At 66.9% G+C, this 114,033-nt stretch carries 113 protein-coding genes, 1 tRNA gene and 1 pseudogene (2 of these 115 only partly in view); 44 read left to right on the top strand and 71 right to left on the bottom strand.

All coding sequences use genetic code 11. The annotated features are described in order from the left end of the window. The 10 genes from FBY28_RS07320 to FBY28_RS07365 form a co-directional block, all read right to left on the bottom strand. Nucleotides 1-542 carry the 5' portion of an Rv1363c family protein gene (locus FBY28_RS07320; protein ID WP_174241560.1) on the bottom strand. Its footprint begins 136 nt before the window's first position, so the window shows 542 of its 678 coding nt (coding positions 1-542); its start codon is at nt 540-542; its stop codon lies off the left edge, out of view. Next, nucleotides 506-1,972, bottom strand: a complete 1,467-nt coding sequence (locus FBY28_RS07325; protein WP_141865503.1) for an MCE family protein — start codon at nt 1,970-1,972, stop codon at nt 506-508. The genes FBY28_RS07320 and FBY28_RS07325 overlap by 37 nt, the downstream gene beginning before the upstream one ends. Nucleotide 1,973: 1 nt before the next feature. Beyond that, nucleotides 1,974-3,089, bottom strand: coding sequence for an MCE family protein (locus tag FBY28_RS07330; protein ID WP_141865505.1), 1,116 nt, complete (start codon nt 3,087-3,089; stop codon nt 1,974-1,976). A 26-nt stretch (nt 3,090-3,115) separates the two neighbouring features. After that, nucleotides 3,116-4,462 (bottom strand): MCE family protein, encoded by a 1,347-nt coding sequence (locus FBY28_RS07335; RefSeq protein ID WP_216847546.1) that lies wholly within the window; start codon nt 4,460-4,462, stop codon nt 3,116-3,118. Next, entirely contained in the window at nt 4,459-5,823 is a 1,365-nt protein-coding gene (locus FBY28_RS07340) for an MCE family protein (protein ID WP_141865507.1), read from the bottom strand. Before FBY28_RS07340 ends, FBY28_RS07335 begins: the two co-directional genes overlap by 4 nt. Then, entirely contained in the window at nt 5,820-6,851 is a 1,032-nt protein-coding gene (locus tag FBY28_RS07345) for a virulence factor Mce family protein (protein ID WP_141865509.1), read from the bottom strand. Before FBY28_RS07345 ends, FBY28_RS07340 begins: the two co-directional genes overlap by 4 nt. A gap of 35 nt (nt 6,852-6,886) precedes the next feature. Next, nucleotides 6,887-8,359: an MCE family protein gene (locus FBY28_RS07350; RefSeq protein ID WP_141865511.1), complete on the bottom strand. Its 1,473-nt coding sequence runs from the start codon at nt 8,357-8,359 to the stop codon at nt 6,887-6,889. A gap of 2 nt (nt 8,360-8,361) precedes the next feature. Then, the gene (locus FBY28_RS07355) at nt 8,362-9,204 is read right to left on the bottom strand and encodes an MlaE family ABC transporter permease (RefSeq protein ID WP_141865513.1); all 843 of its coding nucleotides are present in this window, start codon (nt 9,202-9,204) and stop codon (nt 8,362-8,364) included. After that, a complete protein-coding gene (locus FBY28_RS07360; protein WP_216847547.1) occupies nt 9,201-10,004 on the bottom strand; it encodes an MlaE family ABC transporter permease in 804 nt (267 codons plus the stop codon). The genes FBY28_RS07355 and FBY28_RS07360 overlap by 4 nt, the downstream gene beginning before the upstream one ends. 169 nt (nt 10,005-10,173) lie before the next feature. Next, complete coding sequence (locus tag FBY28_RS07365; protein ID WP_141865515.1) at nt 10,174-10,797, bottom strand: TetR/AcrR family transcriptional regulator; 624 nt, start codon at nt 10,795-10,797, stop codon at nt 10,174-10,176. 87 nt (nt 10,798-10,884) lie between these two features. Between FBY28_RS07365 and FBY28_RS07370 the strand changes: the two genes are divergently transcribed. After that, nucleotides 10,885-11,748, top strand: coding sequence for an alpha/beta fold hydrolase (locus FBY28_RS07370; protein ID WP_141865517.1), 864 nt, complete (start codon nt 10,885-10,887; stop codon nt 11,746-11,748). 5 nt (nt 11,749-11,753) lie between these two features. Beyond that, nucleotides 11,754-14,648, top strand: coding sequence for an aminotransferase (locus FBY28_RS07375; protein WP_141865519.1), 2,895 nt, complete (start codon nt 11,754-11,756; stop codon nt 14,646-14,648). Nucleotides 14,649-14,667: 19 nt separating this feature from the next. Here FBY28_RS07375 and FBY28_RS07380 read toward each other — a convergent pair whose 3' ends face one another. Next, the gene (locus FBY28_RS07380) at nt 14,668-14,826 is read right to left on the bottom strand and encodes a hypothetical protein (protein ID WP_090559205.1); all 159 of its coding nucleotides are present in this window, start codon (nt 14,824-14,826) and stop codon (nt 14,668-14,670) included. A 26-nt stretch (nt 14,827-14,852) separates the two neighbouring features. On the opposite strand from FBY28_RS07380, the gene FBY28_RS07385 reads away from it, so the two are divergent. Beyond that, entirely contained in the window at nt 14,853-15,548 is a 696-nt protein-coding gene (locus FBY28_RS07385; RefSeq protein ID WP_141865521.1) for a guanylate cyclase, read from the top strand. Here FBY28_RS07385 and FBY28_RS07390 read toward each other — a convergent pair. Further along, nucleotides 15,545-16,492 carry a DUF1214 domain-containing protein gene (locus FBY28_RS07390; protein ID WP_141865523.1) on the bottom strand — a complete coding sequence of 316 codons (948 nt, stop codon included), beginning with the start codon at nt 16,490-16,492 and terminating at the stop codon, nt 15,545-15,547. The genes FBY28_RS07385 and FBY28_RS07390 overlap by 4 nt on opposite strands. Nucleotides 16,493-16,676: 184 nt before the next feature. On the opposite strand from FBY28_RS07390, the gene FBY28_RS07395 reads away from it, so the two are divergent. Beyond that, nucleotides 16,677-17,171 carry a nitroreductase family deazaflavin-dependent oxidoreductase gene (locus tag FBY28_RS07395; RefSeq protein WP_019511855.1) on the top strand — a complete coding sequence of 165 codons (495 nt, stop codon included), beginning with the start codon at nt 16,677-16,679 and terminating at the stop codon, nt 17,169-17,171. Between the two features lie 12 nt (nt 17,172-17,183). On the opposite strand, the gene FBY28_RS07400 is transcribed toward FBY28_RS07395, so the two are convergent. Then, complete coding sequence (locus FBY28_RS07400; protein ID WP_141865525.1) at nt 17,184-18,398, bottom strand: cytochrome P450; 1,215 nt, start codon at nt 18,396-18,398, stop codon at nt 17,184-17,186. 163 nt (nt 18,399-18,561) lie between these two features. Here FBY28_RS07400 and FBY28_RS07405 point away from each other — a divergent pair, with 163 nt between their 5' ends. Further along, a complete protein-coding gene (locus FBY28_RS07405) occupies nt 18,562-19,158 on the top strand; it encodes a TetR/AcrR family transcriptional regulator (RefSeq protein ID WP_141865527.1) in 597 nt (198 codons plus the stop codon). Between the two features lie 49 nt (nt 19,159-19,207). Continuing rightward, the gene (locus FBY28_RS07410; protein ID WP_141865529.1) at nt 19,208-19,774 is read left to right on the top strand and encodes a dihydrofolate reductase family protein; all 567 of its coding nucleotides are present in this window, start codon (nt 19,208-19,210) and stop codon (nt 19,772-19,774) included. A gap of 3 nt (nt 19,775-19,777) precedes the next feature. On the opposite strand, the gene FBY28_RS07415 is transcribed toward FBY28_RS07410, so the two are convergent. The 4 genes from FBY28_RS07415 to ychF all read right to left on the bottom strand — a co-directional run bounded on the left by FBY28_RS07415 (nt 19,778) and on the right by ychF (nt 22,444). Then, nucleotides 19,778-20,350, bottom strand: coding sequence for a GNAT family N-acetyltransferase (locus FBY28_RS07415; protein ID WP_286177837.1), 573 nt, complete (start codon nt 20,348-20,350; stop codon nt 19,778-19,780). Between the two features lie 73 nt (nt 20,351-20,423). Beyond that, the gene (locus FBY28_RS07420; RefSeq protein WP_141865531.1) at nt 20,424-20,837 is read right to left on the bottom strand and encodes a methyltransferase family protein; all 414 of its coding nucleotides are present in this window, start codon (nt 20,835-20,837) and stop codon (nt 20,424-20,426) included. A gap of 34 nt (nt 20,838-20,871) precedes the next feature. After that, nucleotides 20,872-21,147, bottom strand: coding sequence for a DUF1801 domain-containing protein (locus tag FBY28_RS25980; protein WP_286177839.1), 276 nt, complete (start codon nt 21,145-21,147; stop codon nt 20,872-20,874). 223 nt (nt 21,148-21,370) lie between these two features. Beyond that, nucleotides 21,371-22,444: a redox-regulated ATPase YchF gene (gene ychF / locus FBY28_RS07430; RefSeq protein WP_019511848.1), complete on the bottom strand. Its 1,074-nt coding sequence runs from the start codon at nt 22,442-22,444 to the stop codon at nt 21,371-21,373. Between the two features lie 83 nt (nt 22,445-22,527). Here ychF and FBY28_RS07435 point away from each other — a divergent pair, with 83 nt between their 5' ends. Further along, nucleotides 22,528-23,673 carry a DUF6542 domain-containing protein gene (locus FBY28_RS07435; protein ID WP_216847549.1) on the top strand — a complete coding sequence of 382 codons (1,146 nt, stop codon included), beginning with the start codon at nt 22,528-22,530 and terminating at the stop codon, nt 23,671-23,673. Here the strand turns inward: FBY28_RS07435 and FBY28_RS07440 are convergent, their stop codons facing one another. Next, on the bottom strand, nt 23,674-25,434 hold the full coding sequence (locus FBY28_RS07440; RefSeq protein ID WP_141865533.1) for a penicillin-binding transpeptidase domain-containing protein: 1,761 nt from the start codon (nt 25,432-25,434) through the stop codon (nt 23,674-23,676). A gap of 20 nt (nt 25,435-25,454) precedes the next feature. Beyond that, complete coding sequence (locus FBY28_RS07445) at nt 25,455-26,438, bottom strand: 4-hydroxy-3-methylbut-2-enyl diphosphate reductase (RefSeq protein WP_216848024.1); 984 nt, start codon at nt 26,436-26,438, stop codon at nt 25,455-25,457. A gap of 70 nt (nt 26,439-26,508) precedes the next feature. On the opposite strand from FBY28_RS07445, the gene FBY28_RS07450 reads away from it, so the two are divergent. The 4 genes from FBY28_RS07450 (at nt 26,509) to FBY28_RS07465 (ending at nt 29,749) form a co-directional block, all read left to right on the top strand. After that, nucleotides 26,509-27,141, top strand: coding sequence for a lipid droplet-associated protein (locus FBY28_RS07450; RefSeq protein ID WP_141865537.1), 633 nt, complete (start codon nt 26,509-26,511; stop codon nt 27,139-27,141). Further along, on the top strand, nt 27,138-28,376 hold the full coding sequence (gene xseA / locus FBY28_RS07455) for an exodeoxyribonuclease VII large subunit (protein WP_141865539.1): 1,239 nt from the start codon (nt 27,138-27,140) through the stop codon (nt 28,374-28,376). Before FBY28_RS07450 ends, xseA begins: the two co-directional genes overlap by 4 nt. Beyond that, the gene (locus FBY28_RS07460; RefSeq protein WP_141865541.1) at nt 28,363-28,575 is read left to right on the top strand and encodes an exodeoxyribonuclease VII small subunit; all 213 of its coding nucleotides are present in this window, start codon (nt 28,363-28,365) and stop codon (nt 28,573-28,575) included. The genes xseA and FBY28_RS07460 overlap by 14 nt, the downstream gene beginning before the upstream one ends. A gap of 73 nt (nt 28,576-28,648) precedes the next feature. After that, on the top strand, nt 28,649-29,749 hold the full coding sequence (locus FBY28_RS07465; protein WP_141865543.1) for a 3-beta-hydroxysteroid dehydrogenase: 1,101 nt from the start codon (nt 28,649-28,651) through the stop codon (nt 29,747-29,749). Between the two features lie 151 nt (nt 29,750-29,900). Here FBY28_RS07465 and FBY28_RS07470 read toward each other — a convergent pair whose 3' ends face one another. Continuing rightward, nucleotides 29,901-30,362 (bottom strand): DUF5994 family protein, encoded by a 462-nt coding sequence (locus FBY28_RS07470; RefSeq protein WP_141865545.1) that lies wholly within the window; start codon nt 30,360-30,362, stop codon nt 29,901-29,903. A 224-nt stretch (nt 30,363-30,586) separates the two neighbouring features. On the opposite strand from FBY28_RS07470, the gene FBY28_RS07475 reads away from it, so the two are divergent. The 3 genes from FBY28_RS07475 to FBY28_RS07485 all read left to right on the top strand — a co-directional run bounded on the left by FBY28_RS07475 (nt 30,587) and on the right by FBY28_RS07485 (nt 33,790). Next, nucleotides 30,587-31,657, top strand: a complete 1,071-nt coding sequence (locus FBY28_RS07475; RefSeq protein ID WP_141865547.1) for an NAD-dependent epimerase/dehydratase family protein — start codon at nt 30,587-30,589, stop codon at nt 31,655-31,657. A 150-nt stretch (nt 31,658-31,807) separates the two neighbouring features. Next, a complete protein-coding gene (locus FBY28_RS07480; RefSeq protein WP_141865549.1) occupies nt 31,808-32,566 on the top strand; it encodes an SDR family NAD(P)-dependent oxidoreductase in 759 nt (252 codons plus the stop codon). Between the two features lie 21 nt (nt 32,567-32,587). After that, a complete protein-coding gene (locus FBY28_RS07485) occupies nt 32,588-33,790 on the top strand; it encodes an AI-2E family transporter (protein WP_141865551.1) in 1,203 nt (400 codons plus the stop codon). 34 nt (nt 33,791-33,824) lie between these two features. On the opposite strand, the gene FBY28_RS07490 is transcribed toward FBY28_RS07485, so the two are convergent. Then, complete coding sequence (locus FBY28_RS07490; RefSeq protein ID WP_141865553.1) at nt 33,825-34,484, bottom strand: DUF4245 domain-containing protein; 660 nt, start codon at nt 34,482-34,484, stop codon at nt 33,825-33,827. 56 nt (nt 34,485-34,540) lie between these two features. Here FBY28_RS07490 and glpX point away from each other — a divergent pair, with 56 nt between their 5' ends. Beyond that, the gene (glpX, locus tag FBY28_RS07495; protein WP_019511357.1) at nt 34,541-35,569 is read left to right on the top strand and encodes a class II fructose-bisphosphatase; all 1,029 of its coding nucleotides are present in this window, start codon (nt 34,541-34,543) and stop codon (nt 35,567-35,569) included. Nucleotides 35,570-35,600: 31 nt separating this feature from the next. Further along, a complete protein-coding gene (locus tag FBY28_RS07500; protein WP_141865555.1) occupies nt 35,601-37,016 on the top strand; it encodes a class II fumarate hydratase in 1,416 nt (471 codons plus the stop codon). A gap of 73 nt (nt 37,017-37,089) precedes the next feature. Here the strand turns inward: FBY28_RS07500 and FBY28_RS07505 are convergent, their stop codons facing one another. From FBY28_RS07505 to FBY28_RS07535, 6 genes are all read right to left on the bottom strand, one after another. Next, nucleotides 37,090-37,560: a PRC-barrel domain-containing protein gene (locus tag FBY28_RS07505; RefSeq protein WP_141865557.1), complete on the bottom strand. Its 471-nt coding sequence runs from the start codon at nt 37,558-37,560 to the stop codon at nt 37,090-37,092. Between the two features lie 35 nt (nt 37,561-37,595). Then, entirely contained in the window at nt 37,596-38,279 is a 684-nt protein-coding gene (locus tag FBY28_RS07510; protein WP_141865559.1) for a polysaccharide deacetylase family protein, read from the bottom strand. A gap of 23 nt (nt 38,280-38,302) precedes the next feature. Then, on the bottom strand, nt 38,303-39,550 hold the full coding sequence (gene phoH2 / locus FBY28_RS07515; protein WP_524912042.1) for an RNA 5'-3' helicase PhoH2: 1,248 nt from the start codon (nt 39,548-39,550) through the stop codon (nt 38,303-38,305). A gap of 268 nt (nt 39,551-39,818) precedes the next feature. Continuing rightward, on the bottom strand, nt 39,819-40,649 hold the full coding sequence (locus FBY28_RS07525; protein WP_141865565.1) for an acyl-ACP desaturase: 831 nt from the start codon (nt 40,647-40,649) through the stop codon (nt 39,819-39,821). A gap of 78 nt (nt 40,650-40,727) precedes the next feature. After that, entirely contained in the window at nt 40,728-42,185 is a 1,458-nt protein-coding gene (locus FBY28_RS07530; RefSeq protein WP_141865567.1) for a glycine hydroxymethyltransferase, read from the bottom strand. A gap of 33 nt (nt 42,186-42,218) precedes the next feature. Beyond that, nucleotides 42,219-43,415, bottom strand: coding sequence for a DUF885 domain-containing protein (locus FBY28_RS07535; protein ID WP_141865569.1), 1,197 nt, complete (start codon nt 43,413-43,415; stop codon nt 42,219-42,221). A gap of 30 nt (nt 43,416-43,445) precedes the next feature. Between FBY28_RS07535 and coaA the strand changes: the two genes are divergently transcribed. Beyond that, the gene (coaA, locus tag FBY28_RS07540) at nt 43,446-44,378 is read left to right on the top strand and encodes a type I pantothenate kinase (protein ID WP_141865571.1); all 933 of its coding nucleotides are present in this window, start codon (nt 43,446-43,448) and stop codon (nt 44,376-44,378) included. Nucleotides 44,379-44,442: 64 nt separating this feature from the next. Here the strand turns inward: coaA and FBY28_RS07545 are convergent, their stop codons facing one another. The 3 genes from FBY28_RS07545 to FBY28_RS07555 all read right to left on the bottom strand — a co-directional run bounded on the left by FBY28_RS07545 (nt 44,443) and on the right by FBY28_RS07555 (nt 47,267). Then, nucleotides 44,443-44,847, bottom strand: coding sequence for a hypothetical protein (locus tag FBY28_RS07545; protein WP_141865573.1), 405 nt, complete (start codon nt 44,845-44,847; stop codon nt 44,443-44,445). 255 nt (nt 44,848-45,102) lie between these two features. Then, the gene (locus FBY28_RS07550) at nt 45,103-46,455 is read right to left on the bottom strand and encodes a hypothetical protein (RefSeq protein WP_141865575.1); all 1,353 of its coding nucleotides are present in this window, start codon (nt 46,453-46,455) and stop codon (nt 45,103-45,105) included. Between the two features lie 5 nt (nt 46,456-46,460). Further along, a complete protein-coding gene (locus FBY28_RS07555; protein ID WP_019511368.1) occupies nt 46,461-47,267 on the bottom strand; it encodes a (2Z,6E)-farnesyl diphosphate synthase in 807 nt (268 codons plus the stop codon). A gap of 56 nt (nt 47,268-47,323) precedes the next feature. On the opposite strand from FBY28_RS07555, the gene trhA reads away from it, so the two are divergent. Continuing rightward, nucleotides 47,324-48,061, top strand: coding sequence for a PAQR family membrane homeostasis protein TrhA (trhA, locus tag FBY28_RS07560; protein WP_141865577.1), 738 nt, complete (start codon nt 47,324-47,326; stop codon nt 48,059-48,061). 37 nt (nt 48,062-48,098) lie between these two features. On the opposite strand, the gene FBY28_RS07565 is transcribed toward trhA, so the two are convergent. The 4 genes from FBY28_RS07565 to mca are packed head-to-tail and all read right to left on the bottom strand — an operon-like array spanning nt 48,099 to nt 51,574. Further along, nucleotides 48,099-48,467 carry a nuclear transport factor 2 family protein gene (locus FBY28_RS07565; protein WP_019511370.1) on the bottom strand — a complete coding sequence of 123 codons (369 nt, stop codon included), beginning with the start codon at nt 48,465-48,467 and terminating at the stop codon, nt 48,099-48,101. 11 nt (nt 48,468-48,478) lie between these two features. Continuing rightward, nucleotides 48,479-50,467, bottom strand: a complete 1,989-nt coding sequence (locus FBY28_RS07570) for a thioredoxin domain-containing protein (RefSeq protein ID WP_141865579.1) — start codon at nt 50,465-50,467, stop codon at nt 48,479-48,481. Beyond that, the gene (locus FBY28_RS07575; RefSeq protein WP_141865581.1) at nt 50,451-50,711 is read right to left on the bottom strand and encodes a hypothetical protein; all 261 of its coding nucleotides are present in this window, start codon (nt 50,709-50,711) and stop codon (nt 50,451-50,453) included. Before FBY28_RS07575 ends, FBY28_RS07570 begins: the two co-directional genes overlap by 17 nt. After that, nucleotides 50,708-51,574 (bottom strand): mycothiol conjugate amidase Mca, encoded by an 867-nt coding sequence (gene mca, locus FBY28_RS07580; protein ID WP_141865583.1) that lies wholly within the window; start codon nt 51,572-51,574, stop codon nt 50,708-50,710. The genes FBY28_RS07575 and mca overlap by 4 nt, the downstream gene beginning before the upstream one ends. A gap of 96 nt (nt 51,575-51,670) precedes the next feature. Between mca and FBY28_RS07585 the strand changes: the two genes are divergently transcribed. From FBY28_RS07585 to FBY28_RS07595, 3 genes are all read left to right on the top strand, one after another. Further along, nucleotides 51,671-52,096, top strand: a complete 426-nt coding sequence (locus tag FBY28_RS07585) for a DUF4307 domain-containing protein (RefSeq protein ID WP_141865585.1) — start codon at nt 51,671-51,673, stop codon at nt 52,094-52,096. Nucleotides 52,097-52,298: 202 nt separating this feature from the next. After that, on the top strand, nt 52,299-52,793 hold the full coding sequence (gene greA, locus FBY28_RS07590) for a transcription elongation factor GreA (RefSeq protein WP_019511375.1): 495 nt from the start codon (nt 52,299-52,301) through the stop codon (nt 52,791-52,793). Nucleotides 52,794-52,816: 23 nt separating this feature from the next. Next, complete coding sequence (locus tag FBY28_RS07595) at nt 52,817-53,470, top strand: GOLPH3/VPS74 family protein (protein WP_141865587.1); 654 nt, start codon at nt 52,817-52,819, stop codon at nt 53,468-53,470. 73 nt (nt 53,471-53,543) lie between these two features. Here the strand turns inward: FBY28_RS07595 and FBY28_RS07600 are convergent, their stop codons facing one another. The 6 genes from FBY28_RS07600 to FBY28_RS07625 form a co-directional block, all read right to left on the bottom strand. Beyond that, nucleotides 53,544-54,716 (bottom strand): cystathionine gamma-synthase, encoded by a 1,173-nt coding sequence (locus FBY28_RS07600; RefSeq protein ID WP_141865589.1) that lies wholly within the window; start codon nt 54,714-54,716, stop codon nt 53,544-53,546. A gap of 81 nt (nt 54,717-54,797) precedes the next feature. Then, a complete protein-coding gene (locus FBY28_RS07605; protein ID WP_141865591.1) occupies nt 54,798-55,829 on the bottom strand; it encodes a DUF2189 domain-containing protein in 1,032 nt (343 codons plus the stop codon). A 183-nt stretch (nt 55,830-56,012) separates the two neighbouring features. Beyond that, nucleotides 56,013-56,516 carry an Rv1078 family RDD domain-containing protein gene (locus FBY28_RS07610; RefSeq protein WP_141865593.1) on the bottom strand — a complete coding sequence of 168 codons (504 nt, stop codon included), beginning with the start codon at nt 56,514-56,516 and terminating at the stop codon, nt 56,013-56,015. Next, on the bottom strand, nt 56,513-57,139 hold the full coding sequence (locus tag FBY28_RS07615; RefSeq protein ID WP_141865595.1) for an Rv1078 family RDD domain-containing protein: 627 nt from the start codon (nt 57,137-57,139) through the stop codon (nt 56,513-56,515). The genes FBY28_RS07610 and FBY28_RS07615 overlap by 4 nt, the downstream gene beginning before the upstream one ends. Nucleotides 57,140-57,267: 128 nt before the next feature. Continuing rightward, on the bottom strand, nt 57,268-58,662 hold the full coding sequence (locus tag FBY28_RS07620; RefSeq protein ID WP_019511381.1) for a cystathionine beta-synthase: 1,395 nt from the start codon (nt 58,660-58,662) through the stop codon (nt 57,268-57,270). A 30-nt stretch (nt 58,663-58,692) separates the two neighbouring features. After that, nucleotides 58,693-59,538 (bottom strand): alpha/beta hydrolase, encoded by an 846-nt coding sequence (locus tag FBY28_RS07625; RefSeq protein WP_286177844.1) that lies wholly within the window; start codon nt 59,536-59,538, stop codon nt 58,693-58,695. 390 nt (nt 59,539-59,928) lie between these two features. Between FBY28_RS07625 and FBY28_RS07630 the strand changes: the two genes are divergently transcribed. The 3 genes from FBY28_RS07630 (at nt 59,929) to purT (ending at nt 63,407) form a co-directional block, all read left to right on the top strand. Continuing rightward, nucleotides 59,929-60,879: an SGNH/GDSL hydrolase family protein gene (locus tag FBY28_RS07630; protein ID WP_216847551.1), complete on the top strand. Its 951-nt coding sequence runs from the start codon at nt 59,929-59,931 to the stop codon at nt 60,877-60,879. Between the two features lie 37 nt (nt 60,880-60,916). Beyond that, complete coding sequence (locus FBY28_RS07635) at nt 60,917-62,134, top strand: acetyl-CoA C-acetyltransferase (RefSeq protein ID WP_023986168.1); 1,218 nt, start codon at nt 60,917-60,919, stop codon at nt 62,132-62,134. 73 nt (nt 62,135-62,207) lie between these two features. Next, a complete protein-coding gene (gene purT / locus FBY28_RS07640) occupies nt 62,208-63,407 on the top strand; it encodes a formate-dependent phosphoribosylglycinamide formyltransferase (RefSeq protein WP_141865601.1) in 1,200 nt (399 codons plus the stop codon). Between the two features lie 47 nt (nt 63,408-63,454). Here the strand turns inward: purT and FBY28_RS07645 are convergent, their stop codons facing one another. Both FBY28_RS07645 and FBY28_RS07650 read right to left on the bottom strand, forming a co-directional pair. Next, complete coding sequence (locus FBY28_RS07645) at nt 63,455-64,306, bottom strand: endonuclease domain-containing protein (RefSeq protein WP_174241563.1); 852 nt, start codon at nt 64,304-64,306, stop codon at nt 63,455-63,457. 210 nt (nt 64,307-64,516) lie between these two features. After that, the gene (locus FBY28_RS07650) at nt 64,517-65,371 is read right to left on the bottom strand and encodes a Bax inhibitor-1/YccA family protein (RefSeq protein ID WP_019511387.1); all 855 of its coding nucleotides are present in this window, start codon (nt 65,369-65,371) and stop codon (nt 64,517-64,519) included. Nucleotides 65,372-65,566: 195 nt separating this feature from the next. Between FBY28_RS07650 and FBY28_RS07655 the strand changes: the two genes are divergently transcribed. The 3 genes from FBY28_RS07655 to FBY28_RS07665 are packed head-to-tail and all read left to right on the top strand — an operon-like array spanning nt 65,567 to nt 69,081. Further along, on the top strand, nt 65,567-66,616 hold the full coding sequence (locus tag FBY28_RS07655) for an enoyl-CoA hydratase/isomerase family protein (RefSeq protein WP_141865603.1): 1,050 nt from the start codon (nt 65,567-65,569) through the stop codon (nt 66,614-66,616). Continuing rightward, nucleotides 66,610-67,386 (top strand): enoyl-CoA hydratase, encoded by a 777-nt coding sequence (locus FBY28_RS07660; protein ID WP_524912043.1) that lies wholly within the window; start codon nt 66,610-66,612, stop codon nt 67,384-67,386. Before FBY28_RS07655 ends, FBY28_RS07660 begins: the two co-directional genes overlap by 7 nt. Before the next feature lie 9 nt (nt 67,387-67,395). Beyond that, complete coding sequence (locus tag FBY28_RS07665) at nt 67,396-69,081, top strand: alpha/beta hydrolase (RefSeq protein WP_141865607.1); 1,686 nt, start codon at nt 67,396-67,398, stop codon at nt 69,079-69,081. On the opposite strand, the gene FBY28_RS07670 is transcribed toward FBY28_RS07665, so the two are convergent. Beyond that, entirely contained in the window at nt 69,064-69,456 is a 393-nt protein-coding gene (locus tag FBY28_RS07670) for a rhodanese-like domain-containing protein (protein WP_030136310.1), read from the bottom strand. The two genes, FBY28_RS07665 and FBY28_RS07670, sit on opposite strands and share 18 nt — an antisense overlap. 5 nt (nt 69,457-69,461) lie before the next feature. Further along, nucleotides 69,462-70,010, bottom strand: a complete 549-nt coding sequence (locus tag FBY28_RS07675) for a cysteine dioxygenase (protein WP_141865609.1) — start codon at nt 70,008-70,010, stop codon at nt 69,462-69,464. Nucleotides 70,011-70,135: 125 nt separating this feature from the next. Here FBY28_RS07675 and FBY28_RS07680 point away from each other — a divergent pair, with 125 nt between their 5' ends. Then, the gene (locus tag FBY28_RS07680) at nt 70,136-70,558 is read left to right on the top strand and encodes a lipoprotein LpqV (protein ID WP_141865611.1); all 423 of its coding nucleotides are present in this window, start codon (nt 70,136-70,138) and stop codon (nt 70,556-70,558) included. Between the two features lie 96 nt (nt 70,559-70,654). Further along, nucleotides 70,655-71,605: a patatin-like phospholipase family protein gene (locus FBY28_RS07685; protein WP_141865613.1), complete on the top strand. Its 951-nt coding sequence runs from the start codon at nt 70,655-70,657 to the stop codon at nt 71,603-71,605. On the opposite strand, the gene FBY28_RS07690 is transcribed toward FBY28_RS07685, so the two are convergent. Both FBY28_RS07690 and FBY28_RS07695 read right to left on the bottom strand, forming a co-directional pair. Then, the gene (locus FBY28_RS07690; protein ID WP_141865615.1) at nt 71,602-72,453 is read right to left on the bottom strand and encodes a patatin-like phospholipase family protein; all 852 of its coding nucleotides are present in this window, start codon (nt 72,451-72,453) and stop codon (nt 71,602-71,604) included. The genes FBY28_RS07685 and FBY28_RS07690 overlap by 4 nt on opposite strands. Next, nucleotides 72,450-73,505: an NAD(P)H-dependent amine dehydrogenase family protein gene (locus FBY28_RS07695; RefSeq protein ID WP_141865617.1), complete on the bottom strand. Its 1,056-nt coding sequence runs from the start codon at nt 73,503-73,505 to the stop codon at nt 72,450-72,452. The genes FBY28_RS07690 and FBY28_RS07695 overlap by 4 nt, the downstream gene beginning before the upstream one ends. A gap of 97 nt (nt 73,506-73,602) precedes the next feature. Between FBY28_RS07695 and FBY28_RS07700 the strand changes: the two genes are divergently transcribed. The 4 genes from FBY28_RS07700 to FBY28_RS07715 all read left to right on the top strand — a co-directional run bounded on the left by FBY28_RS07700 (nt 73,603) and on the right by FBY28_RS07715 (nt 78,126). Beyond that, nucleotides 73,603-74,778 (top strand): BTAD domain-containing putative transcriptional regulator, encoded by a 1,176-nt coding sequence (locus FBY28_RS07700; protein WP_141865620.1) that lies wholly within the window; start codon nt 73,603-73,605, stop codon nt 74,776-74,778. A gap of 29 nt (nt 74,779-74,807) precedes the next feature. Next, the gene (locus FBY28_RS07705) at nt 74,808-76,460 is read left to right on the top strand and encodes a serine/threonine-protein kinase (protein WP_141865622.1); all 1,653 of its coding nucleotides are present in this window, start codon (nt 74,808-74,810) and stop codon (nt 76,458-76,460) included. Between the two features lie 89 nt (nt 76,461-76,549). Then, nucleotides 76,550-76,885: a DUF732 domain-containing protein gene (locus FBY28_RS07710; protein ID WP_141865624.1), complete on the top strand. Its 336-nt coding sequence runs from the start codon at nt 76,550-76,552 to the stop codon at nt 76,883-76,885. Nucleotides 76,886-76,938: 53 nt separating this feature from the next. Then, nucleotides 76,939-78,126, top strand: a complete 1,188-nt coding sequence (locus FBY28_RS07715; RefSeq protein ID WP_141865626.1) for a lipid-transfer protein — start codon at nt 76,939-76,941, stop codon at nt 78,124-78,126. 22 nt (nt 78,127-78,148) lie between these two features. Here FBY28_RS07715 and FBY28_RS07720 read toward each other — a convergent pair whose 3' ends face one another. The 4 genes from FBY28_RS07720 to FBY28_RS07735 form a co-directional block, all read right to left on the bottom strand. Beyond that, nucleotides 78,149-79,165, bottom strand: coding sequence for an MmpL3/TtfA transport complex stabilizer (locus FBY28_RS07720; protein ID WP_216847552.1), 1,017 nt, complete (start codon nt 79,163-79,165; stop codon nt 78,149-78,151). Nucleotides 79,166-79,589: 424 nt separating this feature from the next. Beyond that, on the bottom strand, nt 79,590-80,378 hold the full coding sequence (locus tag FBY28_RS07725) for a hypothetical protein (protein ID WP_216847553.1): 789 nt from the start codon (nt 80,376-80,378) through the stop codon (nt 79,590-79,592). A 103-nt stretch (nt 80,379-80,481) separates the two neighbouring features. After that, on the bottom strand, nt 80,482-81,171 hold the full coding sequence (locus FBY28_RS07730) for a response regulator (RefSeq protein ID WP_141865630.1): 690 nt from the start codon (nt 81,169-81,171) through the stop codon (nt 80,482-80,484). Then, on the bottom strand, nt 81,168-82,754 hold the full coding sequence (locus FBY28_RS07735; RefSeq protein ID WP_216847554.1) for a sensor histidine kinase: 1,587 nt from the start codon (nt 82,752-82,754) through the stop codon (nt 81,168-81,170). Before FBY28_RS07735 ends, FBY28_RS07730 begins: the two co-directional genes overlap by 4 nt. Nucleotides 82,755-82,871: 117 nt before the next feature. On the opposite strand from FBY28_RS07735, the gene FBY28_RS07740 reads away from it, so the two are divergent. Together FBY28_RS07740 and FBY28_RS07745 are read left to right on the top strand one after the other, a co-directional pair. Next, nucleotides 82,872-84,275 carry a cation:dicarboxylate symporter family transporter gene (locus FBY28_RS07740; RefSeq protein ID WP_141865634.1) on the top strand — a complete coding sequence of 468 codons (1,404 nt, stop codon included), beginning with the start codon at nt 82,872-82,874 and terminating at the stop codon, nt 84,273-84,275. 157 nt (nt 84,276-84,432) lie between these two features. Further along, nucleotides 84,433-85,194 (top strand): DUF3060 domain-containing protein, encoded by a 762-nt coding sequence (locus FBY28_RS07745; protein ID WP_141865637.1) that lies wholly within the window; start codon nt 84,433-84,435, stop codon nt 85,192-85,194. Between the two features lie 17 nt (nt 85,195-85,211). On the opposite strand, the gene FBY28_RS07750 is transcribed toward FBY28_RS07745, so the two are convergent. From FBY28_RS07750 to FBY28_RS07780, 6 genes are all read right to left on the bottom strand, one after another. Beyond that, nucleotides 85,212-86,057 (bottom strand): peptidoglycan recognition protein family protein, encoded by an 846-nt coding sequence (locus FBY28_RS07750; protein ID WP_141865639.1) that lies wholly within the window; start codon nt 86,055-86,057, stop codon nt 85,212-85,214. Nucleotides 86,058-86,063: 6 nt separating this feature from the next. Continuing rightward, nucleotides 86,064-86,837, bottom strand: a complete 774-nt coding sequence (locus FBY28_RS07755; protein ID WP_141865641.1) for an amino acid ABC transporter ATP-binding protein — start codon at nt 86,835-86,837, stop codon at nt 86,064-86,066. Continuing rightward, a complete protein-coding gene (locus tag FBY28_RS07760) occupies nt 86,834-88,324 on the bottom strand; it encodes an amino acid ABC transporter substrate-binding protein/permease (RefSeq protein ID WP_141865643.1) in 1,491 nt (496 codons plus the stop codon). Before FBY28_RS07760 ends, FBY28_RS07755 begins: the two co-directional genes overlap by 4 nt. Before the next feature lie 188 nt (nt 88,325-88,512). Next, nucleotides 88,513-88,950 carry a hypothetical protein gene (locus tag FBY28_RS07765; protein WP_141865645.1) on the bottom strand — a complete coding sequence of 146 codons (438 nt, stop codon included), beginning with the start codon at nt 88,948-88,950 and terminating at the stop codon, nt 88,513-88,515. Between the two features lie 426 nt (nt 88,951-89,376). Next, a complete protein-coding gene (locus tag FBY28_RS25985; RefSeq protein WP_216847555.1) occupies nt 89,377-89,862 on the bottom strand; it encodes a hypothetical protein in 486 nt (161 codons plus the stop codon). 441 nt (nt 89,863-90,303) lie between these two features. Beyond that, a complete protein-coding gene (locus FBY28_RS07780; protein WP_160145465.1) occupies nt 90,304-91,758 on the bottom strand; it encodes a cellulase family glycosylhydrolase in 1,455 nt (484 codons plus the stop codon). Nucleotides 91,759-92,059: 301 nt separating this feature from the next. Between FBY28_RS07780 and FBY28_RS07785 the strand changes: the two genes are divergently transcribed. Continuing rightward, a complete protein-coding gene (locus FBY28_RS07785) occupies nt 92,060-93,199 on the top strand; it encodes an acyltransferase family protein (RefSeq protein ID WP_174241564.1) in 1,140 nt (379 codons plus the stop codon). A gap of 2 nt (nt 93,200-93,201) precedes the next feature. Here FBY28_RS07785 and FBY28_RS07790 read toward each other — a convergent pair whose 3' ends face one another. Genes FBY28_RS07790 through FBY28_RS07800 form a run of 3 tightly spaced genes read right to left on the bottom strand, consistent with a single transcriptional unit; the run spans nt 93,202 to nt 94,533 of the window. After that, nucleotides 93,202-93,561, bottom strand: coding sequence for a DUF1622 domain-containing protein (locus FBY28_RS07790; protein WP_141865651.1), 360 nt, complete (start codon nt 93,559-93,561; stop codon nt 93,202-93,204). 19 nt (nt 93,562-93,580) lie between these two features. Continuing rightward, complete coding sequence (locus FBY28_RS07795; RefSeq protein ID WP_174241565.1) at nt 93,581-94,240, bottom strand: cation efflux transmembrane domain-containing protein; 660 nt, start codon at nt 94,238-94,240, stop codon at nt 93,581-93,583. Beyond that, entirely contained in the window at nt 94,213-94,533 is a 321-nt protein-coding gene (locus FBY28_RS07800) for an ArsR/SmtB family transcription factor (RefSeq protein WP_141865653.1), read from the bottom strand. Before FBY28_RS07800 ends, FBY28_RS07795 begins: the two co-directional genes overlap by 28 nt. Before the next feature lie 81 nt (nt 94,534-94,614). On the opposite strand from FBY28_RS07800, the gene FBY28_RS07805 reads away from it, so the two are divergent. Next, a complete protein-coding gene (locus FBY28_RS07805) occupies nt 94,615-94,974 on the top strand; it encodes a hypothetical protein (RefSeq protein WP_141865655.1) in 360 nt (119 codons plus the stop codon). A 169-nt stretch (nt 94,975-95,143) separates the two neighbouring features. Beyond that, nucleotides 95,144-96,691 (top strand): alanine/glycine:cation symporter family protein, encoded by a 1,548-nt coding sequence (locus FBY28_RS07810; RefSeq protein WP_141865657.1) that lies wholly within the window; start codon nt 95,144-95,146, stop codon nt 96,689-96,691. Between the two features lie 23 nt (nt 96,692-96,714). Here the strand turns inward: FBY28_RS07810 and FBY28_RS07815 are convergent, their stop codons facing one another. The 3 genes from FBY28_RS07815 to FBY28_RS07825 all read right to left on the bottom strand — a co-directional run bounded on the left by FBY28_RS07815 (nt 96,715) and on the right by FBY28_RS07825 (nt 99,592). Then, nucleotides 96,715-97,224: a ClbS/DfsB family four-helix bundle protein gene (locus tag FBY28_RS07815; RefSeq protein WP_141865659.1), complete on the bottom strand. Its 510-nt coding sequence runs from the start codon at nt 97,222-97,224 to the stop codon at nt 96,715-96,717. Between the two features lie 90 nt (nt 97,225-97,314). Next, nucleotides 97,315-98,661, bottom strand: a complete 1,347-nt coding sequence (locus tag FBY28_RS07820; RefSeq protein ID WP_141865661.1) for an NAD-dependent succinate-semialdehyde dehydrogenase — start codon at nt 98,659-98,661, stop codon at nt 97,315-97,317. A gap of 364 nt (nt 98,662-99,025) precedes the next feature. Next, the gene (locus tag FBY28_RS07825) at nt 99,026-99,592 is read right to left on the bottom strand and encodes a hypothetical protein (protein WP_141865663.1); all 567 of its coding nucleotides are present in this window, start codon (nt 99,590-99,592) and stop codon (nt 99,026-99,028) included. Between the two features lie 225 nt (nt 99,593-99,817). Between FBY28_RS07825 and FBY28_RS25735 the strand changes: the two genes are divergently transcribed. From FBY28_RS25735 to FBY28_RS26380, 5 genes and pseudogenes are all read left to right on the top strand, one after another. Then, on the top strand, nt 99,818-101,821 hold the full coding sequence (locus tag FBY28_RS25735) for an Ig-like domain-containing protein (protein WP_160145466.1): 2,004 nt from the start codon (nt 99,818-99,820) through the stop codon (nt 101,819-101,821). A 118-nt stretch (nt 101,822-101,939) separates the two neighbouring features. Then, nucleotides 101,940-102,128, top strand: a pseudogene (locus FBY28_RS07835) (hypothetical protein); the annotation flags it as partial. Between the two features lie 92 nt (nt 102,129-102,220). After that, nucleotides 102,221-103,633 (top strand): amino acid permease, encoded by a 1,413-nt coding sequence (locus tag FBY28_RS07840; protein WP_141865668.1) that lies wholly within the window; start codon nt 102,221-102,223, stop codon nt 103,631-103,633. Nucleotides 103,634-103,635: 2 nt separating this feature from the next. After that, entirely contained in the window at nt 103,636-104,523 is an 888-nt protein-coding gene (locus tag FBY28_RS07845) for an oxygenase MpaB family protein (protein WP_174241566.1), read from the top strand. Then, entirely contained in the window at nt 104,520-104,678 is a 159-nt protein-coding gene (locus FBY28_RS26380; protein WP_216847556.1) for a DUF2256 domain-containing protein, read from the top strand. Before FBY28_RS07845 ends, FBY28_RS26380 begins: the two co-directional genes overlap by 4 nt. Here FBY28_RS26380 and FBY28_RS07855 read toward each other — a convergent pair. From FBY28_RS07855 to FBY28_RS26155, 7 genes are all read right to left on the bottom strand, one after another. After that, the gene (locus FBY28_RS07855; RefSeq protein WP_141865670.1) at nt 104,671-105,597 is read right to left on the bottom strand and encodes an NAD(P)/FAD-dependent oxidoreductase; all 927 of its coding nucleotides are present in this window, start codon (nt 105,595-105,597) and stop codon (nt 104,671-104,673) included. The two genes, FBY28_RS26380 and FBY28_RS07855, sit on opposite strands and share 8 nt — an antisense overlap. A gap of 61 nt (nt 105,598-105,658) precedes the next feature. Continuing rightward, nucleotides 105,659-105,955 (bottom strand): hypothetical protein, encoded by a 297-nt coding sequence (locus FBY28_RS07860; protein WP_141865672.1) that lies wholly within the window; start codon nt 105,953-105,955, stop codon nt 105,659-105,661. A 188-nt stretch (nt 105,956-106,143) separates the two neighbouring features. Further along, nucleotides 106,144-106,539 carry a nitroreductase family deazaflavin-dependent oxidoreductase gene (locus FBY28_RS07865; protein ID WP_141865674.1) on the bottom strand — a complete coding sequence of 132 codons (396 nt, stop codon included), beginning with the start codon at nt 106,537-106,539 and terminating at the stop codon, nt 106,144-106,146. 357 nt (nt 106,540-106,896) lie between these two features. After that, the gene (locus tag FBY28_RS07870) at nt 106,897-110,031 is read right to left on the bottom strand and encodes a hypothetical protein (RefSeq protein WP_141865677.1); all 3,135 of its coding nucleotides are present in this window, start codon (nt 110,029-110,031) and stop codon (nt 106,897-106,899) included. 792 nt (nt 110,032-110,823) lie between these two features. Beyond that, nucleotides 110,824-110,897 (bottom strand) — tRNA-Leu (locus FBY28_RS07875). A gap of 143 nt (nt 110,898-111,040) precedes the next feature. Further along, nucleotides 111,041-111,274 (bottom strand): alcohol dehydrogenase catalytic domain-containing protein, encoded by a 234-nt coding sequence (locus tag FBY28_RS07880; RefSeq protein WP_216847557.1) that lies wholly within the window; start codon nt 111,272-111,274, stop codon nt 111,041-111,043. 137 nt (nt 111,275-111,411) lie between these two features. Continuing rightward, nucleotides 111,412-112,698, bottom strand: coding sequence for an HNH endonuclease signature motif containing protein (locus FBY28_RS26155; RefSeq protein WP_141865679.1), 1,287 nt, complete (start codon nt 112,696-112,698; stop codon nt 111,412-111,414). Between the two features lie 127 nt (nt 112,699-112,825). Between FBY28_RS26155 and FBY28_RS07890 the strand changes: the two genes are divergently transcribed. Next, nucleotides 112,826-113,371, top strand: coding sequence for a DUF6611 family protein (locus FBY28_RS07890; protein WP_141865681.1), 546 nt, complete (start codon nt 112,826-112,828; stop codon nt 113,369-113,371). 105 nt (nt 113,372-113,476) lie between these two features. Here FBY28_RS07890 and FBY28_RS07895 read toward each other — a convergent pair whose 3' ends face one another. Further along, nucleotides 113,477-113,788: a DUF308 domain-containing protein gene (locus tag FBY28_RS07895; protein ID WP_141865683.1), complete on the bottom strand. Its 312-nt coding sequence runs from the start codon at nt 113,786-113,788 to the stop codon at nt 113,477-113,479. Nucleotides 113,789-113,958: 170 nt separating this feature from the next. After that, a protein-coding gene (locus FBY28_RS07900; protein WP_141865685.1) for a hypothetical protein crosses the window boundary here: on the bottom strand, nt 113,959-114,033 show its 3' portion. The gene runs 624 nt beyond the window's last position; 75 of the gene's 699 nt are visible here — the last part of the coding sequence; its start codon lies off the right edge, out of view — the gene reads right to left on this strand; its stop codon occupies nt 113,959-113,961.

Genomic DNA, 114,033 nt, shown 5'->3' on the forward strand with positions numbered 1-114,033 from the left:
ACACGGGCCTCCGTGTCGGTGTCGGACTCGAGTCCGGCCTCGGTGACCGAACCCACCGATTTCGACTGTGCCTGCTTGACCACGTCGACGAACGGCGCGGCACGCTGTTCGAAATCATCGTAGAAAGATCCGGTCGCCGAATCGAGAATGCGCTGGACATCGCCCTCGGCATGTTCCCAGTCGATGGTGGTCAGGTTGATCGCACCCTGCCTGCCGACCTGCAGGAACAGCTCACGCTTGGCTTCCAGCTTCTGGGACTCGTAGGTCCGGAATCCCAGCCAGCCGACCAGACCGGCAAGGGCGAGCACCACGACGAGTCCGAGGACGGTCGCCAACCGCAGGTGTGATCCGCTGTCGGCCGTCGCGGCCTTCTCCGCCGCGTCGAAGTCTTCAGCACCCTCGGGATCCTGCGAGCCCTCCGGATCCTCCGATACCGCAGCCTCCTGGACACCCTCTGCCGACTCGGTGTCCTCGGCTTTCGCTGCGGTCTCTGCTGCGGACTCGCTCACCGCCCCGGTGGGGGTAGCAGCATCGTCTGCCATGTTTGCTCCTCATTCGCGGTGCTGCCCAGATTGGACTGGGTGTACACCTTGCCGTCCGGTCCAACGTACGTGCCGCTCGCCGGATCATATTCGGCGGCCGCGACGGCGGGCGGTTCCGGTGCCGGGGCCGGCACCGTCTCCGCCGGTTGCTGGCCCGGACGCAATTGGGGAACGGCCTGACCGGACAGGGTGGCGTTGGGGTCACCCTTCCAGTTGTTGCCGTCGTTGAGCGGGACGTAGGTCTCGTCACTCTCGCACATGGCCACCGTGGGCGCCCGCTTGCCCGGGACGGTGATACACGGCAGGTTGCGGGCACCACGAACGTTGTTCGGCGAATCCTGCGGGATGCGGCAGTAGAGATCGCCGGCCGGTCGGTCGGGATAGTCCTCCAGTGCCGCGACCCGTTGCTGCTGAGCAGGCAGGAAGCCGGTGGTGCACGCCGGCGGCAGGTTCAGGTTCAGGTTGAAGTTCAGGTACGCGCCCTTGTAGTCCTGCTTGGTGTTGCGGTTGGCCGTACCGGTGGCCTGGGTGGTCGCGGTGCCCTGCGGCAACAGCACCAGCAGCTGCTCCAGCGCGGGCTGGTAGGCGATGGCCACCTCGTTGATGTTGACCAGGTTGGCCAGCACGATCGGCAGTGTCGGCTGCAACCGGTCGAGCAGCGCGCGCACCTCCTCGGCCGCGCCCGGTCCTTGCTGCAGGATCGAACGCACCGCGCCGTCGTGATCGCGCAGCTCGGCGGTGACGGTCGCCAGGTTGGACGCCCACGCCCTGATCGAGCCCGCGGTGTCGGTCTGGCTGTCCAGCACGGGCTTGGACTGATCGATCAGCGCGGTCAGCGGGTCCAGGTTGGCGCGGGCGTCGATGGCAAGCGCGGTGGAACCCTTCACCAGGCGGTTGAGGTCCGGTCCCAACCCGCCGACGGCCAGGTACGCCTCGTCGACGGCGGTGCGCAGGTTGTCGCCGGGGATCGCCTGCAACCCACGGTTGGTGGCATCGAGCAGCGTGTTGACGTCCATCGGCACCGTGGTGCGGTCCAGCGGGATGACATCCCCGTCGCGCAGGTCCGGCCCATCGGAGGTGCGCGGCAGCAGTTCGACGAACAGTTCGCCGACGGCCGTCTGACTGTGCACCGCGGCGTCCAGGTCCGCCGGGATGGCCACGCCGGACTCCAGGGAGAGCACCGCCTCGACGGTGCCGCGCTCGGTCAGGCCCACCTTCTCGACGCGGCCCACCTGCGAACCGCGGTAGGTGACATTGCTGCGCTCGTAGAGGCCGCCGGTCTCGGGCAGCTCAAGGGTGACGCGGTAGTGGCCGGCGCCGAACAACAGGTTGGGCAGCCGCATGTAACTGAACGCCATGATGCCGATGGCGACGATGGAGATGGCGATGAAGACCGCCACCTGAATCAGGATCCTCCTGGTCAGCACCATGTCATCGCCCCTGATCCCATCGGTACGGCGCCACAAGGGGATTCACCGCGGTGTACGGGCTGGGCAGCTGCCCGATCGTGCGACCCCATTGCATCTCCAGCTCGGTGAGATCGCCCTCCCACCGGGTCCCGGTGAACAGGCCCTGGTCCATCCGGCTCAGGGTCAGGTCGACCACCAGGGTGAGGTTGGCGTAGTCGCCGCGCATCCAGTTGGTGATCGTTTCCTTGGGGAACGGGTAGGTGGTGAGGAAGCTCAGTCCCCTGGTCATGGCGGGACCGGCATTGGCCAGCGATTCCAGCGTGGGCCCAAGGGCTTTCAACTCGGCGACGAGCGCATCGCGGGTCTGGTTGGTCGAGTCGGCGGCCAGCGCGCTGAACCTGCCGAGCTGCACCAGCGCCTCGGCGAGGATCTCGCGTTGATCCTTGAGCACCTCGACGGCCTGGGGCAGGGTCTGCAACGCCTTGTCCACCACCGGCTTCTGCTCGGCGACCTGACCGACCAGCGAGTTCAGGCTCTCGGCGGCGGCGATGATATCGCCCTTCTGGTCGTTGTTGTAGGCGATGAATCGGTCCAGCTGTTCGATCAGGCTGCGCAGGTCGGCCTCGCGGCCGGTGAACGCCTGACTGAACGCCGCGGTGATGTCCTGGACATTGCCGAGCCCACCGCCGTTGAGCAGCAACGAGATTGCCGCCAGCGTCTGCTCGGTGGTCGGGTAGGCACCACTGGACGCCAGCGGGATCACCGCGCCGGCCTGCAGGCGGCCCTGTGCGTCGGATGGGGCCGCGAGCTCGATGTGCTGTGATCCGAGCAGGCTGGTCTGGCCGAGCGTGGCGGTCGCGTTCGCGGGCAGCACCACGTCACCGTTGAGGCTCATGGTGACCAGCGCGTGCCAACCCTGTCGTTCGATACCGGTCACGTTGCCGACCGTCACATCCCCGACCCGCACCCGTGAGTTCGGGGAGAGGTGGTCGATATCGGGCATCTGGGCCTGGATGGTGTACGAGCCCGGCCCGCGTCCCTCCACACCGGGTAGGGCCACCGAATTCAGGCCCTTCCACTGGCACCCGGTGGCGGCCGCCGCGACGATCAGCAGCGAACCGAGTATCCGTGTCCTCACAAGCCGGGTCCTCACAAGCCGGGTCCTCATGAGCCGGGTCCTGTCGGCACCATCAGTCCGGGCAGCCCGGCGGCCGGGTTGGTCGGCTGTGCGAGTTCGGCGGCCAGCCGCGGGCCGGGCATCGGCGCCGCCGGACTGTTCGGATCCACCGGCGCGGGCGGTGGCGGCGGACCGGCGGGCGGGATGTAATCCGGTCGCAGCCAATCCTCGCTCCAGGTCAGCTCATTGGGCCGTGCCGAGGCGGTGACACCGAGGTTCTGGCCGATCGGCAGGAAGTTGTACTGCCGGTTCTTCACGATCGGCGCCAGGTACTGCACGCAGAGCTTGGAGGACTGCTCGGCGTTGAGTCGGGAGGCGGCCTGCACCGCGCCGCACAGGAAGCTGATCGGATTGGCGAAGTTGTTGATCACCGGGACGCTGGACACCGCGCCCTGAGCCGGTTGGTAGATGTTGATGTAGTTCTGGAAGCTTGTCGGTGCGACGTGCAGGAACTGTTTGAGATCGCCGAGACTCTCGTTCAGTGCCGTGGTCACCCCGGCGAGCTTGTCCGATGTGGTGCCCAGCGTTTCACGGTTGTCGGCCACGAAATTCTGCACCAGGCCGACGGTCTCGGAGAGATCCTGGACCGCATTGCCCACCTCGGTGGGATTGTCGGCCAGCGTGCCGGTCACCGAAGCCAGGTTCTGGTTGAGCGAGCGCATCACATCGGTGCTGTCCTGCAGCGCCGAGACCAGGATCGACAGGTTCTTCACCGTGGCGAACACATCGGTGCTGTGATCGCCGACCGCCGAGATCGCCTGGGACAGCTTGACCAGGGTGGCGCGGATATCGGCGCCCTGACCGCGCAGGTTGTCCGCCGCAGTGTTGATGAACGCCCCCAGCTCGCTGACGCCGCCGGGTTCGGTGGGCTGCAGTGTCTCGGTGATGCGGTGCAGTTGCTCACGGACATCGTCGTATTCGACGGGGACCACGGTGCGGTCCTGGCTGATGACGGCATTGTCCTGCAGGACCGGCCCCTCGGAGTAGGTCGGGGTCAGCTGAATGGCACGTGAGGTCACCAGCATCGGCGACAGGATGGCCGCGTTGACGTTCTCGGGCACCTTGTGGCTGCCGTCGTACCAGAACGAGATCTTGACCCGTTCCGGTTCCGGCTCGATCTTCTCGATCCGGCCGACCGGTACGCCGAGGATGACCACGTCGTCACCGACGAAGATGCCGTTGCTGCTGTCGAAGTAGGCGACCACGTTGACGCGGTGGAGCGTCTCGGCGGTGCGCACCACGAGGTAGACACCGGCGCCGAGGATCGCGACCAGGGCCAGGGCCAGTGTGATGCGCACGGCGTTGTGCCGGGACGGAGCCGAAGATGACGTCACTGGCCTGCTCCCGGTTGTGCGCCGGACCCGTGCGTGACGGGCTCGCCGGGTGCGGGGACGAGCACCGGCCCCGGCGGGGTCGGGGTGGAGGCGATGCCCGGCGGGGCGATCGCGGGCGGACCCGGTGGCGGGCCGCCGGGCGGCGGTGCCGGCAGCGGCTCGCGGTACGGATAGCACCCGGTGGGTCCGGGCAGCGGGATTCCCGGTGGACCACAACCCTGATCGCCCGGGTTGCCGGTGATGGCATCGGGCAGGGTCAGGCGCGGTTCACCGCCCTGTCCGGTGCGCGGGTAGGGGTTCGGCATGGCCGGGGTACCCGGCTGGCCGACCTGCGGGTCGGTGCGCTCCGAAGGCAGCAGGACATTGGGGTCGAGGCCCAGGTCAGAGAATGCGGCGTCGATGAACGGCTGCACGAACTGGCCGGGCAGCAGGTTGGCCACATAGGACTTGAAGAACGGTCCGCCCGAGACGGATTCACCGAGGGACATCGCATAGTCCCCGATCAGCTTCAGCGAGCGCTGCAACCGTTGCTTGCGGTTGTCCAGGATGGTCAGCACCCCGTTGAGCTTTTCCAGCGCCGGCTTCATGGTCTCGTCGTTCTCGGCGATGAAGCCCTGCAGTTGGCGGCTCAGCGCCGAGATGTTGCCCGAGATGGCATCCAGGGCGGCCGTCTGGGTGCGCAGTTCGGCGAGCAACGCGTTGCTGCTGCGGACCAACGTGACGATCTGCGCACTGCGCTCGGCGAGCACGGTGGTGGCCTTGTTGGCATTGCCCAGCAGGCTGCGCAGTTCGGCATCACGCTCGTTGAGCGTCTCGGAGAACCGGGACACACCGGCGATGGCGACGCGCAACTCCGGTGGGGTGTCGGCGAAGGTCTCCGAGAGCACGCGCAGCGAGTCGGAGAGCTGGTCGGTGTTCAGACCGCTGATGGTCGAGGCCAGATCACCCAGGGCGTCGGGCAGTTGATAGGCCGGGGTGGTGCGGTCCATCGGGATGGTGCCGTCCTGCCGGCCGTCCCCGCGCGGTGTCACCTCAAGGTATTTCGTGCCGAGCAGGCTCTTGGTCTTGACCGCGGCCTCACTGCGATCACCGATGCGCACATCGTTGTCGATCTTGAACGTGACCAGCACCTGCTGGCCTTGCAGTTCGACACCCGAGACCTGCCCGACCCGCATACCGGAGACCTGCACGGTCGCGCCCTCGCGGATTCCGCCGGCCTCGGCGAAATATGCCGAATAGTTGCGGCCACCATTGAGGAAGGGCAGCTTGTCGTAGTTCAGGGCACCCAGGATGATGGCGGCCAGCACCGTCAAACCGATTGCGCCGACCACCAATTGGTTGCGCTCTGCGAACGATTTCATCGCGGCGTGCACCTCCCGGTGCTCTGCCCCGCCGCCTTCACATAGACCGGCTGACCACCCTTACCGTTGAGCTTGAGCACGATATCGCACAGGTAGAAGCTGAAGAAGTCACCGTAGATGCCTTGACGGGCCAGCGCCTGGTAGGCGTCGGGCAGGGTGTTGATCAGGTTGTCGAAGTAGTCCGCGTCGGCGACGACGATTCCCGCCGCCCTGTCGGTTTCGGTGATGGTCTTGGACAACGGCGGCCGGGCCTGCTCCAGCAGGTCGGCGATACTGCCCGCCGCGGCGCTGACATAGGCGACACCGTTGGCGATATCGGTGCGGCGCTGTGCGAGCCCGTCGACCAGCTGGCTCAGCCCGTCGACACCCTTGGCGAACTGCTCGTTCTGGTCGCCCAGCGAACCCATCACGGTGTTGAGGTTGACGATGACCTCTCCGATCAGTTGATCGCGGTCGGCCAGCGTGTTGGTCAACGCGGCGGTCTGATTGAGAAACGATCCGATGGTGGCGCCCTGGCCCTGCAACGCACTGATCAGCGTGCCCGACAACGCGTTGATCTGGTCGGGCTGAAGGGCTTTGAACAGCGGCCGGAAACCGCCGATGAGCGCGTCGAGATCCAGCGCGGGTGCGGTGCGGGCCAGCGGGATCGTCGAACCGGGTTGCAGTCGCTCGGTGTCGCCCGCGCCCTCCTGCAGACCGAGGTAACGTCCGCCGATCAGATCGTCGTAACGGATGACGGCGCGGGTGCCCTTGGTCATCACCACCGACGAGTCGGCGCTGAAGTTGACCAGCACGGTGCCGTCGTCGCGGATCTGCATATCGCCGACCTTGCCGACCTCCACACCGGCGATGCGGACGAAGTCACCGGGCTCCATGCCGCTGACATTGGTGAACTCGGCTTTGTAACCCTGTTCGGTCTCCCCGAAGCGCAGCTGCGAGAAGATCGCGAACAGCCCGAAGACACCCAGCAGACACACTGCCAGGAAGATGGTGAGCCGCCAGATGGCGCCTCCCAAGTTGTCTTTCATGACTGACTACGTCTCCTCTGGTGCGGGTCGGGGTTTCAGGACGGCGGGCCGGGTGCGGCCGGTACCGGTAGCGGTTGCGGGGGCAACGGCGTCGGCTGAACGCCGGGGTTGGTCACGATGAACGGTTCCGAACCCGGCCGGGGACCGGGGTCGCGCGGAGCGCCCGGCGGCGGGGCGGGCGGCAGCCCCGGCCACAGCGGCGTGCCGTCGGGGGCGTAGAGCTGTGCGCCGTAGGCCGGGGCGCCCGGGTACGGGATCGGTCCGATTGCCGGGCCGCCGAAGGTGTTCCGGATGCTGGGCGGTTCGGGAACCGCACGGGTGACGGGCAACCAGTTTCCGTAGAACGGGAAGGAGATGCCCGGGTTGGGCCGCCAGTCCAGACCGCTGCCGAAGCCGGTGTTGGTGACCAGTTGTCGCACCGGCCAGTTCTGGTCGACGTTGGGCAGCGAGCCACATCCCGGCTTGCCGCCGGGTCCGCCCTTCGCCCCGACGATCGGGAGATGACGCGGATAGGAGTACGGATCGTCGCCGAGCATCAGCGCGGTATCCAGGATGAACGATTTTCCGTTACCACCGGTGGCGTCGTAGCCGCCGTGGTCGAGCAGGTACTTCGCCCCGGTCAGCAGGCAGGTGTAGGACGGGCTGTACTTGAACAACAGGTCCGTTGTCGGCTGCAGGGTGTTGATCGCCTTGATCAGATTCTGCTGATTCGGTGCCAGCAGTTCGATTCCGGTGTTGGACAACCCGGTGGTGGCCAACAGCAGTGCATCGAGCTGCCGGGAGTTCTCGCTGATGGTGACCGCGGTGGTGCTCGCGGCGTCCAGGGTGGCCAGGATGTCTTGTGCGGCATCACCGTAGGCGGCGCTGAAGCCCTGCAGCGCCTGCCAGTCGGCCCGGATGGTGTCACTGCGGTCGTTGAGCGCGATCAGCACCTGGTTGGCATCGGTGGTGGCGCGGCCGATGACCTCGCCGCGGCCCCGCACCCCCTCGGCCAGTGCCGCAAGCGCACTGTTGAGTTTGGCGGTGTCCACCTGGTCGAGCACGCCGACGAGGTTCTCGAAGACGGTGTTGACCTCGGTGGTGACATTCTGCGACACCAGCACCTGACCGGCGCTCAGCCGTGCGGTATCCGGATCGGGCGGGTACACCAGGTCGACGAATTTGGCGCCGAAGATCGTGGTGGACCGGATCCTGGCCTCGACATTGGCCGGGATGAAACGGATCTGGTCGGGATCGATATCCAGGCGCAGCTTCACCGGCGACGCGCTCTCGGTGTCGCCGCCGCTGATGGCGGCGACCTTGCCGACCTGGACGCCGCGCAGCTTGACCTTGGCGTTGGTCTCCATGACCAGACCCGAGCGATCCGAGGTCAGCGTCACCGGGACGGTGCTGCGCAGGCTTCCGGTGAACAGCGAGAAGGACAACCAGATGGCGGCGATGACGAACACCACCAGCAGCAGCGTGAACCAGCCCGGTGCGATCCCTGAGTTACGTTTCGTGGCTGCCATGGCTAACCCGCCAGGTTGAAGTTGCCGGATTGCCCGTACACCGCAAGGGAGATCATCACGACGACGAACGCGGAGATCACCAGGGAGGTGCGCACCGCCCGACCGACCGCCTCACCCACGCCGGCGGGCCCACCGCTGGCGGTGAAACCGTAGTAGGTGTGCACCAGCATGATCACGATGGCCATGGCGATCGACTGGACGAAGGACCAGATGAGGTCGATCGGGTTGAGGAAGGTGTCGAAGTAGTGGTCGTAGATACCGCTGGACTGACCGTAGATCACCGTGGTACCGATCTTGGCCGCGTAGAACGACATCAACACACCGACGCAATACAGCGGAATCACCACGATCACACCGGCGATGACGCGACTGGACGCCAGGTAGGCGATGCTGCGGATGCCGATGACCTCCAGCGCGTCGATCTCTTCGTTGATGCGCATGGCGCCCAGCTGTGCGGTGGCACCGGCACCGATGGTGGCCGACAAGGCGATCGCCGTGGTGGCCGGCGCGATGAGGCGGACGTTGAAGAAGGCCGACGCGAACCCGGTCAGCGCCTCGACGCCGATCTCGGAGAACTGGTTGTAGCCCTGCACGGCGACCAGCGCACCGGTACTGACGGTCAGGAAGCCGACGATCGCCACGGTGCCGCCGATGATGGCCAGCGCACCGGTTCCCAGGCCCATCTGGGCGATGAGGCGGACGAGTTCTTTCGGGTACCGGATGAAGACGTCACCGATGGAGACCAGCGTGCGACCGAAGAACTGGGTTTGCTCGCCGACCTGATTCCAGGAATCGACGACGCTGTTGACGCTTCGCTTGACCCGCAGGCCCACTGTGGTCGTCACATCGTCGCCTTCACACCCACCGCGGTCGCGACCACGTTGATGGCGAACAGCGCCATGAACGTGAACACCACCGTCTCGTTCACGGCGTTACCGACACCCGCAGGCCCACCGCCCACCGAAATACCCTTGTAGCAGGCGATCAGACCGGCAGTGAGGCCGAACAGCGCGGCCTTGACCAGCGCGACCAACACATCCGACGGACCGGTGATCAGGGTCAGGCCCGCCACGAAGGCGCCCGGTGACACGTGCTGGACATACACACAGAACAGGTATGCCCCGGTCAGACCGACCAGCACCACGGTCGCCGACAGTGCCAGCGACACCGTCGTGGCGGCCAGCACACGCGGGATGACCAACGCCTGAATCGGATTCACACCCATCACGCGTAGGGCGTCGAGTTCCTCGCGGATGGTGCGCGCTCCGAGGTCGGCGCACATGGCGGTCGCACCGGCACCGGCGATGACCAAAACGGTGACGATGGGCCCGATCTGGGTGACGGTGCCCAGGGCCGCGCCGGTCCCGGAGAAGTCGGCGGCGCCGAATTCGGTCAGCAGGATATTGAAGGTGAAGGTGAGCAGAACCGTGTACGGGACGGTCAGCATCAGCGTCGGCAGCAACGAAACTCGTGCGACGAACCAGGACTGGAGGATGTACTCGCGCCAGGCGAACGGCGGACGGAACATCAGGGTGAACACGTCCAGCGTCATCGAGAAGAATCCGCCGAAGGAACGAACGGGTTTGGCGATGACGTTCGGGATGGCGTCCTGCGCGGCCATCAGCGGGTTGCCCTCACGCCGCACAACCTCCGCATGGCCATGAAATCCCTTCGACGATGCCCGCTGTCCGCGGGGCCGGCAGGTACCGGCCGGTCCGAACACGATATGACCACAGGCGTCGCCATGGATGCGGAAGAACGTACATAAGGATTTTCACAGTCACAACTGGCGTGCTCATCGGCCCACACCCTCGTCATGGCCCATCACCACCGGAAACGCGCCGCGACACACCGAGCGCGCGCAGCGCGAAACCCTCGACGCGCGCCCGCGACACCGGGACCTGCTCGGCATCGAAGATCCTGGTCGAGGTGAGCTCACGGCTGACCAGCGCGGCGATCGCGATGGCATCGGATTCCGGCTCGGCCAGCGGGAACGATCCGTCGGCCCGCCCGGCGGCCAGGATGTCGGCAAGCGACGATTCCCGTCGCGAACGGGATAGTTCGCGCGCCTCGCGGAACCCCTTCGCCGAGCGCATCTCGTCGCAGTCGAGCACGGCGAGGTAACGGTGCAGATCGGGATCCATCGCCAGGGTGAACATCTGGTCGAGCCAGGCTCGCAGCCGATCCAGCGGCGTGGAACCCGTTCCGGCGGCGATCTCGTCGAGCCGGACGGTCAGGCGCAGGGTGACATCGTCCAGCATCGCCAGGAACAGCTCGTCCTTGGACTGGTAGTGCCGATAGAAGGCGCGGCTGGACACCCCGGCGCGGGACAGGATGGCCGCGACGGGAATGGGAGCGTCGTGCGGTTCGGCCAGGCAGGCGAAGGTCGCCTCGACAATGCTGCCGCGCTCGTCGGCTCCGGGATCGTTGGACAGCACGGTGGGGAGTCTAGAGACCGGCCGCCACGGTCAACCGACCGGTCAGTAACGTGGCTCACAGATTCGCGGATCGGCGAGAGGAATCCCGTGAGCACTGTCGACAGCACACCGCACACCGTGACCTACCGCGGCGTCGACGGGCTGGCACTGGTCGCCGACGAGTGGAACGGCGACGGGGCGGCCGATCAGGACGGACCCACCATCCTGTTGCTGCACGGCGGCGGGCAGAACCGGCATTCGTGGAAGAACACCGGTCAGATCCTGGCCTCCCGCGGCAAGCATGTGATCGCGATGGACAGCCGGGGCCACGGCGACAGCGACTACTCCCCCACGGCGAACTATGCCGTCGAGACGCTGAGCGCCGACGTCCAGCAGGTGCTCCTGCAGATCGGTAGGCCGGTCGTGCTGATCGGCGCCAGCATGGGCGGGCTCACCGGCATCCTGGCCGCCCACGAGGCCGGCCCCGACGTGGTGACCAAGCTGGTGCTCGTCGACGTGGTGCCACGGTTCGAGAAGGACGGCAGCGCGCGCATCCGCGATTTCATGTTCAACCACGTACACGGGTTCGACTCGCTGGAGCAGGCGGCCGATGCGGTGGCCGCCTACCTTCCGCACCGGCCGCGGCCGCGCAGCGTCGAGGGCTTGAAGAAGAACCTGAGGTTGCGCGACGGCCGCTGGTATTGGCACTGGGATCCGGCGTTTCTCACCAAGCCCGGTGACGACCCGTTCGCCAGGGTGGACATGCTGGAACAAGCGGCCCAGAATCTGCGTGTGCCGATCCTGCTGATCCGGGGAAAGTTGTCCGATGTGGTGTCCGTCGAGGGTGTGCAGAGCTTCCTGAAACAGGTGCCTGCCGCCGAGTTCGTCGAATTGTCCGATGCGGGGCACACCGCGGCCGGGGATGACAATGATGCCTTCACCGAGGCCGTCGTCGCCTTCGTCGACAAGTGAGCGCCATGACCTCCGCCGGCGCGGGCTGTTCGGGTTGCTCAGGGTTCAATTTCCTGGAGCAGCCCGCCCTGCCCGCGCCCCAGCTCACCGAGGCCCAGGCCACCGAGCTGCTGGCCACGCATTACGCGCTGCGCAAGACGGTGCGGTCGCTGGGCAGCCAACAGGACCGCAACTTCACCGTGATCGAGGAAGACGTCCCGGTGGCCGTGCTCAAGATCGCCAACCCGGCGTTCACCGACGCCGAACTCGTCGCCCAGGACGTCGCGGCCGCGCTGATCGCCCATGCCGAGCCCGACCTGCGGGTGGCGGTGCCCCTGGACACCACCGACGGACAGAAGTACGCGGTCGCCGACCCCGGTTCGGGCGCGGGCCAGATCAGGCTGCTGCCCTACCTGTCGGGTGGGACCCTCAATGCCCGCGGTTACCTGTCGCCCGCGGTGGTGGCCGCACTCGGCGATATCGCCGGACGCGTCAGCATCGCGCTCGCCGACTTCACCCACCCCGGGCTGGACCGGATCCTGCAGTGGGATCTGCGGTACGGCATCCGCGTGGTCGACGAGCTGATCACCCACGTCACCGACCGGCGCGACGAGGTGGCCGCGGCCGCGCACGCGGCGGCCGAACGCATCTCCGCCGTTGCCGACGAGTTGCCGCAGCAGGCGGTGCATCTGGACCTCACCGACGCCAACGTGATCGTGGGCCCGTCGGGCATTCCCGACGGTGTCATCGATTTCGGGGATCTCTCCCGCAGTTGGGCGGGGTCGGAGATCGCCATCACCCTGTCCTCGGTGCTCGGACATCCCGGCGCCGATGCGACGTCGATCCTGCCCGGTGTCAAGGCCTTTCACGCCATCCGACCGCTGCGGCCAGCCGAGGCGCGGGCGCTGTGGCCGCTGCTGGTGTTGCGTACCGCCGTGCTCATCGTCAGCGGCGCCCAGCAGGGCGCACTGGACCCCGACAACAGTTACATCACCGAACAGTCCGAGGACGAATGGCGGATGTTCGATACCGCGACATCGGTGCCTGCCGACGTCATGACGGCATTGATCCTCAGTGAACTCGGGTTGGCCGAGCCGCCCGTCCGGCCGGAGATCGACAACCGGCTGATCGCGGATCTGGACCCGGACACCGTGGTGACGCTGGATCTGTCCGACACCCTCGACGACGCCGACGAACTGGCCGCCGAAGCGGTGCGCGCGGGCGGGGCGTTGGTGCTCACCCGGTTCGGCAAACCCCGGCTGGGCCTGGCCCCGTTGCTGTCACCCGACAGTCCGCAGGTTGTCGAGACCGGTAACTCGCTGTGGTCGGCGACGACGACCCGGGTGCTCGCACCCTGGGACGGCGAGGTCATCGACCGGACCGATGACCGGATCACGTTGCGCGGCATCGACTTCGAACTGACCCTCACGGGCACGGAGTCGAGCGCGGCACCGGGGCAGGTGCGCGCCGGTGAGCACCTCGGGGTGCTCGGGGCCGGCCGCTGGACACAGCTGGCGGTCCGTCCGGCAGGCGCGCCCGTCGCACCGGCATTCTGCACCGCCGAGCTCGCGCCGGGCTGGTTGGCGTTGTCATGCGACCCTCGAACCGTTTTGGGTCTCGATCCCCTGCACGAGCCACCCCAGCGTGATCTGCTGGATCGCCGCGACGACAGTTTCGCCTCGGTGCAGGAGCGTTACTACCGCAACCCGCCGCGGATCGAACGCGGCCACCGGCATTACCTGATGTCCACCGCTGGCCGGATCTACCTGGACATGGTCAACAACGTCGCGGTGCTCGGACACGCACACCCCCGGGTCGCCGACGCCGCATCGCGGCAGCTGCGCAGGCTGAACACCAACTCCCGGTTCAACTACGAGGTCGTCGTCGAGTTCAGCGAGCGGATCGCGGCGACCCTGCCCGAGCGGCTGGACACCGTGTTCCTCGTCAATTCCGGTTCGGAGGCAAGCGATCTCGCGATCCGACTGGCGATGGCCGTGACCGGACGCCGCGATGTGGTGGCGGTCCGCGAGGCGTATCACGGGTGGACCTACGCCACCGACGCGGTGTCCACCTCCACCGCCGACAACCCCAACGCGCTGTCCACCCGGCCGGACTGGGTGCACACCGTCGAATCGCCGAACAGCTTCCGCGGCAAGTACCGCGGCGCGCAGGCATACCGGTACGCCGAGGAGGCCGTGGCCCAGATCGAACAGATGACGGTCGCCGGGCGCCCGCCCGCAGGGTTCATCTGCGAACCGGTGTACGGCAATGCCGGCGGGATGGCGCTTCCCGACGGCTATCTCGAGCAGGTGTACGGCGCGGTGCGCGCGGCCGGCGGCGTCGCCATCGCCGACGAGGTCCAGGTCGGTTACGGCCGTCTCGGACAGTGGTTCTGGGGCTTCCCGCAACAACAGGTCGTGCCCGATATCGTGTCGGTGGCCAAGGCGACCGGTAACGGTTATCCGCTGGGCGCGGTCATCACCACCCGGGCCATCGCCGAGGGCTTCCGCTCACAGGGGTACTTCTTCTCCTCCACCGGCGGCAGTCCGCTGTCGTGTGCGATCGGACTCGCGGTGCTCGACACACTGCGTGATGAGGGTCTGCAGGAGAACGCCTTGCGCACCGGCGGGTACCTGAAGTCGCGGCTGGAGGCGTTGGCCGACAAGCATCCGATCATCGGCACCGTGCACGGGATGGGTCTGTACCTCGGTGTGGAGATGGTCCGCGATCCGGTGACCCTGGAACCCGCCACCGAGGAGACGATGGCGATCTGCGAACGGATGCTGGAACTCGGGGTGGTGATCCAGCCGACCGGCGACCATCAGAACATCCTGAAGACCAAGCCGCCGCTGTGCATCGACACCGCGGGCGCGGACTTCTACGTCGATATGCTCGACCGCGCGCTCACCGAGCTCTCCTGAAACCTGGCGAGCGCGCCGATCAGGCCTTCTCGGCCTCTTCCAGGCGCTGGTGCAGGCGGGCGCGGATGTCCTCGGGCGTGTACGACCGGCGGATCCGCTGATCCCTGGCGACCAGCACGCCACCGGCCACCACACCGGCGACACCGGCGAGTCCGACCCACTTCCAGATGCTTCGCATGCTGCGATTGTGCCTAAGCTTCCCGGGTGGACGCACACACGGTGGATCTGACCCGCGCGCTGCAGGAGACCCGGACCGGGGACATCTGGCTGTTCCGGGGCGGTTCGGGACCCGACCGGGCCATCCAGGCGTTGACCAACGCGCCGGTCAACCATGTCGGGATGACGGTGGCCATCGATGATCTGCCGCCGCTGATCTGGCACGCCGAACTCGGTCAGAAGCTGCTCGACCTGTGGACCGGCACCCACCACCGCGGTGTGCAACTCAACGACGCCCGCGAGGTCGTGGAGCGCTGGGTCCACGAGTACGGGCAGAAGGCCTGGTTGCGCCAGCTGACACCGCCGGCCGACCGGACGCAGGAGGACCGGATGCTCAAGGTGATCGCCCGGATGAACGGCACCGCCTTTCCCTCGACGGCGCGGTTGACCGGCCGGTGGCTGCGGGGCCGGCTGCCGATCGTCAGCGATTTCACCCGCGGTCTGCCGGTCATCCACCGCAAGGTCCGCCAATCGGCCGAGCGCGACAAGGTCCAGCGCAGGTCGGCCGGGTTGGAGACGGCCTACTGCGCGGAGACGGTGGCCATCACCTATGAGGAGATGGGTCTGCTGACCACCGAAAAACGGGAGAACTACTTCGACCCCGGCAAATTCTGGAGCGGGGACACCCTGCGGCTGGCGCCGGGCCACGCGCTCGGCGACGAGATTGCGGTGCGGGTCGACTAGATCGCCGTGAGTTCCGGTGCGGCCCAGCTCCCGTCGATGATCTGCGGGCGCGGCCGGTACAACCGGATGAGGTAATTCCAGCCGTCCGGGACGATGATCGCGTTCGGCGGCAATTCGCCGTCGGCCGAGGGCACGAACCGCACCGTCACCGATCCGTCGGCACCACGCACGCCGGTCACGCTGTTGACCGAGTACAGGCCCGCGGCGTTGGGCTCGAAGAAGCCCTTGCCGTTGTACACCGACACCGACCAGAACGCGTCGACCGGGACGTCGGCGAACACCAGTTGATAGTGCCCCGCAGGCAGTTTCGGGTCGACTCCGATATAGGCCGCCTCGCTCGTCGGCAGACCGCCCCAGCCGGCGGCGCAGCCGATCAGGTGGCGCACCGGGTCCACCTCGGCGCGGGTGCCGAAGGTCCGATCGAAGTTCCGCAGACCGGCGGCCAGGGCGAGCAGCGCGTCACGGGTCGCGTCCAACGCGGCGGTGTCGTAGTCGGGCATCACGAACGGCTGCTGCGCGTCGCCGACCAGCCGCAGCGCGTCCTGCAGCTGCGCGACCGCCGCGACGTCGTCGGTGCTGGTGGGGTCGACCAGGATCCGGACGGCGACGAACGCGTATCGGGAGCCGAACTCTTGGGCGGTCAGCACATGCTCACCGGGCCGGTGCAGGACGCGGTTGACGTAATGGTCCTCGTTGACGATCATCGCCGACAGGTACCGCTCACCGGCATCCGGCAACGTCAGCCGCACGTCCTCGGCGAGGTCGACCACCGCGAAGCTGTACAGCGTGTCGCGATTGAGCCGGATGACGGTCTGCTCCTCGATGCGTGCCGGTGTCCGGTTGTGCCGGAACCGCCCGACACCGCCGGCGACGGCCTGATTGTCGCGGAACATCCGGTGGGTTTCGGCCCGGACGAAGTTGTCGACGTCGACGTGGATCGGCATGCATGAATTCTGCACCTTGGGTGGTCGCGCCGGCCGGTTTGGCGGGTAATCGGTGCCCATGGCACGGCGGGGCGAGATGTGCTGGTGTACTTCGACAATGATCGAGGCGGTCGCGCGGTACGCAATGCGCAGGAGTTGCGCAGCATGCCGATGCCACCGAGAACCTACGCGTACGGTGCAGTACATGCCGTTGCGCCATGTGGATCCCGAGAGGCCCCGAGGTTCCAAGTACCACGCCAGTGTGCGCTTCGGGCGCTCCCCGATCGGGCAGTTCATCGCCAGGCACATCGCCAGGCGCACCGACCCGTATCTCTTCCGGTTGACCCGCGGTCGCATCAATATGGGCCCCATCATCAATGCCCCGCTGGTGACGACCGGCGCCAAGTCCGGCAAACGCCGTCAGGTGCAGTTGACCTACTTCAACGACGGCCCGGACGTCATCCTGTTGGCGTCCAATTACGGCGGCGCCAAGCATCCCCAGTGGTACTACAACCTGAAGGCCAACCCGGACTGCGAGTTCGGTATGGAACCCTTCACCGCCTCCCAGGTGACCGACCCCGACGAGTACGACCGACTCTTCGGTCTGGCCGGCCGGGTGTACGCCGGCTATGACGATTACCGGGAAAAGACCGCCCCGGAGGGGCGGACGATCCCGATCTTCCGGCTCACCCCGCGCTGATCGAACGGTCGCTCAGCGCACCGCCAGGGTCAGGTGATCGAGCCTGCGCACCAGGATGCTCGGCAGCCACGCGCCCACCTCGGCGGCGTCGATCCAGTCCGTGCGCTCCAGCAGCATCCGCAGCACGATCCTGGCCTCCAGACGGGCCAGCGCGGCGCCAACGCAGAAGTGGGCGCCCTTACCGAACGCGATGTGTCCCTTCATCTCTCGACGATCAAGTCGGAACACGTCGGGATCGTCGAAGTGCTGCGGGTCGCGATTCGCCGCTCCCCACATCAGCAGCAGACGCGAGTCCGCGGGCAGGTGCACCCCGGCCAGCTCGGTGTCCCTGCGCACATGTCGGTAGTGGCCGCGGAACGGCGATTCGTAGCGCAGCACCTCTTCGATGAACGCACCGAGCAGCTCCGGGTTGTCGCGGACCTGTCGTTGAACGGCGCTGTGCGTCGCCAGAATCCACGCTGCGCTGCCCAGTAGCGAGGCCGTGGATTCACCGGCCGCGCTGAACAACGTGATCATGATCGTCAGCGCCGGAAGCTGTTCCAATTCCCCGGCCGCACAGCGGGCGGCGAGGTCCGCGACGAGCCCGGGCGCGCGACCGTCTGCGGCCCTGGTGAAATGGTCCAAGACATACCCGGAGAGCTGCACGGCCGCCACGCCCGCGGCCTCCAGTTGCTCCGCGTCGACGATGCCGTCGAGCAATGTCGTGGTGGCATAACCCAACCTGATGAGGGTGTCGACATCACCGTCGGGTAACCCGAGCAAACGGGCGACAACCATCATCGGCAGCCGGTTTGCGACCGTGCTCATCCATTCGATCCGGCCGCCGGACCGGCCGTCTTCGTAGAGCCGACCGGCGGTCGTTTCGGCGAACTGTTCGATGACACGGATTCGTCGTGCCGACAGGTGTGGCAGGAGCAGCGTGCGGTGCACATCGTGCACAGGGTCATCCGCGGTCGCCAGGGCCTGCATCGGGCCACCCAGCGGGCCCATGTCGAACGGGGTGACACGTCCGTCGTCGTGGTAGACCATGGTGGCCGTCAGGTTGGAGGAGAAATCCTCGACGCGAGCGACGGCCTCGACCACGGCATCCCACCCGCAGACTGCGTGGAAGGTCGAATCTCCGATGCGCTGCACCGGCCCCCGCTCGCGCATTCGTGCGTAGTACGGGTAGGGATCGTGGAGGGCATCGGTGCCGAAGATCTCGGCGACATCCGCGGAGAAGGTCATCCGCACAGCGTGAACGCCGGAGAAGTAGCTGGTCAACGGTGCGCGACAAATGCGATAACGCGCGCGGAGCGGGTTCGACGCCCCGATTCGCACGCGAGCCGAGGGACCTGCGTGTTCGGTGAGAATTCCCCGCGGTTTCCTCTCATGGTGATAAGTGTTGTGGATGGCTTCGCGCACTGGGGTGACCCGGACGACCGCATCCGGCGACTGGTTGCTCGGCCGCGACCGCCGCGACGAGGCCGCCGAACGCATCTACACCGCGGCCGCCGAACTGTTGTCACGGCACGGGTACGAGCATTTCAGCGTCGACGCCGTGGCGGCGGCGGTGCACTGCTCACCGGCGACGGTCTACCGCCACACCGGCGGCAAGGCGGCGCTCCGCGATGCCGTGCTCACCAGGCACGCCGAGCGCATCCTCGACTCGGTCCGCTCTGCCATCGCCGACCTGACCGGCCCGGAAAGAGTCGTCACCGCCACGCTCGTCGCGCTGCGCCGGATGCGCGCCGACCCCTTGGCCGACATCATGCGCTCGATGGTCACGGTGTCCGGCGACGAGTGGATCACCGAATCGCCGGTTGTGTCGCGATTCGCAACCGAGATGGTCGGGCTCAGCACACCCGACCCGCTGGCCACGCAGTGGTTGATCCGTTCGTTCCTGGCCCTGTGGCACTGGCCGGTGCCCGACCCGGACGCCGAGGAGGAGATGGTGCGCCGGTTCCTCGGCCCGGGGTTCGGGGCCGTCGAGGACGACTCGCCGTGAACACGCGTCGTACGCGCTCAGATTTGCGCCGTGGTCGAGTCTGATCTGTATGGGCACACTCATCTACGGTTTCACCACCTCGGTGGACGGCTATATCGCCGACGCGCACGGGAACATCGACTGGAGCGATCCGAGCGATGAACTGCACCAGTACTGGAACGATTTCGAACGCAACACCGCCATGTCGTTCTACGGCCGAAGAATCTATGAACTGATGGCCGACTACTGGCCGGCCGTCCACGAATCGACGGATGCCGACCCGATCGCCGCCGACTTCGCCGGGGTGTGGTGCACCATGCCGAAGGTCGTGTTCTCCTCCACCCTGGAATCCGTCGCGTGGAACTCCCGGCTGGAACGGGGCGACCCGGTCGAGGTGGTGCGGCGACTCAAGGCCGACACCGACGGTCAACTCGAAGTGGCCGGCGCGACATTGGCGGCACCGCTCGTGCGGGCGGGGCTGGTGGACGAGTATCGAATGGTCATCGCTCCCACCGCGGTCGGCGGCGGCACATCGTTCTTCCCGACGCTGCCATCGCGGATGCCGTTGCGACTGCTGGAGCATCGGGTGTTTCCCGGCGGCACGATCCTGCTGCGCTATGCGCCGAGAGACCGGTAAGGCTCAGTGTGCAGCGGGCCGGAACATCGAATACACCACCGGCCCATCGGGTATCGATGTCGTGGCGGTGACGGTGAACCCCGACCGCTCATAGAGACGGACGTTGCGTTCATCCGACGTCTCCAACGCCGTGCCCGCGGCGGCGTCGACCGCGCCCACCGCCGCCAGCCCCGCCTCGACCAGCGCGCCGCCCAGGCCCCGGCCCTGGCTGTCCGGGTGCACACCGAGGGTGGCCAGGTTCCATGCGTTCTCGGGTTGGGCCGGGATGTCCACCTGGCCAAGCACTCCCAGTCGATCACCGTGCAGATCGGCGACCTGCTGCTGGAAGTCCGGCGGCGGTTCGGGCGCATCGGGCGGCAGCAGCGCCAGCACGCCGCGCACCTCGTCGGCGACCAGCACGATGCCGTGCTGGTGTGCGAACTCCAGGTACAACCGCTGCAGTTGCTCGAGGCGTTCGGCGTAGCCGTCCTGCGGAATCGACCACCTGGTCCACGGATAGGAATCGAAGGCCGCGGCCAAGGTGGCGGCCGCCGCTTCCAGATCCGTCACTGCTGCGGGTTGGACGCGGTGGCTCACCGCACACACCTCCATCGTGTCGTCTGCGTGCACGCAATGTTCGGCTGACAGCTTAGCCATGGATATATAGGCGTCACGGAGCTGTCAGCGGAACATTGCGATCGGCTAGCGGCCGAGACGGGACTCGATCGGGATCTGGACCCGCTGCACCACCGCCACAAAGAGTGCTGCGGGCAGCATCGATACCCAGGCCCGTCCGCTGAATGGCCTGGGCCACAAGCGGTCCCGCCATGCCGAGGTACATCGGGTTTCGGAAAGCCCGAAAGATCCCGGTACGCACGAGGGTCGCGGCCCGGTCGACCTCCAGGGGGTTGACCGAGGTATCGTGGCGCCGAAAGGATCCCACCGACGCGAGCAGCACCCCGACGGACAGCGCCGCAGCACCGCCTGCGACCAGCCGCGATGCCGTGGACCCGGATGCCCCACGGCTCAGCCAGATCTGGGCCAGCGCGGCTGCGCCCGCGACACCGACCGGTGGAACGCGCATGTCACGGTCGCCTACGCCGATCCCGACGCCTGGGCTAACCGCGGTTGGCGCGCACGGCCTCGCGAATCAGGGCCTTGAAGGCCTCGGTGTCCAGTTGATCGTCTTCGCGCAGATCGATGGCGCGTCGGACCGACGCGTCGAGACTGGCGTTGAACAGGTGGTCCGGGTCGTTCACCGACGCGCCCTTGGCGAAGGTCAACTTGACCTTGTCCTTGTAGGTCTCCACGGTGCAGATCAAGCCGTCGAGGGAGAACGCGGGGCACACCGTCAGGGTTGGACGGCTTGCGCCACTTGACCTCTTCGACGACATCGGGTTCGGCCTGGTTGATCAGAGACCGGAGCAGCTCGATACGCCAATCCGCACTCACGGCCGCCAATGTACTACCGAGCCCTAGACGTTGAACCGGAACTCGACCGTCTGCCAGCGGCCGACCCGCCCGCAATGTTCCGCTGACAGCTCCACCATGAATATATAGGCGTTGTAACGCTGTCAGCGGAACATTGCGAATGGCAGATCGCCTCGCTGGCCGGGCTCACACGTTGAAGCGGAACTCCACCACGTCCCCGTCGGCCATCACGTAGTCCTTGCCCTCCATGCGCACCTTGCCCGCGGCCTTGGCCGCGGCCATCGATCCGGCCTCGACCAGGTCATCGAAGGACACGACCTCGGCCTTGATGAAACCCTTCTCGAAATCGGTGTGGATCACCCCGGCCGCCTTCGGCGCAGTGTCGCCGCGGTGAATCGTCCACGCGCGGGCCTCTTTCGGCCCCGCCGTCAGGTAGGTCTGCAGGTTCAGGGTGTGGAAACCGGCCCGCGCCAACGCATCCAACCCGGGCTCGGTCTGACCGATGGACTCCAGCAGCTCGGCCGCCGACTCGTCGTCCAGCTCGATCAGCTCGGACTCGATCTTGGCGTCCAGGAACACCGCATCGGCCGGGGCCACCAGCTCACGCAGCTCGGCCTTCTTGGCCTCGTCGGTGAGCACCGACTCGTCGGCGTTGAACACGTAGAGGAACGGTTTGGTCGTCATCAGGTTCAGTTCGCGAAGGACCGTGGCATCCGCCCCCGCCGAGAACAGGGTCTTGCCCGAATCGAGCACCGCCTGGGCGGCCACCGCGGCGTCGAGCAGCGGTTTGCGGTCCTTGTTGTTGCGGGCTTCCTTCTCCAGCCGCGGTACGGCCTTCTCCAATGTCTGCATATCGGCCAGGATCAGTTCGGTCTCGATGACCTCGATATCCGAGCGCGGATCCACCCGACCGTCGACGTGCACCACATCGTCATCGGCGAAGGCGCGCACCACCTGGCAGATGGCATCGCACTCGCGGATGTTGGCCAGGAACTTGTTGCCGAGCCCGGCCCCCTCGGAAGCCCCCTTGACGATGCCGGCGATGTCGACGAACGTCACCGGTGCCGGCACAGTCTTCTCCGAGCCGAAGATCTCGGCGAGCTTGTCCAACCGCGGGTCGGGCAGCGCCACCACACCCTCGTTCGGTTCGATGGTCGCGAACGGGTAGTTCGCGGCCAACACGTCGTTCCGCGTCAGCGCGTTGAAAAGGGTCGACTTGCCGACATTGGGGAGTCCGACGATTCCGAGGTTCAAGCTCACGGACTCCAGAGTCTAGAGGGTGTGACAGGCTCGCCAGCGCGTGCTGGCAGCGCCCACCCAGCGTCAGCCGGTACGGTCAACATGTGTCAGGTCAGCCCGAGCCGACGGAGTCGGTGTCCCACCGCGCCGTCCTCCCCCGCATCCCGGGCTGGCCATCGGGACTGCTGCCCTGGTGGGGCGCTGTTCTGGTGGCCGTCACGGCAACCCTGGTCGGCTTCGCCTACCACGCCGGCGCCGGCACCGGCGAGCTCGGTGCGGTGTTCGCCACGTTCTATGTGTTGGGCTGCCTGGCGGCGGTTCTGCTGGTGCGTCGCTCCGGCATCTTCGCCACGGTCATCCAGCCCCCGCTGATCCTGTTCATCTCGGTACCGTCTGCGTACTTCCTGATGCACAGCGGCCAGATCAGCGGCCTCAAGGACGTCCTGATCAACTGCGGTTACCCCCTGATCGAGCGCTTCCCACTGATGTTCTTCACCTCGGTGGCGGTGCTGGCGGTCGGCGGGGCGCGCTGGTACCTGGACAAGCAGAGCGCAGATTCCGCCGAGGTCTCCGAGTCCACTGGTTCCGACGGACCCGATCTGGCCGAGCGTGTCGCGCGACGGCTGCGCCGCTCGCCGGATCCCGATGCCGAGGCCGAGGCGCCACCGCGCCCGGCTCGCCGATCGCGACGCCCCCGCGAGACCGCCGCCCGTGCCGCCCAAGAGCCCCGCCGCACCCGCACCGGCCAGCCCTCGCGCGCCCGGCACAACCGGCCGCCGGAGTCGGATATCGCGGCCTCGGCCGCCGCGGCCGACCGTCGCGAACGTGCCGCCACCCGGGAACGTTATGGCCGTCCCCGTCCCGACGAGGAACTGCGCGCGGACCCGCCGCGGCGCGCACGCCGGACCCGTGACGCGGCTGCCCGCGATCCACGCGAACCCCGTCAGCCCCGCCGCACGCCGCCGCCGAGCCGCAGCCGCGCCGAGGACACCCCGGATCCCTACGAGCGTCCGCGCCGCCGCCGTGAGTACGACAGCCCGTACGCCGATTACCAGCCCGGCTACCGGCCGCCTCGCCCCGAGGACCGCTATCCGGAGTACCCGGACTACCCGGAGCCGCCTCGTCGCGCCGCCACCGAGGGGGCGCATCACCCGGTGTCACGGGTCCGCTATCGCAGCACCGACGACGAGCGACGCACCGAGCACCGCACCCGCCCGCGCGCCGGCCACCGCCGCGACGACTGGGACTAGCTAGGCCACGGCGCGCAGGAACGTGCCCGCCGCTTCGACCGCGGGCGCCGAACTCCCCGCATCGCTGACGAACACCGCCAGCGCCAGGTCACCGCGGATGCCGACGAACCAGCCGTGCGCATGGGTGTCGTCGATATATTCGGCGGTCCCGGTTTTGCCGAGCAGATCAGGGATGTCCTGCAGCGCCGTCGCGGTGCCACCGGTGATGGTTTCGCGCATCATCGCCCGCACCTGCTCGTCGACCGACGGCGGTAACGGTTCGGGCGTGCGGTCGGGCACACCCGGGGACCCCTGCACGATGGTCGGGGCGGGCACCGATCCCTTCGCCAGCGTCGCGGCCACCAGCGCCATCCCGAACGGCGAGGCGGTGACCTTGCCCTGGCCGATGCCCTCCTCGACGCGCAGCGCCGAGGTGTCCGCCGCCGGCACCGAACCGGTCACCGTGGTCATACCGGGTGCCACGAAATCGATGCCGAGACCCAGTTGGGCGGCGGCCTTGGTCAGCCCGTCGGGCGGCAGGTTGACCGCGAGCCTGCCCATCGTGGTGTTGCAGGACCGCGCGAACGCGGTGTGCAGCGGCACCTCGCCGAGATCGAAATTGTCGTCATTGGGGATCTGGCGGCCCTCGATGTTCTCGGTGCCCGGGCAGCCCACGATGCTGTCCGGGGTGACCTGACCGGCCTGCAGGGCCGCCGAAACCGTGACGGTCTTGAAGGTCGATCCCGGCGGGTACAGCCCGGTCAGCGCGATCGGGCCCTGCGCATCGGCGGGGGCGTTCTGCGCGACGGCGAGCAGATTGCCGGTAGACGGCTGGATGGCCACGATGGCCGCGGGTGTGGTCAGCGACGCCAGGGCGGTCTCCCCGGCCAACTGCATGCCGATATCGAGTGTGCTGGCGATATCGCCGACGGCACCGGGGTCCTGCCCGCCGACGCGGGTGGGTCCACTGGGGGTCTGCGCGGACACCGCCCAGCCGGCGGCCTCGTCGGTGCGCTGCTGCCACAGCTCGGACAATCCGGACAGGGTCGGCGAGGTCAACGCGCGGTCGGTGGCCAGCAGCCGGGTCTGCGGGCGCAGGGTCACCTCCGGCAGCGCGGCAAGTTGGTCCCGGATCGGGGCGAGGTCCTCATCGCGCAGTGTGACGGCGGTGACGGGCGCCCCCTTGGCCAGTTCCCCGCCGAGCCACTCCGGCGTGACGGTCGGCGCGATCGGATTGACCAATGCCGCAACGGCGTTGACATCGGCGCCGGGGGCGACGTCGACGAGGGTGACGATGTGCTGGGTGAGCAGGTCGGCACCGGTGCGATCGAGCACCCTGGCCGCCGGCTGCGGGGCCAGCGTGCCGAAGGACAGCGGGCCCTGGTCCAGACCGGGCGCGACGGTCGCCGCATCCCAGCGGACCTTCCAGTCATCGCCCTCGGCGGCGGCCGACCCGGTCGTGGTGTAGGTCCACTCGGTCGTCTTCTGCGGCCCGAACTTCCAGGTGGCCGCCAGCGTGAAGGTCGCCGCGTCCTCCTGGCGCCGCACATCGGAGACCTCGAAGCGGACATCGGTGCCCAGGCTGGCGTAGAGGGCGTCCAGGGTTCCCGACGCTGCGGCGGCATCGGTGGTCAGCGCTGCCGCGGCGGGTGCGTCACCGCGGCTCAGTGCCTCGGCGAACCCATCGGTGGCGTTGTTCAGCCGGTCTTCGCTGTCGCCACAGCCTGCCAGCAGGAGCGCGGCCACCAGGGCCACCGGAATGATGCGTCGCAGAGAGCCCACAACGCCCGAACGTACCCGTGTCAGCCGCGCGGCGGACGGATCTCCCGCGGCAGGGCGAACACCAACGTCTCATTGGCCGTGGTCACGGGCTGCACAGTGGCGTAGCCGTATTCGGCGAGTCGGTCCAGCACCCCGCGCACCAGGATCTCGGGCACCGACGCACCGGAGGTGACGCCGACCGTCGTGACCCCGGAGAACCAGGCGGGATCGACATCGTCGGCGTAGTCGACCAGATGCGAGGCCTTGGCACCGGCCAGCAGCGCCACCTCGACCAAGCGCACCGAATTCGACGAGTTCTTCGAGCCGACGACGATGACGAGATCGCATTCGGGCGCCATCGCCTTGACCGCGACCTGACGGTTCTGGGTGGCGTAGCAGATGTCGTCGCTCGGCGGGTCCTGCAGCGTCGGGAACTTCTCGCGCAACCGGCGCACGGTCTCCATGGTCTCGTCGACGCTCAGCGTGGTCTGCGACAGCCAGACGATCTTGTTCGGGTCGCGGACGGTCACCTTGTCCACGGCGTCGGGGTTGTCGACTACCTGGACGTGGTCGGGGGCCTCACCGGCGGTGCCGACGACCTCCTCGTGGCCCTCGTGACCGACGAGCAGGATGTCGTAGTCGTCGCGGGCGAAGCGTTTGGCCTCGTTGTGCACCTTGGTGACCAACGGGCACGTCGCGTCGATGGTCTGCAGGTTGCGTTCGGCGGCCTCGACGTGCACGGTCGGCGCGACACCGTGGGCGGAGAACACCACGATGGCGCCCTCGGGAACCTCGTCGGTGCGCTCGACGAAGACGGCACCGGCCTTGGCCAGCGTGTCCACCACATAGCGGTTATGCACGATCTCGTGCCGCACGTAGATGGGGGCGCCGTGCTTCTCCAGTGCACGCTCGACGGTCTCGACGGCCCTGTCGACGCCCGCGCAGTAGCCGCGTGGCTCGGCCAGCAGCACGCGCTTGCCGTCAACCCGCGCGGCCACCGAGCTGGTGGCACCGGGAATTCCCATGTTGACGGTTGGTGGCATACATCCAGGGTACTTACCCGCACCCGTCACGGGCCAGCCGTAGGCTGACCCCATGGCAACAGCACCATACGGAGTTCGATTGCTGGTGGGTGCGGCGGTGACCGCTCTGGACGAGACCCGCAAACTCCCCCAGACCATCCTCACCTATCCGATGACGGTGGCCAGCCAGCTGGCGCATCTGGTGATGAAGGTGCAGCAGGACGTCGCCGACCTGGTCAATCGCGGTGACGAGGCACTCGAGGAACTGTTCCCGCCCAAGGACGAGCAGCCCGAGTGGGCGACGTTCGACGAGGACGAACCGCGCGATCGCTTCTCCGACGCCGCCGATGCCGATGACGCTGACGACCTCGCGTCGGTGACACGTCTCACCGGAAACAAGGTCACCAATCGCTCCGAAGGCCGGTTCGCGCTGTTCAGCGAGGGCGAGGCTCATTCGGAGTCCTATGCGCAGGCTCATTCGGACGCGCCGGGGGCGGCCACCGCACCGACGAGCAACGGCGAGGTCCCCGCGATCGTGGACAAGATCGGCTACGAGACGCTGACGCTGGCACAGCTGCGCGCCCGGTTGACGTCGCTGAAGCTGACCGATCTGGAGGCGCTGTTGGCCTTCGAGGAGGCCAACAAGGCCCGCGCTCCGTTCCAGACGCTGATCGCCAACAGGATCACCCGCGCGTCGGCCAAGTGAGCGAACCCGGCCAGTCCCCGGAGAACCCGTGGCCGGTCCGCGCGGTCGCGACCCGGGTCGCCAAATGGATCGACCGGTTGGGCACCGTGTGGGTGGAGGGTCAGATCGCGCAGCTGACCATGCGTCCGGGTTCGAACACCGCGTGGCTGGTCCTGCGCGACCCGGCCGCGGACATGTCGCTGTCCCTCACCTGCCCGCGGGACCTGGTGGCCAACGCGCCGGTCAAACTGGCCGAGGGTGTGCAGGTCATCGTCTATGGCAAGCCGCAGTTCTACACCGGCCGTGGGACGTTCTCGCTGCGGGTGACCGATATCCGCGCCGTCGGCATCGGTGAACTGCTGGCCCGTATCGAGCGGCTGCGCCGGCTGCTGGACGCCGAGGGATTGTTCGACCCGCGGCTCAAACGCCCCATCCCGTTCCTGCCCAACACCATCGGGCTGATCACCGGCCGGGCGTCGGCCGCCGAACACGACGTGATGGCCATCGCGTCGGCACGGTGGCCCGCGGTGCACTTCGAGGTCCGCAACACCGCCGTGCAAGGGCCCAATTGCGTGCCGCAGGTGGTGGCCGCCCTATCGGAGTTGGACGCCGATCCACATGTCGACGTGATCATCCTGGCGCGCGGCGGAGGCAGCGTCGAGGATCTGCTGCCGTTCTCCGACGAGACGCTGTGCCGCGCCATCGCCGCGGCCACCACACCGGTGATCAGCGCCGTGGGCCACGAGCCGGACAATCCGGTCTGCGATCTGGTGGCCGATCTGCGGGCGGCCACCCCCACCGATGCCGCCAAGCGCGTCGTGCCCGACGCCGCCGCCGAGCAGGCCGGGGTGACCGAGATGCGACGGCGCAGCGCCCAAGCGTTGCGCAACTGGGTGCGGCGCGAGGCGCACATCATCGAGGGGCTGCGCTCGCGCCCGGTGCTGGCGCACCCCCTGCGGGCACTCGACGCCCGTGCCGAGGAGATCGAGCGGGCGCGGGACACCGCACGCCGAGACATCAACCGGATGATCGCGGCGCAGGCCGATCGGCTCGAGCATCTGTCCGCGCGGCTGAGCACGCTCGGACCGGCGGCGACGCTGGCCCGCGGATACGCGGTGGTGCAGTTGCTCGACGGGAGTTCCAGCGGGCAGGTGCTGCGATCGACGGCGGATGCGCCGGCCGGTACACAACTTCGGGTGCGCGTTGCCGACGGCGCCCTCACCGCAATCAGCGAGGGAGCAGATGAAGCCCATTAGTAAGTTGGGTTACGAAGAGGCGCGGGACGAGCTGATCGAGGTGGTGCGCCAGCTCGAACACGGCGGACTGGACCTCGACGCCTCCCTCAAGCTCTGGGAAAGAGGTGAGGAACTGGCCAAACGCTGTGAGGAGCATCTGGCCGGGGCCCGCCGGAAGGTCGCCGACACGCTGGCCGCGGGCACCGTCGACGACGAGTGATGATGCAGCCGCATTAGTCGGATTTATCGGCCAGGACTTCAAAACTGGAACACGTTTCAGTTATCCTCGCCACATGGGTGACCCAACTTTGCGTACTGACCTGGGCCGAGTGCTGGTGACGGGCGGTTCCGGTTTCGTCGGCGCCAACCTGGTGACCACGCTGCTCGAACGCGGACACGAGGTCCGCTCCTTCGACCGGGTGCCTACGCCGCTGCCCGCCCACCCCAGGCTGACAACCGTCGTCGGCGACATCACCAACGCCGGGGACGTCGGCACCGCCGTGGCGGATATCGACACGATCTTCCACACCGCGGCCATCATCGACCTGATGGGCGGGGCCACCGTCACCGACCAATACCGGCAGCGCAGCTTCTCGGTCAACGTCGAGGGCACCAAGAACCTGGTGCACGCCGGCCAGCAGGCCGGGGTGCAGCGATTCGTCTACACGGCTTCCAACAGTGTCGTGATGGGCGGCCAGGACATCGTCAACGGTGACGAAAACTTGCCCTATACAACACGATTCAACGATCTCTACACCGAGACCAAGGTGGTTGCCGAGAAGTTCGTGCTCAGCCAGAACGGCGAGCACGGCATGCTGACGTGTTCGATCCGGCCCAGCGGCATCTGGGGCCGCGGTGATCAGACCATGTTCCGCAAAGTCTTCGAAAACGTGCTTGCCGGGCACGTCAAGGTGCTCGTCGGCAGCAAGAACATCAAGCTCGACAACTCATACGTGCACAACCTCATTCACGGTTTCATCCTGGCTGCCGAGCATCTGGCGCCGGGCGGCACCGCACCCGGGCAGGCCTACTTCATCAACGACGGTGAGCCGCTGAACATGTTCGAGTTCGCCCGCCCGGTCGTGGTGGCGTGCGGTCGCAAGCTTCCCAACTTCCGCGTCTCGGGTCGGCTGGTGCACAAGGCGATGATGGGCTGGCAGTGGCTGCACTTCAAGTACGGCATTCGCGAGCCTCTGGTGGAACCCCTTGCCGTGGAACGGCTTTACCTGAACAACTACTTCTCGATCGCCAAAGCGCGGCGCGATCTCGGGTACGAGCCGTTGTTCACCACCGAACAGGCGATGGCCGAATGCATGCCCTACTACACCGAGCTGTTCGACACGATGGTGTCCCAGGGCGCGCAGCCCGCCGTGACCGCAGCCCCGAGGAGCTGATCGTCGTCGATCGGTTCACACCGAACAGGCCTGAGATATGGACAAGGCCGGTGGCGCTGTAGCGCCCCGGCCTCTGGCTTCCCGCACGGAGTCTACAGAACCGGGGAAGCTTGCCAACAAGGGTACGTGACGCCGCACCGGGAAGCCAAACTCACCCCATCCGTTCACAGTTCAGGGGATCTCCGCCGACGATCGCGCGCAACCGCCGGACAGTCATGGGCGTCGCCGCCTCGGCAACGGTGGCGAGCAGTGTGCGCGCATCGGTCGCCGGCGTCTGCGGTGGCATCACCCACAGCAACGCGGTGCGCGAGTGGCTACCGACCAAGTACAGCGTGTCCGGCGCCACCATGGAGTATCGATCAACCGTTATCGCCGCGCCGCCACGGATCACCCGCGCGGGGGCCGCAGGAAACACACTGGCGTCGTACAGAACTCGGCGCACGGGGCCCAACCAGCGGCCCATCACCGATACCAGGTCCGGCAGTTCGGTCCGCAAGTCATAGTTCGGCGGCCACCACGCGCCGTCGACGCTGCCCTGTACGTCAGTGCGCCCGCAGATCGCGAGTCGGGTATCGGGCTGACATTCGACATCGACCACCGGCGATGCTCCCATCACTATCAGAGCAATCGCAGACGGCAACCGATGAATCGGGCACGCGAGAAACCCACGACTACAACCAGGGTAGCCCGATCGATCGGCTCCCGTGCGGTCCCGCGCGACCCGCAACCGATCTGATGCATCGCCACGCGTCGAAAAAGTTCCTAAGACTGCCTAACCAACCACGATCTTGTTCGCTACTGTGACAGGCGTTCTGTCCGGCGGCTGATGGGGTTGTGATGACCGATACCGTGCTGGTGACCGGGGCCTTCGGGTTGGTCGGCTCCGCGACCGTTCGCCGGTTGGCCGCAGACGGGCGCCGCGTCGTGGCCACCGATCTGGACAATGCGCCCAATCGCAAAGCCGCCGAATCCCTTCCCGCCGGGGTGACGGTGCGCTGGACCGACCTGACCGACCCCGCGGCCGTCGGGGCGCTGGTGACGCAGACCGAACCCGCAGCGATCATCCACCTGGCGGCGATCATTCCGCCCTTCATCTACCAGCGTCGCGGTCTTGCCGAGAAGGTGAACGTCGAGGCCACCGCCAGCCTGGTGCGGTCGGCCGAAAAGCTTTCACAGCCAGCCCGATTCGTTCTCGCCTCCAGCATCGCGGTATACGGCTCACGCAACCCGCACACCGTCGATGGCGTGCTCACCGCGGACACGCCCGTCAATCCGGCCGATATCTACGGCGAGCACAAGGTCAAGGCCGAGAAGATCGTGCGCACCTCGAATCTGGACTGGGTGATCCTGCGTCTGGGCGGCGTGCTGACGGCCGACCCGGGGTCCTATATGAAGCTCGACAACTTCTCCTTCGAGGCGATGCTGCCCATCGACGGCCGGATCCAGACCGTCGACGTGCGCGACGTGGCCCGCGCCTTCGCCGCCGCCACCACCGCCGACGCCGTCGGTGAGACCCTGCTGGTCGGTGGCGATGACGCCACCCATCGGCTCGTCCAGGGGGACATCGCACCGGCGATGGCCGCCGCGCTGGGTCTGGTCGGCGGGCTGCCGACCGGGCTCAAGGGCGACCCCGGCAACGACGCCGCTTGGTTCAACACCGACTGGATGGACACCACCCGAGCCCAAGAAGTGCTCCGATTCCAACAACATTCGTGGCCGGACATGCTGATCGAGACGGCCGAGAACGCCGGCATCAAACGGCCGCTGCTGCGGCTGGTGGCACCGCTGGCCAAACAGATCTTGACCAGAGTGAGCCCCAATCACGGCAGCGGACGCAGATACGCCGACCCGTGGGCGGCCATCACAGAGAAGTGGGGCGATCCCCGACCGGACGGAGCGCAGGCATGAGCACCCGAAGTCGACCGCGAGTGAGGATCGCAGCGAGGAACGAGCGAGGACCGGAGCGAACGGAAGACGAGGCATGAGCACCCGAAGTCGACCGCGAGTGAGGATCGCAGCGAGGAACGAGCGAGGACCGGAGCGAACGGAAGACGAGGCATGAGCAAAGACAGAACGGCGATCGTCGTGGGCGGCGCCTCCGGTATCGGCTGGGCGTCCGCGCAGGCGCTGGCAACCGAGGGCTACCGCGTCGTCATCGCCGACCGCAATGGCGACGGCGCACAAGCCCGCGCCGCCGAACTCGGCGACCCACACCGGGCCGCAAAAGTCGACGTCGTCGACGAGGCCTCGGTGGCAACGCTTTTCGACAGTGTCGGTCCCGTGCAGGCAGTCGTCAGCTGCGCCGGGTTCTCCACCATCGGTCTCATCGTCGACCTCGCGGTGCAGGACTTCCGTGACGTCATCGACGTCTGTCTCAACGGTGCGTTCATCGTCGCCAAGTACGCGGGCAGACACCTCACCGAGGGCGGCTCGCTGATCTCGATGTCCTCGCTCAACGGTCGCCAGCCGGCCGCCGGGATGAGCGCCTACTGCGCGGCCAAGGCCGGGCTGTCGATGCTCACCCAGGTCGCCGCGCTGGAGTTCGCACCGCGCGGAATCCGGGTCAACGCCATCGCACCCGGATTCGTGCACACCCCGCTGACCGAGGGGGCGGCACTGATTCCCGGTGTCGTCGAGGAGTACGTGGAGAACACGCCGCTGGGCCGGGCGGGCACGCCTGCGGACATCGCCGAGGCGGTCGTCTTCCTCACCAGGTCCTCCTGGCTGACCGGTGAGGTGCTCGACCTCAACGGTGGCTCGCACATGTTGCGCTACCCGGATCTGCTCGGTCACATCGCGAAGCTCGCGCAACAGTGAATCAACCGGTCAAATAGAGCCGTGAAAACTGAGTTCACTCTCAGCCAGAAGCGGGCCCTGGCTGTCGCGACCGTCATCGCCCTGGTGTTCGGCGCCTATTTCCTGCGCGGCTTCTTCATCCTCATCGTGGTCGCCGCGGTGGTGGCCTATCTGTTCAACCCGCTGTATGACCGCCTGACCGCCCGGTTCAGTTCCAGCATGTCGGCGACGCTGACGCTGCTGACCGCGCTGGCCGTCGTGATCATTCCGATCTGCGGCGCGGTGGCCTTCGGCGTGATGCAGATAAGCAACATGATCCGAAGCGTGTCCGACTGGGTGGGCCGCACCGACCTCAGTGGACTCGGCGACAAGACCCTCAAAGCGGTCAACACCCTGCTCGACAAGGTGCCGTTCATGAAGAGCACCGAGATCACCACCGATCAGGTGCAGCACTGGGTGGTGACCTTCGCCCAGCGCGCCGGTGAATGGGGTCTGCATTTCCTGCAGGGCGCCCTCGGCGGCCTGTTCGGCGGCCTGACCGCGGCGATCATCTTCCTCTACGTGTTCATCTCGCTGCTGGTCAACGGCGACGAGCTGCGCTTGCTGATCCGCCGCCTCAACCCGCTCGGCGAGGAGGCCACCGATCTCTACCTGGCCAAGATGGCCGCCATGGTCCGCGGCACCGTGCGCGGACAGTTCGTCATCGCGGTGGTCCAGGGCGTCGCGGGCGCCATCTCGATCTACATCGCGGGCTTTCACGACGGCTTCTTCATCTTCGCGATCCTGCTGTCGGCGCTGTCGGTGATCCCGCTGGGCAGCGGCATCGTGACGATCCCGTTCGGTATCGGCCTCGTGCTGTTCGGCAACGTGATCGGCGGCATCTTCGTCATCGCCTTCCACGTCATCGTGGTGACCAATATCGACAATGTGCTGCGTCCGATCCTGGTCCCCAGGGAGGCCAAGCTGGATCCGGCGCTGATGCTGCTCTCGGTCTTCGCCGGTATCACGATGTTCGGGTTCCTCGGCATCGTGATCGGGCCGGTCGTGATGATCGTCATCGTCACCACCATCAGCGTCTACCTGTGGGTCTACAAGGGCGTGCCGATGGACCTGGGGACGGAGGCCGACGACGAGCCCGACGAACCCGGCCGACTACGGCAACTCATCGCCAAGGCGCGAGCCCGCCGAGTGACCACGACACCGACACCACCGCCGACGGTGCCACCAGATCGCGAAAACGGCTGAGAGCTCGATCTGTACGCACCGTCGGCGCGCGAGGTCAGCTCGTGGGCAGCGGCTGCTGGGTCTGCACAGCCTTGGCCAGCGTGCGGAAGTCGTCGGGGCTACCCGCGCCGGTGATGGCGATCTGGGACGGACCCGACAACCGGGTGGTCCAGATCGGCTCCCCCTCGCCGGGCTCGTAGACCACCCAGGTCACCCCGTCGACATCCTGGGCCCCGGTCGGCACCGCCTCGACGTCGATCGAGCCGACCAGCCGGGCCTCGTCGGCGTTGCTCTGGGTCAGGCTGACGTACATCCCGTCGGGCGCCAGGTAGCCCACCCGCGATGTCACCGCACGCACCGACTGGCCGGTCGCCGGATCGGTGCGCCCGCCGTCGATACCGCCGCGGCCACCGGAGTTGGCCTGCCAGCCCTCGGGCAGCGCAGGCAGCCGCACCGCCAACTTCAGCGTCTGGGCGTCGGACTTCAGGGCGGCCGGCACGTCGAAGCTGGGCACGGCTCCCTGACCTGGACCGCTGGGCTGGAACGAGCACATGCCGAGCAGCCCGGCGAGCACCACACAGGCCACCACGAGAGGCGCCATCGACCAGAACATATCGCGGCCGTCGTGTAACAGCCGGTCCTTGGCCGGTCGTGCGACGGGCACGACCACGGTCTCGTCGCGGCCGCCGTCCTGGCCAGGTTCCGGGGTGCTCATGACAGCCAGTATCCCAGTTCCCTCAGTCGACCCCGCTAATGGGACAATCTGCAGCTATGACGCCTACGCGCCGGGAAGCGCCGGACCGCAACCTCGCCCTCGAACTCGTCCGTGTCACCGAGGCCGGTGCCATGGCCGCCGGCCGCTGGGTCGGCCGCGGTGACAAGGAAGGCGGGGACGGTGCCGCCGTCGACGCCATGCGCGAGCTGGTCAATTCGGTCTCGATGAAGGGTGTCGTGGTCATCGGCGAGGGCGAGAAGGACAACGCCCCGATGCTCTACAACGGTGAGGAGGTCGGCAACGGCGACGGACCGGACTGCGATTTCGCCGTCGATCCCGTCGACGGCACCACGCTGATGAGCAAGGGCATGCCGAACGCCATCTCGGTGCTCGCGGTCGCCGAGCGGGGCGCCATGTTCGACCCGTCGGCGGTGTTCTACATGAACAAGATCGCCGGCGGACCCGATGTCGCCGACTTCATCGACATCACCTCCCCGATCGCGGCGAACATCCAGCGCATCGCCAAGGTCCGCAAGGCCTCGGTCTCCGATGTCGCGGTCTGCATCCTCGATCGCCCCCGGCACGCCAAGCTGATCGAGGAGGTGCGCTCGGCCGGTGCCCGCATCCGGTTGATCTCCGACGGTGACGTCGCCGGCGCCATCGCGGCCTGCCGGCCCGATTCCGGCACCGACCTGCTGGTCGGCATCGGTGGCACCCCGGAGGGCATCATCGCCGCCGCCGCCATCCGCTGTATGGGCGGGGAGATCCAGGCAACGTTGGCCCCCACCGATGACGAGGAGCGCCAGCGCGCGCTCGACCGCGGCCACGACCTGGACCGCGTGCTGACCACCAAGGATCTGGTGGCCGGCGAGAACGTCTTCTTCTGCGCCACCGGTGTGACCGACGGCGACCTGCTCAAGGGTGTGCGCTACTTCGGCGGCGGCTGCACCACCCAGTCGATCGTCATGCGCTCCAAGTCCGGCACCGTCCGGATGATCGACGCCTACCACCGGCTGTCCAAGCTCAACGAGTACTCCGCGGTCAACTTCACCGGCGACAGCTCGGCCGCCCATCCACTTCCGTAATCGATCACACCTCAACGAAACAGGGAGCACAATGCCCGACAGCGCTGTCGACAACACCGAATACCGCATCGAGCACGACACCATGGGCGAGGTCAGGGTGCCCAAGAACGCCCTGTGGCGCGCCCAGACCCAGCGGGCCGTGGAGAACTTCCCGATCTCCTTCCGGCCGCTGGAGCGCACCCAGATCCGCGCCCTCGGTCTGCTCAAGGGCGCCTGCGCGCAGGTGAACAAGGACCTGGGCCTGCTGGCCGCCGACAAGGCCGACGCCATCATCGCCGCCGCCGCCGAGATCGCCGACGGCCGCCACGACGACCAGTTCCCCATCGACGTCTTCCAGACCGGTTCGGGCACCAGCTCCAACATGAACGCCAACGAGGTCATCGCCTCGATCGCGGCCGCCAACGGCGTGACCGTGCACCCCAACGATGACGTCAACATGTCGCAGAGCTCCAATGACACCTTCCCCACCGCGACCCATATCGCCGCGACCGAAGCCGCTGTGCGCCATCTCATTCCGGCGCTCGAGTTGCTGCACGCCTCGCTCGCGGCGAAGGCCAAGCAGTGGCGGACCACCGTCAAGTCCGGTCGCACCCACCTGATGGACGCGGTCCCGGTGACCCTGGGCCAGGAGTTCGGCGGCTACGCCCGGCAGGTGGAGGCCGGCATCGAACGGGTCAAGGCGACGCTGCCCCGCCTCGGTGAGCTCGCCATCGGCGGCACCGCCGTCGGCACCGGACTCAACGCGCCGGACGGGTTCGGCGACAAGGTGGTCGAGGTCCTGGTCAGCGAGACCGGTATCGCCGAATTGCGGCCGTGCGTCGACCATTTCGAGGCCCAGGCCGCCCGTGACGGTCTTGTCGAGGCGTCCGGTGCGCTCAAGACGATCGCCGCCTCGCTGACCAAGATCGCCAACGACATCCGCTGGATGGGATCGGGGCCGCTCACCGGGCTCGGCGAGCTGCAGCTGCCCGACCTGCAGCCGGGTAGCTCGATCATGCCGGGCAAGGTCAATCCCGTTCTGCCCGAGGCCGTCACGCAGGTCGCCGCGCAGGTGATCGGCAACGACGCCGCGGTCACCGTTGGCGGTCTGTCGGGTGCGTTCGAACTCAATGTCTACATCCCGATGATGGCCCGCAACGTGCTGGAGTCGTTCACCCTGCTGGCCAACGTGTCGAAGTTGTTCGCCGAGAAGTGCATCGACGGCCTGGTGGCCAACGACGCGCACCTGCTGCAGCTGGCCGAGTCCTCACCGTCGATCGTGACGCCGCTGAACTCCGCCATCGGCTACGAGGAGGCCGCCAAGGTCGCCAAGGAAGCGCTGAAGGAGAAGAAGACCATCCGCCAGACCGTGATCGACCGCGGCCTGATCGGCGACAAGCTCTCCGAAGCCGAGCTGGACAAGCGCCTCGATGTGCTGGCCATGGCCAAGGTCGCGCCGGGCGAGTAGCCCACCCCGCGAGCACGCGCCTGTGCCCCCGAAAGCTACGGCTTTCGGGGGCACACGCGTCTGTTGGGCGCGATCAGCGCGGCGGGATGTCGGCGGTCTCGACCGCGTCGTCGGCAGCGGTGTCGGTGTAGGCCGCGGTGTTCACCGCCGTGCCGCCGATACCCGCTGCAGCAGAAGCGATGTCGAGCACCGAGGAGTGACTGCTCGGTGGCGGCGGCTCCGGGGCCTGCGGGTGTTCCTCGTCGAGCCGGTAGTGCCCACTGAGCTGGTCGGCCTCGTCGATGGTGATGCCCTCGTCAGTCTGGACGGTGGGTGCGTCCTTGACCGCGTCCTTGGTCACCGTGACGCTGACCGCGCCCTCACCTCGGCGGGAGCCCTTCAGCGGCACCACCGCGTGTGACATGCCCAGGAACCCGGAGCGCACCAGGGCCCATTTCGGTTCCCTGGTCTTGTCGTCGACGAACAGCTTGTCGATCTTGCCGATCTTCTCCCCCGACACGTCGTACACGGTCGCTCCGACGTACTGCTCCACCAAAGTCGCCATGCCTTCGGATATCCGGTCGGCGAAATCGGTAAACGTCAGCGCAGCGCGTTGACCGCGGGCCCGTTCTCGACACCGCCGTACAGGGTGCCCGGTGCCCGCGGGCCGAGCAGCTGTCCGACGCTGACCACGTGGTAGCCGTTCGCCCGCAGCACCGGCAAGAACTGCTCGACCAGATCCACCGTCGAGTCGAAGATGTCGTGCAGCAGCACCACCGACCCGGGCTGCACCCGACTCATCAGCAGGGCGCGGCTGGCCGCGATGTCCCGATCGTGAATCCAGTCGTACGGCACGACATCCCAATTGACGACGGCCAGGCCCTGCTCTCCTGCCACAGCCAGCACCCGGTCGTCGACCGTGCCGAATCCCGGTCGCATCAGCGTGGGCCGTTGTCCGGTGGCCGCCACGATCGCGTCGGTGGCCCGGGTGAGCTGGCCGGCGATCTGGTCGGCCGGGATGGCGGTCAGATCGGGATGGCTCCAGCTGTGGTTGCCGATCTCCATTCCCGCCGCGGCGATCCGCGCGGCGGCGGCCGGGTCGGCGGCGACCTTGTCCCCGATCAGGAAGAAGGTGGCGCCGGCACCGTTGGCGGTCAGGACGTCGAGAAGTCTGTCGGTCGGGGCTGCCGGCCCGTCGTCGAAGGTCAGCGCGACGCATTTGACCACCGCGCAGTCGACGGGCTGTGCCTCTGCGATTTGTGGAGTCGCAGCCGCCAGCAGCACGGCTGCGACTCCACAAATCACTCTCATGGCAGCGCGTTGGGGCTGATCTCCTCGAGCATCTCGGTGACCAGCGCCGCGATCGGCGACCGTTCGCTGCGGGTCAGCGTGATGTGCGCGAACAACGGGTGCCCCTTGAGCTTCTCGATGACGGCGGCGACCCCGTCGTGACGGCCGACGCGCAGGTTGTCGCGCTGGGCGACATCGTGGGTGAGCACCACCCGCGATCCCGAACCCAACCGCGACAGCACGGTCAGCAGCACATTGCGTTCCAACGATTGCGCCTCGTCGACGATGACGAACGAGTCGTGCAACGACCGACCGCGAATGTGGGTGAGGGGCAACACCTCCAGCATCCCGCGGGAGAGCACCTCCTCCAGCACCGCTGGGCTGGCCAACCCCTCCAGGGTGTCGAAGACGGCTTGCGCCCACGGCCCCATCTTCTCGCTCTCGCTGCCCGGCAGGTATCCCAGGTCCTGCCCGCCGACCGCGTAGAGGGGCCGGAAGACGACGACCTTGCGCTGGGTGCGGCGTTCCAGCACGGCCTCCAGGCCGGCGCACAGCGCCAGGGCGGACTTTCCGGTGCCGGCCTTGCCGCCGAGGGAGACGATGCCGACGGACTCGTCGAGCAGCAGATCGAGTGCGACGCGCTGTTCGGCGGACCTTCCCCGGAGGCCGAACACTTCGCGATCACCTCGCACCAGCTGCACACGCTTGTCGGCATTGACCCGGCCCAGCGCCGAAGAGCTCCCGGCGAGCAGGCGAATACCGGTGTGACACGGCAGATCCCGCGCCGCGGCCAGATCCAGGTCGCCCTCGGCGAACAGCGTGTCGATCTCCTCGGCCGAGACGTCGAGTTCACCCATCCCGGTCCACCCCGAGGTCACGACGTCCTGGGCGTGGTATTCGTCGGCGGTCAGACCGACCGCGCCGGCCTTCACCCGCAGCGGAATGTCCTTGCTGACCAGCGTCACCGACTTGCCCTCGGCGGCCAGGTTGGCGGCCACCGTCAGGATGCGGGCGTCGTTGCTGTCGTTGCGGAAGCCCGAGGGCAGCACGTTCGGGTCGCTGTGGTTCAGCTCGACCTGCAGCGTCCCACCCTCTGTGCCGATGGGAATGGGCTGGTCCAGGCGGCCGTGATCCAGCCGGAGATCGTCGAGCAATCGTAGTGACTGGCGGGCGAACCAGCCGAGTTCGTGATGGTGCCGTTTGGCCTCCAACTCGCTGATAACCACGAGAGGGACGACCACCTCATGTTCGGCGAACCGTGTCATTGCCCAGGGATCGGACAACAGCACGGAGGTGTCGAGCACGTAGGTCCGGATCGGCGAATCGGTCACGAGGCGCTCCTAGAACCTCCGCGAGCCCCGCGAAGGCGTTTCGGCGGGCGCGCGCGGTACCAGGACCGGGGCCGGTCCTGTTCTCGTGAAGAGATTCGGTACCGCCCGGACAGCAAAGCAATTCGCTAGCCATCGACCTCGACGCTACTCCCGCGCCGCGGCGTCCGCCCGCCAGGCGCGCCGACTCAACCGGCACAACAGGTTACGCGCCGGTGAACTCTCGTAACTCCGGCACCTCGGCCAGTCCCCACGAGGTGATCAGCTCGGCCACCACCGCACGCTTGGCGGCCTCGTCGAAGATGCCCGCCTCGGCGACCGTGGCCCGCTTGTCGCCGTAGGCGTCGATGTCGCCGCCGACGACGTCGAGGGCGGCGGCTCGTGAGGCGATCGCGGCGATGGTCTCTTCCCGCTTGTCACCGTCCAGCAGGTATCCGACCAGGTTGGCGAAGAACACCGTGTGGCGCTCCTCGTCGGCGGCGATCCGCCCGAGCAGCCCGCGCAGCACCGGCTCGGGAGTCTGGGCCTCGGCATTGCGGGTGAACACCGCGTGCGAGCGCTCGAAGAACGCCATGAACACCAGCGTCTCGATCTGGGTGAGACGGTCGGCGCGGTAACCCTTCATGACGTGCTCGACGCGGACGTCCTCGTTGGCGGTGGGGTCCACCTCACGGGTGACCACGAGATAGTTGCGCAGCGCGACGGCGTGCAGGTGCTCCTCGGCGGTCCAGCGGCCCAGCCAGCGGCCCCACTTGTCCTCGAGGATGAAGTGCTCGACGAGCTCGCGGTGGTAGCCGGCCAGGTTGTCCTTGGTGATCAACAGGATCTCGCAGGCGTCGGTGACCGGCTTGGGCAGCGTCACATCCGACGGGTCCCAATCCTTGCCGCCGAGGAAGGCAAAGTTCTCGCCCTGGTCGAAGGGCACGTAATCGTGCCCGTACCAGGGCTCCTCGGTCGCGAGGTGTCGCGACAGGTTCTCCGCCACGACCGGCTCGAGTTCGAGGGTCAGCGCATTCGCAACGGGTTTCTCAGCCATGAAAGTAACTGTAACCCGTCGACACACGTTCCCCGAAATTCCGTGCCGCGTGTCACGCCGCGGACCTCACGGTCGCGACTACGACAGCGTCAGACCCGGGTACAGCGGGTTCGCCGCCAGCATCTCCGACGAGGCGGCATGCACGCGGGCGGCGACACCGTCGGCGGTGGCGTACTTCGCCTTGGAGGTCCCCTCGGCCTGGGTGTTGGACAGCACCTCGACGACCAGCTCGGCGACCTTGTCGAACTCGGCCGCACCGAAGCCGCGGGTGGTCAGCGCCGGGGTGCCGAACCGGATACCGCTGGTGTACCAGGCCCCGTTCGGGTCGGCCGGGATGGCGTTGCGGTTGGTCACCACACCGGCGTCCAGCAGCGCCGACTCGGCCTGCCTGCCGGTCAGCCCGAAGGAGGTGACGTCGAGCAGGACCAGGTGGTTGTCGGTGCCCCCGGTGACCAGCCGGGCGCCGCGGGAGGTGAAGCCCTCGGCCAGCGACTGGGCGTTGTCGGCGACAGCCTGCGCGTACTCGCGGAACGCGGGCTGGCGGGCCTCGGCCAGCGCCACGGCCTTGGCGGCCATCACATGCGAGAGCGGTCCGCCGAGCACCATCGGGCAGCCCTTGTCGACGGCCGGTGCGTACTCCTCGGTGGCCAGCACCAGACCGCCACGCGGGCCGCGCAGCGACTTGTGTGTGGTGGTGGTGGTGACGTGGGCGTGCGGCACCGGATCCTCGTCACCGGTGAACACCTTGCCCGCGACCAGACCGGCGAAGTGGGCCATGTCGACCATCAGGGTGGCGCCGACCTCGTCGGCGATCTCGCGCATCTTGGCGAAGTTCACCCGGCGCGGGTAGGCGGAGTAGCCGGCCACCAGGATCAGCGGCTTGAACTCCTTGGCCGCGGCGCGGACGGCGGCGTAGTCGATCAGGCCGGTCTGCGCGTCGGTGCCGTAGCTGCGCTGGTGGAACATCTTGCCCGAGATGTTGGGCCGGAACCCGTGCGTGAGGTGACCGCCGGTGTCCAGCGACATGCCCAGCAGCCGCTGGTTGCCCAGCTTGGCGCGCAGCGTCTCCCAGTCCGCCTCGGACAGGTCGTTGACATGCTTGGCGCCCAGTTCGGCAAGGCCCGGCGCCTCGACGCGGGTGGCCAGGATGGCCCAGAACGCGACCAGGTTGGCGTCGATACCGGAGTGCGGCTGGGCGTAGGCGTACGGGGCGCCGAACAGCTCACGGGCATGCTCGGCGGCCAGCGCCTCGACGGTGTCGACGTTCTGGCACGCCGCGTAGAAGCGGTGGCCGATGGTGCCCTCGGCGTACTTGTCGGAGAACCAGGTCCCCATGGTGAGCAGCACCGCGGGTGAGGCGTAGTTCTCGCTGGCGATCAGCTTGAGCGAATCACGCTGGTCGGCGAGCTCCTGGCGGGTGGCCTCGGCGATCCGCGGTTCGACCGACTCGATGACCTTCAGCGCGGCGCGGTACGCCTCGCTGGCGGTGGCGGCGTAATCAGTGCCGGGTGCGGCGATCGACGAATCAGCAGTCATGGGGCAAGCCTATCGCCCCACCGGTGGCGGCAGTTACCGCAGGCTGGACGGGATCAGCGGCTCGTCGAGCAGCCTGGTGAAGCGCTCGGTCAGCGACACCTCGGCGGGCCGATCGTCCAGCCACGCCCGCAGCAGCCGGTAGCCCTCCACGTAGGTGGAGGTGTAGGCCCGCCACAGCGGCGAGGACAGGAAGCGCAGCATCTGCCGGGCCCGCTCGTCGGACACCAACAACCATTGACTCAAGTAGGCGACCACATCGTCGACATCGCGGTGCTCGTCGTGCAGCATCAGCGCGGCGTCCTGACGGACATCGGCCAGCGCCGCGGCGGCCTCCGAGACCGCCGCCGAACGTTCACCGTCGAACCGCAACCCCAGGTCGGCGTAGATCTCGGTCGCCCAGGCGCCCCAGTCCGGTCCGATGGCCGCGTACAGAGCCAGGTCGGCCAGTCCCTCGGCCATCAGGCACTGCGGGGTGTTGACCAGGAAGATGGTCTGTTCCTGCTGGTTCAGCCCGGCCACCAGGCCGGCTTCCTTGCGGCAGTGCTCGGTGTGATGCCCGGGGTAGGACTCGTGGGCCACCAGCCGCGGCAGGTTGGACATCTGCTGCTTGAGGTCGGCGTTGACCGCCACCGTCGAGCTGTAGTCGCCGAGGTAGTAGTTGAAGCCCGACCACGGCTTGTCGGTGACGACCTCGTAGGTGACGGTCTCGGTGTCGGGAAGCGGGAAGGTGGCGCGCACCCTGTCGCGCAGCGCCGAGGAGAACGCGTGGATGCACTCTTCCAGCCGGTTCGGCGGGATCTCCTCGGCCTGCCGGTGGGACTGCAACCGCTGCGCCAGTGGGCCACTGCCGCCGAGCGCTTCATCGAGCCTGCGGTGCGCGTCGCGGTAGCGGTCCTGGTCGCCCTTGACGATGTCGACGTCGAAGTACTCGCGCACCTCTTCGACGAACCCGACATCCTCACCGGCGAACTTGCGGCCCGCGCAGGCCAGCGCCTTGAGGTGGGCCGACAGGTAGGCGCGGCGCTGTGCGTCGAGCCCTTCGGCGGCGGGCACCTCGGCCAGCAGCCGCTGGGCGGTCCTGGCCAGATCCGCGGGATCGGGCGCCGGCTCGTCGTCGACCTTCCGGCGCAACGCGGGGTCGCCGGTGAACGAGTCGACGTAACCCTCCTCGACCCGGTCGAAGCGCAGCCCGAGCAACAGATATTCATCGATGAGGGTGCTGGCGTTCATGGCTTCAACGGTAGATGCAAGACTTGACAGATGTCGCGGCCCAGCGAGCCGAGCCCGTATGTGGAGTTCAATCGAACCCAGTGGCGTTCGTTGCGCATGTCGACCCCACTGGCGTTGACCGAAGCCGAACTGATCGGCCTGCGCGGTCTCGGTGAGCAGATCGATCTGGCCGAGGTCGAAGACGTCTATCTGCCGTTGGCGCGGCTGATCCATCTCCAGGTGGCCGCGCACCAACGGTTGTTCGCCGCCACCGCCGAGTTCCTCGGCGAGCAGAACCCGCACCGGCCGGTGCCCTTCGTCATCGGGGTGGCCGGCAGCGTGGCGGTCGGCAAGTCGACCACCGCGCGCGTGCTGCAGGCGCTGCTGGCCCGCTGGGAGCACCACCCGCGCGTCGACCTGGTGACGACCGACGGATTCCTTTATTCCAACGCCGAGCTGACGCGACGGAATCTGATGCACCGCAAGGGGTTTCCGGAGAGCTACGACCGCCGGGCATTGATGCGGTTCGTCACCGCGGTCAAGTCCGGTGCCGATCTGGCCTGCGCGCCGGTGTACTCGCACCTGATCTACGACATCGTCCCCGGGGACAAGCAGCGCATCCGCCAGCCCGACATCCTCATCCTGGAGGGACTCAACGTCCTGCAGACCGGGCCCGCATTGATGGTGTCGGACCTGTTCGACTTCTCGCTGTACGTCGACGCCCGCATCGAGGACATCGAGAAGTGGTACATCTCCCGATTCCTGTCGATGCGGGCCGGCGCGTTCTCCAACCCGGCATCGCACTTTCACCATTACGCCACGCTGACCGATGAGCAGGCGGTGTTCGCCGCCCGTGACATCTGGCATTCGATCAACCGCCCGAACCTGATCGACAACATCCTGCCGACCCGGCCCCGCGCGACCCTGGTGCTGCGCAAGGATTCCGACCACTCGATCAACCGGTTGCGGCTGCGCAAGCTGTAGAGCCGCCGATTTCGGCGCGCTGACGTTCGGTGAGCGAACGTCAGCGCGCCGAAGTTTCGCCGTCTCAGATGCGGCGCACGCCGACGTACTGCAATTCGGCCATCGCCAGGGTGTAGACGCCGGTTCCGAGCACGAGGACCACACCGGTGGTCGTCAGCGGCCAGACGCCTGCCAGGACCACACCCACCGTCAGCACGGTGAACAGGAGATTGCCGATCGCCAGGATCAGCCCGGAGGTTCGCACCGCGTCACGAGCCGCCAACGCCAGGACGACGAGACCGAAGCCGACGAAGAATGCGCCCGTCGCGTACTCGGTCGCGGCCGTGGTGCCCGACAGTTCGGCAACACGCGGCGCGAAGATCAGGAGACCGACGCCGGCGATACCGCTGATGATCGCGTCGAAGCGCATGGCCAGCCTCAGGAATGCGTCGGATCGGGTGGATGTGGCCGAAGCGGTGATAACGGACATGGTGGTTCCTTCCAGCAGTCGTTGATGAAGGGAGACCGGTGCGGGAGCGCCCCGCAAGCCTCGACACGCCGGCACCTGCTCCCGGCGTGTGCGTGACGCTCCCGCACCGGTTGGCCGAAGTTGCTTCTGCCATCTCTGAGACTGCTCAGCGACCGCTGCCAGTTCGACGCCGAATGCTGCCAACTACTGCCAACCGCAGGTCAGCGCCGATGCGGTCGAGGCCGAGGCAGAGGAGAAGCGACCTGTCCGCCGGAGTCAGGTGGCCGGAACAGGCTGGGCTCCGCGCAGATCCGCCGCGATCATCCGGGCCGCGGCGTTCTGCCAGTTGTGCAGTGAGCGCTGGGGAACCTCGGTCACGAACCACTGCCAGGCCTGTCGTGCGACGGGGTCGAGACCGGCGGCGGTGGCGTTCTGCGCATACGCCCGCACACCGACGACATAGGGGAAATACAGCGAGTTGTAATGCCGCCACTGCTCCCCGGTGCCGAAAGCTCCGCCATCGCGCGGTTTGAGCGCGGCGATCCGGTCAGCCAGCAGTGCCCGCAATTCGTTCGCCCGCTCCAGTGGTTGATCCGGTGCGTCGCGGGCAGCCAGCCGGGCGTCGATTACCGGGAGCGCGCACAGCGGGCTGGCCACCAGCTTGGACAGGTCGCCGTAGTGGCCCAGGGCGCGGCGGGTCAGCCGGGCGAAGGTGTCATCGTCGAGTTCGTCGAGCGGATTGTCCGACCGCAACGGCAGCGCCGCCTCGGTGCCGCGCAGGGTCGCCCGGTCCGCCCGCAGCGCCGGGGAGAAGGTCAGCCGGTCCAGCACCCCGGCCAGCGGATCGGCCAGCACGTTGATCGCGACGGACAGCGCCAGGCTGGTGAACAGCAGCACCGTCAGCGCAGGCTGGGCCGACTCCCCCGCGACGGCGAGGGCGATCACGGCCTGTCCACCGAAGACCGTCGCCACCGCGGCCGTCCCGACGAAGGAGCGCGCCATATCGGCCTTGAGCGCCTGACCCTCGTCGAAGGCGTCCCACAGCGCGACGGCAACGCCGAGCAGGGCCACGTCGAATCCGGTGGAGGCCAGCGCCAGACCGCTGGGCAACAATCCCAGCGGGATGACCAGGATGGCGTTGCCGAGGGCGAAGAACAATGTCGCGACCAGGACGAACCGCACCACCGGGACGGGCTGGGCGGGCCGCAGCATGGTGGTGACCATCGCGGCCAGCGATGGCAGCGAGACCGCCGCGAACATGAGCCAGTGGCCGGCGCGCAGCGGTCCGTCGACACTGCCGGCCAGTGCCGCGCCACCGAGCGCGATGACGGCAACACCGCACACGCAGGCGATCTCACCGACCCGGCTGCGCCAGGTGTCGATCGGTCTGGACAGCTCGACGAGCACCGCGAACCAGAAGATGCCGGGCGCCACCACCAGGAACACCTCGATGCGGCCGAGCAGCTCCGAACCCGTCACAGTGCGCACCGCGTCCAGGGCGACGACGGCGGCGAAGCTGGCCAACCCGGCCGCGGCCAGCACCAGCACCGGCTTGCGGGGGTCGCGCGCCAACAGGTACAACCCGAGCCACCAGCTGAGTGCGAAGACGACCGCCGACAGCCCCGACATCGCTGCTACAACCCGTGCCTGCGGTGCCGATTGGTGTAGTCGCGCAATGCGCGCAAGAAGTCGACCCGCCGGAACGCCGGCCAGTGCGCCTCGGTGAACCACATCTCCGAGTAGGCGCTCTGCCACAACAGGAATCCGGAGAGACGTTGCTCACCGGAGGTTCTGATGACCAGGTCCGGATCGGGCTGACCCGAGGTGTAGAGGTTCTCCGAGATCGCGTCGACGGTGACCGATTCGATCAGCTGCTCGGCGGTGGCCCCGTTGGCCAGTTCCTTGCTGAGCAGTCCGCGCACCGCGTCGACGATCTCCTGTCGACCGCCGTAGCCGACGGCGACGTTGACCTGCAGCACACCGGGGCCGGCGGCGCCGGTGCTGCCCACCGTCCGTTCCGTCGCCTCACGCAGCCGCCGGGCCGGTTCCTCGCCGAGCAACTCCAGGTCACCGACCGTGCGTACGCTCCAACGGTTTTCGGGCGCGCAGATCTGTTCGACGATATCGGTGATGATCTCGATGAGCGCCGCCAACTCATCGGGGTCGCGTTGCAGATTCTCGGTGGACAGCAGATAGACCGTCGTCAGCTCGATGCCGGCGGCCTGGCACCAGCGCAGCATCTCGGCGATCTTGGCCGCGCCCCTGCGGTATCCGTAACTGACATCGTCGAAGCCCGCATCGCGTGCCCAACGGCGATTTCCGTCACACAACACCGCGATGTGACGTGGGAGTTCGGACCGGGACTGCGCCAATTCGCGGCGCAACCGCATTTCATACAGCCGGTAGGCCGGCTCCTTGAGTCGCGGCGGAATGATCTCCACAGCGATCCAGACTACTGTGATCCTGGCCCAGGTCTAAGCCACTCAGCGGAGGTGAGATGTCCACGCCCATCGATTCCAGCCGGCCCTACCGGTCGGCGGCGGCGCATTCCGCGGAGGATCTACCCGAGGCACTCGCCGACGGTGTCGCGCAGTTCCTCGGCCGCCCGCGCGCCCGCGGCTGGATTCACGTCTACTCCGCGGTCGTGGCATTCATCGCCGGCGCCGCGCTGGTGGCGGTGTCATGGTCGGCGGAGTCGACCCGCGCCGGAGTGGCCACACTGATCTACACGTGCACCATCGTGGCGATGTTCGCCGTCAGCGGTACCTATCACCGGGTGACCTGGCAGTCGGTCAAGGCGCGCACCTGGATGAAACGCCTCGACCATTCGATGATCTTCATCTTCATCGCCGGCAGCTACACGCCGTTCGCCCTGCTGGCACTGCCCTCGCAGAAGGGCATGGTGCTGTTCTGGATCGTCTGGGGCGGGGCCATCGCCGGTGTGCTGCTGAAGATGTTCTGGCCGTCGGCGCCGCGGTGGCTCGGGGTGCCGCTCTACATCCTGCTGGGCTGGGTCGCCGCATGGTTCATCGGGCCGATCATGGACGGGGCCGGCGTGGCCGCGGTGGTGCTGCTGATCGTCGGCGGCGCGTTCTATTCGGTCGGTGGCGTGCTGTACGCGCTCAAATGGCCCAACCCGTGGCCGGCGACATTCGGCCATCACGAGTTCTTCCACGCCTGCACCGCGGTCGCGGCGGTATGCCACTACATCGCGATGTGGTTCGCGGTCTTCTGATTCCTGCTCGTCACGTTCCCGGCGAGCGTGCGGAAAGCTAGAGCTGGGTGATGTTCGCCGGACCCCAGTAGGCCTTCATCGAGGTGATCAGGCCCTCGCCGTTGAAGGTCATGACCTCGATGGGTTCGATGCGCATCGCCCCGCCGACGGTGATGGCGAAGACGAACGCAGCCTCGGTCCCACCGGCGCGGAACGACAGCAGCTCGGTCGAGATCTCGGCGCCCTGCACGTTCTTGTAGAAACCGGCGATGGCCTGCCGTCCGATGTGCACCTCACCGCCGCCCACCGGGTCCTCCAGTGTGGCGTCCTCGGCGTAGAGCGCGGCGACATCGTCGGCGCTACCGCCGGAGACCGTGTCCAGATAGCGCTGGACGAAACCCTGCAAGGCATCAGGCTCGAAGCTCATGACCGGCCACGCTACACGGCACGCCGCAGCGCGGTATCGAGATCTTCCACTGTGCGGACCGGCAGGTCGCACACCCGGCCGCGACAGACATAGGCCGCATCGCGACCACCCACCCGGTCCCGGCCGCGCAGCAGTTCACCGGAGTCCGGCTCGCCGCCGACGACCACCGCACCGCCCGGTGCGAGCATCCGGGCTGCGGCCAGCAGATCCGAGTCGGCGGGGTCGCAGGCCACCGCGATCTGGATCGGGCCGCGCACGGCGGCCTCGGCCACCGCCAGCCAATGCCCGCCCGAGCGCGGCGCCTTCGCCAACACCGCGACCCCGGCGGCCAGGGTGGCGTCGGCGGCCGTGCGATAGCGCGGATCGGCATTCAGGTGTGCGAGGAGCTGCAGCGCTTCGGCGACCGCGGAGGCACCTGCCGGGGTCGCACCGTCGAGCGGGTCGGCCGGGCGCAGCACCAACGCCTCCGCGTCGTCGGCGGTGTCGAACCAATACCCCGGCCGTTGCGGATCGGCGAAATGGTCCAGCGCGGTGTCGATCAGACCGGTGGCCGCGGAGAGCCAGGACTGTTCACCGGTCTGCTGGTACACGGCGCACAACGCGGACGCCAGCGCCGCGTAGTCCTCCAGGATGGCCGCGCTGTCACCGACCACACCGCCGAGGCTGGCCCGCCGCAGCCGACCGTCGACCAGGTGCAACCGCAACAATTCGCGCGCACACCTGATGGCCGCATCGAGATATTCGCGGCGACCGAGCGCCACAGAGGCCTCGATGAGCGCGGTGATCGCCAGCCCGTTCCATGCCGTCACCGCCTTGTCATCACGCGCGGGTTGGGGCCGCTGCGACCGTGCCGCCAGCAGCGCCGCGCGCACCCGCTCATGACGGGCCCAGTCGTCGGGATCGGCCCGCAGCTGCAGCACCGAACTCCCCCGCTCGAACGTACCCGCCTCGGTGACACCGAAAAGTGCTGCGGCCCAGTCGGCATCGGCACCGAGCACCTCGTCGAACTCGGCAGGCGTCCAGGCGTAGGTCAGGCCCTCCACGCCGCCGGCGTCGGCATCCAGGGACGATGCGAACAAACCGTCCGCGCCGAGACCGTCGATGATGAACCTGGCGGTCTCGTCGGTGACCCTGCGCGCCAACGCATCCGCGCCGCGACGGGCCCAATGCGCGTAGAAGCGCAACAGCAATGCGTTGTCGTACAACATCTTCTCGAAATGAGGTATCACCCAGGCCGCGTCCACGCTGTACCGCGCGAACCCACCGGCCAGCTGGTCGTAGATGCCACCACGGGCCATCGCCGCGCCGCCGCGCCGCACCGCGGCCAGCGCATCCGCCGACCCGGTGCGTTGGTGGTGTCGCAGCAATGCCTCCAGCGCCATCGATGGCGGGAACTTCGGTGCGGCCCCGAAGCCGCCACGCTCGACATCCTCGTCGCGCAGCACCGCGGCGACCGCGTCATCGCACAACCGCGCGTCGGGCGGCGAACCGGAGCCCGGTGGCCCGACGCTGATCGCGCGGAGCTCACCGGCGATCTCGTCGGACGCCCGCTCCACCTCGTCGCGGCGTTGTAGCCAGGTTTCTCGCACCGCCGAGATCAGCTGCAGGAAGCCGTCCTTCGGGTAGTAGGTGCCGCAGAAGAAGGGCCGGCCGTCGGGAGTCAGGAAGCATGTCATCGGCCAGCCGCCCTGGCCGGTCAACGCGATGGTCGCGTTCATGTAGACGGCGTCGAGGTCGGGACGCTCCTCGCGGTCGACCTTGATGCAGACGAAGTCGTCGTTGAGCGCCGCCGCCACCTCGGGGTCGGCGAAGGATTCGTGCGCCATCACGTGGCACCAGTGACATGCCGCGTAGCCGATCGACAGCAGGATCGGCACATCGCGCTCTACCGCCTCGGCCAGCGCGGCCGACGTCCACTGCTGCCAGTGCACCGGGTTGTCGGCATGCTGACGCAGATACGGGCTGGTCGCCTCGCCCAGGGCGTTACTCCTTGGCGTCACCCTTGAACTCGTTCGTCGTGCCCTCGTCGACGGCCTGGTCCGGCTCGGGATGATCGGGGTCGAACGACTCCGGCAACCGCTTGAGATGCCGGTTCATCGAGAACACCAGCGCGAAGGTGCCGACCAGCAGCACGATCAGCACCAACAGGCCGACGGGGCTGGCCTTGCCGAAATCGGGTCCGGTCTGGCGGGGCCCGCCGTCTTCGGCGAGCAGGGTGGCGGCGATCAAAATCAGGTCGGTCATGGCTCGATTCCGGCGAACAGATCGGTTTCGGGCAGCTGCACCGGAACCCTGGACCGCGCGAGCTCGAACTCCTCGGTGGGCCAGAGCCGTTGCTGCCACTCCATGGGCGTGGTGAAGAAGAAGCTCTTCGGGTCGATCTGGGTGGCGTGGGCCAGCAGGGCGTCGTCACGCTGGGCGAAGTACTTGGCGCACTCGATGCGGGTGGTCACCCGCTTCTCGATGCTGTCCTCCTCGGCGTCCCAGCTCTCCAGCCATTTGCCGAAGGGGCCTTCCTGGCCGTGGTGGGCGAACTCGTCCTGCAGGACCTGCATGCGTTGCCGCAGGAAGCCGTGGTTGTAGTACAGCTTGGACACCGCCCAGGGCGCCCCGGCGTCGGGATACCGGACGTGGTCGGCGGCCGCCTCGTAGGCCGCGACGGAGACCTCGTGGCAACGGATGTGGTCCGGGTGCGGGTAACCACCGTTCTCGTCATAGGTGGTCAGCACGTGGGGCCGGAACTCGCGGATCACCCTGACCAGCCGCTCGACGGGCTCCTCGAGCGGCACCAGGGCGAAGCAGCCCTCCGGCAGTGGCGGCAGCGGGTCACCCTCCGGCAGGCCCGAGTCGACGAAGCCCAGCCAGTGGTGCTCGACGCCGAGGATCTGCGCGGCACGCGCCATCTCGTCGCGGCGCACCTCGTGGATACGGCCGTGTACCTCGGGGATGTCCATCGCCGGGTTGAGGATGTCACCCCGCTCACCACCGGTCAGGGTCACCACCATCACTCTGGCGCCCTCATCGGCGTAGCGTGCGGTCGTCGCCGCACCCTTGCTGGACTCATCGTCGGGGTGGGCGTGCACCGCCATCAAACGCAATTCAGTCATCGTGTCTCTTCAACGAAGGCGTCCCTCTCGCTTATGCCCACGCCCCCTATAGTTCCAGGTCTAAGAGAAGCCACCGACCGACGGGCACCCAAAACCTTGACCATCGAGCGTCCCGCCGCCCGCTACGGGCGCCAGAAGCTGTCCCGCAACGGCAGGCGTGGGCTGGTTATCGGCCTGTTTCTGCTGATCGTGGCTGTCGGGGTGGGCATCGCGATCATCGCCTTCCAGCGGTTCGGCACCGCCGACGCCAAGGGTGAACTCAGCGGTTATCGGCTGATCGACGATCAGACCGTCGCGGTGACCATCACCGTGACGCGGGCGGATCCTTCGATGCCCGCGGTCTGCATCGTGCGCGCACGCTCCATCGACGGCGCCGAAACCGGACGCCGCGAGATCCTGGTGCCGCCCTCGACCGCGGATTCGGTGGTGATCGACGCCGAGGTCAAGTCGACGAAGCCGCCGGTGGTGGGCGATATCTACGGGTGTGGGATCGACGTTCCGGGGTATCTCGTAGCCCCCTGATCCGCGGGGCACAACCGACGCCGGGCTGCACAAACATGAAAACCCGGCAACGCGGCGGTGGTAAGCTGGACCCATACACGGTTCCGCACTGGAGCCGTGTATTGCTGCATTTGCGCGCGATCAGCGCCTGCAACAGCGGCGATACACGACCTTTTCACGCGATACGTCGCGGGGGAATGACCAACGACAGGAGCGCGAGGACATGACCGATACCCAGGTCACCTGGCTGACCGAAGAGGCCTACGACCGGTTGAAGGCCGAGCTGGATCAGCTGATCGCCAACCGGCCGGTCATCGCCGCCGAGATCAACGACCGTCGCGAAGAGGGCGACCTGCGCGAGAACGGTGGCTACCACGCCGCCCGTGAAGAGCAGGGCCAGCAGGAAGCACGCATCCGTCAGCTGCAGGAACTGCTCAACAACGCCAAGGTCGGCGAGGCCCCCAAGCAGTCCGGCGTCGCGCTGCCCGGTTCCGTGGTCAAGGTTTACTACGACGATGACGAGAAGGACACCGAGACGTTCCTGATCGCCACCCGCCAAGAGGGCGTCAGCGACGGCAAGCTCGAGGTCTACTCCCCGAACTCCCCGCTGGGCAACGCACTGATCGATGCCAAGGTCGGCGAGAGCCGTACCTACACCGTGCCCAGCGGCAAGACCGTCAAGGTCACCCTGATCAGCGCGGAGCCCTACCACGCCTGACCCGTCGGGACGATCGGCTCCAGATGGCCCAGATCGCCGAGGATCTGCTGCTGCTTCTGCTCGACAATGCGGCAGCGCGCCCGGGCATCGAACAACGCCGTAGGCAACGCGTACTCGCGGCTGCGGTGTTGTTGGACCTGGCCCGCGCCTGCCGGGTACGACCGTCGGCCGACGGGGACTCCGTCCCCGCCGGTCGCCTGGTCGCATTGGTCGGCGATGCCGCGTTGGACCCGATGACCGGTCCGGCGTGGGCACTGCTGACGCGGCGACCGCTGAAGGTGGGCGCGGCGGTGGCCAAGCTGGGCCGCGATACCGAACAACGGCTGCTCGACCAGCTGGAACGGACCGGACAGATTCAGCGGGTTCCGTTGGGGCCCAAGGAATTCAGTTATCCGCTACGGACACGCGCACGGGTCGGGCCGGCTCGCGAGGCATTGCTGGCGGCCTTGTTCGACCGCAGGCCGCCGTCGACGCCGACGGCCGCGGCGATCACGCTGCTGCATGCCGCGGACGGGCTCGGCGCGGTGCTGAGCCTCAACGATCGCGGGTGGCGCTGGGTGCACGCCCGCGCCGGGGAGATCGCCCTGGGTAGCTGGCTCGACGAATCCCCCTCGGCGCTGCCGGAGATCAACGTCGCGGTGACCGCCGCAGCGCTGCGGCCCGTCCTACAGTCCTGACCGCGAGCAGACGCAGAACTGCCGATCTATCGCAGAAAACGGCAGTTCTGCGTCTGCTCGCCGGGGAACCGGACTACCGCAGCGCCTGCTCGATATCGCCGAGCAGGTCGGCGACCTCCTCGATACCGACCGACAGGCGCACCAGATCCGCGGGCACCTCCAGCTGGGAGCCGGCGGTCGAGGCATGCGTCATCGCGCCGGGATGCTCGATCAGCGATTCCACCCCGCCCAAAGACTCAGCGAGAATGAAAATCTCGGTGCGCGCGCAGAAATCGCGTGCCGCGGCCGCCCCGCCGCGCAGCCGGACCGAGATCATGCCGCCGAAAGCGGACATCTGCTTGGCGGCGACCTCGTGGTTGGGGTGACTCGGCAGGCCCGGGTAGAGCACCGAGTCGATGGCCGGGTGCTCGGCAAGGAACTCGGCCACCTTGGCCGCATTCTCGCTGTGCCGCTGCATGCGCAGCACCAGGGTCTTCAGGCCACGCATGGTCAGGTACGCGTCGAAGGGGCCGGGCACCGCGCCCGCCCCGTTCTGCAGGAACGCGAACGCCGTGTCGAGCTCCTCGTCGTTGGTCAGCAGCGCGCCGCCGACCACATCGGAATGCCCGCCGATGTACTTCGTGGTGGAGTGCAGCACGATATCCGCGCCGAGGGTCAACGGCTGCTGCAGCGCCGGGGAAGCGAAGGTGTTGTCCACCAACAGCTTCGCGCCGGCCGTGCGTGAAATCTCGGCGATACCCGCGATATCGGCTATCGAGAGCAGCGGGTTGGTCGGTGTCTCGACCCAGATCAACTTGGTCTCGGGCGTCACCGCGGCGGCGACGGCATCGAGGTCGGCCAAGGCGACCGGGGTGTGCCGAATCCCCCACTGCGTGAACACCTTGTCGATCAATCGGAAGGTGCCGCCGTAGGCGTCGTCGGGGATGACCACGTGATCACCGGGTCGCAGCACCGCGCGCAACGCGCAGTCGGTGGCCGCCATCCCCGAGGCGAAAGCACGACCGAAATCGGCCTCCTCGACCGCGGCCAGCGAGGCCTCCAGCGCCGCGCGCGTCGGGTTGCCGGTGCGCGCGTACTCGAAGCCGCCGCGCAGCCCCCCGACACCGTCCTGGGCGAAGGTCGAACTGGCGTAGATCGGCGCGTTGACGGCGCCGGTGGCCGGATCGGGCCGGAAGCCCGCGTGGATCGCCCTGGTCGCCAGACCCTGCCACCGGTGTGCGTCGTGAGCACTGCGCTGTTCACCCATGCCGTCCAGGGTAGTGGTGCCCGGACAACAGAAACGGGGTGGACCGGTTCGGTCCACCCCGTTCGGTTGCGCTATGCCCGATTACGGTGTCAGCGGTGCTACCTGTCCGCCGGTGAGGCGACGGTAGGCGTACACCTGGAACAGGATCGCCAGCGGCGCGGCGACGAGCAGACCGACGTAGCACAGGAACGATCCGACGGCCAGGATCACCGAGTACAGCAGCCAACTCAGCAGCACCGGAACGAAATTGTTCTTGGTGACGTCGATGCTCAGCTTGATCGCATCGATGGCCGACAGGTTGCGATCGATCAGCGCCGGAGTCACGAAGAAGGCGAAGATCGACACGATCAGGCCGGGGATGTAGCAGAGCACGCTGCCGATGCTGACCGCGATACCGACCAGCAGGGTCGCGATGATCACCGGGCCGATCAGGCGGGGCTTGAAGAACGAACCCGCCGTCACCGGTACCCCGTTGGCGATGTCCAGAACGCCACCGAAGTAGGCCGACGAGATCGCCGCCAGCAGCACCAGCAGCACGATGAGGCCGATCACCAGCACGAAGATGCTGGCCCCACCGAGGCCCGAGGTGTACTCGTAGCTGAAGCCGCTGTCATAGGAGTCGTAGGTGGTGACCCCACTCGGCGCCACCGCCGCGGCGATGCCGAAGACGATGCCGCCGAAGATACCCACCACCAGTGCGTAGACCAGGGTGGGAATGATCAGCGCGCCGGCATTCTTGCTGAACTTGTTCCACGCCCAGGAGAACGCATCGCCGACGCTGTAGGGCGCGGCACCACCCGGGTAGCCCGGCTGCGGGTATCCCGGAGGCGGCGGCGCGAAGCCACCCTGCGGGGGCGGGGGTGGCGGGTAACCGCCCTGCGGCGGAGGCGGGTAACCACCCTGTGGGGGCGGCGGGTAACCACCCTGTGGCGGGGGCGGGTAGCCACCTTGCGGCGGCGGGAAGTTCCCGGGCGGGGGCGGATAGTCACCCTGCGGCGGGGGCGGCTGGTAACCACCCTGCGAGGGCGGCTGATAGCCGCCCGGCGGGACGTTCTCGGGTGGCGGGAATCCACCGGGCGGGGTGCTGCCCGGCGGAGGAGGCGGTTGTGTCATTTCACCTTCTCGTGAGAATTGAGTACCGACAAACGCCGCGCCGTCGGCGCGTGAGGTGAGCCTATGTCACGCCGGTGGTCTCGCGGCGCTCAAGATCGACATGAGTTTCAGACCAAGTCTGCGGTGCCGCACTTGGAGAATTCTTGGAAAGGGCCGACGCGCGGCCTCTCCGTCACAACCTCGTCACAGCGGCACACAGACCGTCTTGACAAGCTTGTCGGCCAACGTCTGTCGTTTCCCATCCCAGAGCGGAAACAGGAAGCCGACATAACAGATGACAGCGTCGACAGCGTGCGCCACCTGGCGCACCACCGATGTCACGAATCCGACTGGCTGCCCGGTGTTCTGACCGACGACCTTGAACTTGAGCACCCCCTTACCCAGACTCGAACCCGTCCTGCCCTGCTGGTATCCGAAGTTCCAGAGCGCGTAGGCGACCGCAAGGATCCAGGTCACGGCAAACGCGACCTGCCCGAACGTCGACGCCCCCGCCGCACACGATTCGGCGCGGGCATAGCCCGAATCGCTGCTGCCACACACCGTCTCCCGGGTGCCCAGCAGCAACGCATACCCGATGCCCTGCAGCACGGCGAAGGGAATGAGGTCGATGACGAATGCCAGCACCCTGCTCAACCACGGGGTGTAGGCATCCGCAGACGGATCGTCGCCGCTCATGGTGCCGGTCATCGGCCCGGGAGCGCGACCGTCTTCACGATCTTGTCGACCAGCGTCTGCGCCTTGGGATCCCACAGCGGGAACAACACGGCGACAAGCCATGGCAGGAAACAGATCACGTTGGCGACGAAGTAGATGAGCTGACGGAGTACCGACATGCCGAAGCCGATCGGGCGACCGGTGGCCTCCCCGACGATCCGGAAACCCATGATGGCCTTGCCGATGCTGGAACCCGTGGTCCCCTGCCGGTAGCCGTAGTTCCAGATGTAGTAGGCCAGCGCGAGAACCCCGCACACCGCAACGGCCACCTGCCCCAGCGTGGAAGCCCCTGTGGCACAGAACGCACCGAGGTCGTATTCCGAAGTCTCGGTGAGGCACACGGTCTCTCGGGTACCGAGCAGCAAACCGTAGCCGATTCCCTGCAGGATCAGCGCCGGGACGGCGTCGATGAGGAATGCGAGCACCCGGGTGAACCACGATGTGTAGGCCGATTTGGGCAACGGCGCAACGGCCTCGAAGCCCGACTGACCGGGCGGCGGGGGCGCGAAACCGCCAGCGGGCGGCGGGGGCGGCGGGTAGCCACCGGGTGGTGGCGGCGGATAGTCCCCAGGAGGTGGTGGCGGTTGCTCGGTCATGGGACGCCTTCCTGGTGAGGAATTAGCCGGCTCTGCGGCCAGAACCCTACCGGAGAAGTCGCTGTCCAGGTCGGTCCCGGCACCGACCGCTTCCAGCGGTCAGTGCCGGTATCGACCGCTTCCAGCGGTCAGTGCCCCACCGGCCCCTTGGACAGCGAGCCCAGCAGATCGTGGCGAGTCAGCACACCGATCGGTTTGCCGTCCTCGACGACCATCACCGCATCGCAGTCCCGCAACGTCTTTGCCGCGGTGCCCAGCAGTTCGCCCGAACCGATGAGCGGCAACGGTGCGCTCATGTGCAGCGACACCGCGTCGGCCAGCTTGGCCCGGCCCTCGAAAACCGCTGAGAGCAGCTCCCTTTCGGAGACACTGCCGGCGACCTCGCCCGCCATCACGGGCGGTTCGGCGCCGACGACCGGCATCTGGGAGACCCCGTACTCACGCAGGATGGTGATGGCGTCACGCACCGTCTCCGACGGATGGGTATGCACCAGATCAGGCAGGGCTCCGGACTTGTGCCGCAGCACCTCGCCGACCGTCGGCTCATCGATGGAGCCATCGAGCCTGCTGCGCAGGAAGCCGTAGGAGGACATCCAGGAGTCGTTGAACACCTTCGACAGGTAGCCGCGCCCGCCGTCGGGCAGCAACACCACCACGACCGCGTCGGGTCCGGCCTTCTCGGCTACCCGCAGCGCGGCGACGACGGCCATACCGCACGATCCGCCGACGAGCAGCGCTTCCTCACGGGCGAGGCGCCGGGTCATATCGAAGGAATCGGCGTCGGAGACGGCGATGATCTCGTCAGGGATGGCCGGGTCGTAGGCGCTGGGCCAGAAATCCTCGCCGACGCCCTCGACAAGGTAGGGCCTGCCCGTGCCGCCGGAGTACACCGATCCCTCCGGGTCGGCCCCGATGATCTTCACCCGTCCGCCGGACACCTCTTTGAGGTAGCGACCGGTGCCGGTGATGGTCCCGCCGGTACCCACGCCGGCCACGAAGTGGGTGATCTTGCCGTCGGTATCGGCCCAGATCTCCGGACCGGTGGTCTCGTAGTGGCTGGCCGGACCCATCGGGTTCGAGTACTGGTCGGGCTTCCACGCCCCGTCGATCTCCTCGACAAGTCGGTTGGACACGCTGTAGTAGCTCGCCGGATCGTCCGGGGCGACCGCGGTCGGGCAGACCACCACCTCGGCACCGTAGGCGCGCAGCACGTTGCGCTTGTCCTCGCTGACCTTGTCCGGGCAGACGAACACGCAGTGATAACCGCGCTGCTGGGCCACCAGTGCCAGCCCGACACCGGTGTTGCCCGAGGTGGGCTCGACGATGGTGCCACCCGGCTTGAGCTCGCCGGACGCCTCGGCGGCGTCGATCATCTTGACGGCGATGCGGTCCTTGGAACTGCCGCCGGGGTTGAGGTATTCGACCTTGGCCGCCACCACACCGGCACCCGGTGGGACCACCGAGTTCAGCTGGACCAGCGGGGTGTTGCCGATGAGCTCACTGATATGGCTGGCGATGCGCATGACACCTATCGTGTCAGGCTGCGCGCAGACTCACCACGTCGCCTCTCGGATGTACTCACCGATCTGGCGCAGCGAGCGCGTCGCTTCCCCCACGAACGGCGAACACAACTGGAAAACGTGGATCTGACCGGGCCAGATGCGCACCTCGACGGGGACGCCGGACTCGGCCAGCATCCGGGCCGCCTTTCGCGCATCGTTGAGCAGAACCTCCGAACCCGATACATGGATCAGGGTGCGAGGCAAGCCCGGTTCGATGTGCTCCAGCGGCTCGTAGACCTCCTGGCCGTGCCGCTTGGCCGACTCCTCGACGATGGCGCCCAGTGCCTCGATGGCGCGTGGCGGGAACATCGCGTCGGTACGCGAGTTGGGATGCTGGGCGCGGCTGTCACTGTTGATCTCGAACAGTGGGGACATGGTGACCACCGCTGCGGGCGCCTCGGTGCCCTCCTCCTGCAGGCGCTGGGCGAGGGCAAGGGCGAGGTACCCGCCCGCCGAATCGCCGGCCAGGACGATGTTGGCGGGGTCATAGCCGGTGAGCCGCAGCCATTTGTAGGCGTCATAGCAGTCGTCGATGGCGCTGGCGATCGAGTGCTTGGGGATCATCCGGTAGTTGACGACGAACACCGGGCTGTCGGCGAACTTGGACAGTTCGGTGACCATCCGGCCGTGGGTGTTGGCACCACAGGTCAAAAACGCCCCGCCGTGCAGGTAGAGGATCACCGAACGCTTGCCGTCGGCGGGCAACACCCCGGCGGCGCGGATCAGTTGGGCCGTGCAGTGCGGCAGCGCGATCGTGGCGCGCACGGTGCCCGGCGCGGGCCGAAGGACGCGGGCGGCGAAGTCGACGAGACCGAACGGCCACGGCAGCTTCGGCACGTGCGATCCGATTGCCAAAGTTGGCTTGATCGTCATCATGGCTACCAGTCCGGCGAGCCTGCCCGCCAGTCCGGCACCGTCTTCGACGATCTCGACAGGACGCCAGTCGCCGACCGGAAAACGCCGCGACTGACGCGCCCTAGCAGGGCTTATCGCTGCATGTGGGGCCCCGGAGACCCTGCTTGGTGCCGTCATCGCCACCACTTCCTACGCCGTTGTAGTGCCCGTTGGCCGATAAGTTGTTAGCCAGGGGGTTGAACTTAGCTTGCCTGCCGTCAATTTTTTCAACAATGCCTAATTCAAATTTGGTACCGCGTTCGATACCCCAATGTGACCGCGGTTACTCGCGCGCCTACTGACTTTGTGAAATCGAGACCTAAAATCGTGATCGTGGGTCGCATCACGTCCGTCGCCGTGGCCGCCGCGGCGCTCGTCTCCACCGGTTCGGCCTATGTCGGCGCGCGCAACCTGCTGAGCGGCCAGGCCGACCAGGCCCGCCAGACCATCCCGAAATCCTGGGATGCGCCCCCGCGGGCCGACGGTGTCTACTCCCCCGGCGGCGGACCGGTGCAACGGTGGACCCGCGACACCCAAGTCGATCTGCACCTGATGATCTTCGGCGACTCCACCGCCACCGGGTACGGCAGCACCTGTGGCGACGAGGTGCCCGGGGTGCTGCTGGCCCGTGGCCTCGCCGAGGAGTCCGGTAAGCGCATCCGGCTGAGCACCAAGGCGATCGTCGGCGCCACCTCCAAGGGGCTGTCCGGACAGATCGATGCCATGTTCGTCGCCGGACCGCCGCCGGATGCGGCCGTCATCATGATCGGCGCCAACGACATCACCAAACCCAACGGGCTGGGACCGTCGGCGCGCCGCGTCGGTCAGGCGGTGGAGCGGTTGCGCAGCGCGGGCGCGGTCGTCGTGGTCGGTACCTGCCCCGACTTCGGCGTCATCAAGGCCATCCCGCAGCCGTTGCGGTGGGTGACACGCAATCGGGGTCTGCGGCTGGCCCGCGCCCAGGCCGCTGCGGTGCGGGCGGCAGGCGGGGTGCCGGTGCCCTTCTCGGACCTGCTGGCCCCGCACTTCTATGAGGCTCCCGAGGTGTTGTTCTCCGCCGATATGTTCCATCCGTCGGCGGCCGGCTACGAGTTGGCCGCCAAGCAACTGCTGCCCGCACTGTGTCGGGCTCTCGGCGAGTTCAGCTCGGAGACCACCACCGAGGCCGCCCTGGAATCGCGGATGGACGGTAGCGGATCACTGCTGGCTCGGATCGGCAACGTCAGTCGGCTGTGGCGTCGTTCCACCGGGGTCCCCGCACCCATGGTGGTGCCGGCGAGCTAGCGTAGAGCCAACCAAGCACTTGTTCATGGAGGTCAACATGCCCGAAGCCGTCATCGTCGCCACCGCACGCTCACCGATCGGACGGGCGGGTAAGGGATCGCTGGTCACCATGCGTCCCGATGATCTGGCCGCGCAGATGGTGCGCGCCGCCCTGGACAAGGTGCCCTCGTTGGACCCCCGCGATATCGACGACCTGATGATGGGCAGCGCGCAGCCGGCCGGCGAGGCCGGCTACAACATCGGCCGCGCCGTCGCCGTCGAGCTCGGCTACGACTTCCTGCCCGGTACCACCGTCAACCGCTACTGTTCCTCCTCCTTGCAGACCACCCGGATGGCGTTCCACGCGATCAAGGCCGGCGAGGGTGACGTCTTCATCTCCGCCGGTGTCGAGACGGTGTCGCGGTTCGCCGTCGGCGCCGCCGACGGTGCGCCGAACTCCAAGAACCCCCTGTTCGACGAGGCCCAGGCACGCACCATCAAGCAGGCCGAGGACGAATCCACCTGGCACGATCCCCGCGAGGACGGCCTGATCCCGGACGTCTACATCGCCATGGGCCAGACCGCCGAGAACGTCGCCACCTTCACCGGCATCAGCCGCGAGGATCAGGACCACTGGGGCGTGCGTTCGCAGAACCGCGCCGAGGAGGCCATCAAGAGCGGCTTCTTCGCCCGCGAGATCTCCCCGGTGACCCTGCCCGACGGCACTGTCGTCTCCACCGACGACGGCCCGCGCGCCGGCACAACCTACGAGAAGATCAGCCAGCTCAAGCCGGTGTTCCGCCCGAACGGCACGATCACCGCGGGTAACGCCTGCCCGCTGAACGACGGTGCGGCGGCCGTCATCATCATGAGCGACACCAAGGCCAAGGAGCTCGGCCTGACCCCGCTGGCACGCATCGTGTCCACCGGTGTGTCCGGGCTGTCGCCGGAGATCATGGGCCTCGGCCCGATCGAGGCCATCCGCAAGGCACTGGCCAAGGCCGGCAAGACGATCTCCGATATCGACCTGGTCGAGATCAACGAGGCCTTCGCGGTGCAGGTGCTCGGTTCGGCGCGCGAACTGGGTATCGACGAGGACAAGCTGAACGTCTCCGGTGGCGCCATCGCGTTGGGCCACCCGTTCGGCATGACCGGCGCCCGCATCACCGCGACGCTGCTCAACAACCTGGCCACCCACGACAAGACCTTCGGCATCGAGTCGATGTGCGTCGGCGGCGGGCAGGGCATGGCGATGGTCGTCGAGCGCCTCTCCTGATTTCTCACGATGCCGCGGCGGGGGTGCGTACTGCGCCTCCGCCGCGGCGTCGTTGTGCATAAACTCCCTGCCGATGACCACACTCGGAACACCCCTGTCCCCGCACGCCACCCGGGTGATGCTGCTCGGCTCCGGTGAACTCGGCCGCGAAGTCCTGATCGCGCTGCAGCGCCTCGGCGTCGAGACCATCGCCGTCGACCGCTACCCGAACGCGCCGGGGCACCAGATCGCCCACCATGCGCGGGTGCTCGCGATGACCGATGCCGACGCTCTGCGCGAGCTCATCGAGACCGAGAAGCCGGACCTGGTGGTGCCCGAGATCGAGGCCATCGCGACCCCGGTGCTCGAAGAGCTCGAGAACGCCGGCGCGGTGCGGGTCATCCCGACGGCCCGGGCGGCCCGGCTGACCATGGACCGCGAGGGGATCCGGCGACTGGCGGCCGAGACGCTGCGCGTGCCGACCAGTCCGTACCGATTCTGCGATTCGCTGGCCGAGCTGCGGGCCGCGGTCGACGAGATCGGCTACCCGTGCGTGGTCAAGCCCGTGATGAGCAGTTCGGGCAAGGGGCAGAGCAAGATCGACGGACCCGACGGTGTCGAGCCCGCGTGGGAATACGCCATGTCGGGCAGCCGGGTCAGCAACACCCGCATCATCGTCGAGGGCTTCGTCGATTTCGACTACGAGATCACGCTGTTGACGGTGCGCGGTGTCGGCGCGTCCGCTGCGATACAAACACAGTTCTGCGAGCCGATCGGGCACCGTCAGGTCAGCGGCGACTACGTGGAGAGCTGGCAGCCGCATCCGATGTCGGCCGCCGCACTGGAGTCGGCCCAGCAGATCGCCGCAGCCGTGACCGAAAACCTGGGTGGGCAGGGCATTTTCGGGGTCGAGCTGTTCGTCAAGGGCGACCAGGTGTGGTTCAGCGAGGTCAGTCCCCGCCCGCACGACACCGGCATGGTCACCATGATCACGCAGTGGCAGAACGAGTTCGAGCTGCACGCCAGGGCCATCCTCGGCCTGCCCGTGGACACCACCCTCAAGACGCCCGGTGCCAGCGCGGTCATCTACGGCGGCGTGGACGCCTCCGGGGTGGTGTTCGACGGGGTGGACGAGGCGTTGCGCGTGCCGCGCACCGATATTCGGCTGTTCGGCAAGCCGGAGAGCTTCGTCAAGCGCCGCATGGGCGTGGCGCTGGCCTACGACGCCGATGTCGAAGCGGCGCGGGCCAATGCCGCCGAGGCGGCGAGTCGGGTCACCCCGCGCGTCCCCTAACCGTTGACTCTGCGCTGACGGCGCGAAAGTGCGAGTAGCCGACGCCCTCAACGCAAAGTCAACGCGGAAAGTCGTCTCCACTCCCGCTCCACACGAGCGATGATGCTGGGACGCCGTTGGCCCGCCGCCACCCTGACGACGCTCCACCCGAGGCCGGCGATGTAGTCGTGTCGCTCGATGTCGTAGGCGAGTGCCTCCGCGTGCTGCACACCGTCGTACTCGACGGCCAGCTTGCGGTCCTCCCACCCCATGTCCAGGTAGTACTTGGGATATCCGGCCGGATCGAGGACCGGAATCTGCGTGCGCGGCTGCGGAAAACCGTCCTCGATCAGCATCAGGCGCAGCCACGTCTCCTTGGGAGACTGAGCACCGCCGTCGGCCAGCTCAATCGCCCGCTCGAGTTGCCGCAGTCCCCTGGTGTGACGATGCCGATCGGCTAAAGCTCGTACATCAGCCGGCGCCAGACCGGTAGCCCGAATCAACGCGTCCAGGCGTGCGACAGCCTCGCCGATTCGGCCGCGTCGACCGAGATCGAATGCGGTGCGGTGGGCCGTGGTGACCGTCATATCCTCGAGCACCAGCACCTCGCCGTCGAGCAGCAGATCCTGGCGGGTGATGACCTGCCGCGGCGCACGGGCGTTCGGCCAGATCAGCTCGATCGGCGCATCATCGGCAACCCATTCGGCGCCATGGAGTGCTGATGCTGCCGCACCCGCGATCACCGCTTCACGCCCGGACCACAACCACGCCGCCATGGTGCGCTGTCGAAGGGTGAGCGCGGCGCGCGTGCCCGCATACACGTCAGGCATAACGGCGCGGTAGTACTTACGCAGCTCGTGGCGGCTGAGTGTGCCTGCCGCCAAAGCTTCACTACCGATGAAGACCCCCGAGATGTCCATGACCGGACCGTGCCGACACGCGCCGACAGACATACGGCAGGCGCCCATCGTCCGACGCACCCTGTGAATCAATCCGCCACTGTGGATACGTTGACTCTGCGCGGATGGCGCGAAAGTGCGAGTAGCCCGCACCCTCACCGCAGAGTCAGCGGAGAAAAGGGCAACGAAAAAGGGCGCCCCGCGCGGGACGCCCTTTCTCTGGCCGAACTGCTAGTCGTTGTTGAAGTAACTGAGCAGACGCAGGATCTCCAGGTACAGCCACACCAGGGTGACCATCAGGCCAAGGGCGACGCCCCATGCGGCCTTCTCCGGAGCACCGGCGCGGATCATCTGGTCGGCCGCGTCGAAGTCGATCAGGAAGCTGAACGCCGCCAGCGCGATGCACAGCAGCGAGAAGCCGATCGCGATGGCGCCACCGTCGCGCAGGCCCATGCCCGCACCGCCGCCGACACCGAACAGGCCGAGCACCAGGTTCACCAGCATCAGCGCGACCACACCGAACAGGCCGGCGACGATCATGCGGGTGAACTTCGGGGTGACGCGGATGGCACCGGTTTTGTAGACCACGAGCATGCCGAAGAACACGCCGAGCGTGCCGACGATCGCCTGGGCGATCATGCCGACGCCACCGACCGAGGCCAGGTTGGCGATGATGAAGGACACCGCACCGAGGAACAGGCCCTCCAGCGCGGCGTAGCTCAGCACGATGGCGGGGTTGTCCTGCTTACGCCCGAACGTCGCGATGAGCACCAGTGCCAGACCGCCGAGCGCGCCCACCAGGGTGAACGGCGTGGCCAGGCTGAGGTTGGTGCTGACCAGGTAGTACGAGACGACCGCCACCGCCGTCAGGATCGCCAGGCTGATGCCCGTCTTGGTGACGACGTCGTCGATGGTCATCGGCCGGGAGACACCGGCCTGCTGCTGATCGGGGTATTGGGTTGCGGCATAAGGGTCCGCATGTACCTGCTGGGCACCGAAGCTTGCGGCTCCGGTACCGAATTGCGCGTATCCGCCCTGCTGCCCCTTGGGCAGGGATCGGAATACCGGGTTGCTGCTTTCGCGCACCGTAGGTCCTCTCCTTCAGTACTGGTGGTTCGATTGACGAACACACTGTCAACGATCATTGTCGGGAACGGGTTCCCGCGATACCCCAGCACTGAGAGCGTTCTCAGATACCGGCAGTGAGCCCATTCCTGGGATAACGCTGTGCAAACCCTACCCGTCGCACATCACGCGCGGACCACGAACTAGATTGCATTCGTGGCAGAAAACGAGGACATCCTAGTAACTGTCCGTAACGGTGTCGGCATCGTGACGTTGAACCGCCCCAAGGCGATCAACTCGCTCAACGCCGTCATGGTCGACGGGCTGCAGCAGGCGCTCGACGCCTGGGAGAACGACGATGCGATCACCGCCGTGCTGCTGACCGGCGCCGGCGAGCGCGGCCTGTGCGCCGGCGGCGACGTCGTCGCGCTCTATCACTCGGCGCGCGGCGACGGCTCGTATGCCCGCAAGTTCTGGTGGGACGAGTACCTGCTCAACGCCCACATCGGCCGCTTCGCCAAGCCGTATGTCGCACTGATGGACGGCATCGTGATGGGTGGCGGTGTCGGCGTCGCCGCGCACGGCAACGTCCGTGTCGTCACCGAGAAGACCAAGATGGGTATGCCCGAGGTCGGTATCGGTTTCATCCCCGACGTGGGCGGCACCTATCTGCTCTCCCGTGCACCGGGGTCGTTGGGCCTGCACGCCGCGCTGACCGGCGCCCCCTTCTCCGGCGCCGACGCCATCGCCCTCGGGTTCGCCGACCACTTCGTTCCGCAGGCCAGGCTGGCCGACTTCGCCGAGGCCGTCGTCACCGACGGGCACCAGGACGCGTTGAACAGCTACGCCGAAGAGCCGCCGGCCAGCGAGCTACTGGCCCAACGGGATTGGATCGACACCTGCTACGCGGGTGGCACCGTCGCCGAGATCCTCGGTGATCTGCGCGGCCATGACGACCCGGCCGCCCACGCGGCCGCCGAACTGATCGCCACCCGCTCCCCCATCGCACTGGCCGTCACGCTGACCGCGGTGCGCCGCGCGGCCCACCTGCCCACCCTGGAAGAGGTTCTGCACCAAGAATTCCGGGTGTCGGTGGCGTCGATGAAGTCGCACGATTTCGTCGAGGGTATCCGCGCCCAGCTCGTCGACAAGGACCGCAACCCGCAGTGGTCGCCGGCCACCCTGGATGCCGTCGACGACGCCGCCGTCGACGCCTATTTCGCCGCCGCCGGACCCGATCTGACATTCCACGAGGAGCAATCATGAGTTTCGAGACCATCCTGGTGACCCGCGACGGTCGGGTCGGCACCATCACCCTGAACCGCCCCAAGGCGCTCAACGCGCTCAACACCCAGGTGATGCACGAGGTCACCACCGCGGCAGCGGAATTCGACAACGACCCGGATATCGGTGCGATCATCCTGACCGGCAGCGAGAAGGCCTTCGCCGCCGGAGCCGATATCAAGGAGATGGCCGACCTGTCCTTCGCCGACGTGTTCGGCCAGGACTTCTTCGCCCTGTGGGGCAAATTCGCGGCCACCCGCACCCCGACCATCGCGGCCGTCGCCGGCTACGCGCTCGGCGGCGGCTGCGAACTGGCCATGATGTGTGATCTGCTGATCGCCGCGGACACCGCCAAGTTCGGCCAGCCCGAGATCAAGCTCGGCGTGCTGCCCGGCATGGGCGGCAGCCAGCGATTGACCCGCGCGATCGGCAAGGCCAAGGCGATGGACCTCATCCTGACCGGGCGCACCATCGACGCCGCCGAAGCCGAACGCAGTGGTCTGGTGTCCCGCGTGGTGCCCCCCGACACCCTGCTCGACGAGGCCAACGCCACCGCCGCCACCATCGCCGGGATGTCACTGTCGGCGGCACGGATGGCCAAGGAGGCGGTCAACCGCGCCTTCGAGTCGACGCTGACCGAGGGACTGCTCTACGAGCGCCGGATCTTCCATTCGGCCTTCGCCACCGAAGACCAGAAGGAAGGCATGGCCGCGTTCACCGAGAAGCGCGCGCCGAACTTCACCCATCGCTAAGGTCGAGCGGTGACCGCCACCGCCGCACCGCAAGCACCCGACGCGCCACCCAAGCGCGCGTGGTGGATTCGGCACTACACCTTCACCGGTACGGCGGTCGGCCTGGTCTTCATCTGGCTGTCCCTGACACCGTCGCTGTTGCCGCGCGGACCGCTGTTCCAGGGCCTCGTCAGCGGCGCGGCCGGCGGTATCGGCTACGGGCTCGGCGTTTTCGGCGTCTGGCTGTTCCGCTACATGCTGTCGCGGGACAGCACGCCGCCGCCACCGAAACGGGCCTGGCTTGTCCTGGTCGTGGTCGGCGTCATCGGTCAGAGCGCGGCGATCGTCTACTTCCATGTGTGGCAGGACGATATCCGCGATCTGATGGGAGTACCGCGACTCGACTTCTGGGATCACCCGCTGACCGCCGTTTTGGCGATCGTCTTCCTGTTCGTCTTCGTCGAACTCGGTCAGCTGATCGGCAAGCTGATCCGTTACCTGGTGCGCCAGCTGGAACGCGTCGCACCGCCCCGGGTGTCCGGTGTGGTGGCGGTGGCACTGGTGCTCGCACTGACCATCGCGTTGCTCAACGGCATCGTGGTGCGCTTCGCCATGACGACCATCAACAGCACATTCGAGAACGTCAACAACGAGGATGATCCCGACAATCCCGCTCCCACATCGACTTTGCGGTCCGGTGGCCCGCAGTCACTGGTCAGTTGGGAATCACTGGGACATCAGGGCCGCAATTTCGTCGCAGGCGGCCCGACGGTGGAAGAGCTCACCGCCTTCAACGGTGCGCCCGCGACCGAACCCATCCGCGCCTACGCCGGGCTGAACTCCGGTGACAACCTGCGGGCCGACGCCGCGCTGGCCGCCGAGGAACTGCGCCGCACCGGCGGCCTGCAGCGCTCGGTCATCGCGATCGCCACCACTACCGGAACGGGCTGGGTCAACGAGGCCGAGGCGTCCGCGCTGGAATACATGTACAACGGCGACACCGCGATCGTCTCGATGCAGTACTCGTTTTTGCCCAGCTGGATCTCGTTCCTGGTCGACCAGGAGAACGCCCTGCAGGCCGGGCAGGCGCTGTTCGAGGCGGTCGACGCGTTGGTGCGGGAGATGCCGCAGGCCGAACGCCCCAAACTCGTGGTGTTCGGGGAGAGTCTCGGGTCTTTCGGCGGCGAGGCCCCGTTCCTGGCGCTGAACAATCTCATCGCCCGCACCGACGGGGCGCTGTTCAGCGGTCCCACGTTCAAGAACACCATCTGGACGACGCTCACCCGCGATCGCGACGAGGGATCCCCCGAGTGGCTGCCGATCTACGACCGCGGGGAGAACGTCCGGTTCTCGGCGCGCGCCGAACAGGATCTGCGCAGGCCGGATGCGCCGTGGGGGCAACCCCGCGTGGTCTATCTGCAGCATGCGTCGGATCCGATCTCGTGGTGGAACCCGGATCTGCTGTTCGCCAAACCCGATTGGCTCAGGGAGCCGCGCGGTTACGACGTCTCACCCCGGATGGAGTGGATCCCGGTGGTGACCTTCCTGCAGGTGTCCGCCGATATGGCGGTCGCGGTGGATGTGCCCGACGGCCACGGCCACGTCTACGTGCGCGATGTCGCCAACGCGTGGGCGGCGATCCTGCAGCCGCCGGGCTGGACGCCGGCCAAGACCGACAAACTGCGACCGATCCTGCGCTCAGACGAGAACAGCTGACCGCAGTTCGGCGGGGAGGGCGTGATACCCGCCGATGACGTCGGTGGCCCGGTGCAGACCCAGATCCTGCAACGCCGCGGCGGCCAGACTGGAGGTGTAGCCCTCCGAGCACAGCACGATCCATTCCACGTCATCGTCGACGGCCTCGGGGATGCGGGCCTCGCTGGTCGGGTCGCATCGCCATTCCAGGTGGTTGCGCTCGATGACCAGGACCTGCGGCGACGCGGCGACCTCGCCCTCCTGCGCCCGCTGCCAACCCGGCCGGATGTCGACCAGCAGCGCGCCGCGGCGCAGGGCGGCAGGAACATCGGCGGCGGGGAGCCGACGTAACCGGGACCTGGCGGCGGCGAGCACCGCGTCGATACGACTGGGCATGCGTCCTATCCTTCCGGTGCGTCGGTCAGTTCGGTGCGGCTACGACGCAGGGTGTTGCGTTCGGTCACCGAGTAGTACGACATCGCGGTCAACGGCGGCGAGTAGGCGTGCACACTCAGCGTCGGCGTCGACGGCACCGTGACCCCGCCCGCCGATACCGATTCGCGCGCCCACACCACATCGTGCACCCAGCCGAGCGGGAATGCGGCCTGATCACCGGCTTCCAACTGCCGATTGCGCAGTTCGGTTCCATCCCAACGTGTTTCACGTAGCGCACCGGAGACGACCGTCAGCGCACCGAGCGACCCGCCGTGGTCGTGCAGTTCGGTCGACTTGTCGGGCACCCAGCTGATCAGCCAGATGTCGAGTTCGTCGTCACCGTAGAGCCGCCGATACCAACGCTCGTCGATGGGCAGCCGGTCCCTGTCGATCAGCCGGTCGTACCGGCCGGAGAGCACATCGTCGGCGCACCGGTCGGTGGCGGCGAGCAGGTCGGGAAGGCGCAACCGGGTGGGCGCGGAGACAGCGGGCGGGGCAAGCAATGGGGCAACCATGGGGATGGGACTCCAGGAAAGAGATAGGGACGGGTCGGCGCACTCAACGAGCGCGACAACAGCCCCGCACACCCACGTTCTGAGCCCTCTCGGTCATGGACGCGAGTGTTGCATAGATTGGCCTCATGCGCCGCTACCCGATCGCTCTGCTCGCCACCGTCGCCGTCGCCCTGCTCGCCGGGTGCAACTCCGCAGAACCCGGGCCGACGACCACCGCGGTGCCCTCGCAGACCCCGACCAGCGAGTCGCCCCGGCTGCCGGCGGAGGCCGACGTCAGCGGTGCGGTACGGGTGTCACCCGATGGGGTGACGACCGTCGTCGACGTTCCGTCCGAGGCCACCGAATCCGAGTACGGCCAGGCCTGTCTGGCCGCCAAACGGTGGTTCGACGAGCACAAAGACCCGGTGGAGGCGTACCTGAAGACATTGCAGACCGGTGGCGCGACGGGGCCCGGCAGCTTCAACGCGGCGTGGGCGGAGCTGACCCCGGCCCGCCAGGCCGGGGTGATCATGGCCGCCAACGCCGCGTCGCGCGGTGAGTGCGGCTGAGGGTTGTGATCACGGCGAGCAGAACTGCCCGCCGATGCGGCATCGTGATCGTCACAGTCCGCGCAGTCGACGACTCCGGTGCACCAGAATGGGTGCATGCGGATTGCGCTGGCGCTGGGCAGCGGAGGTGCGCGCGGGTACGCGCACATCGGGGTCATCAATGAGCTGCAGGAGCGGGGCTACGAGATCGTCGGTGTCGCCGGGTCGTCGATGGGGGCACTCGTCGGCGGTCTGCACGCCGCGGGCAAGCTCGACGAATTCTCACACTGGGCGAGCTCGCTGACCCAGCGCGCAGTGCTGCGCCTGCTCGACCCGTCCTTGAACTCCCCCGGCGTGCTGCGCGCGGAGAAGATCCTGGACGCCGTGCGCGATATTCTCGGCGACGTCACGATCGAGGCGCTGCCCATCCCGTACACCTCGGTGGCCACCGACCTGATCAGCGGGAATGCGGTCTGGCTGCAGCGCGGCCCGCTCGTCGACGCGATCCGCGCATCGATCGCGATACCGGGGATCTTCACCCCGCATCTGCTCGACGGCCGGTTGCTGGCCGACGGCGGCATCCTCGATCCGCTGCCGATGGCGCCGATCGCGGCCGTCAACGCCGATCTGACCATCGCGGTGAGCCTGTCAGGAGATGATCCGGCACCGGGGATCAACACCCCGCAGCCACGGGTTACCACCGAGTTCCTCGGCAGGATGTGGCGCAGCACAACGGCATTGCTCGACACCGCCACCGCGCAGCGGATGATGGACAGCCCGGCCGCCAAGTCCGTGCTCGGCCGATTCAGCAGCGCGCTGGACGAGACACCGGAGGAACCCGCCGAGGGCGGGCCCGCGCTGCCACGGCTGGGCAGCTTCGAGATCATGAACCGCACCATCGATATCGCCCAAGCCGCACTGGCCCGGCACACGCTGGCGACCTATCCGCCGGATCTGCTGATCGAGGTGCCACGCACGTCCTGCCGCAGCCTGGAGTACCACCGTGCCGAGGAGGTCATCGAGATCGGCCAGGAGCTCGCGTCGGCCGCCCTCGACGCCATGGACTAGCTGTCGAGGAACTCGCTCAGCGCCTCGGCCACCCGCCGTCCCTGCGCGAATCCGGCGACCGCCGACGGCGCGCGGCAGGCCGGGTCCAACGGGTTGGGACCGAACGCGGCCAGTGCGTCGTCATCGGCGAACACGGCGAACGTCGCACCACCGAATGCGGCGATCTCGGCGGCCGCCCCGGCACCGAACGGCGCGGGGGCGTGTTCGCCGGCAGGCACCAGCACCACGGCGCGGGCGCAGTCCGCCGCCACGGGCATGTGCACGGTGCTGAGCACACCCCCGTCCATATAGCGCGCCGACCCGATGGTCACCGGCGGCCACACCCCCGGCACCGCACAGCTGGCGGCGACGGCGTCGACCAACGGCACCCCGGAGTCGGCGGTGAACACCACCGGCTCACCGGTGGCGGTATCGATGGCGGTGATCCGCAGCGCCCGACCCGGCCAGTCGCGCGAGGGCAGCCGGTACTCGATGATCGCCCGACGGGTCGTTTCGGGCACGGTATCGGCGGCCATCGCGATCTCGCCGATGCGGCGCAGCCGCTCGCCGGTGTCCCGGGTGCCGGTCAACGCCTGCAGGAAGACCGCGGTGATGTCCTCGATGCTGACGCCCGGATCGAGCTCATGGGTGTCGGCGGCGACCTGACGGTCGTACAGCCGGCCGATGGCGGTGCCGCTGCCGATCTGCGCCGCCACCGCCGATCCCGCCGAGGTGCCCACCAGCACGTCGGCGCCCAGCACGTCGACCGCCGTGCCCGGCGACGTATCGGCGATACCGGCCAGCACACCGGTCTCCCACGCGATGCCGGCCAGCCCACCGCCGGCGAGCACCAGCGCGAGCCCGGTCATCCTCGATGCAGGCCGGGCGCGGCCTTGGCGCCGAACAACGGCAGGTCCAGATAGGTCGCCACCCCGGGCGGGGCCGCACACACCGCGGGAATCGAGTTGACGCAGTGCGCGGCGGTGGCCACCACACCCGGCTCGGGTCCCTGTTCACCGACCTCACCCTGGAAACCGGTGATGGCGACCGAGAAGTCCGGGTTGCCCCGGACCTGCATCTCATAGCGCTGCCCCTGCGGGCCGAAATCCCAAGGCGGATCGAGGTTTTCTTCACCCATGAGCCAGTTCACCGTCACCCTGACCACCACCTCGTCGCCGACGAGCGCCTCCCAGTGGAACTTCCGGGCGGCCACCTGCCCCGGTTCGATGGTGCCTATCGGCGAGTCGATCGGCGCGGTCGCCACCGCAATCTCCTGCCGGGCAACGATCTTGGAATCCGCCGCGAAACCGAAGGCGTCGACGCACATCTTCACGGCCTGGATGAACCCGCCGTCGAGCAACTTCTGCATCGGGCCCGAGAGCGCCTTGTCCGGGGTCTCGCCGAAGCCCATCACGTGCCGCACCACGTCCGGCGCATCGTAGGTGCGCAGATCGGAGAACTCCTCGGCCCGAACGAAAGTCACGCCGGTGGACATCGCCGAGAACAGGATCGGGAACTTCTCGCTGATTCCGCCGGGGGCGATCCCGGTGCCGTGCAGGGTCGCGTTCCCGGCCAGGCCCGCCGCACGTAGCGGCGCGGCCTGTTTCTCGCTGGGATACACCCAGCCCACGGGGGTGACGACGTTCTTGCCCGAGCGCAGCAGGGCGGCCACCTCGTCGGGATTCGGCAGCAGCGGCGCATAGACGACGGCATCGGCGTCCAGCGCCAGGATGTCCTCGACACTGGTGGTGGCCGGCACGCCGATGGGATCACCGCCGATCAGCTCACCGACATCGCGGCCATGCTTGTCCGCCGAGTGCACCCAACAACCCACGAGTTCGAGGTCGGGATGCTCCAGGACGCCCTTGATGGCGGCCGTGCCCACTCCGCCGGTGGCCCACTGCACGACTCGCAACGCCATCGTCGCCCCTTCCGATCGCCTAACACACGCAAAACTAGAACACGTTCTACCATCTTGCAGGGCGGCACGAGGGGGCATCCGGGCACAATCGTTGACCATGGACAGCCCAGGACTGGACTTCGGAGTGCTCGGTCCGCTGCAACTGCGCATCGCCGGGCAGCCCGTAGCGCTGGGCACACCCAAGCAGCGCGCGGTGCTGGCCATGCTGGTGATGAGCCGCAACCGTCCCGTCGGCAGCGACGCGTTGGTGACCGCGGCCTGGGAGCAGTTCCCCCCGCCCGAGCCCAAGGCCAGTCTGCATTCCTACGTCTCCAACCTGCGCAAACTCATCGGCAGTTCCGGTGCCGACGGCCGGTCCGTGCTGGCCGCCGCCCGGCCCGGATACCGCTTGAGCGTCGCGGATCCGCACTGCGATATCGGCCGCTTCGTGGCCGCCAAGAACGCCGGTGTGCAGGCCGCCGCCGAGAGCCGGTTCGAGCAGGCCAGCGCCCACCTCGCTGACGCGCTGGCGCAGTGGCGTGGACCGGTTCTCGACGATCTGCGTGACTTCGCGTTCGTCGGCCCGTTCGCAACGGCGTTGACCGAGGACAAGGTGGTCGCCCACACCGCCCACGCCGAGGCCGAAATCGCTTGCAACCGAGGCTATGCCGTGATCGGCACGTTGGAACAACTGGTGTCCGAGCATCCGTACCGGGAGCCGCTGTGGGCCCAGCTGATCACCGCCTACTACCTCAGTGACCGACAATCCGATGCCCTCGACGCCTATCAGCGGTTGCGCACGACGTTGGCCGACGATCTCGGTATCGACCCGGGCCCGACGCTACGTCTGCTGGCCGAGCGCATCCTGCGCCAGGAGCCGCTCGACGCCCGCCGCAGTGCGCGCACCACCGCGGTGCACCAGATATCTCGGATCGACCTGCGCACCGCGGTGAGCGCACAGTCCGCGCCCGCCCAGTTGCGCGCCGAATCCGGCCGGGTGCATCCGCTGGCGGCTGCCGCGACTCGCATCGGGCGACTGCCCGACAACGACATCGTCCTCGACGACGTGCGGGTCAGCCGCCATCACGCCGTGCTGATCGATACCGGCACCAGTTTCGTGATCACCGATCTGCGCTCGGCGAACGGTGTGGAGGTCGGCGGCAGGCGCATCCGGGGCACCGCCACCCTCACCCACGGCGATCGGATCCGGGTGTGCGATCACGAGTACGTGTTCGAGATCGTGCGCCACGACCGCGCCACCGGGGGTGAGCATCCCGCCGACGCATTAGTGTGATGAACCGAATTGCGGACAGGGGCAGGTAGATGAGCGAGCCGACATCGCGGGTCGGAACGGAGTTCGGCAGGTACCGGCTGCGCCGACTGATCGGGCGCGGCGGCATGGGTGAGGTCTACGAGGCCGAGGACACCGAGAAGGACCGCATCGTCGCGCTGAAGTTGTTGCCGCAGGGCGTATCCCACGATCCGGTCTTCCGCAAGCGGCTGCAGCGCGAGGCGCACTCGGCGGGCCGGCTGCAGGAACCCCACGTGGTGCCGATCCATGATTACGGCGAGATCGACGGGGTGCTCTACGTCGACATGCGCATGATCAACGGTGCCGACCTGCGCAAGATCCTCAAGAGCTACGGCCCGATGACCCCGGCCCGCGCGGTCGCCATCGTGCGCCAGATCGCCTCCGCGCTGGACGCCGCACACGAGAGCGGCATCATGCACCGTGACGTCAAGCCGGAGAACATCCTGATCACCCGCGACGATTTCGCGTACCTGGTCGACTTCGGCATCGCCAATGCCGCCAGCGATGAGAAGCTCACCGAAATGGGCACGGCGGTAGGGACTTACGCCTATATGGCGCCCGAGCGCTTCACCAGCGACGATGTGACCTACCGGGCCGATGTGTACGCGCTGACCTGTGTGCTGCACGAGTGCCTGACCGGTTCACAGCCGTTTCCGGGCGACAGCGTCAGCATGGTCATCACCGCCCATCTGATGCAGCCGGTGCCTGCGCCCAGCACGGTGCGCCCCGGCATCCCCGCCGCGTTCGACCGGGTGATCTCCCGCGGCATGGCCAAGAAGCCTGCCGACCGGTTCGCCAGCGCCGGGGACCTGGCCGCGGCGGCCACCGATGCACTCAGCGTGCGCGATCAGGATCAGGCTGCCCATATCGTGCAACGCGGCGAGGCCGCCACCATGCCAGGCCCGCTGTTCGGGGTACCGCCGCAGGTGCCCGGTGCCACCCCGCCACCGGGCGCGACACCGGGGTTCGGGGCGACGCCGCGACCGTTGCACACCGCGCCCCCGTACCCGTCCGGGCCGCAGTGGAATGCCCCGGTGCCGCCACCTGCGCCGCGGAAGAAGAGGGCCTGGGTGCCGGCGGCCGCGGTGGCCGGCGTCCTGATCCTGGTGCTGGGTGCCGTCGGCATCTTCTTGCTGGTGCAGCCCGAGGACAGCAGGGCCACCGGCCCGACGACGAGCGCCTCGGCTGCCCCCGGCACGTCCTCGACCCGGGCCACCCGCACGACGCGCGCCCCGGACCCGGCCGCGATGGCGGACAAGCTGTTGGCGATGCTGCCGCAGGGCTATGCGCCGGGGGTCTGCCAGCCGGTTCGACCGCCGGTGACCGGAGCGCTGGCGACCGCCGACTGCGGGCAGTCCGATCTGCCCGGCGGTCCCGCGACGTCGAGGTACTCGCTGTTCGGTGATCAGGGCGCGTTGCGCGCGCACTTCGAGGACGCCATCGCCGAGGCCTCTGATCTGTTCCCGTGCCCGGCCAGCGACCTCGACTCCCCCACCACCTGGCACTACACCGAGACCCCCGGCACGGTGGAGGGGTCCATCGCGTGCGGCATGTACGAGGGCGGCCCCGACCTGACCTGGACCAAGAACGACGGCCTGATCCTCGGCAACGCCCAGGGCCCGACGATCGAAGACCTGCACCAGTGGTGGCTGACGTACGGCTGATCGGCACGCCAAGAATCCGCCAAGTGCGTCGTTGGATCCTGTGGGCACACACCCGGGCACGCCGGGTCGGCCCCTGACGGAGATCCACGATGTACAGCACCACACGCCTGCTCCAGCTGACGGGTACCGCCCTGGTCACGGGCGCGATCGCGGTATTGGTCGCCGCGCCGGCGAGTGCGGTCACCTCGGCGGCGGACGCGGACTTCCTGTCCGGTCTGCGCGCCGAGGGCATCGGCTACGAATCGGCCGGTGAAGTGATCGCCAATGCCTACCAGGTGTGCAGCGAGCTCGACTCGGGAATCAGCGCCACGGCGATCGGGCTGGAGATCATGGACCACACCGGCATCAACGCCCGACAGGCCGCGGCGTTCCTGGTCAACTCGATCGACTACTACTGCCCGCAGCACGCAGAAGCCTTCGGCTGACCGGACAGCGGGTTATGTTGACCTGACCGCAAAGCAGCGCGAAAGGGACAGCTATGAACCGGGTGTTCGTCGTCGGGGTCGGGATGACCAAATTCGAGAAGCCGGGCGCACGTGAGGGCTGGGACTATCCCGATATGGCGCGCGAGTCCGGCACCAAGGCACTCCAGGACGCCGGCATCTCCTACGACCAGGTCCAGCAGGGCTATGTCGGCTATTGCTCCGGAGACTCGACGTCCGGACAGCGCGCGCTCTACGAGCTCGGTATGACCGGTATCCCCATCGTCAACGTCAACAACAACTGTTCGACCGGATCGACGGCGCTCTACCTTGCCGCCCAGTCGATCCGGGGCGGGCTTGCCGACTGCGCCATCGCGCTGGGTTTCGAGAAGATGCAGCCCGGTTCGCTCGGGGGCGGCGCACAGGACCGCGAATCTCCGCTCGGCAAGCATGTGAAGGCACTGGCCGAGATCGACGAGTTCGGTTTCCCGGTGGCGCCGTGGATGTTCGGGGCGGCGGGACGCGAGCACATGAAGAAGTACGGCACCACCGCCGAGCATTTCGCCAAGATCGGGTTCAAGAATCACAAGCACTCGGTGAACAATCCGTACGCGCAGTTCCAGGACGAATACACCCTCGATGACATCCTGGCCGCCAAGATGATCTCCGATCCGCTCACCAAGCTGCAGTGCTCACCCACCTCCGACGGGTCCGGCGCGGCCATCCTGGCCAGCGAGGCATTCGTCGATCAGCACGGCCTGGCCGGTCAGGCCGTCGAGATCGTGGGCCAGGCGATGACCACCGACTTCGCGTCGACCTTCGACGGAAGCGCGGCCAACATCATCGGCTACGACATGAACGTGCAGGCCGCACAACAGGTTTACGACCAGGCGGGGCTGGGCCCGCAGGATTTTCAGGTCATCGAACTGCATGACTGCTTCAGCGCGAACGAATTGTTGCTCTATGAGGCGCTGGGTCTGTGCGCCCCCGGCGAGGCACCCGCACTGATCGACAACGACGACACCACCTACGGCGGGCGCTGGGTGGTGAACCCGTCCGGCGGGCTGATCTCCAAGGGCCACCCGCTGGGCGCCACCGGATTGGCCCAGTGCGCCGAACTGACCTGGCAACTGCGCGGCTCCGCAGACAGACGGCAGGTCGAGAACGTCACCGCGGCGCTGCAGCACAATATCGGGCTGGGCGGCGCGGCCGTCGTCACCGCGTATCAGCGCGCCGAGCGTTAGTTCCCGGCGCGCTGATCGAACATCAGACCTGCGCGAGTTCGCGCATATCGGCGAAGGCCGCCGCGTCGAACGGCGCGTAGGTCGGCGCCGGTGCGGGGACCCGCAGCGCGGTGATCTGGCCGTCGACGTCGGCGATGTACAGCCGGTCGCCGGGGGTGTTGAGGGCGATCGCGGTCGCGCGCGCACCGAGGGAGATGGTCTCCACCACCTCGTGGGTCAGCGTGCACAGGACCGACACCTCGTCGTAGTCGACGACGTAGGTGCGGGCACCGTCGGCGGACAGCACCATGCCGATGGGCAGCGTCCCTGCCGCGAAGGCGGTGGTCACGACGAGCCGGGCCGGGTCGACGATCTTGATGACGCCGCGGTTTCGCAGGTCGGAGGTCAGCACGTGGACGGTGCCGTCGGCCGCGACCGCGAGATCACGGATCGGCGCGCCGATGGCGACGGTGCGCTGAACCCGGGCGGTCTCGGTGTCGACGACCACGAGGCGGCTGCCGGTCGCGGTGCTCACACCGACGTACAGCCGCCGGCCGGACGGGTCGACGGCCAGGCCGTCGATCGAGGTGGCAGCACCGGTCGCGATGTCGATGGTGCCGACCCGGTCGGCCGTGGTGTCCACGACCGCGATGTCGACATGATCGTCACCGGCGCGGGCCGTGTAGGCGCGCTTGCCGTCGGGGCTGACCGCGACGGCGGTGACCGCGAACGCCAGCGGGTACTCGGCGACCACCGCATTGGTGCGGATGTCGACGATGGTCAGGCTGTCGGCCTCGGTGGCACTGGTGACCACGAAGGCGCGGTCTTCGGTCAGGCTGATCGCCACCGGGGCACCGTCGAGCTCGACGAGGGTCGGCAGGGCGGCGGCATCGGCGCGGACGATCGCGACGCTGTCATCACCGGAATTGGCCGCCACGATGGCACCGGAATTGGCCGCCACGGCCGCGATGGGACCGCGGTTGACCGTGACCGAACCTGCGAAAGCGGTTCGCGAGTCGTTCAGCGCTGCGGCGTTGGCACGCACGGAAACACTTGCCATCTCTTCGACACCTCCGCCGGGTGGCTACGCCGGCACTTGATCACGCCACGCGTCCGTAGGTCGGACGCGTTCCTGTGAGCGAGTCTAGCGACGGACGGTGACACCGAAATCGTGATCTTGTCGCCCCGGCCGTTCACCGGCGCGCAACATCTCAGACATCCCTCAGGAAAAGATCGTTATACAGTTGTGACCTCCGTGTAGCGAACTAACACTTGCATACCTATCAGCACTTTTGCGATTTTAGCGAACCACCCTCGAGTACCGAACCCCACCCGCCCCACACGATTTCCTCAGGGGTCGCCGCAAAAGTGAGCGCCAGATCACAGGAGGTTGGTCAGCAAACTTTGTGACGGTCGTCACCGCGGTTGACACGGTGGATTCGCGAGCAGGCGCATGGGAGTTTTGCTGGCCACCCCGCCCACCGTCACGGCAACGGGATGTAGAGCAACCCCGGCAGCGCCTTGACCGTCCGCCCCGACCAGATATTGGGCCCCTTGCCTGCGGCATTCATCTCGGTCAGCGCCAGGTAGGCCCCATCGGGTCGTGTCGAGACGGTGTCGACCCACGCGACATGCCCGGTCTCCGGCGCCGCGAGCACCCCAGGCGGAATCACCACCAGCGACCGCTGCATGGGTTCGCCGACGACGGTCCAGCCGGCCGCACGGGCCGCACCCGCCAGGTCCCGCGGTGCGCCACGCAGGGCCGGATAGGACCGCTCCCCCGAGGCGAAGAACCATTTCTCCATGGCACCCCAGGCGGCACTGCCCTTTTCGGCGGGGTTGGTGGCGACCGAGCGGCCGGTGGCCCGCGCTTGCGGCACCGTCATCGACTCGGTGGTACACGGTGGCACGACGGGGTCGTCCGATCCGGTGTCCAACATGGCGTCGGTGACAAAGCCGCCGTCGGGCAACCGATTCCACAGATCGGTGGACATCCGGTAAGGGCCGCCGGAGAACACCGCGCCACGGGCGTAACAGGTGATGACGATTCGCGCACCGTCGGGAAGCGTCCCGATCTTCTGACTGTCGGCCGACGGCGCCGATCGGATGTTGAGGCCCCGGCTGCCGGTGTTCACGGTGACGGTTGCCGACCCCGATTCGGCCACCGACTCGGGAGCGGCGCCGACGACCGGAGCCGCGGCCAGGACGATCGCCGAAACCGAGAGCACGACCAGCGGGCCACGCCGCCTGTTCCTCAGCACTGTCGTGTGCACAGCAAGCCTTTCGGACACCGGTGCGCACAGCATAAGTTCCCGATTGATCATTTGCTGGGAGGCCGACCCTCATTTGCCGGGCGTGTTCACCGACCCGGCGCGCTCACCGCCACTGATAGCGGGTCTTGGGCCGCCCCGCCTTGCCGTAATCGGTGTGCCGGGTCACGGTGCCCTCCTCGGCCAGGCGCTCCAGATACCGCCAGGCCGTCACCCGCGACACCCCGACCTGCTTGGCGACCGTATCGGCGGTGATCCCATCGGCAGAGTCCCGCACCGCGCGCGCGATCTCGTCGTTCGTGCCCGGCGCGACGCCCTTGGGCGCCGCCGTTCGACCGGATCCCACCCGCAACTCGGCCAGCGCCCGGTCGACCTCGTCCTGACTGGCAGCGTCGGTTCCCGCGGGCAGCGCCTCGCGGTAGCGCTGATAGCGCTCGAGCCGGTCACGGAACGCCGCGAAGGTGAAGGGTTTGAGCAAGTAGGCCAGGGCGCCGTGGCCGACGGCCGCACGCACCATCTCCAGGTCGCGTTCGGAGGTGATGGCGATGATGTCCGGGGGCGGTTGGATGCCCGACAGCGCCGACGCCAGGGTGATGCCGCTGGCATCGGGCAGCCCGATATCGAGCAGCACCAGATCGATCGGCACATCTGATGCCGCCGCCTCACTGGCCACCCGCATCGCATCACGAGCGGTGTGCACCACGGCCGCCACGGCGAAGCCGGCGATCCGCCCGAGGTAGGTCTTGTGTGCCTCGGCGATCAGGCTCTCGTCCTCGACGATCAACACGTTGATCATCGGCGCGCCACCGTCACCGTCACGACCGAACCGTACGTCACATCGGCGGTGAGGGTCCCGTGGTGCTTCTTGACCACCTGCGCCACCAGCGCCAGACCCAGCCCGTGCGCACCGGTATCGAGGTCCGACTTCGTCGAATAGCCGCGCCGCATGGCCTTTTCGAAGGTGCCGGCGTCCATCCCCGGCCCACTGTCGGCCACCCGGATCAACAGCTGCTCCTCATCCTGGTGCACCGTCACCTCCACCCACGGGTCTTCGGGATCGCAGGCGTCCATGGCATTGTCGATCAGGTTGCCCAGCACGGTGACCATCTCCTGCCCACTGAGCAGCAGATCGTCGGTGTCGGCGGGTAGGCCGGTCTCCTCGGTGATGGTCAGCTCGACACCGCGCTCGTCCGCCTGGGCCGTCTTCCCGAGCAGCAGTGCCACCAGGGCGGGCTCGCCGACGGCCGCCGAGAGACGGTCGACGAGCTGTTGGGACAGTTCGAGTTCGGCGGTGGCGAAGGTGACCGCCCGCTCGGCGTGCCCCATCTCGACCATGGTGACGATGGTGTGCAGTTTGTTCGCCGCCTCGTGGGCCTGCGCGCGTAGCGAGTCGGTGAGCACCTTCAGCGAGCTCAATTCACCGAGCGCGCCCTGCAATTCGGTCCGGTCGCGGATCGTCACCACCTCGGCGGCGTCCGCGTCCGACTGCACCGGCGAACGGTTCACCACCAGCACACGCTCATCGGTCACGTGGATCTCGTCGCGGGCGCCGGGGTTGTAGGACCGCAGGAACTCCGGCAGGTCGGAGCGCGCCACCGTACCGTCGGGCAGCCCCAACAACCGGCGGGCCTCGTCGTTGACCAACGCCACCCCGGAGCGGTCCAGCACGATCAGCCCCTCCGACACCGAATGCAGGATGGCGTCGTGGTGGTCGTACATGACGCGCAACTCCTCGGGCCGTAATCCCCGCGTCTGCCGGAGCAGGCGACGCCGGATGCCCCACACCCCGATCAACGAAACAGCAAGCGCGCCAACACCGACGGTGGCGATCTTCGCCCACTGGTCGTGCCAACGATCGGCCAGACTCTGCTGCAGGATGCCCGCGGCCACCAGGCCGATGACCCGCCCGTCCGCGTCGGGCACCGGCACCACGGCGCGGATCGACGGTCCGAGCGTGCCGGTGTAGAGCTCGGTGAACGACTCACCGCGCAACGCGGGGCCGATATTGCCCAGGTACTGACCGCCGATCTGGGTCGGATCGGTGTGGGTGTAGCGGGTGCGGTCCGGAGCCATGATCGTGATGAAGGCGATGTCGGTGTGCCTGCGCACCAGTTCGGTCACCGGCTGCAGGATCTCGGTGGCGCGGCCGGCCACGATCGCGTCGGCGGTGGACGGTGAATCGGCCAGCGCGGTCGCGATGCCGAGCACCTGAGCCCGGGCCGCCGCGTCACCGTCGCGCCGGGCATCGAAGAGCGCCAGCGCGCTGCCCGCCACCACGATCAGCGTGATCACCAGGATCTGCAGCGCGATCGACTGGCCGGCCAACGACTTGGGCCATCCCGAGGACCAGCCCCGAGCCGGCCCTCGCGTGCCGCCCACCCGCATTGCGCAACCCTCTCCCGGCTGAACGTAATGAACTAAAACGTGACCTACCTCACGCGCGTGTCCGACCATCCTTTCAGACCCATTTCCGTGCAGTGTTCGAAGGAGAACCCGATGACGACCACGATGGACCGGCCGGCGCCCGAGCCGGCACCGGACGCGCCGAAGAAGAAGCACGACCGCACCCACTGGTTGTTCATCGCCGTCATCATCTCGGTGATCGCCGGCATCGGCGTGGGCATCTACGCCCCGGAGGTCGGCAAGAGCGTCGGCGTGCTGGGCACAATGTTCGTGGCGCTGATCAAGATGATGATCACCCCGGTCATCTTCTGCACGATCGTGCTGGGCATCGGTTCGGTCCGCAAGGCCGCCACCATCGGCAAGGTCGGCGGGCTGGCCTTCGTCTACTTCCTGGTGATGTCGACCTTCGCACTGGCCATCGGCCTGCTCGTGGGCAACATCCTGCATCCGGGTAGCGGCCTCAAGCTCACCGAGAGCGCCGCGGGCAAGGGTGCCGAACTCGCCGAGAAGGCGCACGAATCCGGCGGCCTGCTCGATTTCATCCAGGGCATCATCCCGACCTCGCTGTTCTCCGCGCTGACCGCCGGCAGCGTGCTGCAGGCGCTGTTCATCGCGCTGCTGGTCGGATTCGCCATCCAGGGCCTCGGTACGGCGGGTGATCCGATCCTGCGCGGTATCGAGCACCTGCAGAAGCTGGTGTTCAAGGTGCTGGTGATGATCCTGTGGCTCGCTCCGATCGGTGCCTTCGGCGCCATCGCCAACGTCGTCGGCCAGACCGGCTGGGCGGCGGTCGGCCAGCTGGCCGCGCTGATGCTCGGCTTCTACATCACCTGCGCCATCTTCGTCTTCGGCGTCCTGGGCACCCTGCTGCAACTGGTGTCGCGGATCTCGATCTTCAAGCTGCTGCGCTACCTGGCCCGGGAGTACCTGCTCATCGTGTCGACCTCGTCGTCGGAGTCCGCGCTGCCCCGGTTGATCGCCAAGATGGAGCACATCGGTGTGGACCGGTCGACGGTCGGCGTGGTGGTGCCCACCGGCTACTCGTTCAACCTGGACGGCACCGCGATCTACCTGACCATGGCCTCACTGTTCATCGCCAGCGCGCTGGGTGACCCGCTGTCGGTGACCGAGCAGATCGGTCTGCTGGTCTTCATGATCGTGGCTTCCAAGGGTGCCGCAGGCGTCACCGGCGCCGGCCTGGCCACCCTGGCCGGCGGCCTGCAGGCCCACCGCCCGGACCTGCTCGACGGTGTCGGCCTGATCGTCGGTATCGACCGGTTCATGTCCGAGGCCCGCGCGGTGACCAACTTCTCCGGCAACGCCGTGGCGACGCTGCTGGTGGGCACCTGGACCAAGACGATCGACCGCGACAAGGTCGACGCCGTCCTGAGCGGACAAGACCCCTTCGACGAGCTGACCATGCTCGACGATCACGCCACGAGCGCCGAAACCGATCCCCCTGCACGGGAAAAGACCGGAGCTGCTGTTCCGGCATAGGGTGCGCGAGAACTGTGGCGCCGGACCTCCACGGAGGTCCGGCGCCACAGCCTTTTCCGGACAGCCTTTTCCGGACCGCCTTTTCCGTACCGCCTTTTCCGTACCGCCTTTTCCGCACCCTGGCCCGTCGGATCGGCCGATATGCGACCATCCCGGTATGAATCCGCAGGACGACCCGGAAGCTCGGATCCGCGCACTGGAGCCGACCGAGCTCGGTGCCGAGCAGCCGAGCCCGTCGACCTACGGCAGCCCCGCCGCGCCGCCGCTGCCGCCGCCCACCCAGCAATGGCCGCAGCCGCCCTACGGCCAGTCACCCCCGGGGCCGGACCCGTACGGCCTGAACTCCCACGGCCAGAACCCCTACGGTGCCGACCCCTATGGCGGCGCCTACGCCCAGCCGTATCCGTCCACGCCGCAGCGTTCCGGTGTGCGAGCCTGGATGGTGATCGTGCCGCTGGCCCTGGTGCTGTTCCTCGGCGGGGCGGCCGCCGCGTTCTGGCTGTTCAGCGCCGACGACTCGACACCGGACGTGGCCGGCGGCGGTGGTGTGCTGACCGACGAGCCCGCCCAGCCCGTCGTGCCACGGTTGCCCGAGATACCCGAGCTGCCCCCGATCGTCGTCGATCCGGGCGGCCCGGACACTCCTGTCGAATCCGGCGGCACCATCACGATCACCGGTATCGGTACCAACCGGACGGTGGCCTGTGACGACCACATCGTGATCATCAGCGGCGCCAACAACACCATCGACGTGACCGGCCACTGCACGGCGGTCACCGTGTCGGGCTTCGAGAATGTCGTCACCACACAGTCCACCGACGAGATCACGGTGTCGGGCTTCGAGAATCGGGTCACCTATCGCGACGGGTCACCGACGGTCAACCAGTCCGGCAGTGGAAACACCATCGAACAGGGTTGACCAGCGGGCGGCGCCGATCAGACCAGCGTGAGCCGCAGGGCGGCCGCGGTGGCGGGTCCGACGATGCCGTCGACGGTGAGTCCCGGTGTACGCCGCTGGAATTCACGCACCACGGCCTCGGTCGCGGCGCCGTACACACCGTCGATCTCGAGCTCACCGCCGTACCCGGCGTAGGCATATTTGAGTCGGCGCTGCAGTTCGGCGACCTGCGCCCCGGTGCTTCCCCGGAACAGCAGTACATCGGCGTACTCCCCCACCGGCACCGGCGGTCGCGGCGCCGGACGCGCCGCGACGGCACCGATGCGCGCGGCGATATCGCTGCGCAGCACCGTCATGTCGATGGCCCCGGGGTCCCACTTGCCTTGCGCGCGCCCCGCGTACTCGCGGTGCCCGATGGTGCGCTCCGATGTCTGCCCCAGGCGCCGGTTGATCGCCGCGCAGCAATCCACCAGTGCCAGATACTGTGCGTCCGGCCAATTCCGGCGATGCGGCGCCGACGGGCTGGTACCGCTGTTGGCACACTCGATACCGATCAGGTGCCAGTTGCCCATATTCGCCGGAACCCAGGGATACATGCCGGTCCCGGCATGCCAGGCCACCCCGACCGCCACCACGGTGACCGTGCCGTCGCTGGCGATGTGCACCTGCGACAGCGGGCCGGGCAGATCCGGTCGGCCGTAGGCGATGGATGCGGCATCGGCACGGTCGGATCCGGTGTGGTGCACCATCACCCCGCGGATGTCCTTGAACTCACCGTGTCCGCGGGTGCGCCATCCAGGGAACTCGACCGGGCTGCAGCCCTCGTTTCGAAGCACGTCGACGAGCCAGACCGGGTCGCCGGTCCATGGTGTGCGCGCGGGCACCGAAGCTCACAGCACCTTCGACAGAAACTCCTGCAGACGTGGGTGTTTCGGGTTGTCGAAGATCTCCGCGGGCGGGCCTTCCTCGACGATGTGACCATCGGCCATGAAGATCACCCGGGATGCCACCTCACGGGCGAAGCCCATCTCGTGGGTGACCACGACCATCGTCATGCCGCCGCGGGCGAGGGTCCGCAGCACCTCCAGGACGTCGCCGACCATCTCCGGATCGAGCGCGCTGGTGGCCTCGTCGAACAACATGATGGACGGATTCATCGCCAGCGCTCGGGCAATGGCCACCCGTTGTTTCTGTCCACCCGACAGAGTGGCGGGCTTGACACCCGCCTTCTCGGCAAGGCCCACCTGCGCGAGAAGTTCGAGCGCCTTCTTCTCGGCGGCGGCCTTGTCCGACTTCTTGGTCAACAGCGGTGCCAGCGTGACGTTCTGCAGCACCGTCATGTGCGGGAACAGATTGAAGTGCTGGAAGACCATGCCGATGTGCTGGCGCACCTTGTCCAGATCGATCTTCGGATCGGTCAGGTCGAAGCCGTCGACGACGACCTTGCCGCCGGTGATGTCCTCCAGTTTGTTCAGACACCGCAGGAATGTGGACTTACCCGATCCGGACGGACCGATGACACAGACGACCTCGCCGTGGCTGACGGTGGTGTCGATGCCGTCGAGCACGACCAGGTCTCCGAACGACTTCTTGAGTCCCTCGATGCTGATCTTCACCGTGCCGGCCGGTTCGGCAGCCGCGGCTTCGGATACCAATTCACTCATTTGACGAGCCGCCTCTCCAGCCGGTCGGACAGTTTGGTCAGTGCCATGATGACGACGAAGTAGATGATCCCGACGATCAGCCACATTTCGAAGGCCTTGTAGTTACCCGCGATGATGATGCGCCCGCTCTGGGTCAACTCGGCGATGCCCAGCACCGACAGGATCGAGGTGTCCTTGAGGGTGATCACGAACTGGTTGATGTACGACGGGATCATGGTCCTGATCGCTTGGGGCAGGATGACTTTGCGCATCGTCGGCAGGTAGCCGATGCCCAGGCTGCGGGCGGCCTCCATCTGGCCCTTGTCCACCGAGAGGATGCCACCACGGACGATCTCGGTCATATAGGCACCTGCATTGAGCGAGAGCGTGATGATGCCCGCCGTCACCGCCGACATCTGGAAGCCCATCGTCGCGGGGATACCGAAGTAGATGAAGAAGGCCTGCACCAACAGCGGTGTCCCGCGGAAGATGTCGACGAAGGTGGTGCCGATCGCGCGCAACCAGATCGACCGCGACACCCTGGCCAACCCGAAGACCACGCCGAGGATGAGTGCGAAGAAGATCGATACGACGGTCAGGAAGACTGTCATCTTCAAGCCCGCCAACAACATCGGTGCGGTGCTCTTGATCAGACCGAAGATCGAGTCGTCGGCGGTGGATGCCTGCTCGCCGAGGTAGGTCTGCAGGATCTCGTCGTACCGGCCCTGCGCCTTCAGGTTCGCCAGTCCGGCGTTGAACTTCTGCAGCAGTTCGGCGTTCTGGCCCTTGTTGACCGCGAATCCGTAACCGGTGGGGTCCTCCTTGGGCGTCACGGTCTTGAATCCGTTGCCTTGGGCGATGCCGTACAGCAGCACCGGGTAGTCCTCGAAGACCGCCACCGAGTTCCCGGTCTTGACCTCGTCGAACATCGTCGACGAATCGGCGAAGGAGACGACCTGGAAGCCGTACTGGTCCTTGATGGAGTTGGCGAAATCCGAGCCCTGGGTGCCGTTCTTCACCGATACCCGCTTGCCGCGCAGGTCGTCGTAGGACTTGATGTCCTCGTTGTCCTTGAGAACGGCCATCTGGACGCCGGATTCGAAATAGGGATCGGAGAAGTCGAAGACCTTCTTGCGTTCATCGGTGATCGACATACCGGCGATGACACCGTCGACCTGGTTGGCCTGCACCGCTTGGAGTGCGGCATCGAAACCCAGCGGTTTGATGTCGACGTTGAAGCCCTGGTCCTCGCCGATGGCCCGGATCAGATCCATGTCGATGCCGACGAACTCGCCGCTGGCATTCTGGAACTCGAACGGCGCGAACGTCGTATCGGTGGCGATGGTGTAGGTCTCGCCTTCGGCTGCTGCGGTGGCCGGCATCAGCAGGGTGGCACCGAACAGGGCGACGAGCAGACCCGCGAGCAGACCCGCGATCAGCGCGCTGAGCCGATTCCTCCGTCCGGTGGGTGGGTGGGGCCTACAACCCGACGAACTATCGGCTCGCATGTGTTGATCTCCCGTCCGGTGTGCTGTGACGGGTTCACGCTATCGTCCGTTGCCCCCATCTGCGCGCGATCCCGAGACAAGTCGCACGTCGGCCAGGGTGGCGGCACGTTGCCCGCACCCGAACATGAACCGGCCGGGGCGGCAGTCTGGCTTGCCACCCCGGCCGGCATCGAACCGAGCCGCCGAACTCAGCCTCCGAACAACCCACCGATGTTGCGCACCAGGTTGCCGCCGGCCTCGCCGGCATTGCGAATCAGATCGGCGCCCGACCGGTTGACGTTCTGGGTCAGATCATTGGTGAATCGCCCACCGTTGACCAACAGATCCGTGCCGACCTGACCGAGATTGCGTTGCAGGTCGCTACCGGCCCGGCCGGCGTTCTGCTGGAGGTCGCTGCCGAACCTGCCGATATTGCGGACCAGGTTGTCGCCGAACTGCCCGGCTTCCTCGGGGGTCAGCGCCGCCGCCGAGCGGGTGGACACGCGGGCGTTCTCCGACGACGAACCGTTGTCCGCCGCGGCCGTCCCCGCACCGGCAACGGCCATCCCGACGCTAATTGCACCGGCCGCGCCGGTCAGCATCAACGTTTTGAGCATCTTGTCGACCCCCCTGATGTTGCGATCCATGACATGCCTCCCTCCAGCAAACCCCCCACGCACCGCCCGAGACCGAACCGATGAGTGTGGCGTAGATCATATTTACGCTGAGAGAAGTGCCCGCGGCAGAACGGGCCCAAACCACGAATTTCTTTGCTGCACCGTGCAAGCACGCTAGCTAAAAACCAGCATGGAAAGCCAAGCTTTTCGCCTCGACCAGTACATACGATGATCATGAACGGCAGCAAGAATTTTCGCTGGCGCAAATTGTGACGTTATCAGCGCGTTCTTTCTCATGTGCGGGCTCCAGTACCGGCCGCGGTGCGAGAGAGTGGACGTCACCGACCCGGATCAGTCGCCCTGCCATATCGATTCAGCAAATTTCTTCAGCCGCCGGTCCCAGACAGCAAAGCGGGCAGTGGGGATATCCCCACTGCCCGCTGTCGCGTAGCTGGATCAGCGACCGAATGACCCGAGGCCGGTCAGCAGGTCGGTGCCGACCTGGCCGAGCTGCTGCTGGGCATTGCTCCCGACGGTGCCGCCGTTGATGAGGCCGTTGGTGCCGACCTGGCCGAGCTGCTGCTGGGCGTTGGTGCCCACAGTGCCGCCGTTGATCAGCCCGTTGGTGCCGACCTGGCCGAACTGCTGCTGCACATTGCTCCCGACGGTGCCACCGTTGATCAGCCCGTTGGTGCCGACGGTGCCGCCGTTGATCTGCAGGTTGCTGCCGAACTTGCCGATGTTCTGGGTGAGGTTCGTGCCGAACTGACCCAGCCGCTGCGACGGCGAGGTGCTCGCTCCCTGCTGCGACGAGGTTTGCCCGGTGTCGGCCGCGGCCGTCGCGGCGGTCACCGTGGCCGCACCCATCGCAAGTGCGATCCCACCCCCGGCCGCGATGGTCGCAGCAATCATGCGGATGGACTTCCCCTGACGTCGGTACATGTTGATCTCCCTTTCAGCAAATTCCCCAACCAACAACGAAAAGTTAACACGAACGTTGCGAACTAGGCCAGACCTACGATCGAATTTTCCGGAAACCCAGCTTTCGTCGGCGCAAATTTCTTTGCTGTCTGCCCTCGTGCGGTGACCGCTTCACGCGCCTTTGCGCCACCAAAACTGCATGTCAACCACCGTTACCTACTCTTCGCGCCGATGGGCGACAGGTAGCTAGCGTGGCCGCAACACGGCCAGAATCCCAGCGGGATCACAATTTGCTAACAGCACATTTTCAAGATCGCCAGACCGAAGTCAGCAAAGTTCACGGGGGTCTTGGTGCGGTCAGGCACCGTCGACACACGCCGACAGACGGCGGCAGCACTGCGCCGAGGAGGCATCCATGGATCGCTGAAGTCACCGGCGGGGTTCACGCTCAAGTGATCGTTGCTAGCGACCCCGTGTCATGGTGATCTTGACGCCGACCCAGGGCACCCACATCATGTAGCCGTTCTGGAAGTCCACCCGGGTGCCTCCGTAGGTCCAGCGCTCCGAGACCGTGGCCAGGCCCAGGGCGGGAACCCAGTTGCGCGCGAATTCGCCGCTGGCCCACTGCGCCCCGGTCGCCGGTGAGTACCAGACACGCATGGGCTGCCAACCTCCGAAATCCTGGTACCCGTCCTTGAACGTGGTGAGGGGCATTCCCGCGTTGCGGGAGCGCGCGAGATCGCTGACCGCCGTCGGAGACGAGATGAACTTCCCCGGCGCCGTCTCCCACAACGTCCCGAGTGTCCACTGCTGGGTCCATATCCGTTGCGCGTCCGAGTAGACCGGACTGAGCACCTCGCCGAGGGTCGGATCGGCATGTGCGGCGAACCTGCCGTACACCGCACGCGGACCGGGCCGCGACCGCAGCACACGCTGCGCGGGCTTGGGAGTCCAATCGGAGCGGTAGATACCGAACCGTTCGTCGTCGTTGCCACTGCCGCTGTTGAGATCCCGAGTGGTGTAGAGCAACAGCGGACCGGCGTAGGGCAGCTCCTGCCACGCGCTCATCGCGTCGGCGATGAAGTCCGCCTGGTGGGAATCGCTGACCCGGTTGCTCGGTAGTCCGTACTCGGTCACCCAGATCTTGCGGGCACCGTCGCCGTTGGCCAGCATCACCCGCCGCATCCGAACCAGTTGTTCCACCGGCGAATCGGGTTGCAGCATGCCCTCGGAGAACTTCATGGTGTAGCTGTACGGGTGATACGACAACGCATCGAAAAATGGTTTCGCCCCGTTGGCGTACATCCTGTCCAAAAAGGTGACGGGGTCAATTGTCAACGGACCCCAGGACTTTCCGGAACCGAGCACACCGCCGACAATTACGGCCGCCGGATCGGCGGCCTTGATTCTGGGGTATGCGGCTTTCAGCAGCGCGGTATACCCGGCCGGATCGGGAAATGGTGTGTATCCGGTGAAACCGTTGGGCTCGTTCCACACCTCATAGGCCGCGATTTTGCCGCGATAGCGTTCAGCGACGCGTCCGGTGAACGAACCGTAGGCCTCCGGCGAGGACGGTCGCCCGTGCGGCGGCAGCGATCCGACGGACATTGCCCACCACGGGGTCGACGTGATGCAGGCGATGATCGCGATCCCCGCTGCCGAGGCCGCCTGCACCACACGATCGGCCCGCGACCAGTCCATCCGCCCCTTGATCGCTTCCACCCCGGCCCACGGGATGCCGATACGGACCAGGCGGATACCGTCGGCGACCCAGCGCTGGACCGTCTGGGTCACCAGCGGCTCGTCGTAGAAGTAGATCTGGGAGTCAGCGAATCCTACGGTTGTTGCCGAAAAGCTCAGTGGGTGCACGTCCTCGGCGATGACCTGCCGGGGTCGCTGCGAGGTCGGGACCGACACGAGTGCGGTGACACAGAGCGCCGAAACAATGGCACCCGCCGCCGTCCGCCACATTTTACGGCGCGGAAATATCCTTTTACGGCGCACCGTAAAGCCACTCATTTCGACCTTTCCCGAATTTGTGTTCTTTGTAACGGAAGGCGGGCCATATCGACCGCACCCAATTCGGCGTGTCGAGATCCCGGCGGCACCGCCGCACGGCCATCCCGGCGGCACCGCCGCACGGCCATCCCGGCGGCACCGCCGCCACGGCTGTCCCGGCGGCACCGCCGCCGCGGCCGTCCGTACCCTGAGGGGCATCATGCGTGTGACAGCCGATGCGGGGCCGCGGGCGCCGCAACGGGTGGCCGCCCTGACCGGTCTGCGAGCGCCGGCCGCCCTGCTCATCGTCGCCACACATGCCGCGTTCGGAACCGGCCAATTGCCGCACGGGTACCTGGGCGCACTGTATGCCCGGCTCGAGGTCGGGGTGCCGGTCTTCTTCGCACTGTCGGGATACCTGTTGTTCCGGCCGTGGCTGGTGGCGACTCGCACCGGCGGCCCGGCACCGTCGGTGACCCGCTATGCCCGCCACCGGGTTCGCCGCATCGCACCGGCATATCTGGTGACGGTGCTGATCGCCTACGCGCTCTACGCATTTCGGGACGCGGGCCCCAACCCGGGGCACACCTGGGCCGGCCTGCTGCACCATCTGACGCTGACCCAGATCTATCCGCCCGTGGCGGTGCTACACCAGGGCCTCACCCAGATGTGGAGCCTGGCGGTGGAGGTGGCGTTCTATGCGGTTCTGCCGCTGTTGGCCGGTCTGCTGCTGACCGTGCTGTGCCGGCGGGCCTGGCGGCCGGGCCTGCTGCTGATGGGGCTGACCCTGTTGGCTGCGGTGACGCCGGTATGGCTGTGGGTGCAGCACGCGACCGACCTGTTGCCGCCATCGGCCAATATCTGGTTGCCCGCACACCTGATCCACTTCGTCGGCGGTATGGCGCTGGCGGTACTGCACGTCGCCGGCGTGCGCTGTCGCGGTGTGTTCCTCCTGCCCCTGGCGCCGGCGGCGCTACTGGTCGTGGCGCTCCCGATCGCCGGGTCGGTGACCCTTGCCCCGGTCCAGCCGGGTGAGGCGATCGTGCGGTCGACGCTGTATGCCGTCGTCGCGGTGGGCCTGCTGGCGCCGCTGGTGCTCGACCCGGACGGCCTGTTCGCCAGGCTGCTCGGCAGCCGCCCGGTGGTGTGGCTCGGTGAGATCTCCTACGAGATCTTCCTCGTCCACGTCATCCTGATGGAGATCGCGATGTCTTCGGTGCTGCGGTGGCCGGTGTTCACCGGCTCGATGGTGCGTCTGTTCCTCACCACACTGGCGTTGTCGATACCGGTTGCGTGGCTGCTGCACCGCTGGACTCGTGTGCGGCCAGATACCGCCCCCGGTCCGGCACCCGCACCGTAGGTTCAGCCCGTCTGAGTCGGCGTTTCATCGCGCTGTTGCCACGGCCAGCGGCCACTGATCTCCAGTTCCAGCGACCAGCTCAGGAAGGTTCGGATCAGGACGATCCCGGCGAGCACCGCGACGCTCTCCCAGGTCGGGGTGACCGCCACGGTCCTGATGATGTCGGCGGCGACCAGGAGCTCCAACCCCAACAAGATCGAGCGGCCGAGGCGCTGGCGGAAAAACCGGTACGCGTCTCCGGTCTTGCCCGCCATCCGCCGAATGGTGGCAGCGGTGGCGATCAGCGCGCCGATCGCGATGACCGCCACCCCGATACCGTCGATCGTCTTGCCGACGATTTCGATGACCTCGTAGAAGCTCATGGCGTCACCGTATTACGGGTCAGCCGCAGTGTTGCGCCGCCGCGCAGCAGGTCTGCCCTCGCCATGCCTGCCTGCCCTCTTTGACCGCGACGGCGGCGATCGCCAGCGCCGCGACCGGATCAGCCCAGCTCAGGCCGAACACTCCGTTGAGGACCAAACCCGCCAGTAGCACCGCCGAAAGATAGGTACACAGCATCGTCTGCTTGGAATCGGCCACCGCAGAACGTGATCCGAGTTCACGACCGGCTCGCCGCTGTGCCAACGACAGCACCGGCATAACCGCCAGGCTCAGTGCGGCGAGCCCGATGCCGATGGGAGAGTGCCTGGGGTCGGTACCGCCGGCAAGGCTACGCGCGGCGTCCACGGCGACGGTGGCGGCCAGCCCGTAGAAGGCCACTGCAATCACCCGCAGCGCCACCTTCTCCCGTGACTGCGGGTCGGAGCCGGCGAATTGCCAGGCCACCGCGGCGGCGGAGGCGACCTCGATGGTGGAGTCCAGACCGAAACCGAACAGTGCTGCCGACGACACCCGCGCGCCCTCGGTGAGCGCGACGATCGCCTCGATCACGTTGTAGGTGATGGTGATCAGGACGAACAGCCGGATTCGACGGCTCAGTAGCGCGCGTCGTGTGGCGCTTACCGGGACGGCCATCAGCAGCACGCGCAGTCGCTGCAACATCCCGGGTCCACCGCGAGAACCAGGCCCATCAGGTTCTCGAGCGCCCGGCCGATGCGAACGTCGGCGAGTTCGTATCGGGTACGTCGTCCCTCGGATACCGCCACCACCAAACCACAACCCCGCAAGCAGCTCAAATGGTTGGACAGTATCTGTCGCGAGACGCCGAGTCGGTCGGCGAGCTCGGACGGATACCCCGGTCCGCGAAGCAGACTGAGCAGAATTTGGCTGCGGGTGCCGTCGGCGAGAGCGTGCCCGAAGCGGGCCAGCGCATCGATATGGGTCAGCGTCTGCACGCGCCCGACAGTACATTCATTTCTGTACTATCGGAAGTTATCCGGTTCCGCAGGCATCGCGGGCTGGGTATACGGTGAGCCATGATCGTCACGGGAGCATTCCTGGCCGAGTCGGCCACGGTGGTCGACAACAAGCTCGATATCGTCGGCGGCGTCGTCGACAGCTGCCACGCCACACCGGAGCGCACGGTGACGCCGGTACTGGTCGTGCTGATCCAGCCCGAGCCGACGGATCAGGCACCGACGATCGAAGTGCGATTCAGCGATCCGACCGGGGCGACGCTGGAGATGCAACTCGACGTCCCGGAGTCCAGCCTTGGCGGTGAAATCGGTTTCGTGTTCTATCCGCTGACCCTGCCGGTGCCGACCAACGGGCGCTATCTGATGACGGTATCGGGGCGCGGCGGCTTCGTCAGCCTGCCGCTGCGCGTCATCGGTTGACCTGCAGTCGATCTCACGACTCGTCGCCATACCGTGCGGTCCACCGGACCCGCCGGTGACCCGAACCGACGCATAGCCGGCTAACACCGATGTCACCGAAAAGAAACACACAGGTGCAGCCGTCCTGCAACCATGGGCGCACCCGCACGGAACGATTGGACCATCACACGTGACCGAATTCCTCAGCACCATCAATGGATACATCTGGAGCAATGCGCTCGTATATCTGTGCCTGGCTGCCGGCATCTATTTCTCCATCCGGTCCAGGTTCGTCCAGGTCCGCCAGATCCCCGAGATGATCCGCCTGATGCTCAAGGGCGAGAAATCGCCCTCGGGAGTGTCGTCCTTCCAAGCACTCACCATGTCCTTGGCCGGACGGGTTGGCACCGGGAACATCGCCGGGGTTGCCACGGCCATTGCGTTCGGCGGGCCCGGCGCCCTGTTCTGGATGTGGACGGTGGCATTTCTGGGAGCGTCGACATCATTCGTCGAGTGCACGCTCGGGCAGATCTACAAGGTGCGCGATCGCCTGACCGGTGAGTACCGGGGTGGGCCCGCGTACTACCTCAGCCGCGCACTGGCACACACCAAGGCGGCACCGCTGTTCAAGGTGTACGGTCTCGTGTTCGCGGCGGTGACCGTGCTGGCCTGCGGCCTGCTGCTGCCGAGTGTGCAATCCAATTCGATGGCTGCGGCGATGAACAACGCCTGGGGCGTCTCGACGTGGTGGGTGGCCGTGGCCACCGTGATCCTGCTCGCGTTCATCATCATCGGCGGTGTCAAGCGCATCGCGACGTTCGCCTCGGTGGTCGTTCCATTCATGGCGCTGGTCTATATCCTGTTGGCGCTGATCATCGTGGCGGCCAACGCCTCCGAGGTGCCCGCCGTGATCGGCATGGTCATCTCCAGCGCATTCGGCGCCGACGCGGCATTCGGCGCCATCCTTGGCGCCGCAATCATGTGGGGTGTCAAGCGTGGCATCTACTCCAACGAAGCCGGGCAGGGCACCGGCCCACATGCGGCGGCGGCTGCCGAGGTGTCACACCCGGCCAAGCAGGGATTGGTCCAGGCTTTCGCCGTCTACGTCGACACGTTGTTCATCTGTAGCGCAACCGGTTTCCTCATTCTGTCCACCGGTGCGTACCGCGTCTACGAGGGTGAGAGCAGCACGGGTGCAGTACTCGCCGAGGGTGGCAGGCTGCCCGCCGATGCCGAGGTCGGTCCGACCTTCGCCCAGGTTGGTTTCGATACTCTGTGGGCCGGCGGCGGCTCGACATTCATCGCGGTCTCGCTGTTCTTCTTCTGCCTGACCACGATCATCGCCTACTACTACATGGCCGAGACCAACCTTCAATTCCTGCTCGGGAAGGCGGCAACTGCCACCGTCCCACTGATACGTGGCAGCGTGGGTCGGACGACCACCATGCTGCTGCAGGCGTTGATCCTGGTGTCGGTCACCATGGGAGCGGTATCCACCGCCACCGACGCGTGGACGCTCGGCGATATCGGTGTCGGCCTGATGGCGTGGCTGAACATCATCGGCATCCTGATTCTCCAGCAGCCGGCCTACCGGGCGTTGCGTGACTACGAACGGCAGAAGAAGGAGGGCCGCGATCCGGTCTTCGACCCGATCTCACTGGGCATCGTCGGGGCGACCTTCTGGGAGACCTACGATCCGAGGCCGGCCGAGCAACGCGACCGCTTGCCGAGCGCGTGACCGGTCGGGCATGCGCTGCCGGACTAACCGGAGCAGGTCTTCAGCCAGGACCGTAACCGCTTGCGGGCGTTGGTATATGGCGACGACGTGTTCAGGGAGATCATCCGGCCCAGCGGCCACTTCCCGTACCACGGGGCACCGTAGAGATCATCATCGGTGCTGGCCTCGACCGCGGCCACGATATCGTTCTTGGCGTCCACGAGCTGGGCGCGCAACGAGGTCCACGACTCGTCTCGGTATTCGGCGTAGAACCGTTGGGCCAGTGTCCCGAGTTCGTTCCACTTCACCCCGGCCGCGGGGAACTCGTCGGGCAGTCCGTCCGATCGTCGCCGAAGCCAGGTGAGCACCTGCCGATTCCAGCCGACCAGATAGGCCACCAGGTCCGCCGGGCTGATCATGGTGCCCTTGACGTGGCCCTCGATCACCTGACTGCGGACCGCGTCCGGTGGCACGCTGTCCAGGGTCGTCGCCAGCGCGTCGAAGGTCTTCGCTATGGCGGCCAGCAGCTCTGTTTTCGACGCCGGCACACCCATGCCGATCATCATCCGCGGTCCGCCGAGAACGCCGGGCGGCACCCCGGCCGGCCGCGTGGTGGGAACGACGCGGCCGACCCGGGGCAGCGCTCAGCCTGCGATGCGAATGAGCTTCTTGTTCACGAACTCGTCGATACCGAAGCGGCCGAGCTCGCGGCCGAATCCCGAACGCTTGACGCCACCGAACGGAAGCTCAGCCCCCTCGGCCCCGACGGCATTGACGAACACCATGCCCGCGTCGATCTTGTCCGCCACGCGCTTGGCCTGTTCAGCATCGGTGGTGAAGACGTAGGACCCGAGCCCGAACGGGGTGTCGTTGGCCAGTTCGACGGCGGCGTCCTCGTCGGCCACCTTGTAGACCGTGGCCACCGGGCCGAACAGCTCCTCGCGGGCCGACGGCTTATCCGGCGATACGCCGGTGAGCACGCCCGGCGGGAAGTACGCGCCGTTGCGCTGCCCCTCCGAGGTCAGGGTGGCGCCGTCTGCCACCACTCGCTGCACCTGCTCTTCGAGCCGCTCGGCGGCCGCCACCGAGGACAGCGGCGCCAGTCCGTCGGCCTTGGCGAGCACCTTCTGGGTGAACTTGTCGACGAATTCGTCGTAGATGTCCTCGGCGACGATGATGCGCTTGGCGGCATTGCATGCCTGCCCGGTGTTCTCGAAGCGGCCGTCGACGGCGGCCTCGACGGCGGAATCCAGGTCATCGGAGGACAGCAGGATGAACGGATCCGAACCACCGAGTTCGAGGACGACCTTCTTGAGGTTGCGCCCGGCGATCTCGGCGACGGCGGCGCCGGCACGTTCGGATCCTGTCAACGACACCCCCTGTACCCGCGGGTCGGCGATGGCGTCGGCGATCTGTTCGTTGGTGGCATAGACGTTGACGTAGGCGCCCTCGGGATAGCCGGCGTCGAGGAATATCTGCTGCAGCGCGGCGGCCGACTCGGGACACTGCGGGGCATGCTTGAGCACGATCGTGTTGCCCAGCACCAGGTTCGGGCCCGCGAAGCGCGCGACCTGATAGTAGGGGTAGTTCCACGGCATGATGCCCAGCAGCACACCCACCGGGCTGCGCCGGATCAACGCGCTGCCCTCCCCCTCGAGCAGATCGATGGGTTCGTCGGCAAGGAAGCGCTCGGCATTGTCGGCGTAGAACTCATAGATCGACGCACTGAACTCGACCTCACCGACCGACTGGTCCAGCGGCTTGCCCATCTCGCGCTGGATGATCTTGGCCAGTTCGTCCTTGCGTTCGTTGTGCAGTTGGGCCACCTTGCGGATCAGGTCGGCACGCTGGGCCACCGTGGTGTTCTTCGACCACTCGCCGAACGTCTTGGCCGCGGTGGCCAGCGCCTCCTCGATCTGCGCATCTGTCGCGGTCGGATACTCCCGCACCACCTCACCGGTCGCCGGATCAACCACTGCGTACAGACTCATGTGTCAGACCTTTCTTCGATGTTGTTCGATCACAGCGTTTTTGGCCGGATCAGATTGGTGCGCGCCGCGCCCCGCAACGCCGCGCCTGCGGGCGCCACGGGTGTTGCACACAGTGGCGCGGCATCGGCCCTCCGGGTCAGCAAAAAAGAGCAATCACATCGATCGTACAAGTCCGACGAGCAGGCGTCCGGCGGATCCGCGGGAACACCGAACCGCCCTCATATCGACCCCCTGCGCCGACGAAATCCGAAGCAGCACATGTCCACCCATCGGCACTCAAACATCCTGTCCCGCATTACATTAGCGGACCGTTCGCACCGAGCTGCGTACTCAAGTGGGACCTGGAGCGCCCTCTGGCGACGGATTACCGAAGGCCGACGGACCCGCAGCGCCGACTCGTCGCCCACCGGGCGATGCTGTCGGCATAGCGCGGCGTCTCCACCCGGCAATGCGCACCCGAGGCTTCCTGGCGCGCGGCCGCGGCGTCGGTGAAGCTCTGGCCTTGCGCGGCGATGAACGACAGAAAATCCTCGGTCGGATGGGACGTCACGGTGTTCGTGTAGCGGCACCGGCCGTTTTCGAGCCGCTCCATCCGCAGCTCCCAGATGACCTGGGTGGTGGTCCAGCCGGCCGGGGTGAGGATGTCGGAAAGCGAGACCATCTTGCAGTAATGCGCTTGGGCGACCTCGTACCGGTACTGCTGCACCACCAGCCCGCTACCGATCATCTCGACGTTGATCGACATGGGGGTGCCGTCGTCATCGACGGTGTAGCCCGCCGCCTTGTGATCGCCGGGGGCGCACCGCTGGTACTCGTGGGTGGGCAGGGTCTTGAGCCATTGCTCGATATCGATGTCGTCGAAGGGTGCATCGACATCGGCGGTGACGACGGCGTGGGACAGGACCAGATCTGAACGGACGGTGGCGGTCATGACGCGCTCCTTCATGCCGGGGTTTCGGGGACACATCAACCCTGTCCGCACCTGCAGCAACTGACAATCCTGCTGCCGTGACCGGCGCGGGTGGCGCTATCCCCCACCCGGATGTCCGGTTTCCCCGCGCGACCGGCGGTGATCCGCTACGACCCGCTGCGCGAATCGAGTGACCGAACGCCCGTCACAGGATAAAGTCTGCCCAAATTGACGAGGGGGAAAATCGTGACGGCAAAGCACCCGACCCGCGGCGCCAAGCACCGCCGCCGGACCAAGCGCGCGGCCGCGCAGCGTCGGCTTGCCGCGGGTGCAGCCTCGCTGAGCTTGACCGCGACGCTGCTGGGCCTCACGGCCGTCGGTCCCGAGATCGCGACGGCGGCGGCCGAAGATGGCGTCTCGTCGAGTTCTGGCAACGCCGAGCGATCCGACAGAGCCGATTCCGGCGGCACCGACGACCAGAAGCGCACCTCCGGTCTCGGCGGAACGGACACCGACAGCCAGACCGACCGGCCGACCAAGTCCGGAACGGTCGAGGAAACCCGCGAGACCGTCCGCAAGAACGACCGGGAGACCGAGCTCAAGAAACCCGACGCCGCCCCGTCCGAGGATGCCGAGTCCGAGGACCTGCAGGAGGCGACCGATGCGGACCCAGCATCCCCGCCAGCGTCCCCGCCCGAAACGTCCCTGACCGAAACGCCGCCGGCGGAAGAACAGCCTTCTGCCGCGCCCACCCCGACGATCACCGAAGCGGCACACTCCTCGACGACGTCGACCGACAGCACGGACCACAGCCAGGAGCAGACCTCCGAGGACCACCCGCAGCCGGCCGCGCACACCTACTCGGCGGCCGCCACCACGACAGGCGGCCAGAACACCACGGCCGAGGCGCCGCTGCCCGACACCGAAACGCTGACGCCGTCGGCCTCGTCGGTCATCTCGCTCGACCCACCCAACTTCGGGCGCGAGTTCGTCGCGGGCCAGATCGAAGCGCTCATCGGTACCGGGCGGACGGTGATCTCGCTGCTGCCGCTGCCGTACGAGTTCAAGGAGTGGCTCTATGCGTCCTTGAACGGCACCCGCCGCACGCTGTTCAACCAGGCACCGTGGCTCAACCCCACCCAGATCAGCGCCGAGGGCGGGGTGCCGATCTCCGGCACCCTGGGCGCGGTCGACCTGGAGGGTGACGAGATCCGGTACGCCATCGTGACCGGTCCCACCTCGGGCACCGTGGTCATCGCGCCGGACGGGTCGTTCATCTACACCCCCAATGCCGGGTTCACCGGGGTGGACAACTTCGTGGTGTCCGCCACCGACCTCGGCGAGCACATCAACCTCTTCGACCTTTTCCGCGCCGCCAGCACGCACGCTTCGCTGTTGGTCAACGAGCGCGCGGTGTCGTTCATCTTCAACTACACCAGCGGTTCGCAGTACTGGACCAGTGACGCCCGCACCGCTCTCTATCGGGCCGCCAATAACGTGATGCGTGAGTTCATCGTCACCAGGCCCGTGATCATCACCTACGAGATCACCGGCGAAAACACCGTCGGCACAAGCCTTGCCTCGGCCGAGAGTGCGCTCATCTCCTCGGGCGCAGGATTCTTCCCCACCGTGGTGCAGCACAAGCTGCTCACCGGAATCGACGCCAACGGCGCCGCCGCCGACGGGCATATCAACTGGAACTTCGCCTACCCGTGGGCATTTGGTGACTACGTCTCGGCTCAGCAGTACGACTTCGACATGGTCGCCATGCACGAGTTCCTGCACTCGCTGGGGTTCATGTCCTACGCGCAACCGTCCAGCACGGGCACGCAGCGCGGGTGGACGCTCTATGACAGCTTCCTGCGCACCTCGGGCGGGTCCAAGCTGATCGGCTCGGACTTCCGGCTGACGCCGGCGATGGCGGCCAGCCTGACCGGCGGTTCGGGCAGCGTGTTCTTCGGCGGTAGTGCCGCGCAAGCGGCCTACGGCGGCATGGTTCCGCTGTATGCGCCCACGACGTGGGCCGGCGGAAGTTCGATCTCCCACCTGGACAGCACGGTGTTCAGCGGCCCCAACCGGCAGTTGATGAATCCCCAGGTGCCCACCGGCCACGGGATACGCGCGCTGAGCGCCGTGGAACGCGCCGTCATGCAGGACCTCGGCTACACCCTGGCCCCGATGGACGCGTCGTCGATGCTGGCACTGGTCGGCTTCGTGTTCATCCGGCGCCGGCGCGTCGAAGCCGAATAGCGCACGGCACCGGTCCACTTGGTGAAAGCCGCACCGAAAGTCGCTGTGCACAAATAACATTGGCGTCATGACGAAACTGTTTCTGATGGTCGCGATGTTCGCGGCAGGCCTGGTGGTGGCACCGGGCGCCCAGGCCGCGCCGTGCGATCCGAACTACTCGGGTGCCTGTGTCCCGATCGCCAGCGATGTCGACTGCGCCGGCGGTAGTGGCAACGGTCCGGCGTACGTCCAGGGCCCCGTGACGGTGATCGGAAACGATATCTACGACCTCGACCGCGACGGTAACGGGACCGGCTGCGAGTCCTGAGCGACCCCCGCCCACACCGCCTGGAGTGAGAGCACTCACAGGTGGGTACTCCCCCTCGGTCCAATTTCGGCCCGACAGCGTCGGAGGTACCCATGAGCGAGGCACCAGGTCTCAAGAAGGCGTTGAGCCAGCGGCAGCTGACGATGATCGCGATCGGCGGTGTCATCGGGGCCGGATTGTTCGTCGGTTCCGGCGTCGTCATCGGAGACACCGGCCCGGGGGCATTCCTGACCTACGGGATGGCCGGCGTGCTGATCATCATGGTGATGCGGATGCTCGCCGAGATGGCCGTGGCCAACCCGTCCACCGGATCCTTCGCCGACTACTCGCGCAAGGCCCTCGGGAATTGGGCCGGATTCTCCGTCGGCTGGCTCTACTGGTACTTCTGGGTCATCGTCGTCGGGTTCGAGGCGATAGCGGGTGCCAAGATCATCCAGTACTGGATGGATGTGCCGTTGTGGTTGTCCGCGCTGATCTTCATGGTGCTGATGACCGCGACCAACCTGTTCTCGGTCGCCTCCTACGGCGAATTCGAGTTCTGGTTCGCCGGCATCAAGGTCGCCGCGATCATCGGATTCATCGGGCTGGGAACGGCTTTCATCTTCGGGCTGTGGCCCGGCAAGTCCGCGGACTTCTCCAATCTGACAAGTCACGGCGGGTTCATGCCGCTGGGCTTCGGCGTGATCACCGTGGGCATCGTGACCGTCATCTTCTCGATGGTCGGCGCCGAGATCGCCACCATCGCGGCCGCGGAGTCCGCCGATCCCGAACGCGCGGTGGCCAAGGCCGCCAACTCGGTGATCCTGCGCATCCTGGTGTTCTATGTAGGCGCGGTGCTGGTGCTCGTGCTGATAGTGCCCTGGAACGACGAGAGCGTCGCCGCCTCCCCGTTCGTCGCGGCCTTCACCGAGATGGGCATTCCGTACGCCGACCACGTCATGAACGCCATCGTGTTGACCGCGGTGCTGAGCTGCCTGAATTCGGGCCTCTACACGTCCTCACGCATGTTGTTCGTGCTCGCCCAGCGCCGCGAGGCCCCGCCGGCACTGGTCAAGATCACCAGTCGCGGTGTTCCCGCCAATGCGATCCTGGCGTCCTCGATAATCGGGTTCCTGTGCGTCATCGCCGCCGCGGTCTCCCCCGACACCATCTTCGCGTTCCTGCTGAACTCCAGCGGCGCGATCATCCTGTTCGTCTACCTGCTCATCTCCATATCCCAGATCGTGCTGCGCTACCGCACCCCGGATTCGGAACTCCGGGTGAAAATGTGGCTGTTCCCAGCACTTTCCGTGCTCACGGCGTTAGGTATCGTCGCGATTCTGGTGCAGATGTTCATCGACACCGCGCTGCGCTCGCAGCTGGTTCTGAGCCTGTTGTCCTGGGCGGTGGTCATCGTGCTGTACGTCATCAACAAATGGTTCGTGAAACGACGCCCGCAGAGCCCGAAGACCCGGGCGGAGGCGGATACCCACGCCGCCACACCCGAGCGGCACGTACCGTCGTAGTCATGGTGCTGGGGCGGGAAATGGGTGCGATCAGGGACAGCCTGGGACGTGCGCTGTTCGGGCTGGTCGCCGGGCCCGACGGGCCGCAGAACCGGGCCAGGATCCACGGCACACCCGGGCCACGCTGGTTCGACGAGGACCGCCCGATCCGCCGCGTCCACGCCGACGCCTCGATGTTCGTCGGAGGGCTGCGTGCACTGCTGTTGCAGTCGCTGCATCCGCTGGCGATGGCCGGTGTCGCCGAGCACTCCGATTACCGCGGTGACCCGTGGGGGCGGTTGCAGCGCACCAGTACCTTCCTCGCCGAGACGACCTTCGGTCCGGCCGCCGACGCGCAGCGAGCCGTGGACAAGGTGCGCGGTATCCACCGCCGCGTGCGCGGGGTGGCGCCGGATGGCACGCCGTATGAGGCTTCGGATCCGCACCTGCTCGAATGGGTGCACATCGCCGAAATCGACAGCTTCCTGCTGGCGCATCAGCTCTACGGTGCCGAGCCGCTGGATCAGGCCGGGCGCGACGGATATGTCGCCGATACCGCCCGGGTCGCGCAGGCGCTCGGGGTCCCGAATCCGCCGCGCACCGAGGACGAGCTTCGGGCGCGCATCGAGGCCTATCGACCGGAGTTGTGCGGGACCGCGGCGGCGCGGGACGCGGCCCGTTTCCTGCTGCTGACGCCGCCGTTGCCGCTGCCGGCGCGCGCACCGTACGGGGTGTTGGCCACGACCGCTGTGGCGATGCTGCCGAGCTGGGCGCGAAAGCCGTTGTGGCTGCCGTACTTCCCGCCGCTGGAGGCGACCGTGGTGCGGATGTCCGGGCGGGTGCTGGTAGGCGGTATCCGGTGGGTTCTCACCGCAGCTCGTGACCAGCAGGAGCACGCGACGTCGGCGTGACGGGAAGGACGGCGTTGGACAAGAACAGCGAGGTCAAGATCTGCCCGACATGCGGTCGCCCGTTCCACAATCGCAAGAAGTGGCGCTCGCGGGGGCAGTGGGATCAGATCATCTACTGTTCGCGACGCTGTCGAGGTGCCGCGGCGGCTAGGTGAGGGCGGCCGCGAGGGCAGCACCCAACCGCCGGCCCGACAGCCACGCCGACTCCACGCGCGGGGCGCCCGCGGGGCACCAGGCGTCACCGCAGATTCCCAAGGGGCGCCCGGTGGTGTCCAGACCGAATTCGGCATCGCCGTGGGTGCCGGCAGGCTTCGCGAACGTCCAGCGGTGCGCGTGCGTCCAGGTCGGTGCTGCGTCGATGCCCGTGACCCGGCGAAGCGCCGAAAGTACCGGAGCCACCGCGTCATCCGGTTCGTCCAGATGTACTTGTGCTCGGTCGGCGGTGGTGTGCATGACGAGCACGGCCGCGCCGTCACCGCGCCGGGCACCGTCGTCGGCGATGAAGGACAGATCCGGGTCGTCGTTGACGAATGCGGCGTCGGCGAACGGCCAGATGCGGTCGGGCCAGCCGGCCGCGATCGCGATCACCGGTTCATAGGTCACCCATGCGCACGCCTCGGGTGCCAGCCGCGCCGCCTGCGGGTCGGGCATGGCCAAGACCACGGCATCGTGGGTGAGATCGTCGAGGGATTCGACTGCCGATTCGACGCGGACACCATCGGGAAGCTGGTCGCGGACCAGTGATCGCAGGCCGCCCGGTGCGGCGAAGCGCATGGGTCCCGTGGTGACATCGTGGCCTGCCGAGGAGAACACGTCGAACGTGTCCGTCCAGGGGCGCGCCACGCCGCGCGAGATCCAACCGTCGGCGATCGCGGTGAACGACGGGTCGTTGACGGTGAAGTACGCGGCACCCATGTCGACGCGCCGGCCGTGCAGCATGGGTGAGGCCATCCGGCCGCCCGGCGCGCGGCCGCGTTCGAAGATCTCGACCTCGATATCGCGCTCCCGCAGGGCTTGTGCGCATGCCGCGCCGGAGAGCCCCGCCCCGATGACTGCGACGCGTGGTGATGCCATGCTCGCGAGGGTAGCCGCACGCAGAATCCGGCCAGATTCTGCGTGCGGGCCCTGCTTCGGACTACAGCCGGATCCACTGGCCCAGGAACCAGAAACCCCAGCCGTCGCCGTTGCCGGCACGCATCGGCTCGACGCGGTGACCGTTGTACTGGAAGGGCTGATGGTCGCCACGAGCCTGATCGATACCCCGCTGCTGCCAGTTGTTGTTCTGCGGCCCCGGGGCACAGGCGGGCGCGTTCGGCGTACCGCATCCAGGGCCGGGCTCGGCACTCGCGGTACTCAGCCCGACACCCAGCAGGCCGGCCACCGCGATACCGCCGGCCAGGATCGGCGCGGCTACGCGACGCGTGAACTTCATGGGGTGACTCCGTTTCGTCCGTGTGTGTTGCCGCGGCACCTCACCGCCACACGAAGCACGACGTTATGGACGCCCGGTGGGTCGCCCCTGTGGCAACGTTAGGCGCGCGCTGTGCGTCCGGTAACGAATCGAAACAGTGTTGCCGCAACGTAGTTGGCTCCCGCGGCGAGCATGGTGCACGACCGAAGTCAGTCCGCCGAGCCAGCTGTCGTCAGCAGCAGGGTTGCCTCGTTGTATGGAAACAAACGGTAGAAAAGCCGAGAACGAGGCAGCACCAGCTCCGCCGCCTCGTCCTTTCTCACCACCCGTGGGTTGACGAGCTCGATGGACCGCCCACGCTTGTGCAGCACGGTCGGGCCGCCGGCGAGCACGTTTTTCACCCAGTCGGTTTGTGGGCCGTAGCCGATGAGAATGGCGTAGCCGTCGTGCGTCGCGAACACCAGCAGGGGTGTGCGGTATCGCTTGCCCGACTTCCGGCCAACGTGCTCGAGCGTCCCGAGGTTCGGAAGCCACGGTGTGATCCTGCGGGCAGCCGGGTTGGTAACTCTTTTGTTGAAATCTGCGACTCGGCGAGGGACGCGCATTCTCAGAGTCTAGGTATCCGGCGACGTCTCTCGCTGCCGCGATGCTGACGCACGAAGCCGAACGGCAGCTTTATGTCATCCCGGATCTCGCCGAACCTAGCTCCCTTGTCAAGCGCGTCATGTGGCATCGCCGTTCAGACGCCGCAACGTCTGCCCCTCTCGTGCTACCGGGCTTCTGGTGACCGGAAGAAGACTCGCAGCACAGAACGCAGGTGGCCAGGTGAGGTCCGCGCATACCCAGTTCAGCGGAAGACATACGACCAGGAAGGTAACTCGGCATAACTACAATCGCCGACCATTGCCCGAAGCCGCCCGACGGTGACCGCATGCTGGCACAAGTTAACAGTCTCGCCAGGCCTATTCGGATGGGCGCTGATTACACGTATCGGGTTTCGACGTAGACCCGCTGAACCATGCTGCCACGATCTCCGTGTTGCATTGGTTGACAGCGCTGACGATCTGTTCCTCCAGCGATCTCTGCGAGTAGAACGACAGCGTCCAGCCCAGTGGAGCCTCTATGCCTGGCTGGGAAACGGGATAAAAGTCGACAACATCTGGAACCTGCCACCCGGCAGGAGCGTCAGCAGAATTGCAGCCGTGCCCAGCGAACGACTTCTGAAATGCGTACGCGGCTGCCTGCCGCGCTGTGGGCGCGGCAGCCGACTGTGCCGCCAATGCGCCGGTCAACGGTGCGCTCAACTCAGCAGGGCGCGCCGCCGGATTCGATTTAGTCTGCTCCAAGTAGCCGTTTTCCATAATGATTAGCTTCGGCGCGAAACACACTGACGCATCCTGCTTGTTCAGCCAGTTGACTACCTCGGGCCACAGCATCGCGATCGGTGACGCAGCGGATGAGTCGATCAGCCCACCGTCCAAATCGAACGTTCGGTCGCTGCCACTACACGAATGCAAAGTGCCTGTCGGGGAAACATAGGGAAACCGTGCACTCAGAAGTGCAGCCGTAGACAATCGCAAGTCGTGCGGAACTGTAGCGCCATCGCCAGCACAAGTATTGTCAAAAGCGTCCTTAGTCGCGGGAAGCGCAGGCAACGGGGTCCCTTCGGAGAAGCGCCTCTGATCGAGCGCCAGGCAGTCAGTGGCGCTGGTCTGGCCGGATCCTGACGGCGCAATCGTGGACAGGTCCAGCGCACTAGCGACCACACGGCAGCCGTCTGTGACGGATGTACCGGTCAAGACGAGCAGCGGGAACGCGATCTTCCCACCTTCCGAGTAAGCGGTCTCTACCAGACCACGGTCCAGGTGTCCGCCCCGTTCGGCGGCCTGGGCCTCCCAAGCGCGCTCCAGAATGGTCGCTCGATCCGAGTCACGAATATTGATGCGCAACAGAGAATTCGGAATATCGCGGAAAGCCATGGCAGCGACAGTTGGGCCAAGGAAATCTTGCTGCAAAGTGCTGAGCCAATCGTTGTCGTCGGCCATGGCGTGGATTCCCGCAAGACCAAGACTGCCACCCGATATCCCGCTCGCCATGAAAATTGAGTCCTTGGGGAGCACTGGGCGCTGACAAGCCCCGCTCGTTTCGCCGCCCCCGGCGACCAAGCAACGCATCGTCAATGCCGTCCAGTAGGCCGCCCGGATTCCGCCGCCGGCAGAGGCAATGAAGACCAGCGGAATCTCCCTGCGTCCATTCGCATTCTTGCGCTGTTCTGATGCCCATTGATCGAGAGCCTGGGTCAGTCCAATCTGAAAGGCCGGCTTCGGCGCAGCACCGAACAGAGGTTGATACTGAGTGTCGCTGAGTTCCGCACCCAGCCGCACATCATGGTAGGCAAATCTGTCGGCGATCGCCGCGTTAGCGACGAAGCACAACACTATTGCCGCGATAAACGGCATGCGCCGAAACCCCACTGCCGCAAGAACCCCCCAGGCTCGGACATGATCACTCAAAAGCACGAGGGCAGTTCCTGCCAGCAAGAGTCCAACGCAGAAAGCAAAAACCGAACCCCAGGGACCGAGCCGATCACCAGCGCCTTCGGGATCGAGCCCTACAGTGATGAACAGGGCCAGGGATAGGGCCGCGGCGACTGTGGCCGACCACAACGAAGGATTGAGTTTGCGACGCTCGCCTTCCGGACGGTCCAGGTTGTCGAACCGCCCAAGCCCTCTGAGAACACGGAACGTTAGCCACATCAGAACCGCTCCTAGCGCGATCGCGCAGACGGGAAAGATTACGATCAAGGACCAACCGTGCCTGTACTGGTGAATTGTCAACAGACGCACGCCGTTTCGCATTGCGAGAGCACCCAGCACGACGAAAGGAATTGCGGCGAGCGCAATCGAGTAACGCCAGCCAACGGATCGAATCGTCCGTTGGTCAGTGTTGACGATGTCTGGCTTCGTATCGCTATCTGCATACCGGCTATAGATGGCAATGAGTACGAGTAGAACGCCTGGGGCAATCAAGGCAACCCCGAAGGGCCACTCGAAACGAAGAGCCGTGACGGCAACGACGGTTAGTACTGCGCCTGTCAAGGAATAGCCGTAGAACTTGGTTCTCGCCAGACGCTTGGGCTCCACCGGCGCGTATAGCGCTTCGCGGGTAGACGCCCTCGCCATGCTCGCCGATTTTGGGAGATACGCACGCATACACAAGTTCGCGGTCACCAGAATGACTAAGGTGAGAATTGAGGCGACTGCGGCTGTCCAGCAAGCAATTTGACCGCCACGGCTGAAGGGGAAGAGGAATGCGTCGTCGAGTTGATGACCCAAGTCGCCCCGCATCGCACCGAGCGACAGCAATAGTAAACCAATCGCGATCTGAATACGAAGCGCCAACATGTACGCCCAACCGCTGTCGCGTCTCGTGAAGCCGCTATCCAGCCCAACCATGGGGTCACGACGCATTTCCCGGGAGCCAATCAGTCCAACGACCAATCCGATGAGTGCCGAACCGAGGAAGATCCATTTGAGTAGTGACGCGCCGCCTGTCAGCGCGATCACAAACCAATTCTGCGACAGACCCGCGGAGATCAGTAGTGCGCCCTCTAGCACGTCAGCTATTACAAATAGAAGTACCGAGATTCCGGCCATTTTTAGCAGGCCAACCAGACCAGATACGCGATTTACCGCATCCTCGTCATGCTGCACCTTCTTGCGTGTTTCGAAGAACTCGATTCGCTTTGTGGCACGCACGATCATGCGCCGCACCAGAAAGAACATCGGCAACGCGATAAATAGAATATCGGTGACCGCGTAGATCAACAGAACAAAGCTGAGCGGAAGGCCATCACCTGGATTCTGTCCGATGACATGCGTCGTATAGCGGTCACTCCACTGTGTCCATTGACTGATCGCTTCGCCGGCTACGTCCGGAGATGTCAGAGATGAAGGCGATGCGATCGTCGATGCCCCGGCGGATGCGCCGCCGGGTAGATGCATCCGCGACAGAGTGCTGTCCAGCACTTCCACAATGCCGACCCCAGCGTAGATATAAAACACCAAAGCGGGCCACGAACCGAACAGCCTCAGCACTTTCGCAATTGTGTTCCCAGGCCGGCGGACTGTCTGTGTCTCGGCTCTACTTCCGATGCCGCCTATAGGTTCTTCACTCACCACAACTCCCCCCGAAGCCGCAACTGTCCTCCCCGACAACACGGAGATTAGCTCCGCCCTTGAACGGACTGTGTGAGAATCAGCAAATCGTCGAGGCATTAGTCTCGTTCGGAACAAAATTCCCAACTCTCGGGCATGTTATGCAGGAGATGGGCCGAAGTGAACGGCAGTCAGAGCTCCAGTGGACGACTGGAATCAGAAGGTCGGTTCACAAGGAAATGGCGACACAATCGGTGATCACCTACGAGAAATAACAGAACGAAAAACGAAGGAACACAGCGGGAAAGGCGTCAGCACAAGCCGCCGGAGGCTATGTCCGCCCTCGCCTGACCCAGCCGGGTTTACGGGATGGCGAGCGGCTAATTGGGGTTGGACATCTCCGACCGCAACCATGAGGCGTCAGGTGCGACATACTCCCGACTTCGGCGAGACATCAGCGTCTGGCTCCAAACTGACACCGACGATTCTGTCGAAAGCACCATTTGCGCTTGGAACTACCGATTTCATCTCACGAGTCTTCGGCTCGAACCGGCATTCCATCGAGCGCATGCCGCACCTGCTCGCGGCCATGAGAATGAGGCCAGCAGCTGCAGCTTGGCCAGACGCCGACTTGGACCGTGCCTTGGTAGAACAGGCGCATACCACCTGCGTCAAGAAGTAGGTCAAAAGACCTGCACCAACGCGAAGCTGTCTCCAGGTGAACCATCGCGGTGCCCCCAGTCGGACTCGAACCGACACTTGGCGGATTTTAAGTCCGCTGCCTCTGCCAATTGGGCTATGGGGGCGTTCGTTCATCAATTGCCGTAAAGAGCATACGTAGCCCGCATCGCCGCTCCGACACCGATGCGTCATGGCGACGTGGCGACGTGGCGACGTGGCGACAACACTGCCCATGCAAGACACCGCTATGGCCGACACACGCCGATGACTAGTACACCTCGCGCCCGACGTCCTCGATGACGCCGGATACGTCGTGACCGATGATCGTCGGGAGCGGCACGAGTTCCGGGTAATCGCCGCGCCGGATCTGATAGTCGAGCGGGCTGACGGCGGTCGCATGGACCCGCACCCGCACCTGCCGGGACCCGACGGCCGGGACCGGAACATCCATGAACCCGAACGCCTCGGGACCTCCGAACCGCGTCAGCACAACAGCTTTCATCGAATCCGGCATTGGCGGTGTTCCTCATCGTCGGTGCGCGACACGGCGGGACGGATGCCCCTGCTCCCAGCGTGGCGTCACCGACCCGCGTATGCCAGTGGCGGCATTGCCAACATCCGCAAGGATAGTGACAGCGGCTAGTTATCCGTGCCCGGTGGGGGTTCGGGTTCGAAGGGGGTGTACCACATCCATTGGGCCCGCTCCCCCTTCGGACCGCGGCACGGGGGCACATCCGGCGGCGGCCCGGTCGGCGGGCGGGCCAGCGACGCCCCGGTCAACCGGCGACCATCACAGTCGGTGACCACCAACCGATCCGCCGGACCGACGATCGTGATCTCCCCCTTGTGATGCAACCGATGATGAAACGGACACAACAACACCAGATTCTCTAGTTCTGTCGCCCCGCCATGCTCCCAATGCACCAGATGATGGGCATGCAAACCCCGCGTCGCCCCACACCCAGGCACCGCACACGTCCCATCGCGATGCTCCAACGCCCGCCGCAACCGCCGACTGATCGTGCGCGTACTACGCCCCGCACCCATCGGCGTGCCATGACGCTCCAACCACACCTCACAACTGGCATCACACAACAAGAACTGGCGCTCCCACTCCGACAAAACAGGCCCCAGATGCAGCGCCGCCGAACCCTTCTCGACGTCGTAATGCACCACCACCGTCGTACGCGCCCCATGCGGACGCACGGCCGCTTCGGCATCCCAACCGGACTCGACCACACTCATCAACGCATCCACGGCGTCCGGGAACGGCGGCACCTCCACACCATCCCGGCCATCCCTACCATCAGCGTCAGGGTTGTCGTGGTCGCGTCGCCAGTCAGCGACCAACCCCTCCTTGTGCGCACCCAACGCCGCATCGAACCTCGCCGCCTCCAACTTCGGCAACCGAATCCGATACGTCGTACACCCGTCCTGTTCATGCCTACTGAACGACCGCACCGCACCATCCCGCGGCTCCGGCTGCGGGCGCGGCTCCTGCTTGACCGCCGTACGCAACTGCGTCACCGTCGCCATCGTGGCCAGCTCGGCGTAATGATCATCAGAACCATCAGCGGCATGCTCGGCGATCACCCCGAACTGATCCAGCGACATCTGCCCCTGACGCAGGTTCGCCGCCAACCGCGGAAACACCTCCAAGCGTTGGGCGATCGCCACCATCACCTGAGCGTTACGCGGTGACATCCCCAACCGCCACGCCACCAACTCCACCAACGACCGACACCCCGTATGACCCCACAACGACGGCCCATCGCCACCATCGATCTCGGCGACAATCTCCACCAACCGACCATCAAGAGCATTACGCTGACCCACCAACTCAGCAGCCTCGTCATACAAAGCCGACAACCGATCAGACACCGAATTCACCACATCAGCGGCGTAAGGCGTTGTCGGAGGAGGCATACCACGATTCTAAAGACGGGGTCCGACAAGTAGCGGTCCGCAAGATTGCCGTCAGAAACCCGGCCGGCGCCGTCAAGATTCCGTACAGATCGAGCCTCGTCCCGCCGCCCGGGCGGATCGTGGAGCGGTGACCGACACGACAAGGCAACTGTGCCGACTACTGCTCGATGGTGACACCGTATGGGGTGCAGTGGATATCCGGCCCCAGCGCTGGGGCAGCGTGGTCTACCGGATCGTGCTCTACCCGCCGGGCATCAGCGCCGAGGAGCGCCGCCGCGTCCGGGTCTGGAGGGGGTTCTACGCGTGGGGCACCGCCTGGTGGCTGGTCGTGACGGCGGTCCTGTCCGGTTTCGCCGAACCCTGGTTCGCGGTCACGGTGGCCTCGGTGACGACACTTCTCTTCGGGACTCGCGCGTTCCTTCGCGCCGGATCGGTGCGCAGCAGGGTGCGCACCGCTGATGTCACTGTGCCACTGCCCAACTCGGACCGGGCATTGCTCGCCCTCGCCCGTCAGGTGCAGGCGGTGGGCACCGCCATGGTGCGGGCTGACCGCAGACTACGCGAGGGGCAGATCACCGCCGCCGAGCACGAGGTGATCTGGCACCGTGCCTACGAAAACTTGTTGCCCGCCCGGGCCATTGCGGCCGTCGGCCGATACGGAGGAGTCCGATGATCGATCTTGTCGCCGCCCTGACGCTACTCGGCGCACCCGCCGCCATGCTGCTTGCCGTCCGGTGCGCCATCCAGCGCCAGTTCCGCCGGGAGAAGTGAGCGGGCCTCAGCTCGTGGGCGGCTCGTACGGAACCTCGGGATGGTGGCGGTGCCACTCGATCTGCTGCTCGGCGACCTTGTGGTGAATTCGATTGAGCCACAACAGGCCACCGGCGATAAACACCACCGCCAGCACCACACCGACGATGCCCGCCGTCGAGCTGCCGTTGGCGAAGGCGAACAGCCCACTCACCAGCGCCAGCACGCCGAGGCCCACCGCGACGATGCCCGGCGCGTTCTTGCCGGCCTTCATCGCCTCGCCCGCGTGCTGCCGATACGTGCGTGCGTGGTCGACCGGGTCTTTCGAGGTATCAGGCATGGCACCCTCCCATAAATCCAACCACCCGGACAGTGCCCGGGTCGTCGGAAAACATGACGCTCAAATACCCGCTGCGGGGCCGATGAAACTGACCGAGCCGGTTTCACAGCTACGCAGCCGGGCATCCTTCCGGCCGCCCTCAATGCGGTGCCCGCGAGGACGGACGAGCGCTACGCCGTGGGCACTTCCCATACCGAGGCATCGACCGGAGTACCGGTCACCAACTCGACGACACTGAAGATGAA

Source organism: Arthrobacter sp. SLBN-53 (assembly GCF_006715585.1).
Classification (GTDB): domain Bacteria; phylum Actinomycetota; class Actinomycetes; order Mycobacteriales; family Mycobacteriaceae; genus Mycobacterium; species Mycobacterium neoaurum_A.

Coding starts and splice junctions, on each gene's coding strand:
- FBY28_RS07325 (WP_141865503.1), bottom strand. CDS start 1,972: ATGGTGCTGACCAGGAGGATCCTGATTCAGGTGGCGGTCTTCATCGCC.
- FBY28_RS07340 (WP_141865507.1), bottom strand. CDS start 5,823: ATGAAATCGTTCGCAGAGCGCAACCAATTGGTGGTCGGCGCAATCGGT.
- FBY28_RS07345 (WP_141865509.1), bottom strand. CDS start 6,851: ATGAAAGACAACTTGGGAGGCGCCATCTGGCGGCTCACCATCTTCCTG.
- FBY28_RS07350 (WP_141865511.1), bottom strand. CDS start 8,359: ATGGCAGCCACGAAACGTAACTCAGGGATCGCACCGGGCTGGTTCACG.
- FBY28_RS07375 (WP_141865519.1), top strand. CDS start 11,754: ATGACCTCCGCCGGCGCGGGCTGTTCGGGTTGCTCAGGGTTCAATTTC.
- FBY28_RS07380 (WP_090559205.1), bottom strand. CDS start 14,826: ATGCGAAGCATCTGGAAGTGGGTCGGACTCGCCGGTGTCGCCGGTGTG.
- FBY28_RS07390 (WP_141865523.1), bottom strand. CDS start 16,492: ATGCCGATCCACGTCGACGTCGACAACTTCGTCCGGGCCGAAACCCAC.
- FBY28_RS07395 (WP_019511855.1), top strand. CDS start 16,677: ATGCCGTTGCGCCATGTGGATCCCGAGAGGCCCCGAGGTTCCAAGTAC.
- FBY28_RS07400 (WP_141865525.1), bottom strand. CDS start 18,398: ATGACCTTCTCCGCGGATGTCGCCGAGATCTTCGGCACCGATGCCCTC.
- FBY28_RS07405 (WP_141865527.1), top strand. CDS start 18,562: ATGGCTTCGCGCACTGGGGTGACCCGGACGACCGCATCCGGCGACTGG.
- FBY28_RS07410 (WP_141865529.1), top strand. CDS start 19,208: ATGGGCACACTCATCTACGGTTTCACCACCTCGGTGGACGGCTATATC.
- FBY28_RS07420 (WP_141865531.1), bottom strand. CDS start 20,837: ATGCGCGTTCCACCGGTCGGTGTCGCGGGCGCAGCCGCGCTGGCCCAG.
- FBY28_RS25980 (WP_286177839.1), bottom strand. CDS start 21,147: ATGTCGTCGAAGAGGTCAAGTGGCGCAAGCCGTCCAACCCTGACGGTG.
- FBY28_RS07445 (WP_216848024.1), bottom strand. CDS start 26,438: ATGGGAATTCCCGGTGCCACCAGCTCGGTGGCCGCGCGGGTTGACGGC.
- FBY28_RS07450 (WP_141865537.1), top strand. CDS start 26,509: ATGGCAACAGCACCATACGGAGTTCGATTGCTGGTGGGTGCGGCGGTG.
- FBY28_RS07460 (WP_141865541.1), top strand. CDS start 28,363: ATGAAGCCCATTAGTAAGTTGGGTTACGAAGAGGCGCGGGACGAGCTG.
- FBY28_RS07465 (WP_141865543.1), top strand. CDS start 28,649: ATGGGTGACCCAACTTTGCGTACTGACCTGGGCCGAGTGCTGGTGACG.
- FBY28_RS07470 (WP_141865545.1), bottom strand. CDS start 30,362: ATGGGAGCATCGCCGGTGGTCGATGTCGAATGTCAGCCCGATACCCGA.
- FBY28_RS07475 (WP_141865547.1), top strand. CDS start 30,587: ATGACCGATACCGTGCTGGTGACCGGGGCCTTCGGGTTGGTCGGCTCC.
- FBY28_RS07480 (WP_141865549.1), top strand. CDS start 31,808: ATGAGCAAAGACAGAACGGCGATCGTCGTGGGCGGCGCCTCCGGTATC.
- FBY28_RS07490 (WP_141865553.1), bottom strand. CDS start 34,484: ATGAGCACCCCGGAACCTGGCCAGGACGGCGGCCGCGACGAGACCGTG.
- glpX (WP_019511357.1), top strand. CDS start 34,541: ATGACGCCTACGCGCCGGGAAGCGCCGGACCGCAACCTCGCCCTCGAA.
- FBY28_RS07500 (WP_141865555.1), top strand. CDS start 35,601: ATGCCCGACAGCGCTGTCGACAACACCGAATACCGCATCGAGCACGAC.
- FBY28_RS07505 (WP_141865557.1), bottom strand. CDS start 37,560: ATGGCGACTTTGGTGGAGCAGTACGTCGGAGCGACCGTGTACGACGTG.
- phoH2 (WP_524912042.1), bottom strand. CDS start 39,550: ATGACACGGTTCGCCGAACATGAGGTGGTCGTCCCTCTCGTGGTTATC.
- FBY28_RS07525 (WP_141865565.1), bottom strand. CDS start 40,649: ATGGCTGAGAAACCCGTTGCGAATGCGCTGACCCTCGAACTCGAGCCG.
- FBY28_RS07530 (WP_141865567.1), bottom strand. CDS start 42,185: ATGACTGCTGATTCGTCGATCGCCGCACCCGGCACTGATTACGCCGCC.
- FBY28_RS07535 (WP_141865569.1), bottom strand. CDS start 43,415: ATGAACGCCAGCACCCTCATCGATGAATATCTGTTGCTCGGGCTGCGC.
- coaA (WP_141865571.1), top strand. CDS start 43,446: ATGTCGCGGCCCAGCGAGCCGAGCCCGTATGTGGAGTTCAATCGAACC.
- FBY28_RS07545 (WP_141865573.1), bottom strand. CDS start 44,847: ATGTCCGTTATCACCGCTTCGGCCACATCCACCCGATCCGACGCATTC.
- FBY28_RS07550 (WP_141865575.1), bottom strand. CDS start 46,455: ATGTCGGGGCTGTCGGCGGTCGTCTTCGCACTCAGCTGGTGGCTCGGG.
- trhA (WP_141865577.1), top strand. CDS start 47,324: ATGTCCACGCCCATCGATTCCAGCCGGCCCTACCGGTCGGCGGCGGCG.
- FBY28_RS07565 (WP_019511370.1), bottom strand. CDS start 48,467: ATGAGCTTCGAGCCTGATGCCTTGCAGGGTTTCGTCCAGCGCTATCTG.
- FBY28_RS07575 (WP_141865581.1), bottom strand. CDS start 50,711: ATGACCGACCTGATTTTGATCGCCGCCACCCTGCTCGCCGAAGACGGC.
- mca (WP_141865583.1), bottom strand. CDS start 51,574: ATGACTGAATTGCGTTTGATGGCGGTGCACGCCCACCCCGACGATGAG.
- greA (WP_019511375.1), top strand. CDS start 52,299: ATGACCGATACCCAGGTCACCTGGCTGACCGAAGAGGCCTACGACCGG.
- FBY28_RS07595 (WP_141865587.1), top strand. CDS start 52,817: ATGGCCCAGATCGCCGAGGATCTGCTGCTGCTTCTGCTCGACAATGCG.
- FBY28_RS07600 (WP_141865589.1), bottom strand. CDS start 54,716: ATGGGTGAACAGCGCAGTGCTCACGACGCACACCGGTGGCAGGGTCTG.
- FBY28_RS07605 (WP_141865591.1), bottom strand. CDS start 55,829: ATGACACAACCGCCTCCTCCGCCGGGCAGCACCCCGCCCGGTGGATTC.
- FBY28_RS07610 (WP_141865593.1), bottom strand. CDS start 56,516: ATGACCGGCACCATGAGCGGCGACGATCCGTCTGCGGATGCCTACACC.
- FBY28_RS07615 (WP_141865595.1), bottom strand. CDS start 57,139: ATGACCGAGCAACCGCCACCACCTCCTGGGGACTATCCGCCGCCACCA.
- FBY28_RS07620 (WP_019511381.1), bottom strand. CDS start 58,662: ATGCGCATCGCCAGCCATATCAGTGAGCTCATCGGCAACACCCCGCTG.
- FBY28_RS07635 (WP_023986168.1), top strand. CDS start 60,917: ATGCCCGAAGCCGTCATCGTCGCCACCGCACGCTCACCGATCGGACGG.
- purT (WP_141865601.1), top strand. CDS start 62,208: ATGACCACACTCGGAACACCCCTGTCCCCGCACGCCACCCGGGTGATG.
- FBY28_RS07645 (WP_174241563.1), bottom strand. CDS start 64,306: ATGGACATCTCGGGGGTCTTCATCGGTAGTGAAGCTTTGGCGGCAGGC.
- FBY28_RS07670 (WP_030136310.1), bottom strand. CDS start 69,456: ATGCCCAGTCGTATCGACGCGGTGCTCGCCGCCGCCAGGTCCCGGTTA.
- FBY28_RS07675 (WP_141865609.1), bottom strand. CDS start 70,010: ATGGTTGCCCCATTGCTTGCCCCGCCCGCTGTCTCCGCGCCCACCCGG.
- FBY28_RS07680 (WP_141865611.1), top strand. CDS start 70,136: ATGCGCCGCTACCCGATCGCTCTGCTCGCCACCGTCGCCGTCGCCCTG.
- FBY28_RS07685 (WP_141865613.1), top strand. CDS start 70,655: ATGCGGATTGCGCTGGCGCTGGGCAGCGGAGGTGCGCGCGGGTACGCG.
- FBY28_RS07690 (WP_141865615.1), bottom strand. CDS start 72,453: ATGACCGGGCTCGCGCTGGTGCTCGCCGGCGGTGGGCTGGCCGGCATC.
- FBY28_RS07695 (WP_141865617.1), bottom strand. CDS start 73,505: ATGGCGTTGCGAGTCGTGCAGTGGGCCACCGGCGGAGTGGGCACGGCC.
- FBY28_RS07700 (WP_141865620.1), top strand. CDS start 73,603: ATGGACAGCCCAGGACTGGACTTCGGAGTGCTCGGTCCGCTGCAACTG.
- FBY28_RS07705 (WP_141865622.1), top strand. CDS start 74,808: ATGAGCGAGCCGACATCGCGGGTCGGAACGGAGTTCGGCAGGTACCGG.
- FBY28_RS07710 (WP_141865624.1), top strand. CDS start 76,550: ATGTACAGCACCACACGCCTGCTCCAGCTGACGGGTACCGCCCTGGTC.
- FBY28_RS07715 (WP_141865626.1), top strand. CDS start 76,939: ATGAACCGGGTGTTCGTCGTCGGGGTCGGGATGACCAAATTCGAGAAG.
- FBY28_RS07720 (WP_216847552.1), bottom strand. CDS start 79,165: ATGGCAAGTGTTTCCGTGCGTGCCAACGCCGCAGCGCTGAACGACTCG.
- FBY28_RS07730 (WP_141865630.1), bottom strand. CDS start 81,171: ATGATCAACGTGTTGATCGTCGAGGACGAGAGCCTGATCGCCGAGGCA.
- FBY28_RS07740 (WP_141865634.1), top strand. CDS start 82,872: ATGACGACCACGATGGACCGGCCGGCGCCCGAGCCGGCACCGGACGCG.
- FBY28_RS07745 (WP_141865637.1), top strand. CDS start 84,433: ATGAATCCGCAGGACGACCCGGAAGCTCGGATCCGCGCACTGGAGCCG.
- FBY28_RS07755 (WP_141865641.1), bottom strand. CDS start 86,837: ATGAGTGAATTGGTATCCGAAGCCGCGGCTGCCGAACCGGCCGGCACG.
- FBY28_RS07760 (WP_141865643.1), bottom strand. CDS start 88,324: ATGCGAGCCGATAGTTCGTCGGGTTGTAGGCCCCACCCACCCACCGGA.
- FBY28_RS07765 (WP_141865645.1), bottom strand. CDS start 88,950: ATGGATCGCAACATCAGGGGGGTCGACAAGATGCTCAAAACGTTGATG.
- FBY28_RS25985 (WP_216847555.1), bottom strand. CDS start 89,862: ATGTACCGACGTCAGGGGAAGTCCATCCGCATGATTGCTGCGACCATC.
- FBY28_RS07785 (WP_174241564.1), top strand. CDS start 92,060: ATGCGTGTGACAGCCGATGCGGGGCCGCGGGCGCCGCAACGGGTGGCC.
- FBY28_RS07790 (WP_141865651.1), bottom strand. CDS start 93,561: ATGAGCTTCTACGAGGTCATCGAAATCGTCGGCAAGACGATCGACGGT.
- FBY28_RS07795 (WP_174241565.1), bottom strand. CDS start 94,240: ATGTTGCAGCGACTGCGCGTGCTGCTGATGGCCGTCCCGGTAAGCGCC.
- FBY28_RS07805 (WP_141865655.1), top strand. CDS start 94,615: ATGATCGTCACGGGAGCATTCCTGGCCGAGTCGGCCACGGTGGTCGAC.
- FBY28_RS07815 (WP_141865659.1), bottom strand. CDS start 97,224: ATGGGTGTGCCGGCGTCGAAAACAGAGCTGCTGGCCGCCATAGCGAAG.
- FBY28_RS07820 (WP_141865661.1), bottom strand. CDS start 98,661: ATGAGTCTGTACGCAGTGGTTGATCCGGCGACCGGTGAGGTGGTGCGG.
- FBY28_RS07825 (WP_141865663.1), bottom strand. CDS start 99,592: ATGACCGCCACCGTCCGTTCAGATCTGGTCCTGTCCCACGCCGTCGTC.
- FBY28_RS07840 (WP_141865668.1), top strand. CDS start 102,221: ATGAGCGAGGCACCAGGTCTCAAGAAGGCGTTGAGCCAGCGGCAGCTG.
- FBY28_RS07845 (WP_174241566.1), top strand. CDS start 103,636: ATGGTGCTGGGGCGGGAAATGGGTGCGATCAGGGACAGCCTGGGACGT.
- FBY28_RS07855 (WP_141865670.1), bottom strand. CDS start 105,597: ATGGCATCACCACGCGTCGCAGTCATCGGGGCGGGGCTCTCCGGCGCG.
- FBY28_RS07860 (WP_141865672.1), bottom strand. CDS start 105,955: ATGAAGTTCACGCGTCGCGTAGCCGCGCCGATCCTGGCCGGCGGTATC.
- FBY28_RS07865 (WP_141865674.1), bottom strand. CDS start 106,539: ATGCGCGTCCCTCGCCGAGTCGCAGATTTCAACAAAAGAGTTACCAAC.
- FBY28_RS07880 (WP_216847557.1), bottom strand. CDS start 111,274: ATGAAAGCTGTTGTGCTGACGCGGTTCGGAGGTCCCGAGGCGTTCGGG.
- FBY28_RS26155 (WP_141865679.1), bottom strand. CDS start 112,698: ATGCCTCCTCCGACAACGCCTTACGCCGCTGATGTGGTGAATTCGGTG.
- FBY28_RS07895 (WP_141865683.1), bottom strand. CDS start 113,788: ATGCCTGATACCTCGAAAGACCCGGTCGACCACGCACGCACGTATCGG.